Annotated in this window: 105 protein-coding genes, 1 tRNA gene and 2 pseudogenes (2 of these 108 running past the window's edge); 56 read left to right on the top strand and 52 right to left on the bottom strand. The window is 59.4% G+C overall.

The genetic code is table 11. The features are described 5' to 3' along the window. Positions 1 to 1,282: the 3' portion of an NCS2 family permease gene (locus tag ABRP88_RS05330; RefSeq protein ID WP_237792081.1), read on the top strand. It extends 122 nt beyond the left edge of the window; only the last 1,282 of its 1,404 coding nucleotides appear in the window; its start codon lies beyond the left edge, outside the window; the stop codon is at positions 1,280 to 1,282. Positions 1,283 to 1,292: 10 nt separating this feature from the next. Beyond that, a complete protein-coding gene (locus ABRP88_RS05325; RefSeq protein WP_005279837.1) occupies positions 1,293 to 2,099 on the top strand; it encodes a TrmH family RNA methyltransferase in 807 nt (268 codons plus the stop codon). Here ABRP88_RS05325 and ABRP88_RS05320 read toward each other — a convergent pair. The 3 genes from ABRP88_RS05320 to serC all read right to left on the bottom strand — a co-directional run bounded on the left by ABRP88_RS05320 (position 2,060) and on the right by serC (position 4,967). Then, complete coding sequence (locus ABRP88_RS05320; RefSeq protein ID WP_349836508.1) at positions 2,060 to 2,890, bottom strand: DUF6928 family protein; 831 nt, start codon at positions 2,888 to 2,890, stop codon at positions 2,060 to 2,062. The genes ABRP88_RS05325 and ABRP88_RS05320 overlap by 40 nt on opposite strands. Positions 2,891 to 2,893: 3 nt before the next feature. Then, the gene (gene sepH / locus ABRP88_RS05315) at positions 2,894 to 3,742 is read right to left on the bottom strand and encodes a septation protein SepH (RefSeq protein ID WP_349836507.1); all 849 of its coding nucleotides are present in this window, start codon (positions 3,740 to 3,742) and stop codon (positions 2,894 to 2,896) included. 106 nt (positions 3,743 to 3,848) lie between these two features. Next, positions 3,849 to 4,967 carry a phosphoserine transaminase gene (gene serC / locus ABRP88_RS05310; protein ID WP_349836506.1) on the bottom strand — a complete coding sequence of 373 codons (1,119 nt, stop codon included), beginning with the start codon at positions 4,965 to 4,967 and terminating at the stop codon, positions 3,849 to 3,851. A 157-nt stretch (positions 4,968 to 5,124) separates the two neighbouring features. On the opposite strand from serC, the gene ABRP88_RS05305 reads away from it, so the two are divergent. The 6 genes from ABRP88_RS05305 to ABRP88_RS05280 all read left to right on the top strand — a co-directional run bounded on the left by ABRP88_RS05305 (position 5,125) and on the right by ABRP88_RS05280 (position 11,225). Then, complete coding sequence (locus tag ABRP88_RS05305; RefSeq protein WP_349836504.1) at positions 5,125 to 6,417, top strand: citrate synthase; 1,293 nt, start codon at positions 5,125 to 5,127, stop codon at positions 6,415 to 6,417. 121 nt (positions 6,418 to 6,538) lie between these two features. Further along, positions 6,539 to 6,898, top strand: a complete 360-nt coding sequence (locus ABRP88_RS05300) for an FKBP-type peptidyl-prolyl cis-trans isomerase (protein ID WP_005279843.1) — start codon at positions 6,539 to 6,541, stop codon at positions 6,896 to 6,898. A 109-nt stretch (positions 6,899 to 7,007) separates the two neighbouring features. Continuing rightward, positions 7,008 to 7,871 (top strand): aldo/keto reductase, encoded by an 864-nt coding sequence (locus ABRP88_RS05295; protein ID WP_349836502.1) that lies wholly within the window; start codon positions 7,008 to 7,010, stop codon positions 7,869 to 7,871. 393 nt (positions 7,872 to 8,264) lie between these two features. Beyond that, positions 8,265 to 8,612 (top strand): DUF485 domain-containing protein, encoded by a 348-nt coding sequence (locus tag ABRP88_RS05290; RefSeq protein WP_005279845.1) that lies wholly within the window; start codon positions 8,265 to 8,267, stop codon positions 8,610 to 8,612. After that, the gene (locus tag ABRP88_RS05285) at positions 8,613 to 10,256 is read left to right on the top strand and encodes a monocarboxylic acid transporter (RefSeq protein WP_349836500.1); all 1,644 of its coding nucleotides are present in this window, start codon (positions 8,613 to 8,615) and stop codon (positions 10,254 to 10,256) included. Positions 10,257 to 10,295: 39 nt separating this feature from the next. Next, positions 10,296 to 11,225: a hypothetical protein gene (locus ABRP88_RS05280; RefSeq protein ID WP_284853790.1), complete on the top strand. Its 930-nt coding sequence runs from the start codon at positions 10,296 to 10,298 to the stop codon at positions 11,223 to 11,225. A 2-nt stretch (positions 11,226 to 11,227) separates the two neighbouring features. On the opposite strand, the gene ABRP88_RS05275 is transcribed toward ABRP88_RS05280, so the two are convergent. From ABRP88_RS05275 to ABRP88_RS05255, 5 genes are all read right to left on the bottom strand, one after another. After that, on the bottom strand, positions 11,228 to 12,133 hold the full coding sequence (locus ABRP88_RS05275) for a DUF1906 domain-containing protein (RefSeq protein WP_284853791.1): 906 nt from the start codon (positions 12,131 to 12,133) through the stop codon (positions 11,228 to 11,230). Between the two features lie 78 nt (positions 12,134 to 12,211). Beyond that, on the bottom strand, positions 12,212 to 12,640 hold the full coding sequence (locus tag ABRP88_RS05270; RefSeq protein ID WP_284853792.1) for an OsmC family protein: 429 nt from the start codon (positions 12,638 to 12,640) through the stop codon (positions 12,212 to 12,214). Between the two features lie 88 nt (positions 12,641 to 12,728). Next, positions 12,729 to 13,757: an ABC transporter ATP-binding protein gene (locus ABRP88_RS05265; protein ID WP_284853793.1), complete on the bottom strand. Its 1,029-nt coding sequence runs from the start codon at positions 13,755 to 13,757 to the stop codon at positions 12,729 to 12,731. A gap of 2 nt (positions 13,758 to 13,759) precedes the next feature. After that, the gene (locus tag ABRP88_RS05260; protein ID WP_410763101.1) at positions 13,760 to 15,364 is read right to left on the bottom strand and encodes an ABC transporter permease; all 1,605 of its coding nucleotides are present in this window, start codon (positions 15,362 to 15,364) and stop codon (positions 13,760 to 13,762) included. A gap of 18 nt (positions 15,365 to 15,382) precedes the next feature. Further along, positions 15,383 to 16,414 (bottom strand): ABC transporter substrate-binding protein, encoded by a 1,032-nt coding sequence (locus tag ABRP88_RS05255; protein ID WP_349836498.1) that lies wholly within the window; start codon positions 16,412 to 16,414, stop codon positions 15,383 to 15,385. A gap of 309 nt (positions 16,415 to 16,723) precedes the next feature. Here ABRP88_RS05255 and ABRP88_RS05250 point away from each other — a divergent pair, with 309 nt between their 5' ends. Together ABRP88_RS05250 and ABRP88_RS05245 are read left to right on the top strand one after the other, a co-directional pair. After that, on the top strand, positions 16,724 to 18,046 hold the full coding sequence (locus ABRP88_RS05250; RefSeq protein WP_349836496.1) for an ammonium transporter: 1,323 nt from the start codon (positions 16,724 to 16,726) through the stop codon (positions 18,044 to 18,046). A 27-nt stretch (positions 18,047 to 18,073) separates the two neighbouring features. Next, on the top strand, positions 18,074 to 18,412 hold the full coding sequence (locus ABRP88_RS05245; RefSeq protein ID WP_023025886.1) for a P-II family nitrogen regulator: 339 nt from the start codon (positions 18,074 to 18,076) through the stop codon (positions 18,410 to 18,412). 701 nt (positions 18,413 to 19,113) lie between these two features. On the opposite strand, the gene ABRP88_RS05240 is transcribed toward ABRP88_RS05245, so the two are convergent. After that, complete coding sequence (locus tag ABRP88_RS05240; RefSeq protein ID WP_284785634.1) at positions 19,114 to 19,416, bottom strand: malonyl-CoA-ACP transacylase; 303 nt, start codon at positions 19,414 to 19,416, stop codon at positions 19,114 to 19,116. A 724-nt stretch (positions 19,417 to 20,140) separates the two neighbouring features. Between ABRP88_RS05240 and ABRP88_RS05235 the strand changes: the two genes are divergently transcribed. The 5 genes and pseudogenes from ABRP88_RS05235 to ABRP88_RS05215 all read left to right on the top strand — a co-directional run bounded on the left by ABRP88_RS05235 (position 20,141) and on the right by ABRP88_RS05215 (position 21,924). Beyond that, the gene (locus tag ABRP88_RS05235; protein ID WP_284770582.1) at positions 20,141 to 20,371 is read left to right on the top strand and encodes a hypothetical protein; all 231 of its coding nucleotides are present in this window, start codon (positions 20,141 to 20,143) and stop codon (positions 20,369 to 20,371) included. Positions 20,372 to 20,571: 200 nt separating this feature from the next. Beyond that, positions 20,572 to 21,018 carry a DUF2871 domain-containing protein gene (locus ABRP88_RS05230; protein WP_349836494.1) on the top strand — a complete coding sequence of 149 codons (447 nt, stop codon included), beginning with the start codon at positions 20,572 to 20,574 and terminating at the stop codon, positions 21,016 to 21,018. A 62-nt stretch (positions 21,019 to 21,080) separates the two neighbouring features. Continuing rightward, the gene (locus ABRP88_RS05225; RefSeq protein ID WP_284852322.1) at positions 21,081 to 21,293 is read left to right on the top strand and encodes a hypothetical protein; all 213 of its coding nucleotides are present in this window, start codon (positions 21,081 to 21,083) and stop codon (positions 21,291 to 21,293) included. Further along, positions 21,191 to 21,475 (top strand): annotated as a pseudogene (locus ABRP88_RS05220) (MFS transporter); the annotation flags it as partial. The gene ABRP88_RS05225 and the pseudogene ABRP88_RS05220, both read left to right, overlap by 103 nt. A 128-nt stretch (positions 21,476 to 21,603) precedes the next feature. Further along, positions 21,604 to 21,924: a hypothetical protein gene (locus ABRP88_RS05215; RefSeq protein WP_284852323.1), complete on the top strand. Its 321-nt coding sequence runs from the start codon at positions 21,604 to 21,606 to the stop codon at positions 21,922 to 21,924. 145 nt (positions 21,925 to 22,069) lie between these two features. Here the strand turns inward: ABRP88_RS05215 and ABRP88_RS05210 are convergent, their stop codons facing one another. The 11 genes from ABRP88_RS05210 to ABRP88_RS05160 form a co-directional block, all read right to left on the bottom strand. Beyond that, the gene (locus tag ABRP88_RS05210; RefSeq protein ID WP_284852308.1) at positions 22,070 to 23,842 is read right to left on the bottom strand and encodes an ABC transporter ATP-binding protein; all 1,773 of its coding nucleotides are present in this window, start codon (positions 23,840 to 23,842) and stop codon (positions 22,070 to 22,072) included. After that, the gene (locus ABRP88_RS05205) at positions 23,835 to 25,583 is read right to left on the bottom strand and encodes an ABC transporter ATP-binding protein (protein ID WP_349836493.1); all 1,749 of its coding nucleotides are present in this window, start codon (positions 25,581 to 25,583) and stop codon (positions 23,835 to 23,837) included. Before ABRP88_RS05205 ends, ABRP88_RS05210 begins: the two co-directional genes overlap by 8 nt. Before the next feature lie 7 nt (positions 25,584 to 25,590). Beyond that, entirely contained in the window at positions 25,591 to 27,060 is a 1,470-nt protein-coding gene (locus tag ABRP88_RS05200) for an ABC transporter ATP-binding protein (protein WP_349836491.1), read from the bottom strand. After that, complete coding sequence (locus ABRP88_RS05195) at positions 27,057 to 27,728, bottom strand: energy-coupling factor transporter transmembrane component T family protein (RefSeq protein WP_284851807.1); 672 nt, start codon at positions 27,726 to 27,728, stop codon at positions 27,057 to 27,059. The genes ABRP88_RS05200 and ABRP88_RS05195 overlap by 4 nt, the downstream gene beginning before the upstream one ends. A 50-nt stretch (positions 27,729 to 27,778) precedes the next feature. Beyond that, positions 27,779 to 28,414 (bottom strand): MptD family putative ECF transporter S component, encoded by a 636-nt coding sequence (locus tag ABRP88_RS05190; protein WP_284785647.1) that lies wholly within the window; start codon positions 28,412 to 28,414, stop codon positions 27,779 to 27,781. Between the two features lie 208 nt (positions 28,415 to 28,622). Next, positions 28,623 to 29,225: a DJ-1/PfpI family protein gene (locus tag ABRP88_RS05185; RefSeq protein ID WP_349836489.1), complete on the bottom strand. Its 603-nt coding sequence runs from the start codon at positions 29,223 to 29,225 to the stop codon at positions 28,623 to 28,625. A gap of 115 nt (positions 29,226 to 29,340) precedes the next feature. Then, positions 29,341 to 29,413: transfer RNA gene (locus tag ABRP88_RS05180), tRNA-Arg, on the bottom strand. Positions 29,414 to 29,545: 132 nt separating this feature from the next. Further along, complete coding sequence (locus tag ABRP88_RS05175; RefSeq protein ID WP_349836487.1) at positions 29,546 to 29,827, bottom strand: glutaredoxin domain-containing protein; 282 nt, start codon at positions 29,825 to 29,827, stop codon at positions 29,546 to 29,548. Beyond that, complete coding sequence (locus ABRP88_RS05170; protein WP_349836486.1) at positions 29,827 to 30,357, bottom strand: dihydrofolate reductase; 531 nt, start codon at positions 30,355 to 30,357, stop codon at positions 29,827 to 29,829. Before ABRP88_RS05170 ends, ABRP88_RS05175 begins: the two co-directional genes overlap by 1 nt. After that, entirely contained in the window at positions 30,357 to 31,184 is an 828-nt protein-coding gene (locus ABRP88_RS05165) for a thymidylate synthase (RefSeq protein WP_349836485.1), read from the bottom strand. The genes ABRP88_RS05170 and ABRP88_RS05165 overlap by 1 nt, the downstream gene beginning before the upstream one ends. Positions 31,185 to 31,232: 48 nt before the next feature. Beyond that, the gene (locus tag ABRP88_RS05160; protein ID WP_349836484.1) at positions 31,233 to 32,126 is read right to left on the bottom strand and encodes a Rossmann-fold NAD(P)-binding domain-containing protein; all 894 of its coding nucleotides are present in this window, start codon (positions 32,124 to 32,126) and stop codon (positions 31,233 to 31,235) included. A 107-nt stretch (positions 32,127 to 32,233) separates the two neighbouring features. Between ABRP88_RS05160 and ABRP88_RS05155 the strand changes: the two genes are divergently transcribed. Next, complete coding sequence (locus ABRP88_RS05155) at positions 32,234 to 32,902, top strand: TetR/AcrR family transcriptional regulator (RefSeq protein WP_349836483.1); 669 nt, start codon at positions 32,234 to 32,236, stop codon at positions 32,900 to 32,902. Here ABRP88_RS05155 and ABRP88_RS05150 read toward each other — a convergent pair. Beyond that, positions 32,899 to 33,657 carry a 3'(2'),5'-bisphosphate nucleotidase CysQ gene (locus ABRP88_RS05150; RefSeq protein WP_284853802.1) on the bottom strand — a complete coding sequence of 253 codons (759 nt, stop codon included), beginning with the start codon at positions 33,655 to 33,657 and terminating at the stop codon, positions 32,899 to 32,901. The genes ABRP88_RS05155 and ABRP88_RS05150 overlap by 4 nt on opposite strands. Positions 33,658 to 33,692: 35 nt before the next feature. Between ABRP88_RS05150 and ABRP88_RS05145 the strand changes: the two genes are divergently transcribed. From ABRP88_RS05145 to ABRP88_RS05135, 3 genes are all read left to right on the top strand, one after another. Next, a complete protein-coding gene (locus ABRP88_RS05145) occupies positions 33,693 to 38,612 on the top strand; it encodes an Lhr family ATP-dependent helicase (RefSeq protein ID WP_349836481.1) in 4,920 nt (1,639 codons plus the stop codon). 70 nt (positions 38,613 to 38,682) lie between these two features. Next, complete coding sequence (locus ABRP88_RS05140) at positions 38,683 to 39,489, top strand: DNA-formamidopyrimidine glycosylase family protein (RefSeq protein WP_284770598.1); 807 nt, start codon at positions 38,683 to 38,685, stop codon at positions 39,487 to 39,489. Positions 39,490 to 39,524: 35 nt separating this feature from the next. Then, a complete protein-coding gene (locus tag ABRP88_RS05135) occupies positions 39,525 to 39,950 on the top strand; it encodes a YccF domain-containing protein (protein WP_284770599.1) in 426 nt (141 codons plus the stop codon). Positions 39,951 to 40,154: 204 nt separating this feature from the next. Here ABRP88_RS05135 and pgi read toward each other — a convergent pair whose 3' ends face one another. From pgi to ABRP88_RS05120, 3 genes are all read right to left on the bottom strand, one after another. Beyond that, positions 40,155 to 41,792: a glucose-6-phosphate isomerase gene (gene pgi / locus ABRP88_RS05130; RefSeq protein ID WP_349836479.1), complete on the bottom strand. Its 1,638-nt coding sequence runs from the start codon at positions 41,790 to 41,792 to the stop codon at positions 40,155 to 40,157. Between the two features lie 97 nt (positions 41,793 to 41,889). Beyond that, positions 41,890 to 43,236, bottom strand: a complete 1,347-nt coding sequence (locus ABRP88_RS05125; protein WP_349836477.1) for a Na+/H+ antiporter family protein — start codon at positions 43,234 to 43,236, stop codon at positions 41,890 to 41,892. 65 nt (positions 43,237 to 43,301) lie between these two features. Beyond that, a complete protein-coding gene (locus ABRP88_RS05120) occupies positions 43,302 to 43,625 on the bottom strand; it encodes a chorismate mutase (RefSeq protein ID WP_284853806.1) in 324 nt (107 codons plus the stop codon). Between the two features lie 118 nt (positions 43,626 to 43,743). On the opposite strand from ABRP88_RS05120, the gene pcrA reads away from it, so the two are divergent. Further along, a complete protein-coding gene (gene pcrA, locus ABRP88_RS05115) occupies positions 43,744 to 46,275 on the top strand; it encodes a DNA helicase PcrA (protein ID WP_349836475.1) in 2,532 nt (843 codons plus the stop codon). On the opposite strand, the gene ABRP88_RS05110 is transcribed toward pcrA, so the two are convergent. Together ABRP88_RS05110 and ABRP88_RS05105 are read right to left on the bottom strand one after the other, a co-directional pair. Further along, on the bottom strand, positions 46,272 to 47,030 hold the full coding sequence (locus tag ABRP88_RS05110) for a M23 family metallopeptidase (protein WP_284770603.1): 759 nt from the start codon (positions 47,028 to 47,030) through the stop codon (positions 46,272 to 46,274). The two genes, pcrA and ABRP88_RS05110, sit on opposite strands and share 4 nt — an antisense overlap. A gap of 956 nt (positions 47,031 to 47,986) precedes the next feature. Continuing rightward, the gene (locus ABRP88_RS05105) at positions 47,987 to 48,742 is read right to left on the bottom strand and encodes a M23 family metallopeptidase (protein WP_284770605.1); all 756 of its coding nucleotides are present in this window, start codon (positions 48,740 to 48,742) and stop codon (positions 47,987 to 47,989) included. A gap of 517 nt (positions 48,743 to 49,259) precedes the next feature. Here ABRP88_RS05105 and ABRP88_RS05100 point away from each other — a divergent pair. Genes ABRP88_RS05100 through ABRP88_RS05080 form a run of 5 tightly spaced genes read left to right on the top strand, consistent with a single transcriptional unit; the run spans position 49,260 to position 54,910 of the window. Beyond that, positions 49,260 to 51,062: a cell division protein PerM gene (locus ABRP88_RS05100; RefSeq protein WP_349836474.1), complete on the top strand. Its 1,803-nt coding sequence runs from the start codon at positions 49,260 to 49,262 to the stop codon at positions 51,060 to 51,062. A gap of 22 nt (positions 51,063 to 51,084) precedes the next feature. Continuing rightward, entirely contained in the window at positions 51,085 to 51,693 is a 609-nt protein-coding gene (gene purN, locus ABRP88_RS05095; RefSeq protein WP_349836523.1) for a phosphoribosylglycinamide formyltransferase, read from the top strand. A 27-nt stretch (positions 51,694 to 51,720) separates the two neighbouring features. Continuing rightward, positions 51,721 to 53,253, top strand: a complete 1,533-nt coding sequence (gene purH, locus ABRP88_RS05090) for a bifunctional phosphoribosylaminoimidazolecarboxamide formyltransferase/IMP cyclohydrolase (RefSeq protein WP_349836472.1) — start codon at positions 51,721 to 51,723, stop codon at positions 53,251 to 53,253. A 31-nt stretch (positions 53,254 to 53,284) separates the two neighbouring features. Beyond that, positions 53,285 to 54,265, top strand: coding sequence for a hypothetical protein (locus ABRP88_RS05085; protein ID WP_349836470.1), 981 nt, complete (start codon positions 53,285 to 53,287; stop codon positions 54,263 to 54,265). A gap of 33 nt (positions 54,266 to 54,298) precedes the next feature. Beyond that, complete coding sequence (locus ABRP88_RS05080; RefSeq protein ID WP_349836468.1) at positions 54,299 to 54,910, top strand: hypothetical protein; 612 nt, start codon at positions 54,299 to 54,301, stop codon at positions 54,908 to 54,910. Positions 54,911 to 54,990: 80 nt separating this feature from the next. Here the strand turns inward: ABRP88_RS05080 and ABRP88_RS05075 are convergent, their stop codons facing one another. The 6 genes from ABRP88_RS05075 to rpmB form a co-directional block, all read right to left on the bottom strand. Next, entirely contained in the window at positions 54,991 to 55,710 is a 720-nt protein-coding gene (locus ABRP88_RS05075; RefSeq protein WP_349836466.1) for a TetR/AcrR family transcriptional regulator, read from the bottom strand. A 112-nt stretch (positions 55,711 to 55,822) separates the two neighbouring features. Further along, complete coding sequence (locus ABRP88_RS05070; RefSeq protein ID WP_349836465.1) at positions 55,823 to 56,605, bottom strand: putative nucleotidyltransferase substrate binding domain-containing protein; 783 nt, start codon at positions 56,603 to 56,605, stop codon at positions 55,823 to 55,825. Between the two features lie 332 nt (positions 56,606 to 56,937). Further along, on the bottom strand, positions 56,938 to 57,192 hold the full coding sequence (gene rpsR, locus ABRP88_RS05065; RefSeq protein WP_005279904.1) for a 30S ribosomal protein S18: 255 nt from the start codon (positions 57,190 to 57,192) through the stop codon (positions 56,938 to 56,940). Between the two features lie 15 nt (positions 57,193 to 57,207). Beyond that, positions 57,208 to 57,513: a 30S ribosomal protein S14 gene (gene rpsN, locus ABRP88_RS05060; protein ID WP_005279906.1), complete on the bottom strand. Its 306-nt coding sequence runs from the start codon at positions 57,511 to 57,513 to the stop codon at positions 57,208 to 57,210. Positions 57,514 to 57,516: 3 nt separating this feature from the next. Then, positions 57,517 to 57,681 carry a 50S ribosomal protein L33 gene (gene rpmG / locus ABRP88_RS05055; protein ID WP_023025964.1) on the bottom strand — a complete coding sequence of 55 codons (165 nt, stop codon included), beginning with the start codon at positions 57,679 to 57,681 and terminating at the stop codon, positions 57,517 to 57,519. Positions 57,682 to 57,683: 2 nt separating this feature from the next. Continuing rightward, positions 57,684 to 57,920, bottom strand: a complete 237-nt coding sequence (gene rpmB / locus ABRP88_RS05050; RefSeq protein WP_005279911.1) for a 50S ribosomal protein L28 — start codon at positions 57,918 to 57,920, stop codon at positions 57,684 to 57,686. 515 nt (positions 57,921 to 58,435) lie between these two features. Between rpmB and ABRP88_RS05045 the strand changes: the two genes are divergently transcribed. Together ABRP88_RS05045 and rpmF are read left to right on the top strand one after the other, a co-directional pair. Further along, complete coding sequence (locus tag ABRP88_RS05045; RefSeq protein WP_005279912.1) at positions 58,436 to 58,705, top strand: type B 50S ribosomal protein L31; 270 nt, start codon at positions 58,436 to 58,438, stop codon at positions 58,703 to 58,705. 15 nt (positions 58,706 to 58,720) lie between these two features. Further along, positions 58,721 to 58,894, top strand: a complete 174-nt coding sequence (rpmF, locus tag ABRP88_RS05040) for a 50S ribosomal protein L32 (RefSeq protein ID WP_005279913.1) — start codon at positions 58,721 to 58,723, stop codon at positions 58,892 to 58,894. Positions 58,895 to 59,067: 173 nt separating this feature from the next. Here the strand turns inward: rpmF and ABRP88_RS05035 are convergent, their stop codons facing one another. Further along, complete coding sequence (locus ABRP88_RS05035) at positions 59,068 to 60,441, bottom strand: MFS transporter (protein ID WP_005281963.1); 1,374 nt, start codon at positions 60,439 to 60,441, stop codon at positions 59,068 to 59,070. 315 nt (positions 60,442 to 60,756) lie between these two features. On the opposite strand from ABRP88_RS05035, the gene ABRP88_RS05030 reads away from it, so the two are divergent. The 3 genes from ABRP88_RS05030 to ABRP88_RS05020 all read left to right on the top strand — a co-directional run bounded on the left by ABRP88_RS05030 (position 60,757) and on the right by ABRP88_RS05020 (position 63,188). Continuing rightward, entirely contained in the window at positions 60,757 to 62,259 is a 1,503-nt protein-coding gene (locus tag ABRP88_RS05030; RefSeq protein WP_349836463.1) for a trypsin-like peptidase domain-containing protein, read from the top strand. A gap of 61 nt (positions 62,260 to 62,320) precedes the next feature. Continuing rightward, positions 62,321 to 62,929, top strand: a complete 609-nt coding sequence (locus ABRP88_RS05025) for a MogA/MoaB family molybdenum cofactor biosynthesis protein (RefSeq protein WP_023025969.1) — start codon at positions 62,321 to 62,323, stop codon at positions 62,927 to 62,929. Between the two features lie 28 nt (positions 62,930 to 62,957). Beyond that, complete coding sequence (locus tag ABRP88_RS05020) at positions 62,958 to 63,188, top strand: hypothetical protein (protein WP_284851804.1); 231 nt, start codon at positions 62,958 to 62,960, stop codon at positions 63,186 to 63,188. Positions 63,189 to 63,299: 111 nt separating this feature from the next. Here ABRP88_RS05020 and mscL read toward each other — a convergent pair whose 3' ends face one another. The 3 genes from mscL to ABRP88_RS05005 all read right to left on the bottom strand — a co-directional run bounded on the left by mscL (position 63,300) and on the right by ABRP88_RS05005 (position 65,298). Then, positions 63,300 to 63,797, bottom strand: coding sequence for a large-conductance mechanosensitive channel protein MscL (mscL, locus tag ABRP88_RS05015; RefSeq protein WP_284783451.1), 498 nt, complete (start codon positions 63,795 to 63,797; stop codon positions 63,300 to 63,302). A 155-nt stretch (positions 63,798 to 63,952) separates the two neighbouring features. Then, positions 63,953 to 64,675, bottom strand: coding sequence for an SAF domain-containing protein (locus ABRP88_RS05010; RefSeq protein WP_296088334.1), 723 nt, complete (start codon positions 64,673 to 64,675; stop codon positions 63,953 to 63,955). 41 nt (positions 64,676 to 64,716) lie between these two features. Beyond that, entirely contained in the window at positions 64,717 to 65,298 is a 582-nt protein-coding gene (locus ABRP88_RS05005; protein ID WP_349836461.1) for a 5-formyltetrahydrofolate cyclo-ligase, read from the bottom strand. A gap of 68 nt (positions 65,299 to 65,366) precedes the next feature. Here ABRP88_RS05005 and ABRP88_RS05000 point away from each other — a divergent pair, with 68 nt between their 5' ends. The 4 genes from ABRP88_RS05000 to sepX all read left to right on the top strand — a co-directional run bounded on the left by ABRP88_RS05000 (position 65,367) and on the right by sepX (position 70,022). Next, positions 65,367 to 66,293, top strand: coding sequence for a UTP--glucose-1-phosphate uridylyltransferase (locus ABRP88_RS05000; RefSeq protein WP_284770618.1), 927 nt, complete (start codon positions 65,367 to 65,369; stop codon positions 66,291 to 66,293). A 75-nt stretch (positions 66,294 to 66,368) separates the two neighbouring features. Beyond that, entirely contained in the window at positions 66,369 to 67,703 is a 1,335-nt protein-coding gene (glp, locus tag ABRP88_RS04995; RefSeq protein ID WP_349836459.1) for a molybdotransferase-like divisome protein Glp, read from the top strand. Then, positions 67,703 to 68,413 (top strand): GNAT family N-acetyltransferase, encoded by a 711-nt coding sequence (locus ABRP88_RS04990; RefSeq protein WP_296088348.1) that lies wholly within the window; start codon positions 67,703 to 67,705, stop codon positions 68,411 to 68,413. The genes glp and ABRP88_RS04990 overlap by 1 nt, the downstream gene beginning before the upstream one ends. A gap of 145 nt (positions 68,414 to 68,558) precedes the next feature. Continuing rightward, entirely contained in the window at positions 68,559 to 70,022 is a 1,464-nt protein-coding gene (gene sepX, locus ABRP88_RS04985) for a divisome protein SepX/GlpR (protein WP_349836458.1), read from the top strand. On the opposite strand, the gene ABRP88_RS04980 is transcribed toward sepX, so the two are convergent. Continuing rightward, complete coding sequence (locus ABRP88_RS04980) at positions 70,023 to 70,682, bottom strand: DNA-3-methyladenine glycosylase I (RefSeq protein WP_349836456.1); 660 nt, start codon at positions 70,680 to 70,682, stop codon at positions 70,023 to 70,025. A 171-nt stretch (positions 70,683 to 70,853) separates the two neighbouring features. Between ABRP88_RS04980 and ABRP88_RS04975 the strand changes: the two genes are divergently transcribed. Both ABRP88_RS04975 and ABRP88_RS04970 read left to right on the top strand, forming a co-directional pair. After that, positions 70,854 to 71,267 (top strand): DoxX family protein, encoded by a 414-nt coding sequence (locus ABRP88_RS04975; protein WP_239269179.1) that lies wholly within the window; start codon positions 70,854 to 70,856, stop codon positions 71,265 to 71,267. Continuing rightward, entirely contained in the window at positions 71,254 to 71,955 is a 702-nt protein-coding gene (locus ABRP88_RS04970; RefSeq protein WP_349836454.1) for a zf-HC2 domain-containing protein, read from the top strand. Before ABRP88_RS04975 ends, ABRP88_RS04970 begins: the two co-directional genes overlap by 14 nt. 20 nt (positions 71,956 to 71,975) lie before the next feature. Here the strand turns inward: ABRP88_RS04970 and pmt are convergent, their stop codons facing one another. Then, complete coding sequence (pmt, locus tag ABRP88_RS04965; protein ID WP_502879860.1) at positions 71,976 to 73,601, bottom strand: protein O-mannosyltransferase; 1,626 nt, start codon at positions 73,599 to 73,601, stop codon at positions 71,976 to 71,978. Between the two features lie 24 nt (positions 73,602 to 73,625). Between pmt and rsmI the strand changes: the two genes are divergently transcribed. The 3 genes from rsmI (at position 73,626) to metG (ending at position 78,580) form a co-directional block, all read left to right on the top strand. Further along, positions 73,626 to 74,474 carry a 16S rRNA (cytidine(1402)-2'-O)-methyltransferase gene (gene rsmI, locus ABRP88_RS04960; protein WP_349836452.1) on the top strand — a complete coding sequence of 283 codons (849 nt, stop codon included), beginning with the start codon at positions 73,626 to 73,628 and terminating at the stop codon, positions 74,472 to 74,474. A 282-nt stretch (positions 74,475 to 74,756) separates the two neighbouring features. Then, on the top strand, positions 74,757 to 76,613 hold the full coding sequence (locus ABRP88_RS04955) for a BCCT family transporter (RefSeq protein ID WP_349836450.1): 1,857 nt from the start codon (positions 74,757 to 74,759) through the stop codon (positions 76,611 to 76,613). 134 nt (positions 76,614 to 76,747) lie between these two features. Beyond that, positions 76,748 to 78,580 (top strand): methionine--tRNA ligase, encoded by a 1,833-nt coding sequence (metG, locus tag ABRP88_RS04950; protein ID WP_349836448.1) that lies wholly within the window; start codon positions 76,748 to 76,750, stop codon positions 78,578 to 78,580. A 93-nt stretch (positions 78,581 to 78,673) separates the two neighbouring features. On the opposite strand, the gene ABRP88_RS04945 is transcribed toward metG, so the two are convergent. Together ABRP88_RS04945 and ABRP88_RS04940 are read right to left on the bottom strand one after the other, a co-directional pair. After that, a complete protein-coding gene (locus tag ABRP88_RS04945; protein WP_349836447.1) occupies positions 78,674 to 79,174 on the bottom strand; it encodes a GNAT family N-acetyltransferase in 501 nt (166 codons plus the stop codon). A gap of 10 nt (positions 79,175 to 79,184) precedes the next feature. Further along, on the bottom strand, positions 79,185 to 79,679 hold the full coding sequence (locus tag ABRP88_RS04940) for a GNAT family N-acetyltransferase (RefSeq protein WP_349836446.1): 495 nt from the start codon (positions 79,677 to 79,679) through the stop codon (positions 79,185 to 79,187). 25 nt (positions 79,680 to 79,704) lie between these two features. Between ABRP88_RS04940 and ABRP88_RS04935 the strand changes: the two genes are divergently transcribed. The 4 genes from ABRP88_RS04935 to ABRP88_RS04920 all read left to right on the top strand — a co-directional run bounded on the left by ABRP88_RS04935 (position 79,705) and on the right by ABRP88_RS04920 (position 83,923). Then, a complete protein-coding gene (locus ABRP88_RS04935) occupies positions 79,705 to 80,544 on the top strand; it encodes a TatD family hydrolase (RefSeq protein ID WP_349836445.1) in 840 nt (279 codons plus the stop codon). Positions 80,545 to 80,813: 269 nt separating this feature from the next. Then, positions 80,814 to 81,989: a resuscitation-promoting factor gene (locus tag ABRP88_RS04930; RefSeq protein ID WP_284783726.1), complete on the top strand. Its 1,176-nt coding sequence runs from the start codon at positions 80,814 to 80,816 to the stop codon at positions 81,987 to 81,989. A gap of 93 nt (positions 81,990 to 82,082) precedes the next feature. After that, positions 82,083 to 82,946 carry a 16S rRNA (adenine(1518)-N(6)/adenine(1519)-N(6))-dimethyltransferase RsmA gene (gene rsmA, locus ABRP88_RS04925; RefSeq protein ID WP_349836444.1) on the top strand — a complete coding sequence of 288 codons (864 nt, stop codon included), beginning with the start codon at positions 82,083 to 82,085 and terminating at the stop codon, positions 82,944 to 82,946. Continuing rightward, on the top strand, positions 82,943 to 83,923 hold the full coding sequence (locus ABRP88_RS04920; RefSeq protein WP_349836443.1) for a 4-(cytidine 5'-diphospho)-2-C-methyl-D-erythritol kinase: 981 nt from the start codon (positions 82,943 to 82,945) through the stop codon (positions 83,921 to 83,923). Before rsmA ends, ABRP88_RS04920 begins: the two co-directional genes overlap by 4 nt. Positions 83,924 to 83,978: 55 nt before the next feature. Here ABRP88_RS04920 and ABRP88_RS04915 read toward each other — a convergent pair whose 3' ends face one another. Further along, entirely contained in the window at positions 83,979 to 85,292 is a 1,314-nt protein-coding gene (locus tag ABRP88_RS04915; RefSeq protein WP_349836441.1) for a hypothetical protein, read from the bottom strand. Between the two features lie 91 nt (positions 85,293 to 85,383). Here ABRP88_RS04915 and ABRP88_RS04910 point away from each other — a divergent pair, with 91 nt between their 5' ends. The 4 genes from ABRP88_RS04910 to ABRP88_RS04895 all read left to right on the top strand — a co-directional run bounded on the left by ABRP88_RS04910 (position 85,384) and on the right by ABRP88_RS04895 (position 90,030). Next, a complete protein-coding gene (locus tag ABRP88_RS04910; protein WP_349836439.1) occupies positions 85,384 to 87,192 on the top strand; it encodes an ABC-F family ATP-binding cassette domain-containing protein in 1,809 nt (602 codons plus the stop codon). Further along, positions 87,159 to 88,892, top strand: a complete 1,734-nt coding sequence (locus tag ABRP88_RS04905; RefSeq protein ID WP_349836437.1) for an alpha/beta-hydrolase family protein — start codon at positions 87,159 to 87,161, stop codon at positions 88,890 to 88,892. The genes ABRP88_RS04910 and ABRP88_RS04905 overlap by 34 nt, the downstream gene beginning before the upstream one ends. 136 nt (positions 88,893 to 89,028) lie before the next feature. Continuing rightward, a complete protein-coding gene (locus ABRP88_RS04900; protein WP_349836435.1) occupies positions 89,029 to 89,607 on the top strand; it encodes a hypothetical protein in 579 nt (192 codons plus the stop codon). A 99-nt stretch (positions 89,608 to 89,706) separates the two neighbouring features. Continuing rightward, a complete protein-coding gene (locus ABRP88_RS04895) occupies positions 89,707 to 90,030 on the top strand; it encodes a putative quinol monooxygenase (protein WP_005279956.1) in 324 nt (107 codons plus the stop codon). 177 nt (positions 90,031 to 90,207) lie between these two features. Here ABRP88_RS04895 and ABRP88_RS04890 read toward each other — a convergent pair whose 3' ends face one another. Both ABRP88_RS04890 and ABRP88_RS04885 read right to left on the bottom strand, forming a co-directional pair. Next, complete coding sequence (locus ABRP88_RS04890; RefSeq protein ID WP_349836433.1) at positions 90,208 to 93,270, bottom strand: acyltransferase family protein; 3,063 nt, start codon at positions 93,268 to 93,270, stop codon at positions 90,208 to 90,210. Between the two features lie 144 nt (positions 93,271 to 93,414). After that, positions 93,415 to 94,206, bottom strand: a complete 792-nt coding sequence (locus tag ABRP88_RS04885; protein WP_296088403.1) for an HAD family hydrolase — start codon at positions 94,204 to 94,206, stop codon at positions 93,415 to 93,417. A 68-nt stretch (positions 94,207 to 94,274) separates the two neighbouring features. Here ABRP88_RS04885 and ABRP88_RS04880 point away from each other — a divergent pair, with 68 nt between their 5' ends. Next, positions 94,275 to 95,309 (top strand): 3-hydroxyisobutyryl-CoA hydrolase, encoded by a 1,035-nt coding sequence (locus tag ABRP88_RS04880; protein ID WP_349836432.1) that lies wholly within the window; start codon positions 94,275 to 94,277, stop codon positions 95,307 to 95,309. On the opposite strand, the gene ABRP88_RS04875 is transcribed toward ABRP88_RS04880, so the two are convergent. Genes ABRP88_RS04875 through ABRP88_RS04865 form a run of 3 tightly spaced genes read right to left on the bottom strand, consistent with a single transcriptional unit; the run spans position 95,299 to position 99,488 of the window. Then, a complete protein-coding gene (locus ABRP88_RS04875) occupies positions 95,299 to 96,492 on the bottom strand; it encodes a DUF6882 domain-containing protein (protein WP_349836431.1) in 1,194 nt (397 codons plus the stop codon). The two genes, ABRP88_RS04880 and ABRP88_RS04875, sit on opposite strands and share 11 nt — an antisense overlap. A gap of 25 nt (positions 96,493 to 96,517) precedes the next feature. After that, positions 96,518 to 97,117, bottom strand: coding sequence for a TetR/AcrR family transcriptional regulator (locus tag ABRP88_RS04870; protein WP_349836430.1), 600 nt, complete (start codon positions 97,115 to 97,117; stop codon positions 96,518 to 96,520). Then, complete coding sequence (locus ABRP88_RS04865) at positions 97,110 to 99,488, bottom strand: MMPL family transporter (protein ID WP_349836428.1); 2,379 nt, start codon at positions 99,486 to 99,488, stop codon at positions 97,110 to 97,112. The genes ABRP88_RS04870 and ABRP88_RS04865 overlap by 8 nt, the downstream gene beginning before the upstream one ends. 183 nt (positions 99,489 to 99,671) lie before the next feature. Here ABRP88_RS04865 and ABRP88_RS04860 point away from each other — a divergent pair, with 183 nt between their 5' ends. Further along, the gene (locus ABRP88_RS04860; protein WP_284783375.1) at positions 99,672 to 100,325 is read left to right on the top strand and encodes a hypothetical protein; all 654 of its coding nucleotides are present in this window, start codon (positions 99,672 to 99,674) and stop codon (positions 100,323 to 100,325) included. A 7-nt stretch (positions 100,326 to 100,332) separates the two neighbouring features. On the opposite strand, the gene ABRP88_RS04855 is transcribed toward ABRP88_RS04860, so the two are convergent. Both ABRP88_RS04855 and ABRP88_RS04850 read right to left on the bottom strand, forming a co-directional pair. After that, a complete protein-coding gene (locus tag ABRP88_RS04855; RefSeq protein ID WP_284783377.1) occupies positions 100,333 to 100,872 on the bottom strand; it encodes a gamma carbonic anhydrase family protein in 540 nt (179 codons plus the stop codon). Then, positions 100,872 to 101,270 (bottom strand): hypothetical protein, encoded by a 399-nt coding sequence (locus ABRP88_RS04850; protein ID WP_349836426.1) that lies wholly within the window; start codon positions 101,268 to 101,270, stop codon positions 100,872 to 100,874. Before ABRP88_RS04850 ends, ABRP88_RS04855 begins: the two co-directional genes overlap by 1 nt. A gap of 75 nt (positions 101,271 to 101,345) precedes the next feature. On the opposite strand from ABRP88_RS04850, the gene ABRP88_RS04845 reads away from it, so the two are divergent. Together ABRP88_RS04845 and ABRP88_RS04840 are read left to right on the top strand one after the other, a co-directional pair. After that, positions 101,346 to 102,215, top strand: coding sequence for a patatin-like phospholipase family protein (locus tag ABRP88_RS04845; RefSeq protein WP_284852446.1), 870 nt, complete (start codon positions 101,346 to 101,348; stop codon positions 102,213 to 102,215). Between the two features lie 153 nt (positions 102,216 to 102,368). Next, positions 102,369 to 103,931 (top strand): aspartate-alanine antiporter-like transporter, encoded by a 1,563-nt coding sequence (locus tag ABRP88_RS04840; protein ID WP_284851813.1) that lies wholly within the window; start codon positions 102,369 to 102,371, stop codon positions 103,929 to 103,931. Between the two features lie 16 nt (positions 103,932 to 103,947). Here the strand turns inward: ABRP88_RS04840 and ABRP88_RS04835 are convergent, their stop codons facing one another. Continuing rightward, positions 103,948 to 105,582 carry a peptide chain release factor 3 gene (locus ABRP88_RS04835; protein ID WP_284771081.1) on the bottom strand — a complete coding sequence of 545 codons (1,635 nt, stop codon included), beginning with the start codon at positions 105,580 to 105,582 and terminating at the stop codon, positions 103,948 to 103,950. Positions 105,583 to 105,606: 24 nt separating this feature from the next. Beyond that, positions 105,607 to 106,443: an SDR family NAD(P)-dependent oxidoreductase gene (locus tag ABRP88_RS04830; RefSeq protein ID WP_349836424.1), complete on the bottom strand. Its 837-nt coding sequence runs from the start codon at positions 106,441 to 106,443 to the stop codon at positions 105,607 to 105,609. Between the two features lie 117 nt (positions 106,444 to 106,560). Here ABRP88_RS04830 and ABRP88_RS04825 point away from each other — a divergent pair, with 117 nt between their 5' ends. Both ABRP88_RS04825 and ABRP88_RS04820 read left to right on the top strand, forming a co-directional pair. Continuing rightward, positions 106,561 to 107,913: a TrkH family potassium uptake protein gene (locus ABRP88_RS04825; protein ID WP_349836422.1), complete on the top strand. Its 1,353-nt coding sequence runs from the start codon at positions 106,561 to 106,563 to the stop codon at positions 107,911 to 107,913. Continuing rightward, the gene (locus ABRP88_RS04820; protein ID WP_349836420.1) at positions 107,906 to 108,598 is read left to right on the top strand and encodes a potassium channel family protein; all 693 of its coding nucleotides are present in this window, start codon (positions 107,906 to 107,908) and stop codon (positions 108,596 to 108,598) included. The genes ABRP88_RS04825 and ABRP88_RS04820 overlap by 8 nt, the downstream gene beginning before the upstream one ends. Here ABRP88_RS04820 and pth read toward each other — a convergent pair. Beyond that, positions 108,595 to 109,242 (bottom strand): aminoacyl-tRNA hydrolase, encoded by a 648-nt coding sequence (gene pth / locus ABRP88_RS04815; RefSeq protein WP_349836418.1) that lies wholly within the window; start codon positions 109,240 to 109,242, stop codon positions 108,595 to 108,597. The two genes, ABRP88_RS04820 and pth, sit on opposite strands and share 4 nt — an antisense overlap. A gap of 35 nt (positions 109,243 to 109,277) precedes the next feature. Between pth and ABRP88_RS04810 the strand changes: the two genes are divergently transcribed. Both ABRP88_RS04810 and ABRP88_RS04805 read left to right on the top strand, forming a co-directional pair. Beyond that, positions 109,278 to 110,273, top strand: a complete 996-nt coding sequence (locus ABRP88_RS04810; protein ID WP_349836417.1) for a nitronate monooxygenase — start codon at positions 109,278 to 109,280, stop codon at positions 110,271 to 110,273. 63 nt (positions 110,274 to 110,336) lie between these two features. Next, complete coding sequence (locus ABRP88_RS04805) at positions 110,337 to 111,791, top strand: glyceraldehyde-3-phosphate dehydrogenase (RefSeq protein ID WP_349836416.1); 1,455 nt, start codon at positions 110,337 to 110,339, stop codon at positions 111,789 to 111,791. Positions 111,792 to 112,120: 329 nt separating this feature from the next. On the opposite strand, the pseudogene ABRP88_RS04800 reads toward ABRP88_RS04805, so the two are convergent. Continuing rightward, positions 112,121 to 113,337, bottom strand: a pseudogene (locus ABRP88_RS04800) (IS110 family RNA-guided transposase). Positions 113,338 to 113,678: 341 nt separating this feature from the next. Here ABRP88_RS04800 and ABRP88_RS04795 point away from each other — a divergent pair. After that, positions 113,679 to 113,841, top strand: partial view of an ECF transporter S component gene (locus ABRP88_RS04795; RefSeq protein WP_070732999.1) — the start only. It continues 479 nt past the right edge of the window; only the first 163 of its 642 coding nucleotides appear in the window; it begins with the start codon at positions 113,679 to 113,681; the stop codon falls past the right edge of the window.

Below are 113,841 nucleotides of genomic sequence, written 5' to 3'. Positions count from 1 at the left end.
GATCCTGGGCACGAGCCCGGACGCGGAGGGCTATACCTTAGGCGTGCCGCAGGTTGCGGCCGCCACGGCGCTGGTCGCCGGCGTGATGTCCATTGCCTTCGGCGCGATTGCGAAGTACCCCTTCGCCATGGCCGCGGGCCTGGGCATGAATACCTTCGTCGCCGTCAGCATGGTCGCCACCAGCGGGCTGACCTGGCAAGAAGCCATGGGCCTCGTGGTAATCGAGGGCCTTATCATCGTCCTGCTCGCCGTGTCCGGATTCCGCACCGCGGTATTTGACGCCATCCCGCAGCCCATGAAGGCCGCGATGGGCGTGGGCATTGGCATGTTCATCGCGATGATCGGTTTCGTGGACGGCGGGTTTGTTACCCGCGTGCCCGATGCCGCACAGACCACCGTGCCGGTGGGGCTGGGCATTAATGGCTCGATTGCCACCTGGCCGGCGGTGGTCTTCGTCATCGGCCTTATTGTTTGTGCCTTCATGGTCATCCGCAATGTGCCGGGCGGGCTATTTATTGCCATCATCCTCAACACGGTGATTGCCTTTATTGTTCAGGCACTCACAGACTCCGAGGACTGGGGCATGGCCGCCCCGGAGAGCCCAGAGGCGCTGGGAGGCCTGCCGGATCTTTCCATCGTGGGCGATGTGAACCTGGTGGGTGCCTTTGCCAATATCGGCGTGATTTCCACGGTCCTGCTTATCTTCACCCTGCTGCTGACCAACTTCTTTGATGCCATGGGCACCATGACCGGGCTGGGCAAGCAGGCCAAGCTCGTGGATGACAACGGCAACCTGCCGGGTATGAAGAAGGCGCTGGTCGTGGAAGGTGCCGGCGCGGTGGCCGGAGGTCTGGGCTCGGCGTCCTCGAATACCGTCTTTGCGGATTCCTCTGCCGGCATTGCCGACGGTGCCCGCACCGGCCTGGCCAATATCATGACCGGCCTGCTGTTTATCGCCGCGATGTTTTTCACCCCGCTCTATGAGATCGTGCCCATCGAGGCCGCCGCGCCCGTCCTGGTCATCGTCGGCGTGATGATGGCCGCGCAGCTCACGGATATCCCGTGGACCCGCATGGAAGTGGCCATCCCGGCCTTTTTAACCATCGTGGTCATGCCGTTTACCTATTCCATTGCTAACGGCATTGGCGTGGGCTTTATTACCTTCGCGCTCATGTCCACCTTTGCTGGTAAGGCCAAGCAGGTGCACTGGATCATGTGGCTGCTTGCTGGCTTGTTCGTCATTTACTTTGGCATCGATCCGATTTCGGAGGCCATCGGCTAGCCTGGAAGGCATGCATATTTCTGATCCCCGTGACCCTCGCCTGGACGATATTCGGAACCTCAATAAATCCGATAAATCTGGCGAGGGTTTGGTCATTGCAGAAGGCCCCTTGGTGGCCGCCCGCCTTATGGAATCGCGGTTCCCCATGCGTTGCCTGGTGGGCTTTCCCCAGAAGCTGGAGGCCTTCTTTGCCGAGTATGGCGAGCCCGAGTGCCCCGTCTACGAGGTCTCGCGCGAGACCCTTGCAGAGGTCGCGGGCTTCGATATGCACCGCGGTTTGGTTGCCGCAGCGGACCGCGCCCCAGAGCCGGAGGTGGGCGAGATCCTGGAGCAGGCCCGCACCATCGCCGTGCTGGAGGGCGTGGGGGATCATGAAAATATCGGCGCCATTTTCCGCCACGCGGCCGGCATGAACGTGGATGCTGTCTTGCTCGGCTCGGGTGCTGCGGATCCGCTCTATCGCCGCTCGGTGCGCGTATCCATGGGCCACGTGCTGCGCGTGCCGTTTGCGCATTTAGAGGGCGGTTTCACCACGTGGCAGCGTTCCTTGCAGGCGCTTGCCGATGCCTCCTTTACCCTCATTTCCTTAACCCCCAACCCCCAGGCGGTGCACCTAGCAGAGGCCATGCACGGGCAGGACAAAGTGGCCATGCTGGTAGGCGCGGAGGGCCCCGGGCTTACCGAGCACGCGATGAAGGCCACTGATATCCGCGCGCGGATACCGATGGCCCCTGGTACCGATTCCCTTAATGTTGCGACCGCGGCCGCCATTTCCTTTTATGAGCGCCAGCGTTCCTTGAGCGATTTGAACGTCTGACGCAGCCAGTTGCTAATCAACGAGCCGAGGTGCTTGGCGGTGGAAAGGATCTCATCGCCGGTGGAATCCGGCTCGGCATCGTGGTCCTCGTAGTCGTCATAATCGTTCAGGCCCAGCCTATTCGCTGATTGGGCGGCGAACTCGCTGACCGGCTGCTTCGGCTTCGGCGGATCGATCTTGGGTTCGGGGCGCCCGTCCACGGCATAGCCCACGACGTCCAGGTCTGGGCCTTCCCTCCCCACGGTGATGCCCAACCAGTGTTCCTGGGCGGCCTCCATGATGCTGTGGGGCCTAAACGGCAGCGAAATGCCGCCGAGGGATTCGTCCTTTTCGCCGGCCCAAAACGGCGCCTCAAAGGGCTCGGGCAGGCCAGTGTCCTCGTAGAGGCGGTCGCGGGTGGCGCACAGGCAGCGCTTGAGTTCGCCGCCTTCCCACAGCGCGAAGCCTGCATAGTCTTCGTCCGCGTTGCTAACCAGCGCGATAACCCGCTGGGCGGGGACTGCGTTTAAGAGGTCGTTCGGCAGTTGGGAGAGCAGGACGGAATCGCCCTCGCAGACCGTTTGTACCACGGTAATGCCCGGGTAGCCGCCGATGTAGTACTCATTCGGATCCGTCTGCGCGGAGCGGTTCAGGGGGAATTGCCCGATCGGGGTGACCGGGAATTTCGGGTTGAGCTGGGCTAGGAACTTGCGGCCGAACCCGCGGTCAGCCTTGGGCTCGCTCTTGAGAACTTCTTCGGCGCCGGGCTTGGAGATGTACCACAGCGTGAGGACGGCATGAGAGATGTCCACTGTTTAGTCCCTCGGGCGCTTGGTATTGGAGCGAACGCCCAAGAGCACGTCCTCCCAGTGTGGGGTGACGGTCTTGCGGCGGCGCTTCGAGGGCTTGGCTTCGGAGGAAGGATTCTGCAGGAATTCCTCTTCTTCCGTCTCCTCGCTGGAGCCGGAAATATCGGTGACATTGGCGGGCTGATCGCCGTCAATGGCTTCGTCGTAGCGGCCGCTTCCCAGGGAAGTCAGCGATCGCACCGGCTGCACGAAGTCCGGGTCCGTAAGGTCTGCCGCGACCGAGTTGCGGGCCTCGACCGTAGCGGGGGAGGACATGGACTGCTTGAAGGTCCATTCCGCCTCGTTTTCAGAAAGGCCAGCCTTCCAGGTCACGCGCACAACCCACGGCTCGCCCTGGTGGCGGTAGGCATCCCACGTGGACTCCGAGAGGGAGTGGCCGCGGGCGGCAAAGGAGCTCGCCAGTACTTCCCACAGGGTGAGCTTGGCGGGGCCGTCTTCGCGCACCGGGTGGGCCTGCTTGGCCACCTCAGAAATGCGGTTGCGCTCCAGCATGACCGGGTAGGCGAAGGGCTCGATGCGCGATTCATCCACGTGCATCTCTTCCGCGAGTTCCGCGGTGGAGGCACCGGCACGGATGCGGTTTTGGATCTCTGCCGGCCGGATCTGCTTTTCTTCCTCTTCGTGGGAGGGCTTGGGCATCGGCGCTAGCTTCGGCGGCTCCGGCTTGCTAGCGGCGGGCGTGAGGGCGGAACGCAGCTCATCGGTGATGGGAAGGGAAAACTCTTCGCCTTCTTCGGTGCGTAGCACCAATGAGTCTTCGCTCGATTCGCTGTCAACGAGAAACAGCTCGCGCATAGTGTGGCGCTCCTTTGCCTATCGACGGAAGGACGGATCTGTGATGCAGTCAACTATAACGCGAAAAGGCCCCGCGCCATGCGAGGCGGCGGGGTATGTTGATGACTTAGTTGGCATCCAGCACGTAGTCGATGCACTGCGTGAGCTTGGCGATGTCCCCAGGCTCAATCGCCGGGAACATGCCCACGCGCAGCTGGTTGCGGCCGAGCTTGCGGTACGGCTCGACATCGAGGATGCCGTTGGCGCGCAGGGTGGCGGCAAGTTGTGCGGCATCCACGGATTCGTCGAAGTCGATGGTGCCCACGACTAGGGAGCGCGCTGCCGGATCGCTGACGAACGGGGTGGCCTCTGGGCGAGATTCGGCCCAGTTGTACAGCGTGGAGGAGGACTCGGTGGTGCGCTTAACCATGCCGTCGAGCCCGCCGTTGTCATTCATCCACTGAATCTGGTTATCCAGCATGAGCAGGGTGGCGATCGCCGGGGTGTTATAGGTCTGGTTCTTGCGGGAGTTATTCACCGCGGTTTGCAGGTTCAAAAACTCCGGAATGAAGCGATCGGAGTTGTTGATCTTTTCGATGCGCTCTAAGGCCGCCGGGGACATCGCGGCGAGCCAAAGGCCGCCGTCGGAAGCGAAGCACTTCTGCGGCGAGAAGTAGTACACGTCGGTCTCTGCAATATTGACGGGAAGGCCGCCGGCGCCAGAGGTGGCATCGACAAGCACGAGCTGCTGGTCGTTGTGGGGGTGTGGGCGAACGACCTCCGTCATCGCACCGGTCGAGGTCTCATTGTGGGCCCAGGCGGCGACATCGGCATCGGCCGCAAGCTCGCGCGGATCCGGGGCGGTGCCGGCAGGGGATTCTGTCAGGGCCGGGGCATCGAGCCATGGAGCCTTGGAAGAGGCCTTGGCAAACTTGGTGGAGAACTCACCAAAGGTAAGGTGGGCCGACTGGCGCTCGATGAGGCCGAAGGTAGCCGCATCCCAAAAAGCGGTGGCGCCGCCCAAGGACAGGACAATTTCGTATCCCTCCGGAAGCGAGAAGAGATCGCTTAAGCCCTCGCGCACGGAACCGACGAGGTTTTTCACCGCCGGCTGGCGGTGCGAGGTGCCCACGATAGCGGGGTCAATAGCCTCGATCTGGGCGGGGCGTACCTTGGAGGGGCCGCAGCCAAAGCGGCCATCGGAAGGCAAGAGATCTGCTGGCAGTGTGATTTCTGGAGTACTCATGCCGCTAGTGTAGAACAGTTCCGGTTGGATGGCAGGTATTTTGATGTCCATAAACTTGTTGGCAGTATCACAAAGTTTGCTAGAGTGTGAATAGGTCAAAGGCTCACGGCGTAAGTTGGCGCCTTTAAAGAACTCTTTAACAGGGAAAGGAAATTCCGTGTCTACTGAAGAAAACAAGGTAGTACTCAAGCACGCTGGTAACGAGTACGAGATGGATATCAAGCAGTCCACTGAGGGCGATTCCGGCTTCGATATCTCCAAGCTCCGCAAGGAAACCGGGCTTGTTACCTTCGACCCCGGCTACACCTCCACCGGCTCCACCGAGTCCAAGATTACCTTTATTAACGGTGAGGAGGGCATCCTTCGTTACCGTGGCTACGATATTGCTGAATTGGCAAATAACGCCACCTTCAATGAGGTTTCCTACCTGCTGATCAAGGGCCACCTGCCGGATGAGCAGGAACTATCGCAGTTCAATAACGCCATCCGCCACCACACCCTCTTGGACGAGGACTTTAAGGCCCAGTTCAACATCTTCCCGCGCGATGCCCACCCGATGGCCGTGCTTGCTTCCTCCGTGAACATTCTCTCCAGCTACTACCAGGATCAGCTGGACCCACTGGATGAGGAACAGCTGGACAAGGCCACCGTTCGCCTGCTGGCTAAGGTGCCGATGTTGGCCGCTTACGCTTACCGCGCATCCCAGGGCAAGCCTTATATGTACCCGGATAACAACCTGAACGCGCGCGAGAACTTCCTGCGCATGATGTTCGGTTACCCCACCGAGGAGTACGAGGTTGACCCGGTTGTCTCCAAGGCACTGGACAAGCTGCTCATCCTGCACGCTGACCACGAGCAGAACTGCTCCACCTCCACCGTCCGCATGATTGGTTCCGCACAGGCCAACATGTTCGTCTCCATCGCCGGCGGCATCAACGCCCTGTCCGGCCCGCTGCACGGCGGCGCTAACCAGGCCGTGCTGGAGATGCTCGAGGACATCGAGAAGAACAACGGCGGCGACGCTACCGACTTCATGAACCGCGTGAAGAACAAGGAAAAGGGCGTTCGCCTGATGGGCTTCGGCCACCGCGTGTACAAGAACTACGACCCACGCGCGGCCATCGTCAAGGAAACCGCACACGAGATCATCGATCACTTGGGCGGCGACCCGATGCTGGACTTGGCCATGAAGCTGGAAGAGATTGCGTTGAATGATGACTACTTCGTCTCCCGCAAGCTCTACCCGAACGTGGACTTCTACACCGGCCTCATCTACCGCGCCATGGGCTTCCCGACGGACTTCTTCACCGTCCTCTTCGCCATCGGCCGCCTGCCGGGCTGGATTGCTCAGTACCGCGAGCAGCTGGAGATGAACTCCAAGATTAACCGTCCTCGCCAGATTTACACCGGTGAAACCCTGCGCAAGGTTACCCCTCGCAGCGAGCGCTAATTAGCGCTTTTGGTCGCCCCAATTCAACCGAATCGGGCTTGAGCACTATAATTGGTGCAGCTCGGTTCGGTTTCATTGCGACCGCACGAACAAACTAGATTTCCCAAGGAGACTAATCCCCATGGATAAACCTGTTATTGAAGCCCAGTCTGGCCCAGCGCCGACCGACCTCGTCATCGAGGACATCGTCGTAGGCGATGGCGCTGAAGCTCAGCCTGGTGGCGTAGTGGAGGTCCACTACGTTGGTGCCGAATATGAGACCAACCAAGAATTCGATTCCTCGTGGGACCGTGGTCAGTCCATCGAGTTCCCACTGACCGGTCTCATTGCCGGCTGGCAAGAGGGCATCCCGGGAATGAAGGTAGGCGGTCGCCGTCAACTCATCATCCCGCCGGAAAAGGCCTATGGCCCAGCCGGCGGTGCGCACCCGCTGTCCGGCCGCACCTTGGTCTTTATCATTGACCTCATCCGCGCTGACTAAACTGCGCTAAAAATCGTTGAACCGGCTTCCCTTAAGGGGAGCCGGTTTTTCGCTGTGCTGGGCAGTCAGTTCCCGCAAGGGGCCGCATGAGACGGCAAACTGGGGCACAATGGGAACTATGACTGTGCCACATATTTCCTTCAATGATGACCGTGAGATGCCCCAGCTGGGTTTGGGCACCTACAAGCTCAATGAAGATGAATGCATTCGCGTAGTCCGCGAAGCCATTGACCTGGGCTACCGCCACTTTGATACGGCAACGCTGTATAAGAACGAAGAGGCATTGGGTACCGCGCTGAACCAAGCCATTGACGCGGGCGACGTCACCCGCGAGGACCTGTTTATTACCTCCAAGGTCTGGCACTCCCACCACGGCGCGCAGAAGGCGGAACAGGCCTTCCAAGAGTCCATGGAGAAGCTGAAGCTGGATTACTTGGACCTGTACCTCATCCACTGGCCATGGCCACAGGGTGGGCTGTACGTGGAGACCTTTGAATCCATTGCCCGCCTACAGGGGATGGGCCAGATCGCTTCCATCGGTGTCGCTAACTTCTACGAGGAGGTCCTCGAGGACCTCATTGAGAAGACCGGCATTACCCCGGTTCTCAACCAAGTAGAGCTGCACCCTGGCTTTACCCAGCCGGAGCTGCGCGAATTTCACCACAAGCACGGCATCGTGACCGAGGCGTGGTCTCCGCTGGCGCGCGGCGTGGTGCTTAATAACCCGGAGATTGAAAAGATTGCCGCTACGTATCAGGCTACCGAAGGTCAGGTGGTACTGGCGTACCTGATGGCTAAGGGCATTTCCGTTATTCCGAAGTCCGCCCGCAGCGAGCGTCTCAAGGAGAACCTGGCCGCCGCGGAGCTAGAGCTGGGCAAGGATGAAATCGCGGCTATTGACTCCTTGGAAGGTCAAGAAGGCTTCGGCCGCATGTTTAACGATCCCCGCGAATTCCCGGGCGCGGAGGGCTAAGAACACACCTCGGGTTAAGGGGCCACCGGCGACGGCGTCGTCGGTGGCTTTTGCTGTGCAGGATGGCTGAGTGGGAAGTACGTGCTGGTTAAGGCACTCACCTCGCTGATAGGTGGTTCCTTTCGCGCTGCCTTTACTCATTAGTTAATGTCTGGTTAACAAAATTTGCGAACACGTTAACTCTGGGGTGGAGGGGGTGATTTGCAAAGAATATTAGCCCAGTTCACCGGAACCTATCGGGCTAAAAGGGGGGAGTTTTTGTGAGGCATATTGGCAATATTTACTGCTTTGCAAAGATTGTTCTGTATCTTACATAGCAACGCGGGTAGTGATGAACAACACATTGCGCCTCGTTTGTACAGAACCTCTCTCGCCCAAGGAGACAACCCTTCTATGAGTGATACAACTGCTCCAGTCGAGCGCCGTGAGCTTACGGCAGCCGACTACATAGAAATGCGCGATAGCGAAGAGTTTGGCGAGCTGCGCAGCGCTTATCGTAGTTTCACCTTTCCCATGACCGTCGCGTTTTTCGTGTGGTACATCGTCTACGTGCTCACCGCCGTGTTTGCGCCTGATTTTATGGCCATTGAGCTTGGCGATGGCGGCTGGAACGTCGGCCTCGTCTTCGGCCTGGCCCAGTTCCTGACCACGTTCATCATTACCTGGATTTACGTGAAATACGCCAATAAGAATATTCAGCCTAAATCGGTTGCTATTCGCGAGAAGTTGGAGGCCAAGTAAATGACTACCACTTACCTTGCACAAGAAACTTCTGCCGGTAACCCGATTCTGAATATCTCCATCTTCGGCATCTTCCTCGTGGTTACCATGGCCGTCGTGTTGCGCGCCGGCAAGTCCACGAAGAAGGCGTCTGACTTCTATACCGGTGGTGGCTCGTTCTCCGGCCGCCAGAATGGCTTGGCCATTTCCGGTGACTACCTTTCAGCAGCGTCCTTCCTCGGTATCGTCGGTGCGGTGGCGCTGAACGGCTACGACGGATTCTTGTACTCCGTTGGCTTCTTCGTCGCCTGGCTCGTGGCCCTGATGCTCGTGGCCGAGCCGATGCGTAACGTGGGCCGCTTTACCATGGCAGACGTTTTGTCCTTCCGCCTGAAGCAAAAGCCGGTGCGCGTGGCCGCGTCCATCGCCACGCTCTTCGTGACGCTCTTCTACCTCATCGCCCAGATGGCCGGCGCCGGTTCGCTGGTGGCCGTGCTGCTGAACATTCATGACTTCAAGTGGCAGGCAGTCGTCGTCGGCATCGTCGGCGTGCTGATGATCCTCTACGTCTTGGTCGGCGGCATGAAGGGTACTACCTACGTGCAAATGATTAAGGCCGTCCTGCTGGTGACCGGTGTGGTCATCATGTGCATCATGGTGTTTATCTCCCTGCGCGGTGGCTTCAGCAACATGTTCAGCACCGCGGTTGATATGCACGCGTCCTCCGATTACCTCCATGAAAAGGGCTATGAGGCCAAGGAAATCATGGAGCCGGGCCTGAAGTACGGTGGCTCTACCGCCGCTAAGTTGGACTTCATCTCCTTGGGTATGTCCCTCGTGCTGGGCGTGGGCGGCTTGCCACACGTGCTGATGCGCTTCTACACTGTGCCGACCGCCGTTGAGGCTCGCCGCTCCGTGACCTGGGCCATCGTTATCATCGGTGCTTTCTACCTGATGACCCTGATCCTGGGCTACGGTGCAGCCGCACTGGTTGGTCCGGACCGCATCCTGAACGCACCGGGTGGCGCGAACGCCGCGGCACCGCTGCTGGCACTGGAAATCGGTGGCTCCATCTTCATGGCCATTATTTCCGCCGTGGCCTTTGCTACCGTGCTCGCCGTGGTGGCGGGCCTGGCGATTACCGCCTCCGCCTCCATTGCTCACGATATCTACCACGCGGTGATCCGTAACGGTGAGTCCACCGAGGCAGAGCAGGTGCGCGTCTCGCAGGCCACCGTGGTGGTCCTGGGTATTGTCTCCATCATCTTGGGCATCTTGGCGATGACCCAGAACGTGGCCTTCCTGGTCTCCCTGGCCTTCGCAGTGGCGGCATCGGCTAACCTGCCGACCATCCTGTACTCGCTGTACTGGCGCCGCTTCAACACCGCGGGTGCCGTGGCCTCCATGTACACCGGTGTTGTCTCCTGCTTGGTTCTCATCTTCTTCTCCCCAGCGGTATCCGGCACCGAAAGCGCCATGTTCCCGAACGCGGACTGGTCTATCTTCCCGCTGACCTCGCCGGGTCTGGTCAGCATCCCGCTGTCCTTCTTCGTCGGTTGGTTTGTCTCCATCGTGACCAAGCCGGACAACTTGGACGAGCTGGCGGCAGAGATGGAAGTTCGTTCCCTGACCGGTGTGGGCGTCGAGGCCCCAGTCCAGCACTAATTGCCCGAAAAGGAGCAATTACCGGTAATATGGTTCGACGTGTTTAATCCGTCCTCTCTCAACGCGGCGGCATCAGTAAAGGCTGGTGCCGCCCTTGCCGTGTGCATGCTTGCCTGCTCTACGGTTGCTGGGTGCAGCAATAGCGAGCGAGATAGCACCGCCAAAGCCGAAGACACCACCATTACCGCGCATAGGGCAGCAAAGGTGCCCCCGCGAATCAATGAGTTCCTCAAGGGGGATGAGGACCATTCCATTAGCTATATTCGCCTGCACGATGGCATGTATATAGGCTCTGCGGCAGAACACGATCCCCGCCCGGCGCTTAGCCTTATCAAGCTCTATATCGCTACCTACGTCATTGAGCAGGGTGAGTACGAAGACAAGTACGAGGCGCTCGGCATGATCGCTAGCTCTTCTGATAAGAGCGCCGAGGAGCTGTTTAAAAAGTACCCGGATTCCATCGATAAGATTGCCAAGGAATACGATCTGGAATCCACCAAGGCGGGCGAGACCTGGGGCTATTCGGAAACCTCCACCTATGACGTGGCCAGCTTCATCTCCCAGCTCATCAAGCGCGATGAGACCCATCCCGTGCTCGTGGCGATGTCGCACGCGGATCCCGTCTCAGAAGATGGTTATGACCAAGACTATGGCACCGCGAAGCTCTCAAATGTGGTAGGCAGCAAGTGGGGCTGGTCCAACGATAAGTCCATCAATTCCTCGGTCTCCTTTGGCAAGAATTTCGTCGCCGCAGCCTCCATTAATGGCTCTGCCGATGACCTCACGGACTACGTGAAGAGCGAAATCACCGGCGAGAACCTGGGCAAGGCCACCGAGCGGTTCCTCAAGTACAAGGACGGCGAGGATGTCCCGCCCATCGAGACGACCTCCGAAAAGCCGACCTCGAGCGAGAAGAAGGACGAGGACAAGAAGGACGAAAAGAAGTCCTCCGAGCCCAAGGGGAAATAGGCCTACTTAAAGGCCTTGGCGATATCCTGGGCGGCATCGGCAAGCCCGCGGATTTGCTCGTTGCTTAGCGATGACCCCTTAAAGCTCACCCCATCCGCGTTGAGCTGCGGCAAGTCCGGCATATTCGGGATGGCCTTGTCCAGGGTGGAGCTGAGATCCTGGATGCCTGGCTGCTTGGAACCGGGCGTCCACTGGCCCCAGTCGCTGGCGTAGACCTCGTTGACATCGACGATGACGTTCTCGATGGTCTGCTGGCGCGACTGCGGCAGCTGGTGAATGGTGGTCTTGGGGTGGATCTTCCCGTTGGAACCCCAGTCGTGCATCCAGTAGAACGTGCCAATCCCATCCTGGCTGGCCCACTCGATGACGTTGTAGTTGCTGTAGACACCGGTCTGGTAACCGGCCACGGACAAGGCCTTGGAAAATGCCTGCAGGTACGGCCGGATGAACTGGGTGTAGTGCTCGCGGGTGGGGTTATCGTCGATGGCGATGTAGATGGGGCGGTGCGTAGGGCCACCGGCGGCCTTGTGTAGCGAAATGGCCTGCGGGGCGTGGATGGCGGCGCCGGCCGCGCCCTGCTTCCAATCGGCGGTTTCGGCGCGGCCGAATTGATAGACCGAGGCCGTGGGCAGGCCGGCGGCGGCATTGGCCGCAGTCTCTTGAAGGGTAACCGGCTTGCCGGTCATCCAAGCCGCGCCGGGGCGCTTATTGGAGACGTAGCGAATAGCGCCGATATGGCCTGCGCGCTTGATGGCGTCGGGGGAAGGGATGCCTGAGGAAAAGTCAATGATGGTCCCGCGCACCGGGCCAAGGGCGGCGGCCGAGGGTGCGGTCGCACCAATGGCGCCGGCGGTAAGGGCGAGGGCGCTTGCCTTCAAGAGGCCGCGACGAGACAGAGACGGTGACATGAAAAGCTCCTGCAGTGATCGCATTAGTCACAATAGTTAACAAATGCACCATAGCAGGAGGCGGTGGGTGAGTCGTGTTTATTTTGACTCGTTGCTAAAATCCACGTTCGTGGCGTGTTCCACGGTGCGCGATACCGTGCAGTCCTTCTCGTGGGAAATGCGAATCAGGTTATCTACCAGCGCGCGGGCCTTTTCGCCGTCCGGGGTGGAAGGGAAGGAGAGGTCGAAGGCAACGCGGACATCGGAAAGCCGCGAGGCGCCATCCTCATCCACGCGGTCGCCCTCTGCGCGCACCTGGAAAGACTCCGGCTCGGTGCGCCTGGAGGTCACGACATCCACATCCACCGCGGTGCACCCAGCGACGGCGGCCAGCAGGAGCTCTACCGGCGATAACAGGCCCTCCCCGCGGCCAAATTCGATGCTGGCGCCATCCGCATTGGTGGCGCGGTACACCGAATTTTCTACGCGGTTAAGGTCAACGGAATACTGCTTAGTGATTTCACTCATGGCTTAAAGCTTAAGCCAGGCTCGGGATATAGGCCACGCTGCAGCAAAGGATTAAATGCAGCGATAGGAAATCGGACACAGTGCGCACTTAATAAATCAACGGCGGCGAGAAGCGGATACGCACCGATTGTCCAAGCTCTGGTTTATTATCTGCGGTAGTCCGGAACGTGACCCCAGATTCGTGGGAGGCGGTAACGGAGTAGTGTCCGGCTTCGAAAATGGCGGAGTCAACCACCGCCGCAACCGTGGCACCTGGATGGTTTTCCTCCACGATCGTTGCGTGGTGCGGCAAGATGGCGGCCTTAGTGCCTTCTCCTCGCACGGTTACGTCACTCAACGGCCAAGAGATACCAAGAGTTGGGCACTCGACGCGGCTTCCTGAAATAGTGGTCTGGACAATCGTGGCATCCGCAATAAATACCGCGACCACCGGGCTAGCGGGATTTTCCAGCAGCTGTTGCGGAGGAGCAATCTGCTGGATTTCGCCGCCGTCTAGAACCACGACTCTATCTGCGATTGCCAGTGCCTCGGCGCGATCGTGGGTGACGTGCACCGTGGTTAGGCGTTGCTTTTGTGTCAGGGCTACCAGCTCGCGGCGCAAATTATCGCGCAATGGTTCATCGAGGGCGGAAAGCGCCTCATCCAGTAATAAAACTTTGGGCTTAGCGACGATCGCCCGGGCCAGGGCAACGCGCTGGCGCTGCCCGCCAGAAAGGCTGTCTGGTGTACGGTCTTCGAATCCTGGCAGGCCCACGAGAGCTAAAGTCTCAGGTATGCGCTCTTCGCGCTCGGCCTTTGCTACTTTCGCCTGGCGCAACGGGTAGCCAACATTGTCCTTTACAGACATGTGCGGCCAAATCGCATGCTGTTGGAATACCATGCCAATTCCGCGTTTCTCCGGCGGAATAGCAGTCATCTGCCGGCCATCTATGTAAAGCTCACCCGACGAGGGGGATATAAAACCAGCGATGGTGCGCAGGAGCGTGGTTTTACCGGAGCCTGACGGGCCAACGAGTGCAATGAGTTCCCCAGGCTCGATGGAGAGATTGATATCGCGCAGGCCAGTAGTTCCATCCGGAAAAGTGACCGTGAGGTGGGAAGCTGCAATTTTCGCCATTATTAAGTCCTTACCTTAGGAACGCGGATAGTCAGTGCAAGGGCAATGATGCCAAGCAGTGCAAAGAGCAAAGCGAGTGCCGATGCCTGGTTATAATTTCCTGCCTGCTGCAGGTTGAAGACTTGCACACCCAGCGTTGTAGTTCCGGGCGCGACGAGGAGTACGGAAATAGTAAGTTCTCGAATCGCGGTCACCGCGACGAGCACCGCACCGGAGATCGCCGCCGGAATGGTCATTGCGCCGGTGGTAGTAAAAAGCGCCTTAAGCGGCGTGGCACCAGAAATACGCGCTGCCTCTTCCACGGTGACCGGGGTGCTTATTAGCGGGGCACGCACGGACTGGATAACGAGTGCTGTAAAAGCACAGACGTAGGCGATAAGGATTATCCAAATGGTGTTATATAGCCCGGTATAGCGCCCAGCAATCAGCCAGGCGACGCCGATGATGAGCCCCGGCAGCGCGCTCGGTAGCAGCGCAGAAAGTGTTAAAAGGGTATTTCCCCGGGCCTGGGTCCGAGTCACTAGAATTCCGATGACCCAGCCAAGAATTCCGCAGATTATCGCGGCGGTTATTGACAGAAATGCGGAATTGGTAAGGCCGTCGAGAACGCGCGGGTTGGATAAAGCACTGCTAAAGTTCGCCAACGAGATGGTTTCTAATGTAAACGGAACTCCAGGAGCTGGCAGCAACGCGCGGTAGGCCAAACCAAGGATTGGGCCAATGGAAATGGCGAGTCCGCACACCCACATGATGATCGTGACCGGCCAACGCGCTGAATGCAGTGCAAAGCGCGCCGGGCTTCCGGAGTCATGGGTAGAAGACGAGTTTTTCAGGGAGGTGAGATAGTCCATGATGACTGCGCCGATTCCCAAAAATAAGAGGACGACGCCGATGGTCGAAACCACCTGTAAGGGGTTCGATACGGTGCCGGAATCAATGAACCGGTAAATCATCGTCGCGAGCGTTTCGAACCGAGCCGGCGAGCCGATAATGGCAGGAATTCCGAAATCCGCCAGATTAGCAATTGCCGTGAGGGTAAACGCGGATAACAGGGCGGGGCGCAAGAGCGGAAGGGTGACCGTGCGCAGAACAGTCATCACTGAAGCGCCAGATATTCGAGCGGCTAGCTCGAAATCGGGAGAGATGGAGCGCAGGCTCGAAGAAATGATGACGTATGCCGTGGGAAAAGAGTGGATGGTCATCAGCGCAATGACCCCGTCTGCGCCGTAGATATTCCATATTTCGAACCCAAAGAGCTTATTCAAGCCCTGATTCGGGCCGAATAGTTGAATCCAGGCGATCGCTCCGATAAATGGTGGAACCAAGAGTGGCGAGAGCAGGAATAGGCGCAGAACCGAAGAGCCGTAAATATCCGTGCGGTCTAGCGCGATGGCAATAACGGTGCCGATGATGACAGCGGCGAGCGCCGAAAGCGCCGTGGTGAAAAGCGAATTCCATGTAGCACTACCGAGCCCTTGCTCTAGCAGGACGGGAATTTGGTTTCCACCCAGTGCAAGGGAGACAACAAGGGCCAAAGGCGCGATGAACAGGCCAATGGCAATGAGCCACACGCCAACGCGCAGCGCGGATACGGAGGGATTTTTCAACAAACGAGCCATCAAGAACTAGGAAGACACTGCCTTTTGGAATACCTCGACGGCGGCGTCTTTATCCTTGGTGATTTTCTCCAGGTCCTGGTTCATGAGCTCAATGTCTGCAAGTTCAGGGGTGCCTGCTGGGGTTCCCACATCCTCACGCACCGGGAGGTACGACTGCTCGACGGCGATTTCTTGAGCCTTCTTCGAAAGCAGGAAATTGATGTACTTCTGTGCCGCTTCTTGCTCCTTGGAGTCTTTGAATACGCCCGCAGGCTCAGAAATATACGGTGATCCCTCGGTGGGGTAGGCAAGGGCAACCGGGGATCCCTTATCCGCTAGGTCGCGGACTAAGTAATCGACGACCACGCCCACGGGCCTAGAACCGGAGGCAATTTCTTGGGAGGTAGGGCCATTGGACTCTGCGATCATCGGGGAATTCTTGCCCAGGTCTTCGATCCACGCTTCACCGAGGTCTGGATTGTTCTTCCATGCTGAGGCATTGAAGGCAGCCGCACCAGAGACCGCCGGGTTAGGCATGACGAGTTTGTCCTTGTACTTCGGATCGGTGAGATCCGCCCACGAGGTCGGGGCATCACCTTCTGCGATTTCGTCGGTGTTATAAGCAATGACCGTGGGGATAATGCGCGTGCCGACATAAAAATTCTCGTCGTCCTTGGCCTCGTCGATGATGTCGTCGGAATCGACATCGGCAAGCTCGATGAGATCGCCATCCTCACCGTAATTTTCAAAGGTAGGTGCATCGGCTGCCCAGAAAACATCTGCTTCGATATCGCCAGATTGCTTCTCCGAAGAAATGCGCGCGTTCAAATCGCCGGTACCGGCGCGGTATACCTTGACCTCGATATCGGGGTTTTCTTCATTGAAGGCCGCATTGATTTCATCGACCTTTTCTTCCGGCTCGGAGGTATAGACGGTAATAGAGGTTGAATCGCTTGCGGCCTGCGTATCTTCATTGTCGGTCGCAGGCTCACCGCACGAGCTAAGAAGAACGGTTGAAGCAAGGGCTAGGGCAGCGAGAGATGAATGCTTCGACTTCATTGGGGAAGTTCCTCCAGAGAGAGTAGTTAACAGGAACGTCTATCTAACTGCACCGAAGTTAAGGCAACTTGGGATCGATGTGAACGCGCAGTAAATTCTTTGAGCTCCTGGGCGGATGTTGTGGAGGGAGGGCTCGCCAAGGAACCTCGCTCGAATGGGCAGCCTTTTAGTGGTGAAAAGCGGGAAACCAGGAGGTGACAAGCTCAAGGTAGCCCCACATGGGGGATTAATCTATAGGACAATAGATATTTAGATACCTGTAGTACTACCGTTATGAAAAGCAATGAAGGAACCCTACAAGGAGAAATAATGGATTCGGTGATCGCAGGCAATGCGAGCTGGATGCTCATGAGCGCGGCTCTCGTGCTGCTCATGACCCCAGCCCTGGCACTTTTTTATGGAGGCATGACAGAGCGCCGCGGCGTGCTCAATATGATGTTGATGTCCTTCGGCTCACTAGCGGTAGTCAGCATCATTTACATCCTCTGGGGCTGGTCAATGAGCTACGGCACGGAGTCTTGGGGCGGCATCGTTGCCAACCCCTTCGAGTTCTTTGGACTAAAGGACTCCATCTTTGATGCCAACGGTGAATACCTCGAGGGCGCGGAAGGCTACGCCAATATCATCGATATCGGCTTCCAGCTCACCTTCGCCGTTATTTCCACCGCGATTATCTCCGGTGCACTCGCCGGCCGTGTGAAGTTCGGTACCTGGATGCTTTTCAGTGGCCTGTGGGCAACCTTTGTCTACTTCCCGCTGGCCCACATGGTCTGGGGTGGTGGCATCCTGGGTGAGGGCGAAAGCAGCGTCACCAGCTGGATCTTTGGCAGCGAAGGTGGGGAAGCGCTCGTCGCACCCATTGACTTTGCTGGTGGTACCGTCGTCCACATTTCCGCCGGTACGGCCGCACTGGTTCTGGCGATTGTCGTGGGCAAGCGCCAAGGCTTCCCGAAGAGCGTGCAGCGCCCCCACAACCTGCCCATGGTCATGCTCGGTGCCGGCCTGCTGTGGTTTGGTTGGTTCGGCTTCAATGGTGGTTCCGCCTTCGCTGCCGACGGCCTCGCCGGCCTGGCCTGGGTCAACACTACCGCCGCAACGGCTGCCGCAATCTTGGGCTGGTTGCTCGTGGAAAAGCTGCGCGATAACTACTGCACCTCCCTGGGTGCTGCCTCCGGCGTGGTCGCAGGACTTGTCACCATTACCCCGGCCGCAGGCGACCTGAACCCGGTGACCTCGCTCATTATGGGTGCCCTCGGCGGCATGCTGGGTTGTTTGGGCGTGGGCCTGAAGTTCCGCTTCGGCTTTGATGACTCCCTGGACGTCGTGGGCGTCCACCTGGTCGCCGGCCTGTGGGGCACCGTGGCAGTTGCCTTCTTTGCCAATGAGCGCGGCATCTTCACCGGTGGCGGCGTAGAAGGTTGGAAGCTGCTCATCGTACAGATTCTCATCGCCGCTATCGCCGTAATCTTTGCCGCAGTCATTACCGCCATCATCGCGGTGATTTTGAAGGCGACCATCGGCTGGCGCGTGACCGACCAGATCGAAACCGATGGCATTGACTTTGGTGGTCACCGTGAGACCGGCTACGACATTGGCGGCCGTGCCATGCGCGGTACCACCAGCCGCAACTAAAACGCCCAGCGATACCTAGGAGCAATAATGAAACTCGTAACAGCCGTGGTCAAGCCCTTTACGCTTGATGATATCCAGCAAGCACTACAAAAACTCGGCTCGCCGGGCATGACGGTGACCGAAATCGAAGGCTTTGGCCAGCAACGCGGTAACAAGGAAATCTACCGCGGCGCCCAATTCGCCACCTCCTTTGTCCCCAAAGCCAAAATCGAGCTCATCGTGGCAGACGATGACGCCGAAGCGATTGTCGATGCCATCGTGGATGCCGCCTGCACCGGCGAAATCGGCGACGGCAAGATTTGGATAGCGCCCGTCGAAGACGTCATCCGCGTCCGCACCGGTGAGCGTGGGGAGAAGGCTATTTAGACCTCAAATGCGCGGTGGATCTGCTTGCTTATAGAAGTAGAAGAGTCGTGGCAAACCAGTTTATTTTAAGTTCAACGTGAGGAAAAATCCGAGAGCCCGACCCCGATGTGTCAACTTTCCGGGGCCAAGCCTTGTATGAGGTTACCCTCGTTTAGTGTACATCCGATCTGTGCGGATCGTGTGGCGGTACGAGAGGATGGGCCTAACCCTAACAGTTCCACTACCCGGGGTAGGTCCCGTTGGCCCCTTGGCGCACCGCTGTTCCTTGGCGTTCCAGGCCTTGGTTTTGCCTCGGTGCAGCTGATCGGCACGGTGCTTTGGGGTTATTCCCGTCGATGACTCCGGGCAAGCCTCCGTAATGTAGAGCATCGTGCGCCAGGTTAGTTCCTCGCAGGATACAGCGGTGTCTGGTTTGGTGTTGTCGGTTGCGCTAGTTCTCACGCTGCCTTACGCGCTTAAGGACGCCGTAATCACCGGTCCTGGCATCAACGGCGGATTAAGCATCAATCAACGCTGACGCAAGCTGCTACTGTGAATACTCCTAAAAATGTCCTCATCCCCTTTTTGCTACTTAACCCCCAACGGCATTGTCAAAGCAACCCGTCAATCTTTAGGTTCGACCATCGCGCAGCTGCGTGAACAGGGTCGTAACGGCCCGTTTGGCGAGCAAACTGGGGGCCAGGGCAGTGGAGGTGAACAGTTTAGAGAACTGCAGTGACCTTATAACCCTTCTTGGTGAGCAGCCGGGTCGCTGCTTTAAATGTCGCGTTATCGCTGTCGGGGTTGTATTTTTCGGGATCTAAAGCGATATGCGCGAATTTTCCATCATAGCGGATAGTCATGAATTTGTAGCCAGCTTGTTCTTCGGCATCATCGATTAGCGCTTGCACGTCGGAGGTATCGCGGTCGGGGGTGGCCGCCGCCGCATGGTCTTGATGCTGGGCTATAGGGGAAGCTTTTTCGATTGGAGTGCTGTGGCCGATTAAGCCAGTGCTTGCAGCCAATAGTCCAGCAAGAATAGTGGTAATAATCTGAATACCTTTCTGTTGGGCGTATGGTATGGGTGAGTGTGGTATAGAACACTCGCTCACCTGCAAAATTAACGGTTACAACCGTAACTTAACTTCGGATTAGTTCAAAAACTGTGCTGACCAAGGACCAGTTTTCCTGGTTCCTTCCAGCACAAGAGCCCAAATTGGTTATTATACCAAAACTAGTCTTTGTTTTCAGGCTCCTGAAACGGCTCTTCCTTTGGGAAGTACTCCAGTGGGTGGATGTAGGACTGGACCCCTGTTCGGAATACCCGGACAGGGCGGTAGATTACTATTTTTCCAACCCGGTTGGGCTGGATATCGGGTGTCCGCCAAACAGGGGTCAGGCCCGTTGGATATCAGGTGTCCACCAAATGGGGGTCAGGTCCATTCAAGGAGATATAAGTAATGCCTTGGGTGAAGCGAATAGCGAACTTTTGAGAGGAGATACCAGCCCCTTAGCCTGAGCCTGCACATGCATTTTGAATGGCGGCGATGGTAGCTTGAGAACCATGAGAAGCTTGTGGAGGTATTTCCGGCCATTCGGCGTCTCCGCCTTGGTAGTCATCGTGCTCGGGGTTCTGTTTAATGACCATCACTGGGCACTGATTCTAGTGGTCGCAATTTTGCTCATAGGAGTCGTTCTATCCTTGGCGGATTATGCTTCCGGGCGGCGTCGAAAGAATGAGGATGAGCGTTGAATCAGAAATTGCAGTTGTCGTTGGCTACCGGATTCGTCGGCGTGGTTTTGGTCATCGCAGCGCCTATTTTAATTAGCACCGGAATTGATGCTGCCGATGCTGGGCAGCAGTCAGGTAATGCTGTGGTTCCATTGCTTTTAGTGGGCATCGGAACCGTACTAGTGATCCTTGCGCTGGCCCGTTCCGGTCCTGTATTTGAAAAGAAAAATTTAAACGCCGAGCGCTAGAAGCGCTAGTTTTGGGGGCCATATTCCTTGCGGGAATGCAGAGGACACGACGTTAAGCGCCTTCAATCAACCTACTGGTTGATTGAAGGTTCAACCGCCTCTGCGATTCAAAGCCAGAGAAGTCGGGGCAAGATATGTATTTAGAGAACTTGATCCCCTCGGCTATCCAGTCATGGTGATGACTGGGAAGGAGTAATGACATGAAGGCTTTGTACAGGGCAGCGATTTTCTACCTCGTCTTGGGCTTGGTCGCCGGCTTGTTTTATCGGGAGTTTACGAAGCTACAAGATTTCCCGGAAGGCGAATATACGCAGCTAAGCGTGGCCCACACCCACTTGCTGGCATTGGGCTTCATGCTATTCCTCATCTTCTTGGCGCTGGAAAAGGTCTTCGCGCTGTCGCGGCACCGCCAGCTATTCAACTCATTTTTCTGGCTGTACAACGTGGGCGTTGTGCTCACCGTCGGCATGCAAATTTCGCACGGCATACTGACGGTGCTGGGCAAGGAATCCAATGAGATGATTTCGGGCATCGCTGGTCTGGGCCACATCTTCATCACTGTGGGGCTGACGGTCTTTCTCGTGAATTTGGGCCGGGCCATCAAGGAACCAGATGAGGGTAGCACCAAAGCTCCGGTGAACGCCTAACTATGAGCGAGCACAGCGCACAATAAAACGTCACGGCGCCTACTCGCCGCGATTGGATAAGCTTGGCGGTTCTTTCCGTCGGGTTGGGCATCATTGTTCTAGATGGCACTATCGTCGGCGTGGCATTGCCCTCGGTCATCACTGACCAGCAGCTTAACCTGACGCAGGCGCAGTGGGTCAACAGCCTCTATGCGGTGCTATTAGCTGCGCTGCTGCTGCGACGGGCAAGATTGCGGGTACCTGGGGACGCAAGCGCGCCTTCCTCACCGGCCTGACAATATTTGTGGAAGGCAGCGTATTGGCGGGTTTTCTACCACCGCCGCCTTTGACCTCCGCGCGAGCCGTGCAAGCTATCGGCGCCGCATTCATCATGCCGTCCACGCTCTCTACGGTTAATGCCGTATTCCGTGGCAAGTACCGCGCCGCAGCCTTTGGTGTGTGGGGCGCGGTGATTTCTGGGGCTGCAGCGCTCGGACTGCTCGCCGGTGGTGCACTGACGGAATGGGTGTCTTGGTATTCGCGATTATCGAGGCCCGACCTAGGCTGGTGGGAACCCCAATCCTCGTTCAGTTTCTTTGGCTGGACGTGGTCAGAAAACGCGCCCATCTCACCGGTGCCGGTGGCGCTCGCGGTTTCGGCCGTGGGCTTCGCGCTGTCAGCCATGGCAATCGGTGCATTCTCTCCGGTGCAGCAGCCCCCACGTCGCGGCACGGTACGGGGGCGCCTGGCACCGTGCTCATCGGGCTCGGCTTGGAAACCGTCGGCGTTCTTATCCTCGTCCCGCTTATGGGGACGGATACGAATGGTTGGATCATCGCCGCACCGCTGACCCTGTACGGCTTGGGCCTGGGGTTCGCCTCCGCAACGCAAAGCACCGTGCGCCTGGGGCAGTGGTGCAGGCCTTAAGCGAGGGCATGACCAACGCCGCGCAGTGGTTGCTCGTGGCCGCTAACGCATTCTCTCGCTCTGGGCTTTGTTGGTGCACTTAGGGTGTGCCTTGCTGCGGGGGAGAAGGGTGCCCCCGCAAGCAATGCCGATCTCGGTGCCCGCGTTAATCGCGTCCCGAACTGATTTTCCACCCGCGTGCTGCTTTGCGTTGCTGCCAGAAGTGACGGTAGATTCCGGGGACATCGGAAAGCTCAGAATGCGTGCCCAGCTGGCTGACGTGCCCGTGTTCATCCAAGACTACGATTTGATCAGCCGATTTAATTGTATCCAGCTTATGGGCGATGACGATAAAAGTAGACTTCTCCCGTAGCTCGTCCATTGCGGCAAGGATATTTGCCTCATTTTCTGCATCGAGCGCGGAGGTAGCCTCATCAAAGAGGACAATCGGCGCTTGTTTGAGCAGCGCGCGAGCAACAGATACGCGCTGGCGCTCGCCGCCGGACAGAAGCCGCCCGCCTTCACCAACAGGAGTGTGCCACCCTAGGCGGTTGGCAATAGCAGTCACGCCTGAAAGATCAGCTGCGCGGAAGACTTCCTCATCGGAGGCATCGGGACGACCAACGCGGATATTAGCAATCAGCGAATCATCGAAGAGATAGACGTCCTGAAAGACCATGGATAGTTTGGACATTAGCTGTTCGGTTCCAAGCTCGCGGATATCTACGCCGTCAACCATCACCGCCCCGGAATCTACATCCCAGAATCGTGAAATAAGGCGCGCAATTGTGGTCTTTCCGGAGCCGGAAGGACCGACAATGGCGGTAACGGTGCCCGGTTGGGCGTGGAAGGCGACATCGACCAATACCGGCTTATCTCCGTACCCAAACGTGACATTGCGCAGCTCAACACTGCCCGAACCGTCTCCTGTACGCGGAGTAGTGGGTTCTGGCAGGGAAGGGGCATCGGTGATGAGCTCGGTTTCTGCGAGCGCGATACGGCCTGCGTCTAAACCGACGAAACAAGAGCCCAGCTGCTCAAGCGTGCGGGTAAACCTCAAGCTGATTCCGATGATCGCAATTGTTTCTAGTGGCGATAGGGCGCCTTCAACGGCAAGATCCGCGGAGACCATAATGAGAGCCACGATGAAGATCTGCACTACTATGCCGTTGAGTAGCAAAGCTAATGTGGATACCCATAGCTCGCGTATCCGTGCTTTATGATCGATTTCTAGTGCTTGCTCAAGCGGCGCAAACCCTTGTGATTTTCCCGCCGCGCGCAAGGCCGGCTGGCGGTTAGCAAATTCTACGATGCGCTGGGAGAGCTCTTTACTCGGCCCGAGTGTGCGGTTCGATGCTTTCTCACGAATCCATGCAGCCAACTGCATCACCACGAGCGCCAATGGTGCGATGATTAGAAAGACCAATCCCAACCGCGGATTCCAGAAACACGCTCCAACCAACAGGGTCATAAGTGCTGCACCATCGCGGTACACCATGCCTTGAGTATGTGCAAGAGTCTCGGCCGCCACCATAAAACGATCTGAGACGAGACGAGATAGCCCGCCGGTATTAGCCGGTATGAACCAGCCGAGCGGTAGCGTTGCCAATTTATCGCCCACAGTCGTGTGCGCGGTTCGGATGAAATCCAAGGCCGTGTGGTAAGAGGCCATGGTTGCGAAAAATCGTAGCGCAAAAGCTACGAGCGCAATTGCCAAAAGCGTCCACATCCATGGTGTGATCGTCGTATCCCCATCGAGTGCCTTTGTAAGTGGCACGAGCGTGAGAACGGCGAGGCCGTCAAGCACGCCAACGATAAGCGATAGACAAGCATGCCTTTTATTGAGCTTATGACCTACAGGACTTTGCAGCTTTTTGACACTGCGAGTAAGTAACGGATCACGAAGCCGCGAACTAGCAGGCGTGGTGGCATTAGACATGAGAATTATCCTTCACAGGCTTGAGGCGGATTATTTGGTCTGCGCCTTGGATTGACTCCGGTTTGTGGGCTATGACCAAGACGGTCTTGTCTCTTACGAGTGTGGCCAGAGCCGCTTGAATTTCTGCTTCGCAGTCAGGATCGGTTGCCGCAGTAGCTTCATCCAGGATCAAGATTGGGGCATTGGTAATAATTGCCCGGGCAATAGAAATGCGTTGCTGTTGTCCACCGGATAAAGAGATGTTCTCACCAACAACGGTGTCGAGCCCAGCTGGTAAAGCGCGAATATCAGCAGCTATGTGCGCGGCCTCTGCTGCTTGCCAGATCTCTTCATCGCGCGCTTCTGGGCGTGCAAGGCGAATGTTTTCCCGAATACTCATGCGCAGTAAGTGAGGATCTTGTAAGACGAAAGCCACAGTGCGGTACAAACTGTCGAAAGTGAGATCACGGGTATCCACGTTGTTGATAGTGATTGTGCCCGAATCTGGATCCTGGAAACGCGCCAGCATCGTTGCTGCTGTGGATTTGCCAGAACCAGAGGGACCAATTAATGCCGTAACGGTACCTGCACTTAGCTGGGCAGAGAAGTTTTGGAGGACCGGTGTATCTGGGCCGTAACTAAAGCTGACATTGTGGAACTCCACTTTCATTTCTTGACTACGGGCATCGAGACTCATTGAGCCTTCTTCTACATGGGAAATAGTCATAACCTCATCAAGGCGCAACGCCGCATTGCCAGCGAGCTGGTAAGACCACATCATTCGGCCGACGGTTTGAATCGTGCCCGGGATCACCAGTGCAATCAACGTTGTTGCGATGACTTCAGCGACCGTGACATAGCCACCAGCTATCAGCAGGGAACCGACTCCTACATTGATAAGGATGAGCACGGGAACCGCCACCACGGATTCTGAAATTGCGCTAACGCGAAGAAGCGGACGTACCCACTCGTAATAGAAGATAGCGAATTGTTTAGCAGCTTCGCGGTACCGAGCGTGGGCTTTGCCAACGGTGCCGAAAGCCTTGACGACGGAAATACCTTCGGAGAACTCCACTGCAGTGGCAGAAACCTCTCCAAGATAATCGTCCATTTCCGCAGTTTTTGTGCCCATATCTTTCATTGAATACGCCTGGATTGCTAGGAAAATGGGCACAGTGGCAATAGAAAGCAGGCCAAGGCGCCAATCCAAGATAAAGGCATAAACCAGAAGCGCAAGAGGCGTGAAGATTGCGGCAACTTGATCTACAGGGGCATGGGCTGTCAGGGTGTGCAGAGTTAGCGTATCGTCCTCGACTGCTTTGCGGACTTTGCCGGAATTAGTTTGGCTAAACCAAGACAGCGGTGCTTTCGCAATAGCGGTAATAATTCGGCGCCGGTTGATCCCCACCAGCTTTGCATCAGCGAAGTGGGTGATCGTAAGGGCAAGGAAATAGAAGAATAGCTGGCCCAAAAATGCTGCAAGGAGCCATTTCACAATGGACGCGACGTCATCAGTATTTCCGTTGATTAGAGCATTTCCCAGTGCCACCAACGCGACGTAGGGTGCTACGGCGAGTACCGAGGATATAAGCGCGAGAAACTGTGCGAAGTAGATGGTTGTTTGCACTGGGGCCAGTAGCTTTTTTAGAGCGACCTGGCCGGCTTTTTGTTTTGCGCGAGCCTCTTCTTCCGGTGACGCACCGTGTGATTCTGGTGCGTGGGTTCCGCTTGATTCTGTGGAACTTTGTTTTATCTCAGACATTTCTTTCTCAATTCTTATTTATTTCCGTCATATCGATGATTCGAGTGACTGATTCTTGGATGAATTCGTGGTCATGGGTGATAACGATGACCACTGCTCCGCTTGCTGCAAGAGATCGAAGCAGCGCAGAGATGGATTGCAGTTGGCGCCAGCCCACTCCAGAGGTAGGTTCATCGAAGATGTAGACCTCTGCTTGCTCGGCTTGGGCTGAAGCTATGGCTAAGCGTTGCCGTTGCCCACCGGACAGAGACTGCGGATGCCGTCGGGCCATCTCTTCCAGATCGAGGCGATGGAGAATCTCGTTGACATCGATGTGGTCCCGCTTCTTCTTTGCCAGTCCGAGCGTGACCTCTTCTTCGGTGGTGGCAGCGAATAGCTGGCGGCCAACATCCTGCATCACCATGTACGCGCTGCGCCTCCGAGCTGCTGCTCCTACTCGTTTGCTGTTCAAACGGAGACTACCGCCGCGTTTGGGAGAAGCAAGACCACAAATGATCCTGGCGAGGGTGGTTTTGCCAACCCCGTTGGGCCCAATCAAGGCGGTGACTTCGCCGCTGGGGAAAAATGCGTGGTCAATGTTGAGCACCTCATGCGTGCCATAAGAAAAACGGATATTGCTTAACTCGAGTCCGCTCCGCTGGGGATCGGCGTTTTCGGGCGTGGGTGGTACCGGTACGCTCGCGGGCAGGGGAACGTGGTGTAAGCTGCGTAGCCCCAATTGTTTGCGTTCGGGTTCGTCTAAGGCATAGAACTCTTGCGCGTGGAAACTCCGCGTTATTTTTCCCTGAGTCAAGTAAATAACTTGGTCAGCGATATCTTTTAAGAAAAAGAGGCGATGATCAGCGATAATGATCGTTGTGCCTAATTCCTTCAAGCGGTGTAGCACGCGTGCAAGAATATCGATGCTTTCCATGGAGAGGTTGGACGTGGGTTCATCGAGAAGCACGAGACTGCCCGGGGACACAAGCGCGCATGCGCATGCCACGGTTTGTAACTGTCCACCGGATAATTCTTTGAATCGCCGGCCCCGAAGATCGTTAATGCCTAGCAACTCGACCGCTGATTGAATCCTAGATTCAATTTCTGTGGGATCCACACCAAGGTTTTCTAGCCCGAAGGCTAATTCTGCATTGACGCTTTCAGTGAAAAACTGCGTCCGTGGATTCTGGAATACTGAGGCGCTGAACTCGATGGCGCGGGACAGCGGTTCCTGCGCAGGGTTAAAGTCCTGGCCATCCTTTGTAATAGTGATGGTGCCTAGTAGCTCTCCTGGATTGAAATGGGGGATGAGTCCGTTGATCAACTTGAGCACCGTGGACTTTCCCGATCCGGAATCACCGGTAATCAGTAGGCACTGTCCTGGAGAGACAGAAAAAGACACATCAGATACACCTTGAATGCCTGGCCGAGCGCCCAATGGATATGTAAAAGAAACGTTATGGGCGTTTACACTGGTTGCGATACTGCGTTCGTTCATAATTGGGCCTCCGTGGGAAGCCAGACAGAGGCAACAACGAGGCCCAACCCAGCTATTGCTGTTGCATCGACAAGCTTGAAGGAAAGATCGGCGGTGGTGGTTGGGCGTGTGGGTCCTCCCAATCCGCGGACAAGAGCAGAGGCAGCGAGCTCATCACCAGCGCGGACGACGGCGCCTAACAAAGGGATGATCAGCATCGCGGACGATTGTGTGGGCTGTGTAAACCAGCTTTTCGCTCCAGGCTGGAGACCCCGAAGGACCATGGCATCGCGGATGGCTTTGGCTTCTGCCACGATGATCGGCAAAACGCGCAGGAATACCGCCGGTGGAATGGTGGCCCAGCCTGGTAAACGCAGGTCCCGCAGTGCTGAGGTCAACGTGGATGGTGTGAGAGTGAGCAAGCCGAATGCGCCGATGGACATGCTGATGACAAAACGGCTTAGCCACGAAAAAATTGCCGCCGAAAAAGCGAAAAATGTGGAGCCAGGAAGCTGTAAAAGGCCCCAATACCCTAGATAGGATAATGCAAAAGCACACAGGCAAATAAGACCATAGTGTGGCTTTACTGTAGCTAGTGCGATGGAGCTGAAGGCGATAGAAATCAGCAGTGTCGGTAGGTGGCCGTGGCTGAGAGCTACCGCATTGATTACTAGAACAGAAAGCAGCACGGTCCGTGGATCGATCGAAGATCGACGAAGCACGCCCTGTTTGTCCAAGCTCACAGGAGACCAGCGCTTTCAAAGTGTTTGCGGCTGACGCGAACTCCGACCTTTCCTCCGATAAAGCCGACGATGAGCGCACAAATGGCCAGTACTCCAATGGTCCATGGCTGGAAGATATCCGACATAGCATCGGCGTATTCTTGGCCCATTTGGTCTGCGATATCGACGTAGTATGAGTCCGTATCCAGAATTAGCGGGATAAAAGGCAAAGAAACCCAGGCACAGAAGACGCCATAGGCAATGGGGAAGGACTTGGCAATCCCGAGGTGGCTTTTTGTGATAATCAAATCCGCGATAAACCCAAGAATTATGCTTCCCAGCAAGGTCCAGAAGTAGTGCCCGGTGAGCATGAATGCCAATCCGTTAATACCGCCGACAAGGGTGAAAGCGCCCATTTTGGGCGTGCGGGCGGCATAAAGCGCTAGCACGATTCCATTTGCGATTGCCGCGATGAACCAGCCAATGAACATGAATTGTGGTCCTGCGAATCCAACCATCCCGGTTACAAAAGTGATTACAAAGTAAAGTGCAGCAAAGATGCCAGCGTTGATGAGATCTCTGGTGTTTAAACGTGCCGTCGACCCACTGGATGAGCTTGTATTCCGTGCGGGCGTAGAGGACTGTTGGGTCATGGTAAACCTCGATTCATAAACAGTAGGGAAAGTAAGGCTTACCTAAAACGTATAATACTGTTTATAAGCTATTTCTAGCTCGATCTGAAGATTTACCCTTAATGGGGGCGAATGCAGATAAGCGGTTCTTTTAGGGATCATAAAATAACTACTTATCGATATGAGGAAACTAAGGTTTACCGCCTCTGCATGCTTGGACCGAATGAAATCAGACAGCAAACGGATCGTTATCGGGATTGCTGTTGACGATGAGCTCAATATGGTTGGTCACTGAGAGTGCTGTTTCTTCACCGAAGAAGTGAGTAATGAAGGCCACCGCCATATCAATTCCTGCCGCCACACCGGATGATGTCCAGAGATTGCCGTCGTGGACCCATCGAGCTTGCTTTTTCCATTCAATTTTCTGGCCGTGCGTTCTAACCCAGTCGAACGCGCTTTTATTGGTGGTAGCGCTGTGGTTTTCTAATAAGCCCGCGGCGGCGAGTAGCGCCGACCCAGTACAAACTGAGGTGATGATGTCTGCCGAGCTTGCAAGGGCAGCTAGCTGGCGGAGGAATTCTGGATCTTGAACAAGTGAGCGTGTACCGCGTCCTCCTGGCACAAGCAGAGTATCTCCAGAGAAGGATTCAAAACGCATTGTTGGAACTATTCGTACGCCTTGAGCGCTGCTTACCGGGCTGTCATGTTTTGACAGATAGTTGACTTCAAGGCCTGGTGTATTTGCGAGTACTTCTGCGGGGCCAAAAACATCGAGTAACTCGAACCCGTCAAAAAGTACGATGCCAATGTTCTGCGGACGCGTCTGGCTCATGACTAAACCGTATCAAAACCAAATTCGACACCTTAGAGTTTTGGTGCTTGGGGTCAATAAGCAGAAGCGTGGAAAAATTTACCCCTCAGATGCAGTTCAGAGGGGTACAAATTAGTGCCCCAGAGAAGATTCGAACTTCCGACACCGGCTTTAGGAGAGCCGTGCTCTATCCCCTGAGCTACTGGGGCGGGGATGTTGCTTATGCAACTCGGATCATCATAGCAGTGGGGCGCGAGTGCGCCCCAAAAGGCTGCGTGCGCGGCCGTTTGTATGGGGTGGGCGAATAGCCCGGGTCGGGCGAGCAGCCTTAGCTATGAGGTTTAGGCTTGTGCCAGTTCTTCCTGTTTATTGCGCACGGAGGATGCAGGCGGGTTGGTCTCGTGGGTGCCGTCGAAGTACAAGACGGTGGGGATGATGCGGTTGCCGTCGTTGACGGACTTGATCCACTCGTTGATGTCGTCGGTGTTATCGTCCTCCACATCTACGAGCTCGTATGGGGTTTCGGTGCGGTCCAAGTTCTTAATGAGCTTGGCGCAAAATGGGCACCAGTCGGCGTAGAAGATGGTGACATCGGCATTGGTTTCGGGTGCTTGTACAGTCATTAGTCTGCGTCCTTTCTATCGTAAGTTAAAAAGCGGTACTTCATGGGTAGCTCGCTGGTCGGCTGCTCGGGAAGCTCTAAATGCCCTTTGTCAGAGGTGAGCCAATCCGTGCTGTAGGCCAAGCCAAACGTATCGGGGATATCCGGGGCAAAGACGGCATCCGCGCCATAGATATCGCCGATGTTTACGCCCATGAGAGTGACCTCGATGCGGTCTACCTGGTCCAAAGCGGCGGTGTAGATTTGGCCGCCGCCGATGACCCAGGCATCGGCAAGCGCGGGCATCGTCCTGCCCACCGTAGCACCAGTTGACCACGTGCCGGGCGCGCGTGAGGAGAGCACGTAATTCTCCCGGCCGGGCAGGGGGCGGAACTTGGGGTTAAGGGACTCCCAGGTCTTGCGGCCCATGATGACCGGCGCGCCCATGGTGACGTCCTTGAAGTGCTTGAGGTCCTCCGGCACGTGCCAGGGCATCTGCGCGCCATCGCCGATGATGCCGTCCAGGGACTGCGCCCAGATCGCGCCGAGCATTAGACCGACACCTGCGCCTTGATAGCCGGGTGCGGGTCGTAGCCTTGCACCTCAAAATCGGCGAAGTCATAGGAGAAGAGGTCCTTCGCCTTGTTGAGTTTCAGCTGCGGGTACTCGCGCGGCTCGCGGGACAGCTGCTCCTGTACCTGCTCCACGTGGTTGTTGTAGATATGGCAATCGCCTCCGGTCCAGATTAGATCGCCCACCTTGAGGCCGGCCTGCTGGGCAAACATGTGGGTCAGCGCCGCATAAGAAGCGATATTGAAGGGTACGCCCAGGAACATATCCGCCGAACGCTGGTAGACCTGTAGCGACAGCGTGTCATTGGCCACGTAGAGCTGGAAGAGCAGGTGGCAAGGCATAAGCGCCATCTGGTCGAGCTCAGATACATTCCACGCGGAGACCAGGTTGCGGCGCGAGTCTGGGTTGTTCTTCAAGGTGTCGAGTGCCTGCTGGATTTGGTCGATGTGGCTGCCATCCGGGGTGGGCCAGGAGCGCCACTGCACGCCGTAGACCGGGCCCAAATCGCCGTTTTCATCGGCCCACTCGTTCCAAATGCGCACGTTATTATCCTGCAGGAATTTCACATTGGAATCGCCACGTAGGAACCACAGCAGCTCGCCGATGATTCCGCGAAAGTAGACCTTCTTCGTGGTTAGCAGCGGGAAGGATTCCGCCAGGTTATAGCGCAGTTGTGCGCCGAAAATGGAGCGCGTGCCGGTGCCGGTGCGATCGCCTTTGGCCGTGCCTTCTTCGAGGACGCGGCGGAGGAGATCCTCATATGGGGTATTGATAGTGGCACTAGAGGCGGTGGACGTATCACTCATGGTGCCCCAGTGTAGAACGTTAGAAAGCCATGGGGATAGTCGGAAAATCTATTTCTTGTTGGTGCTGGTAGTGGGGCTGTCCGTGCGAAGGGTTTCGCGGATCGCTTGCTCGATCGGGGTAGTTTCCCACTGGACGCCAGCACCACCCAAGATGGAGGGACGCTCCCACAGATAGCGCATCTCCAAAAGGCCACGAAGGTCGGAATTAAAGAGCCCGCCGAGCCTGATTATCCACGGACGCAGCGTTATGGGCGAGTGCCGGCAGCCTGCGAGATGCGCGAACTTCGCCTGGGTAATTGCAGGGGCACAGGGTACGGAAATGATAGGTGGGCTGGTGGGGTCAAGGAGGGCATCAGCAAGCGCGCGGCCAAAGTCCGGAAGGTAGGTAACCGAATGCTTGGTATGCGCGTTGAAGAGTGCGAGGGGAATGCGCTTGCCGATGATCAGTTGGTGATACACGCACCCCGGGCCAGAATCCGGGCCAAATAGATCTGCGGCCACCACCGATACGGCGCGGGCAGGTGAAGCGAGGCGGGTATTGATGAGCGCAGCGCGCACACCGGGTTTTCCTTGTCTGGATGTGGTTAAAGGGGTACCGGGTGAAAACGTTTCGTAGCTCGGATCGAATCCGTAGATGGATTCTGGAAAGACGATGGGGATGGCGCGTTCGGCGGCGATGCGGAGGGCTGTGTCCTCAGCGGGGATGAGGAGCGTGCGCCATGCCTCGGCGTTATAAGCGGCGTGGATGCAGTGGACAATGCCGTCGACGTCTGCGGGGTAGAACTCTTTTTGGGTGGCATCGCCGGTGATGTGCTGTACGTATGGGCCTAGGTCGAGCACTGAGCCATGGCGGCTCATGATGATGCATTCATGGCCTCGGGCGGTGAGTTCGCGGGCAACCGCCCGGCCAACGGGTCCGGCGCCAGTGATGAGAAATTTCATTATGCGGAGTCCTATTCATATTAGTGACTGGTGCTCTCTAAAAATATAGGGCGGGGCCACCGAAAGCAAGAGCAGTGCTCTCTTTTGTGAGTTGCTATAGTTTGCTCATGGCACAAACCCCACGCGAGCGCGCCCGAGAACAGACGATGACCCACATCATCGAGCTGGGGCGGCAACAACTAGCTAGTGGTGGTGTAGAGGCGCTAAACCTACGGGCCATAGCCCGTGAGCTAGGAATCGTTCCTTCTGGTATTTACCGCTACGTACCGGATAGGGCAAGCCTCATAACCCTCCTCATCGTTGATGCTTTTGACTCCCTAGATGGGGCTGTGGCGCGGCACGATGATCCGAGTGTGCAACCGCGTGAGCGATTCATTGGTCTCGTAGGTGCGATGAGGCAGTGGGCCCTTGAATTTTCGCAACGTTGGGGCCTGATTTATGGCACCCCGATTGTGGGCTATCAAGCGCCAGCCGCCGAGACGATAGCAGCGGGCACCAAAGTGAGCCGTCGCCTCGCCGCCTTGCTTGAGCAGTCCACGGTAGTGCCGCTGAGGCAGCGATCGCCTCAGCTGGATGCCGATATGGAGGCAGCCGCGAAAGACACGGGCTCCGATCTCAGCGCGGACGCCATGGAAATGGCGCTGGAGGCCTGGGTGAGGATCATCGGGCTGATTAACGCCGAGGTTTTCGGCTACCTAGGGCGCGATACGCTGAGCGAGTTCGCCGAGTTCCATGCCCGATCGGTGGCGCGGCTCGCCGATGGGTTGGGGCTCTAAAAGCCGCCATTCTCCTCGGCAAAGGCCGCGGCGTGTTCTAGAATCTCGTCTTTCAGCTCGGGGCGGCAGATGAGTAGATCGGGGATGAAGGTGTCCTCGTTATTGAAGGTGATGGGGCTGCCATCGAGGCGGGAGCAGTGCAGGCCGGCTGCCATGGCAACGCCTACCGGGGCCGCCTGATCCCATTCGTATTGGCCACCGGCGTGAATATAACCGTCATAATCACCAAGCAGCACGTGCATGGCCTTAGCGCCGGCGGAGCCGACGCCCTCGGTTTCATAGCCCATCTTTTCTGCGATATAGCCGGCCACCTTGGGCGGGCGATTGCGGGAGATGACGAACTTTTGAGATAGCGGACCGGCGACGGCGCGCACATCGGAGGACTTGAAGGTGACGCCGTAATCCGGCAGGCCCACCGCGGCGTGGACAGGAGTGCCGTCCTCAATGAGCGCGATGTGCACCGCCCAGTCCTGGCGGCCGGTGGCAAATTCCTTGGTGCCGTCAAGCGGGTCCACGATCCAGACACGCTTCTTTTTTAACCGGGCAAGGTCATCGGAGGCCTCTTCAGAAAGCACGCCATCGCCGGGCCGGTGCTGTTCTAATACGCGGGTGATCCATTCTTGGGCGGCGTCATCGCCGGCATCGCCAAGCGAAAGGCCCCGCAGCAGGCCACCATTGCGCACACCTTTTAAAATCTCGCCGCAGCCTTGGGCGAGCGAATTGGTCAGGCGGGAATCAGAAATCTCGACGGTCATGGTGCCCACATTACAACGGGGACTAGAGTGTGGTCATGCCAGAAAACATCCTCGAGCGCTTTCGCCCCCAAGTGGCGCAGTGGTTCCAGGACGTTTTTGCCGCTCCCACCGCGGTACAAGCCCAGGCATGGGACAAGATTTCCCGCGGGGATCACGCCCTGATGGTTGCCCCCACCGGCTCCGGTAAGACGCTCGCTGCGTTTTTATGGGCGCTAAATAACCTGGTGGAGCGTGAAGGCCAATTGGCCCTGCCGGTAGGCAATGCTGCTGGCTCCGCAACGGGCGTGCGGGTGCTGTATATCTCGCCACTCAAAGCGCTGGGCGTGGATGTGGAAAATAACCTGCGGGCGCCGCTAACCGGCATTGCGCGAACCGCGGAAAAGCTGGGACTGGCGGTGCCGAATATTTCCGTGGGCGTGCGCTCGGGCGATACGCCCTCGGCAGAGCGCTCCCGGCAGGTGCGCAAGCCGCCGGATATCCTCATTACCACCCCGGAATCGGCGTATTTGATGCTGACCTCGAAGGCGGCGGGGATCTTGAAAACCGTCGATACCGTCATCATCGATGAAATCCACGCGCTGGCCGGCACCAAGCGCGGTGCCCACCTCGCCCTGACGCTGGAGCGCCTGCAAGAGATTGCGGGCGATGTTCAGCGCATTGGGCTTTCCGCCACGGTGCGCCCGCTTTCGGACGTCTCGGATTTCTTAGGTGGCAATCGCCCGGTAGAAATCGTGGCGCCGGAGGCCCACAAGAAGTGGGACCTGGACGTGCGCGTGCCGGTAGAGGATATGTCGGATCTTCCCACGCCGGAGGCGGGCTCGACCATTGGGGAGCTCACCGTCGATGATGCCATCGGCATTACCGGCGGGCCGGAAGGCAGCGGGGACGGCATGGAGGAATTCGGCGGGGAAGAAGACACCGCGCTGCCCACCGCGAATTCCATCTGGCCGTTTATTACCCAGGACCTTTATGCAGACATCATGGCGCATCGCTCCACGCTAGTCATTGTGAACTCGCGGCGCAGCGCCGAGCGCCTGACCAGCCGGCTTAACGAGCTATACGCGCAGGAATATGACCCGGATTCGCTCTCGCCGGAAACCCGGCGCGATCCCGCCCAGCTGATGGCGCACTCGCACGTTGCGGGCAAGGCGCCGGCGGTCATCGCGCGGGCGCACCACGGCTCGGTATCCAAGGACGAGCGCGCCATGACGGAAACGATGCTAAAGGAAGGCACGCTGAAAGCCGTGGTGGCCACGAGCTCGCTGGAGCTGGGCATTGACATGGGCGCGGTGGATTTGGTGGTGCAGGTGGAATCACCGCCCTCGGTGGCCTCGGGCCTGCAGCGCGTGGGCCGCGCCGGGCACCATGTGGGTGCGGTATCGCACGGCGCGTTTTATCCCAAGCACCGCGCGGACCTGGTGCAATCCACGCTGACGGTTGCGCGCATGCGCGGCGGAATGATTGAAAAGATGCATACCCCGCGCAACCCGCTAGACGTGCTCGCGCAGCAGACCGTGGCGGCGGTCGCTGCAGCGGGCGAGGAAGGCTTAAGCGCGGATGACTGGTATGACACCGTCAAGCGCAGCCATCCTTACCGCGAGCTGGCCCGCGAGGTCTATGATTCCGTGATTGATCTGGTCAGCGGCGTTTACCCATCCACGGATTTTGCGGAGCTAAAACCCCGCGTGGTCTATGACCGGGTATCCGGTGTGATGACCCCGCGCCCAGGGGCGCAGCGAGTAGCCGTGACTAGCGGCGGCACCATCCCGGATAGGGGAATGTTTGGCGTCTTCCTCTATAGCGGTGGGGAGTCTGGGAAGGCCCCGCGCCGGGTGGGCGAGCTTGATGAAGAAATGGTTTATGAATCCCGCGTGGGCGATGTCTTTACCTTGGGCGCGACCAGCTGGCGCATCGAGGAGATCACCCGCGATCAGGTCCTAGTCACGCCCGCGCCGGGGCATACGGGCCGGCTGCCATTTTGGAATGGCGATGGCGCCGGGCGCCCCTATGAGCTGGGCCAGGCCTTGGGCGAGTACCGCCGCGAGGTGAATACGGACCCGAGCATTATCGCGGATGCTGATGAGAATGCCCGCAGCAATATCTTGTCCTACCTGCGTGAACAGCAGGAGGCCACCGGCATTATTCCGGATGAAAAGACGCTCGTGCTCGAGCGCTTCAAGGATGAGTTGGGGGACTGGCGCGTGGTACTGCACACCCCCTTTGGCCGGCCGGTCAACTCCGCCTGGGCCTTGGCGGTAGGCGCGCGGGTGGGGGAGCGCACCGGCATGGACCCGCAGGCGGTGGCCGGCGATGATGGCATCGTGCTGCGCCTGCCCGAGGGCGAGGCCGATCCCGATGGCACGATTTTTGCCTTCGACGCCGACGACATTGCCGATGTCGTGGCCGAGCAGGTGGGCAATTCCGCGCTTTTTGCCTCCCGCTTCCGCGAGTGCGCGGCCCGCGCGCTGCTTTTGCCCCGCCGTAATCCCGGCAAGCGCGCCCCGCTGTGGCAGCAGCGCCAGCGCGCCGAGCAGCTTTTGGATGTTGCCCGCAAGTACCCGTCCTTTCCCATCATTTTGGAAACGGTGCGCGAGTGCGTGCAGGACGTCTACGATGTGCCGGCGCTGCAGGAGGTCATGCGCGATCTGGCGCATCGCCGCGTGCGCATTGCGGAGGTCACCACGGATCAGCCTTCGCCCTTTGCCTCCTCGCTGCTTTTTAATTACACCGGCGCCTTCATGTACGAGGGCGATTCCCCGCTGGCGGAAAAGCGGGCGGCGGCACTCGCACTTGACCCGGCGCTTTTGGCCAAGCTGCTCGGCACGGTGGAGCTGCGCGAGCTCTTGGATCCCGCGATCATCGATGAGGTCCATGCCCAGCTGCAGCGCACCGCACCCTCGCGCCGGGCGCGCACCACCGAAGAGGTCGCGGATCTACTCCGCGTGCTTGGCCCCATCCCGGTCGAGGAGTTGGGCGAGCATACGGATGTTCCCTTAGCCGCCCTGGATAGCCTGGGCACGCGGATTATGCGGGTTCGCATCGGCGGGCGCGAGCACCTTGCCCAGTCCCAGGATGCGGCGCTGCTTCGCGATGCCCTCGGTGTTCCCATCCCTCCCGGCATCCCCGCCCAGGTCGCCACGCTTGCCGATGCCCTCCCACAGCTCATCAGCCGCTGGGCACGCACCCGCGGCCCGTTCGTGCTCGCGGACTTAACCGCTGCCTTCGGAATTTCCGTCTCCGCTGCACACACCACCCTGACAGGCCTGGATTCGATCGTGGAGGGCCATTACCGGCAGGGAATAGAGGAGCAGGAGTACTGCGCCGCCGAGGTGCTAAAGACCATTCGCTCGCGCTCGCTTGCTGCCGCGCGCGCGGATACCGAGCCGGTCTCCGGTGCCGCCTTCGCCCGCTTTCTTCCGGAATGGCACGGCATCGCGCCTGCCGGGAAGCAGCCGGCACTCCGCGGTGCCGATGGCGTATTTTCAGCTATCGAGCAGCTCGCCGGGGTGCGCCTGCCGGCTTCTGCCTGGGAATCCATCATTTTGCCCGCCCGCGTGGGGGATTATTCGCCCCGCATGCTAGATGAGCTAACCGCCAATGGCGAGGTGATGATCGTCGGCGCCGGAAAGGCCGGGGCAGCCGGCCCGTGGGTGATGCTGCTGCCTACCGATTACGCCGCCCAGCTCGCCCCCGAAACCGATCCGGAGGGCGTAAGCATGCTGCAGCGCGCCATTTTAGGCGTGCTCGAGCGCGGCGGCGGCTTCCTCTTTTCCGATATCGCCACCGAGGTCCCCGGTACCGCCGAGGAGACTCGTGAGGCCCTCTGGGGGCTGGTGGAAATGGGCCTGGCCAGCCCGGATTCCTTCGCACCCATCCGCACGCGCTTATCGGCAGGCGGGCGAGGGGCCTCCCGCGCCGGCCGCGGTTCTACCGCCCACCGCTCCAAGCGGCGCCCCACGCGCTCGCGGCTGCGCATGGGTCGCACCTCGTTTGCCCAGACCCAAAATGCCAACGGAAGCGCCGGCCAGACCCCACCTGATATGCTCGGCCGCTGGTCGTTGGCGGTGCCCGCCGCCCAAGATGCCACCTCGCGGTCCGTGGCGCACGGCGAGGCCTGGCTGGATCGCTACGGCGTGGTCACCCGCGGCTCCGTGGTGGCCGAGGACGTCCTCGGCGGCTTCGCGCTGGCCTATAAGGTCCTGTCCGGCTTCGAGGAATCCGGCAAGGCCATGCGCGGCTATGTCATCGAAGATCTCGGCGCGGCGCAATTTTCCACCCCGGCCATTATCGATCGCCTCCGCGGCCTGGCGGATTCCCCCGACGTCACCGGCTGGCCGTCCGGCACCACCGATCCAGAGACTTTCGTGCTCGCCGCCGTGGACCCCGCCAACCCCTACGGCGCGGCGTTGCCTTGGCCGCAGCGCGATGGAGCCGATGGCAAGGCTACCGGCGGGCCGGCCCGCTCCGCCGGGGCACTGGTCGTGTTGTGTGATGGCCTCCCCATTGCCCACCTCACCCGCGGCGGAAAGACCTTGACCACGTTCATCGACGCCCTTCCCGACGGGATAGAGACCACCGACGTCTACGCCCGCCTCCTATCCGCGCTCACAGAACTCATCGCCGCCGGGCACATGTCGCCGCTGGTGATCGAGAAGTGCAATGGCAACCCCATCCATCACACCCCGGCGGCTAGCATCCTGCGCTCGCTGGGGGCCGGAATCACGCCGAAGGGCGTGCGCATTGCCGGGCAGGCTGCGCCGCCGCGCGTTCCGCGCCGCGGGGCGCGGGACGGCTCACCGGACGACTCGCGGGGTGGACCGCGCGATGGCTCGAGCGGTGGCCTGCGCGGTGGCAGGCGCGCCTCCGAGGCCATCGAGGAGCTAAGCTTCGACGATCCACCTCCGCCGCCTCGCAATTCTGGTGGCTTCCGCCCGCGCGGCGGATACCGTCGCTAGCGCCACCTGCCTGCAGGTGTATTTTGGTGGGGCCACAGTGTCTGAGGCCCACGGAAGGAGGCCAGCCCCCATGCCCGAAGGCGATTCCGTCCTACAACTTTCGCGCCGGCTGCAGTTTATGGCCGGGCGCGAGGTCACCGGCTGTTCCGTGCGCGTACCGCAGCACGCCACCGTTAACCTCACCGGCACCATCTGTGAGCGCGTGTGGCCGTATGGCAAACACCTCTTCATGCAATTCGACCAGACCATCGTGCACACCCACCTAAAGATGGAGGGCGCCTGGGCCATCCACTACGCTGGCGACCGCTGGCGCAAGCCCGGACATAGCGCGCGCATCGTACTGCAACTGGCCCATTCACCGCGCGATATTGAACTCGTAGGCCACTGGTTGGGCTTTGTCGATATCTTCGACGCGGATCAATACTTTAGCCGCATCGCGCACCTTGGCCCGGATATCTTGGACCCCGACTGGGACCGCGAGGAGGCGGTGCGCCGTCTGCGCGCGCGACCCGAGCGCAGCATCGGCACGGCGTTATTGGACCAGAAGGTCGTGGCAGGCATTGGTAATGAATACCGCGCCGAAATCTGCTTCCTCGCCGGCGTTCACCCGGCCGCCCCGGTGGCAGAAGTGGATGTGGAACAGGTATTGGACATCGGCAAGCGCATCATGTGGGCCAACCGGAACTCGCCCATCCGCGTGACCACCGGCGTGCGCCGGGCCGGGGAGACCACCTATGTCTTTGGGCGCAACCGCAAGCGTTGTCGGCGCTGCGGCACCATCATCCAGAAGGATTCCCTGGGCGGCGTTGACCGCGGTGGGGACGAGGGTGAATTAGAGCGCATCATCTGGTTCTGCCCGCACTGCCAGCCGCTCTAAGGTTCCTTTACGCTTTTCGCGCTAAGCTGGCGGGCATGCGATCACTACTAAATCTTGTATTTAATATCATCTGGTTACTCTCCGGCGGCATCGTTCTTGCGCTGGGTTACTTCCTCTTCGGCATCATCGCCTGCATCTTCATCGTGACGATTCCGGCGGGCGTGGCCTCGTTCCGCATGGGTCAGTTCGCCCTGTGGCCGTTCGGCCGCTCCGTGGTTGAGCCCCGCAAGGGCACCGGCGGAATGTCTTCCATCTCCAATGTCATCTGGTTCGTCATCGCTGGTCTGTGGCTATCCATCGGCCACGTCGTGACCGCCGTCATCCAGGCGATTACCATCATCGGTATCCCCGTTGCCTGGGCCAACCTCAAGATGATTCCAGTGACCTGCTTCCCCTTCGGCCGCAAGGTTGTTAGCTCGAAGAACATCCCGGCCGGCTGGCAGCCCATGGTGAAGCTGTAAATTCACCTCGCCTGAAAGCGCCCGGCCCGAAGCGAAATGTTGCTTCGCGGCTGGGCGCTTTAGTGATCTGTGGTGCTTAGGCACGAAAATGTCCACAACAACCGCGTTTGTCTGAATTTGAGGGCAGATTTTTCAAGAACGCGGTTGTTTTGGACACTTTTACGTGCCCGGGGCGCCTGGGCACGGGCACGGCGCGGGCCGGAACTAACGGTTGGCGCGGTACCAGCCGATGAGCTTATCGGTGGACTGGTCGCCGGAATCTACCTCTTGGCTGCCGGAGACGGCAGGGGCCAGGACATTGGCCTGCTGCTTGCCCAGCTCCACGCCCCATTGGTCGAAGGAGTTGATATCCCAGATGATGCCCTGGGTAAAGACGATGTGCTCGTAGAGCGCAATGAGCGCGCCCAGGGTGGAGGGGGTAAGCTCCTCGGCCATAATCGTGGTGGTGGGCCGGTTGCCCGGCATCACCTTGTGCGGTACGAGGTCTTCGTCAACTCCCTCGGCGGCGATTTCTTCAGCCGTCTTGCCAAAGGCCAGCACCTTGGTTTGGGCGAAGAAATTGCCCATGAGCAAGTCATGCATCGAGCCGGTGCCGTCCGCGGTGGGGAAATCCTCCTTGGGGCGGGCAAAGCCGATGAAGTCCGCCGGGATGAGGCGGGTGCCCTGGTGCATGAGTTGGTAAAAGGCGTGCTGGCCGTTGGTACCCGGCTCGCCCCAGTAAATTTCGCCGGTGTTTCCAGTGGTGACCGCGGTGCCATCGCGGCGCACGGACTTGCCGTTAGATTCCATGGTCAGCTGTTGCAGGTAGGCCGGGAAGCGGCCGAGGTCCTGCGCGTACGGCAGGACGGCGTGGGTTTGGGCGCCAAAGAAATTGGTGTACCAGATGCCCAGCAGGCCCATAAGAACGGGCACATTGCGCTCTAGCGGGGTGGTGCGGAAGTGCTCATCCATGGCGTGGAAACCTTCCAACAAGCGCATGAAGTCCATCGGGCCAATGGTGCACATCAAGGACAGGCCGATGGCGGAATCGAGGGAGTAGCGACCGCCCACCCAATCCCAGAACGGGAACATGTTGTCCGTATCGATGCCGAATTTCTCCACCTGCTCCGCATTGGTGGATACGGCCACGAAGTGCTTGGCTACGGCGGATTCATCGCCATCGAATTGATCGATGAGCCAGCGGCGGGCCGCGTGCGCATTAGTCAGGGTTTCTTGCGTAGTAAAGGACTTGGAGGAAACGATAAAGAGGGTGGAGCCGGCATCGAGCCCGTCCAAGGTGGCGGCCATATTGGCAGGGTCCACGTTGGAGACGAACTCCGCGGAAATGCCGGCCACCTCATAGGAGCGCAGGGCTTCTGCGGCCATGGCCGGGCCGAGGTCAGAACCGCCGATGCCGATATTGACCACCTTTTTGATGGTGTGGCCGGTATGCCCCAACCAAGATCCGGAGCGCAGGGCGGTGGCGAAATCACGCATGCGTCCTAGGACTTCGTGGACATCAGCGGCGACATCTTGGCCATCGACGTGCAAGTCATCTTCTACCGGCAGGCGCAGGGCGGTGTGCAGCACGGCGCGATCCTCGGTGTTATTGAGATGCTCGCCTGCAAACATGGCATCGCGGCGGCCTTGCACATCGGCGGCGCGGGCTACCTCGACCAAGTGCTGGAGGACGTCTTCATCGATGAGGTTTTTGGATAAATCCACGTGCAGGCCGGCGGCGTCGAAGGTGTAGTTCTCGGCGCGGTTCGCGTCTGTGGTGAAGAGATCGCGCAGGCGCATGTCCTGCTTTTCTTCATATACCTTGACCAGGTCTTTCCACTGGGGCGATGCGGTGATATCCATGGCAATTGGCCTTTCTGGCGACGAGCGCATTGGCAATGTGTACCCCTCCCACCGTAGTCGAGAATGAGTACCAACGGCACCGCGAAAAGTGTGGCGTTTAGAGGATGAGGGCGCCCGCCCAGCCGGCGATAAGGAGAGGGATATTGAAGTGGATAAAGGTGGGGATGACGGAGTCACGGATGTGATCGTGTTGGCCATCGGCGCCGAGGCCGGCGGTGGGGCCGAGGGTGGAATCGGAGGCGGGGGAGCCGGCATCGCCAAGCGCGCCTGCAGTACCGATGAGCGCTACCGTGGCCGCGGGGCTAAAGCCGAGCGAGGCACACAGGGGAACGTAGATAACGGAGATGATGGGCAAGGTGGAAAAGGACGAGCCAATGCCCATGGTGACCACCAGGCCGACTAAAAGCATGGCGCCTGCGGAGAGAAACTTATTGGTGCCAAAGAGGTTGGCGGTGGCATCGACAAGCGGGCCGACTTCCTCCGTCGCCGTCATGACGGAGGCAAAGCCCTGCGCGGTGATCATGATAAAGCCGATAAGCGCCATCATTTTCATGCCGTTGGTAAAAACGTCATCGGCGTGCTTCCAATCCACCGCGCCGGAAATGAGCAAGATACCCAGGCCGGTCAGGGCGCCGACGAGCAGGCCATCGGATTCGAAATCGAGCGTCTGCATGATGATTTGGACGGCGAAGGTGGCAATAATCGCCAGGATGGAGACCCAGATTTTATACATCGAGGGTGTTTCCTGGTGCTCTTTAGCGGCAATAGGCCGGTCCTCGTACTTGCGCGGGGCGCGGTAGCTGATAAAGATGGCGATGAGCAGGCCGGTGAGCATGCCCAGGGCGGGGATAGCCATGACCTGCATAATATTGATATTGGAGGTATCCAGACCCGCCTCTTCAATATTGAAGAGCAAAATATCGTTCAAATAGATGGACCCGAAGCCCACCGGAATGAACATGTAGGTGGTGATAAGGCCGAAGGTCAGGCACGTGGTGATAAGGCGTCGATCCAGCTTGAGCTTATTCATCACCGCCAATAGTGGTGGGACGAGCAGCGGGATGAAGGCAATGTGAACGGGGATGAGGTTCTGGCTCATCACGGCCATGGCGATAAGGCCAATAACGAGCATCCACTTGGTGGTGGCCGCGGCCTTTGGATCTAATTCGCCGGTGCCGCCGAGCTTGGCGATGAGAAAGTTGGCCAGGATCTGCGGTAGCCCGGCGGAGGCAACGCCCATCGCGAAGGCGCCCAAGAGGGCATAACTTAAGGCTATCTTGGCGCCGCCGCCGAGCCCGTCCTGGAAGGCAACCATGGTGGCATCGAGGCCCATGCCGGATAGGAGGCCGCCGACGATTGCACCGATGAAAAGCGCCACCACCACGTGCACGCGCAGGAGGGCAAGCGCGAGCATGACGATGACGGCGATGAGTACTGCGTTCATGCCCCGAAAGCGTACTGCATAGTATGGGTGAGCTCGTAATTAATCCGAGGGGTTGAGTGGTGGATTTAGCCTAGGCGTCCGCGTCCCATGCGCAGCAAAGCAGAGGCGATGGTGGGGCCTTCCTCACCAAGCTCCGAGCGAAATTCATTGAGAATGGCGATCTCGCGGGTGTGCACCAAGCGCGTGCCGCCGGAGCTCATGCGGGTACGGCCCACCGCGCGGGAAACCTCTGTGCGGCGCTTGACCGCATCCAAGATGATCTGATCCAGGCGGTTGATTTCCTCGCGATACTGCTGGATTTCCGCATCAGATAGGGGATCATCCGTGCCAGTGGGCGTGCGGATATCCAAGCCATTGTCAACGATGGATTCATTATCTTCAGCGGTCATGGTCTCTTATTGTGCCACTTCGCCGTGTCAAGGTGCCACTCGGTTAGGTATTTAGAAAACGCTGTGTACGCCGCAAATACGGGCCATGTCCGGTGGGGCTAGTAGGTTGGTAGGCATTATGACGAATAACTCTCCATTTAGCCCTTCTTCCACCCCGCGCGAACCCGCATCTGGCACTACCTCCCGTGGCGGCTTTGCCGCTAGCCAGAATCCCTTTGGTAGCAGGCCCAGGCCCGCGGAATCCGATCCTTTAACCCAAGGTTTGAACCCGCAGCAATTAGAGGCGGTTACCCACACCGGCAGGCCCTTGCTGATCGTCGCCGGTGCGGGCTCCGGCAAGACGGCGGTGCTGACCCGCCGCATCGCGTACCTCATGCGCCATCGCGGGGTAAACCCGTGGGAAATCCTCGCCATTACCTTTACCAATAAGGCCGCCGCTGAAATGAAAGAGCGCGTGGGCTCTCTGGTGGGACCGGTGGCCGAGCGCATGTGGGTATCTACCTTCCACTCCATCTGCGTGCGCATTTTGCGCCAGAACGCGCAACTCGTACCGGGGCTAAATACCAACTTCACCATTTATGATGGCGATGATGCCCGCCGGCTTCTCTCCATGATTGCCAAGGATATGCAGCTGGATCTGAAGAAGTACACCCCGCGCGTGCTGGCGAACCAGATTTCCAACCACAAAAATGAGCTCGTGGGCCCGGCTGAAGCGGCAGAAAAGGCGCAGCAGACAAAGAACCCGTTTGAAACAACCGTGGCGGATGTCTACGCCGAGTACCAGCGCCGCCTGCGCGCGGCCAATGCGGTGGACTTCGATGACCTTATCGGGGAAGTAGTGCGCATTTTCACCGAGCACCGCCAGGTGGTGGAGTTTTACCGCCGCCGGTTTAAGCACGTGCTTATTGATGAGTACCAGGACACCAACCACGCCCAGTACGCACTGGTAGCAGCGTTGGTGGGCAAGGGCGAGCTGGGCCCCGATGCCCCAGAGCTGTGCGTGGTGGGTGATTCCGATCAGTCCATTTACGCCTTCCGCGGCGCCACTATCCGCAATATCGAGGAATTCGAGCGCGATTACCCGCAGGCACACACCATCTTATTGGAGCAGAACTATCGCTCCACGCAGACCATTTTGAACGCGGCCAATGCCGTGATTGCGAAAAATGAGAACCGCAGGGAGAAAAACCTGTGGACCGCGCATGGTGATGGCGAATCCATCGTGGGGTATGTGGCGGATAATGAGCACGATGAAGCCCGCTTTATCGCCGCGGAGATTGATGCGCTGGCGGATAAGGGCCACAGCTACTCCGATATCGCCGTGATGTACCGGACTAATAATGCCTCCCGCGCGCTGGAGGATATCTTCATTCGTTCCGGCATCCCCTATAAGGTCGTTGGCGGAACACGCTTTTATGAGCGCCGCGAAATCCGCGATATGGTGGCCTACCTGCGCATTATGGATAACCCGGACGATACGGTGAGCCTGCGCCGCATCATCAACGTTCCCAAGCGCGCTATTGGTGATAAAGCCCAGGGCCAGATTGCCCTGCACGCGGAGAACCAGGGGATAAGCTTTGGCAAGGCGCTTGCCGATGTCCCCCGGGGCGACGTCCCCGGCCTCGGCACCCGCGCCGTTAATGCGGTTACCAAATTCAATGACATGATGGATGGCATCCGCGCACAAATCCCAGGCATGCGCGATGAGGTGACCGGCCAGCCCGATTTGGGCGAATTGCTCACCGCCATCCTGGATGCCACCGGCTACAAGGCGGAGCTAGAAAACTCCAATGATCCGCAGGACGGTGCGCGCCTTGATAACCTCAATGAGCTGGTGTCCGTAGCCCGCGAATTTACCTCGGAGGCTGCCAACCAGTTGGCCGCTGCTGGTGCGGATGCCGTCGATCCCAATGAGCTAATAGAAGAAGGCGAAGCCGCGCCGGGCTCGTTGCAAGCCTTTTTGGAGAAGGTCTCGCTGGTCGCGGATGCGGATCAGATTCCGGATTCTGAGACAGGGGTAGTAACGATGATGACCCTGCACACGGCGAAGGGCTTGGAGTTTCCCGTCGTCTTTGTCGCCGGCTGGGAGGACGGCCAATTCCCGCACATGCGCTCGCTGGGTAACCCGAAGGAATTAAGCGAAGAGCGCCGCCTGGCCTATGTGGGCATTACTCGCGCCCGCGAAAAGTTGTACCTCACGCGCGCCATCTTGCGCTCTGCGTGGGGCAATCCGGTAACCAATCCCGCCAGTCGCTTCCTCGCCGAGATCCCAGAGGATCTCATCGACTGGCGGCGAGAGGATTCCGATAGTGATCTCACCGGTTCCTGGGGAGCCGATGACTATCAATATGGCCGGAGCTATCGCCGCGGTTCTAGCGGCGGCTATTCCGGCGGTGGGGGTGCTGGGTTTGGCCAGTGCGCTACGTCTTCCCCTTCGCAACGCACTCACCAGCCTGCAGCTAATTCCATGCCGAAGAATAAGAACCTCAACCTTGCGGTAGGAGACCGCGTCAATCACGCGAAGTACGGGCTTGGAACCGTGATTGAAACGGCCGGTTCCGGCGCCCGCGCCACGGTGACCGTGGACTTTGGTTCCTCCGGCAAGGTGCGGCTCATGCTCATCGGCGGTGTGCCGATGGAAAAGCTCTAGACCGAAATCCCGCGCTCGTCGAACCAGCCCACTGGGTCAACGGCTGCGCCGCCGCCTGGGTGGATTTCGAAGTGCAGGTGCGGGCCGGTGGAGCGGCCCTCATTGCCGATGTCCGCGATGTGGTCGCCGGCAGAAACGTGGTCTCCCACATTGACGCGCAGCGAGTTGGCGGGCATGTGGCCGTAGACAGAGATGCTGCCATCGACGTGCTGGATGCGAATCCAGTTGCCAAAGCCTTGTGCTGGACCGGAGTTAATGACTGTGCCGTCCATGACGGAGTAGATCGGGGTTCCGACTGGGTTAGCGACGTCGATGCCATTGTGCATCGCGCCCCAGCGCATACCGAATCCCGAGGTCAAGGTGCCGGAGGTAGGAAAGACCACCGTATTGCCAGCGGCGTCCTTGCCACGCTCGGGGGTCAGCCCGGAGCGGTCTCCCTCGGGAGCGAAGGCTTCCCGCAGGCCCGGAACGGAGGAGGGGTCCAAGACGATGTTGACTCCGCCGGATTCATTCTGGCTAAATTCCGGGACCGCATCGCCGTTGAGTACACCAACGGCGGTATTTGCGAGGCCGACGGCGGCGTCGATCACGCCTGCGTTATCAACGTTGGTGGCTTCCGGCTCAGAGGAGCCATTCGAAACGTCCACGCTAGCCACTGGATCAGCAGCAAAAGCGGAGGTGCCGGTAGCAAAAACGGTGCCAAGCGTGATGATGCTTAGCGCTACATTCCTGCGTGCGCGGTTCATGCGCTTCATAAGTTTAAGTCCTTTTCATGGCTGTGCATGGTCTCGAGGCGCGCAAACCTTGAAGGTTTCGCGTCTTTCAACTGCCCTGTGCGACACGCCGGGGGAATGGAAATACCCCATTTGGCGTTCGCTTGTGGCAACGAGTTAAAAGTTAGCCTGCCCATGGGTACCGCGCAATCTGGAAAAATGCTGGTAGAAACCACGATTATTCGAAAAGTTTCGAACATGCCAGCTTGTTGCGCGTGTTACGGAAGTGGCCAAAGTTGCAGGTTTGAAGTACTGGTTTAAGCTCTGGGGGTAGCTATCGGGGGTGGCGGGATTGGCTTGTCGGCGTCGGGGAGGAAAACTGCCATTTACCTGCGACAAGGCTGGATGCTGGACTTAACTGGCAGCCGGTGCGGTCCATTTTGCGGACTAGTTTTGCGGCTCGCCCGTGGCGAGTATGACCACCGATGATTTATGGCTCCGGTATATGCGGGCTCGCAAGGCGTCCTATGGTTCTACGGGCGAATGGGGGGCCTAGTCCCAGCAGGCGTCCGTGGGCGGGGTCTCGGGTCCCCAAGGGCTCAGGCGAGCTCTGAAGAGGCTGTGTGCCATCTCTGGTAAGCCTTGGGCTAGTCTCTCGGTCCTGTGGGTGAATTAGAGCCTTCATTATCGCGGAGATCGGCCCGGGCGAGGCAAGAAGGGGATTGAAACTAGCTCGATGGCTTCTTGTACGTCAGGTAAATCCTGACGAATTCCCCGTAGCCTTCCAAGTGTGATGGCGTGGCTGCTATTTACGGCCGGCAAGATTGTTATCGCGTCCTTGTGAGTGGCATGGAGCCGATCGTGGCGTTAACGACTGTGGCGGCGCGCCATGGGCCTTGTAGTGAGTGTTGGAAGCCAGGGAAGTTGTGTGGGGAGTGGGCATGGCAAAGCGCCGCAGAGAATATCTGCGGCGCTTTAACAAGAAGGGAAGAAAGCTCTTAGAGCTGGATGCCTCGCTCGGCCAGCCATGCCTGTGGGTCAACGGCGTCACCGGAGTTCGGGTGAACCTCGAAGTGGAGGTGAGAACCGGTGGAGAAGCCCATGGAGCCCATACCGGCGATCTTCTGGCCGGCACGCACGTGCTCGCCCACGGCAACGTCGAGGGTCTGCATGTGGCCATAGACGGTCATGGTGCCGTCATCGTGGAGGATGCGGATCCACTGGCCGTAGCCGGAGGCAGGGCCGGAATCGATAACGGTGCCGTCCATGATGGAGAAGATGGGGGTTCCAATGGCGTTGGCGATGTCAACGCCGGCGTGGAACGAACCCCAGCGCGGCCCGAAGCCGGAGGTGAAGGCGCCTTCAGCGGGGCGGGCAATGGAGGGGGCGCGAGCGGCAAGGTCCTCGGCGGCGCGGTCAGCGGAAGCCTGGATGGACTTGCTGAGCTGGTCCACCAAGTTGGTGACCGGCTTTGCCTCAGCAACGTTGAGGATCTGCGGTGCAGCATCGGAGGAGCCTGCTGGGGCGTTGTTAACCTCGGAAGTATCAGCGGCAAGCTTGTAGTCAACAGACTGCGTCTTGGTGGTGGTAGTTGCAGTGTTGTCGGACTCAACGTTAGCGGCAGCTGCGCCGCCTACGCCGGCGGTGGATACGGCACCGGCTGCAACGGTCATGACAGCGATACGACCCTTGGTGGTCTGCGAGGTGACAATCTTGCGATGGCGGCCGGCGCCACGCTGAACTTTGCTTCGCATTAAATCTTCTTTCGTATCTTTCACAATCTTCAAAAAGAGCGTTACATCGTCTCTGGGGTAGTTACGAGATTGTGACCTTCTTGTTACCAACGAGATGTAACAGTAGCGTCTCAAAAAGATAACAGCAAGCCAAAAGTTAATTTTTTCTCGGGCCGATCTGGAATAAGCCTACATGCAGGCAACTTCTGGAGAATTTTACGCATAGTGCGATATAGATCTCTTAAAGCCAAGCCCCCGCGGTAGCCCCGAGTCTGTAATAGTGCACCTTAGGTGCCGGTTGTGGAAGCGCCCCCGCATGAAATTACTGTGACCAGTGGGGGATAAGGGGGAAAACTTCATTCCTTATATATATGTATACAGTAGTTACTGAAGAAGTCCACGGTGATTTTGGAGGTGCCTCGTCGCGCCACCCCGCTACCGCGCGGAAAAGGTGGCAAAGTGGACGCCGATGAACAAAAACACCAGCCCCCAATCTCGGTCAACGCCCCGCCCGCGTAGCCAGGCGCGGGGCCGGACAGTGCAGACAGAGCGCGCCCCTCGTGCACCCCACGCCACCGCGACGCAGAAGCCACATAATTCTGCAGAACGCGTCGCCCGCAAAGCCGGGTCGAAGGCGAAGGCCCGTCGCACGCCGGCTCCGCTGACGAAGGCCGGGCGCATTCGCCAATTATTCATGTCGGCGGCGCTGCCGAATATTATTGTCGTCCTTATTATTGTGGCGCTCGCTTTCGGTGCGCTCTTGCTTTTCGGCTCACCGCTCGCGTGGTTGCCCACCATTGTGGCGGAAGCCTGGATGGTCTTTAACCTCGCGCCGGTATCCGCGGCCGGGGTGGACCTGTCGTTCCTCCCAGCCTTGCCCGCCCTCATCCTCGCCACGGTGGTGGCGGTGCGCGTGCGCGCCGCGGTGAAACACAAAGTCAGCGTGAAGGACCTGGCGATACTTGTCGCTTGCGTGGTGGGCGTTCCCGTGGTGTTGACCTGCATTGCTTGGGTGATGTTGTGGGATGCCGGCAAGGTCTTCGATGTGTCCCCGCCCAACCTTGCTGCCGCGCTGGCCCGGGTTATCGTCGTGCACTTGGCCGCGATGGCGGCTGGCATGGGCGCCCGCCTGTGGCGTGCCTTGGCCAAGCGTTATGGCGCCCCGCCGCTGCTTGTCGATGCCGCCCTTATCGCCCTGCGCTACCTTGCCTACCTCGCCATTGGCGCGGCGGTAGTCTTCGTGCTCGTTTTCATAGTCAACTTCTCGCGCCAAGGGGAGATGATGGATGAATATCCGTCCATCTCTGGGCTGGGCATTTTCACTCTTATTTTGTTGAGCCTGCTGTATATCCCCAATGCCATCGTCAGTACCGGGGCAGTGCTGGTGGGCTCGGAGTTTTCGGCAGGGGAGGCACAGGTAAGCCTCTTTAGTACACACCTTGTTCCGCTGCCGCCGCTACCGATTACTGGTGGCATCCCGGCTTCCTCGCCGGGGTGGGCGGTTGTGTTTATGGTGGTTCCCCTCATCGCCGCGACGCTGTCCTTGTATAAGAAGCGCCCATCCTTCCAGAAGGCGCTCGCAGCCACGGTGGCAACCGCGGTCATCATGTTCTTCGCGTGCTACCTCGTCAGCGGCACGCTGGGTTACTACGGCCACACTGGCCCGCACCTGTGGACCGCTGCCGGCCTCGCCGCGCTGTGGATCGCCCTTGTGGGCTTGGCCGTCGCGGCAGCCTTTGCGCTCATGAACTGGCGCGACGCCCGCGCGGCCGAGGCGGAGGCAGAGTCCGCGGAGGCGGAGGGCGCCGAAGAGGATGCAGACGGTACCGAAGAGTCGGCAGAAGATTCCGCTGCAGAGGACACCGGTGACGCAGAGCAGTCTGATGCGGACACGGCCGACGCAGAAAATGCTGAGGACGTCGATGCCGACGATGCGGACACCGGTTCTAGCGAGAGCGAATCCGACGAGGGTGAATCGGAATCTGGTGACGGTGACGCAGCTGAGTCCGCTGCGGAAGAAACAGAGGATGCGGCCGACAAAGATGACGCTGCCGCAGAATCCACGGACAACGCAGGCACCGCCGAGGACGAAGTTAATGACGACGAGGTCATCGAAGGGGAGGTCGTTGAAGACGGCGCCGACACGGAGGACGCCGCGGGCGATGGTGGGAAAGAGGGGGCATCGGAAAGCAGCGAGCACGATGCGACTGAAGACCCCGAGATCCTGGAAGGCGAGATCGTGGAAGAGGACACAGACGAGCACGGCGCTGGTGCGGTAGAAGGCGGCGAAGCACCCCAATCGGAAGCGGCAGATTCTACTGAAAGCGGGAAGAGGGACTAGGCTATAGCGCGTGACTTCACCGATGCCACCACGTGCTACTGATGCTACTGACCGCCTACGAGTTGTCGTGCTTGTCTCTGGGACGGGCTCGCTTTTGCAAGCCATCTTGGATGCCCAAGATGAGCACTACCGTGTGGTGAAGGTGGTAGCGGATAAGCCGTGTCGAGGTATTGACCGCGCCCGAGAACGCGATATCGATACTGAGATCGTGGAAATGGGCGCCGACCGTGCCGAATGGAATACATGTCTGGCTGATGCAGTAGCTGCTGCGCAGCCAGACATTGTTGTTTCTGCAGGCTTTATGAAGATTTTGGGGGAGAGCTTCCTCCGCCGCTTCGAAGGCCGCACCATCAATACACACCCGGCGTTATTGCCTGCGTTTAAGGGCGCGCACGGGGTGCGCGATGCGTTGGAGTATGGCGTGAAGGTCACAGGTTCTACCGTCCATTTCGTGGACGCGGGCGTGGATACCGGTTCCATCATTGCACAGCGGCCGGTGGCCGTGCGGGCAGACGATGATGAGGGAAGTCTCCACGAACGCATTAAAAAGGTAGAGCGCGAACTCATCGTCGATGTGCTGCGCGCGGCGCAGCCCCGCGGCGAGGAACTTTTTATTCAACTCGCAGACTAAGACTTTTCGAAAGGCTTAATCCTCCTCATGAGCGAAGACCGCAAGCAGGTAAAGCGCGCACTCATTAGCGTGTACGACAAGACGGGGCTGGAGGATCTGGCCCGCGCACTTGATAAGGCAGGCGTAGAGATTGTCTCTACCGGCTCCACCGCCAAGAAGATTGCAGACCTGGGAATCGAGGTCACCCCGGTTGAAAAGCTCACCGGCTTCCCCGAGTGCCTGGAAGGCCGCGTCAAGACGCTCCACCCGCGCGTGCACGCCGGGATCTTGGCCGATACTCGCAAGGAAGACCACCTGGCGCAGCTCAATGAGCTTGAGGTAGAGCCCTTCCAGCTGGTCGTGGTGAACCTGTACCCCTTCCAGGAAACGGTCGCCTCCGGCGCGGACTTCGATGGATGCGTGGAGCAGATCGACATCGGTGGACCGTCAATGGTGCGCGCGGCGGCCAAGAATCATCCGTCCGTTGCCGTGGTCGTGGATCCGGCGCGCTATGGCGAGGTGACCCAGGCTGTTGAGGAGGGTGGATTTAGCCTTGACCAGCGCCGTGGGCTCGCCCGCGATGCTTTCCTCCACACCGCTAACTACGATGCGGCGGTCTCCGCATGGTTCGTGGACCAGCTCAGCGATGGCGAGGAGACCACCTCGCTGCGCTACGGCGAGAACTCTCACCAGGCCGCCACCGTGACCCGGATTGGCACCAAAGGCCTGGCCAATGCCAAGCAGCTCAACGGCAAGGAGATGAGCTACAACAATTACCAGGACGCCGATGCTGCCTGGCGCGCGGCCTGGGATCATGAGCGCCCCTGCGTGGCTATTATCAAGCACACCAACCCGTGTGGCATCGCCGTATCGGACGAGTCCATCGCTACGGCCCACCGAGCGGCGCATGCCTGCGACCCGATGTCCGCATTCGGCGGCGTCATCGCCGTCAACCGCGAGGTCAGCGTCGAGATGGCCGAGCAGGTCAAGGGTATTTTTACCGAGGTCATCGTCGCGCCCGCCTATGAGGATAAGGCGCTGGAGATCCTGCAGTCCAAGAAGAACCTGCGCGTGCTTTTGGCCGAGCCAGAGGAACAAGGCGAGGAGCGCAAGTACATCTCCGGCGGCGTGCTGCGCCAAGAGCCGGATACCTACCAGGCCGAGGGCGATAAGCCCGAAAACTGGACCCTAGCAGCGGGCGAGGCCTTGAGTGACGAGGACTTGGCTCAGCTCGAATTCGCCTGGCGCACGGTGCGCGCGGTCAAGTCCAATGCGATTTTGCTGGCCAAGGACAACGCGACCGTAGGCGTGGGCATGGGCCAGGTCAACCGCGTGGATTCCGCCAAGCTTGCGGTCGAGCGCGCCAATACGCTTGCCGATGCCACCAACCGCACCCAAGGCTCCTTCGCCGCCTCCGACGCCTTCTTCCCCTTTGCCGATGGTTTGCAGGTGCTTCTCGATGCCGGCGTGAAAGCCGTTGTTCAGCCCGGCGGCTCCATCCGCGATGAAGAAGTTATCGAGGCAGCTAAGGCCGCTGGTGTTACGATGTATCTCACTGGAACGCGCCACTTCGCTCACTAGCGTTAGCGCCTGAACCCTAAGGATCCTGGCCATGCTCGCACCAACCCGCACCGCACCAAGGCGTACTGCAGCGAGACGCATGGCGTTTGGTGGCCTACTTTTGGCCGGGGCGCTGTGTCTTAGCGCGTGCGGGCAGGGCGAGCAGGAGACGGAGTCAGAGCCGGGCATCGCCAAGCAGACAACGTCGCGCTCTACGGAGAGCGCGGCGGATACGGCGGATAGCCCTCGCGATGCCGCAGAGAAGGCCGAGGGTGCGCCAGCCGATGCCCAGTCAGATGCCGCGAACTCAGCCGGTGCCGACGGGGCGGCTGTGGCTGGTGACCTGCAGCGCGAGCTCGACCGCATCGCCGCCAACTACGGCAATGTAGGCATCGCGGTATCGGATGGCACCACCACCGTTGCCGCCGGGCGCACCGCGCCCGAAACCGCCTGGTCCACCTCCAAGGTGCCGGTGCTCATCGCGGCCCATCGCGCAGGGCTCATCGGCCCCGACGTGGTGACGTCTGCGATTACCTATTCCAATAATGCGGCGGCTCAATCCGCCTGGGACGCGCTGGGCGGCAGCGCACAAGCCGCCCAGGCCGCGCAACAAGTGCTTGCCGATGCCGGCGATGCCACCACCCAGGTACAAAGCCAGGTCACCCGCCCGGAATTTAGCGCCTTTGGACAAACGCAGTGGAGCGTGGGCGACCAGGCTGCGTTCATGGCAAAGCTGCGCTGCGTCAACGGTGCCGAACCCATCCTCACCGCGATGTCTACGCCCGACCCCGCCCAAAGCTATGGCCTGCGCAACTTAGAGGGTGCCGCCCTCAAAGGCGGCTGGGGCCCAGATACCGCGGGCGGCTATGATGTGCGGCAGATGGGTCTTGCCACCATCGGCGGCCGCGAGGTGGCGGTAGCACTCATCGCCTCGGCCCCGGATGGTCAGTACGCCTCCGCCCAACCATTACTTTCGGGCATGGCGCTCGATCTCTCCAAGGCCGACGTTGCTTGGCCCACCCCAGCTTGTTAGCACCCACCCCAGGTTTGTGAGAAAGGACTTATCATGCCGCATTTTCATCTAACTCCACGTTTGCGTTGGGGATTGCACCTCGGCGCGGTAGCGACCGCGGGCATTGTTTTAAGCGCCTGCAGCACTGGCTCGGATGGGGATCAACCCGACTTTTCCGGCGATGGCGGCATGACCACCGTCGAAAGCACGACGGATACTGCCGCAGAGGCAACTTCGACGACCAAATCCCCGGAAACCCAGGAGAAAGAACCACCGGTGGTCACGGTGACCGAGACCGAACAGGAGCAGGCACAGCCACCAAAAAACAATAATGGCGGCGGAAGTGGCTTCATCGACGGCTTGGGTGAATACGGCTGGACCGATACCAATACTTACGCTAATTGCCACCGTTATGAACGCGTCGTCTTTGCCGGCAAAGGCCCAGACGGCAGGGCCATTATCTGTGAAAATCAGGGAAACGTCCTGACGTACCGCTCGACCATCTTTGGTGGCGAATTTACTGGGTCAATCATTGGCCAAGACGGCGGCAACTACTACGTGGATGCCACACCATCGACCATCGTCGTAACCCCCAGCGGGATTAGCGTGCGCGAAGGCGGCGGACTGGCCGCCACCGCGGACTTTACTCAATCCTGGCAACGTTAACCATTGGTAAGTGGTTAACGACGCCACAAAGAAATGGTTAGTGTTAACCTCAGGGGAGAGGTTAACGCGCCATAACGAGGTTAACGGGACTTTTTCTTATTGCGGTCCGCTGCTGCCGCCGCAGCCGCAGAAATCGAGTCATTGCGGTTCTTCAGCAGCTCAAGTGTCATCGCTTCGGCGTCCTCAGGAACGGTGGCGCCGAGGACGGCAAGGGCGGCATCGGCAAGCATGGCGGCAGTCTCCGGAACCGACTGGGCCGCGGCATAGGGAGGCGTGCCATCATTGGGGCGCATCTCGATGACCGACAGTGCGATGTGGAAGGGCAACTCGATGCGCGGATCCGCATCGCCCACAATGGCAGCGGCGGTGGTGCGGAAGTGGTTCTGCAGCCGCTCGCGGGAGCTGTGATACTCCGAAAACTCCGGCGAATTGGCCACCGGCAACTGGTACAACCGGCCGACGTTCCAACCGCTGGTGAGCAACAGGCGCGATTCCGCGGCGACCAACGACCACAGGCGCTGCTCGGGCTCGGCATCAGAATCCACTAGCTCATCGGCTAACTCCAGCGAGGGCTCAATGGTGGAATTAAGCAGCGCGAGGAAAATCTCCGTCTTGGAGTGAAAATGGTAGTACAGCGATGCCTGCCGGATGCCCACCGCGTCCGCGATTTGATGGGTCGACGTCGTGGCAAAGCCCTGGGTGGTAAATAACTCTGAGGAGGCGTCCAAAATCTCTTCCCGGGCGCTATTGCCTCTGCGGCGGGGGCTATGTTTACGCGGCCTACCGACGTTTCCTGACATGCGGCGGACGCCTCCTTTCTCTCAGCAGAAAATGCTATTACTCAACAACTCTACAGCCCTGCAGCCCGCCGGCGCGGACCGCATGCGTAGCCACAAAAACTTTGTGGCGATTCTAATGTGCGACATCCGCGGTGCGTTGGGAGATGGACTCGAAGGTCGCAGACACCATGCGGCAGGCCGTGCCATAAGCCGTGCGTTCCAGCGGCGGGAGATCCTGCAGCGTGGATTCGCGGCCGTGCACGTTGTCGAACCAGCGTCGCATTTCTACCGAATACCCTGTGCGCCACGCAAGATCCAAGGTCTCTGCGTCCTCCGCGGTGAGCATCCCGCGCTCTTGGCCAATGGCAAGGCGATCGACCGTGGGGCGCGGGCCCGGTGCCGCCCACCGTGCAATGGCGGCGATGGGGGACAACAACATGGACTTAATGTCCACGGCCGCGCTGCGATCGGGCAGACCGCCGACGCGTTGGAGCAAGGGCGGACGCTGGGACAACGCTTCCTCCAATAAAGCCTGCTCGCCGCCGCGGCCTAAAGGCAGACCGGCATCGACACGCGCTGCCATGGAATCGGCTGCTTGGTGCGCCTCTAGACCCACATCGCGAAAGACGGACTCCAAGTCGCTGTCTTCTCCCATCCACTCGATGGGCATGCTGGGCAGCTGATCCCCGCGCGCCGCCGCGCCGGTCAACCGAACATCCGCGTCCACGCCTGGTGCGCGCACGATGTCTGTCAGTAGCCGCGAAAACCAGTTTGCTAATTCAATCTCATCGTCTTGGTGTGCTACCGCATTGCGCAAGACATCTTGCGCCTCCGCCAATAAGCCGCGAGCAGTTGCCCGGGATTGGCAATGGGGAGCAAGCTCCGAAAGATCGAGAAGGGATTGATGCAGGGCCATACAGTCACTGCCTTTCACTCATTGCAAAGCGGTGCGCATCTACATTGACCGGCGCGGGATTGCTATAAATGTAACACTTATGCGATATCGCAGTAGCGCTTGGGGGAGTGTGCAGCGAGTACGCCGAGAAAGGGTGCCGCGGGAGACCGTGGCGGAGCTTTGCTGCTGGTGCTCTCGCGGAGGTATGGCGCGTGTGCGGTGTAGCGCTCAATAAGACCTCAAAAACAACTTTCGCCGCCTCACCTCGAAAGGTAGGCGGCGAAAGTTTATGGATCTTTTACCGTGTCACACTTGCCAGCGGCAAAAGTGCGCTGTTGATACCCAGCTACTGTTTAGCGGGTGGTGAACGGCAGGAGAGCCATTTCGCGTGCGTTCTTGACTGCGGTAGCAACCTGACGCTGCTGCTGCGGGGTCAAGCCGGTGACGCGACGGGAACGGATCTTGTGGCGATCCGAGATGAATAGACGCAGAGTCTTGGTGTCCTTGTAGTCCACCTTCTCAATGCCCTCAGCCTTCAAAGGGTTCTTCTTCGGGCGACGGCTCTGCTCCATACGGAACTTCTTTTGGTTATTGCGCTTATTAGCCATTGTGCAATTACCCCTTTACCAGCTGGACTTGCGAACGCCCGGCAGCTCACCACGGTGAGCCATGCCGCGCATACGGACACGGGACAGGCCGAACTTGCGGAGGTAACCGCGTGGGCGGCCATCGGCTGCGTCGCGGTTACGAACGCGGGCTGGGGAAGCGTCACGAGGCTGGCGGTTCAGCTCGAACTGAGCCTCCAAACGCTCCTCATCCGGGGTGTTCGGGTTCTTGATGATCTTCTTGAGCTCAGCGCGACGCTCCGCGTAGCGGGCGACGATTTCCTTGCGCTGCTCGTTCTTAGCGATCTTGGACTTCTTAGCCATGAATTATCGCTCCTCGCGGAATTCGACGTGCTTGCGGGCGATCGGATCGAACTTCTTCAGGGAGATGCGATCCGGGTTATTGCGCTTGTTCTTACGGGTCACGTAGGTGTAACCGGTGCCCGCAGTGGACTTCAGCTTGATGATTGGGCGAATATCGTTACGTGCCATACTTAAATCTTCTCCCCACGTGCGCGGATCTTGGCAACAACGGACTCGATGCCGTCGCGGTCAATGATCTTCATACCCTTGGTGGAAACATTCAGAGTAATGGTACGGCCCTCAGAGGGCAGGTAGTAGCGACGACGCTGCACGTTGGGGTTCCAACGGCGCGAAGTGCGGCGGTGCGAGTGCGAGACCTGCTTGCCGAATTCCGGCTTGCGGCCCGTTACCTGGCAAATAGCCGACATGGGTCTTCTTTCTCCTAGCCGCCCACATCGTGGCTATAAACGACTACGTGCCGACTGCCGTGTGAGGGTGGCAGTGCTCAAAAAGTGAGGTGTGAGCAGGTGCGGCATCATCGTCAAAAACCAGTAGACGGGGCGTAATACGTATATTTTGACAACAGCAAGAGCAAATCTTACAGCCTTACTCGCGATATACCTAATCGCTGCTGCGATGCCCCTACGTATAAAGGTGTCGGCTTTCTGCCGACGATCAAGCGACAGTGCCCAAAGCATTGGGGAGGTACGAGGCCTACTATAATGAATGGGGCGCATATGTGTGCCTGTGGCGACTGTGGTTGCCACAGGCGAGCAATTTCGTATATATGGCCGTGGAATGTAGGATAATTCAGGTTATCGGTCGGCGCGCTTTGTGGCGCCGGGCGAGCTGTAACTGTACATCCCAACTCGGGCACGATCCGTACCGGCATAGCAATCCAGTGTGCGGAACCGACCCGTAGTCCAACCCTGAGGGAATATATATGAAGAAAGACATCCACCCGGATTACCACCCAGTGGTCTTCCGTGATGCTGGTACCGGTCACTCCTTTTTGACCAAGTCCACCGCTACCTCTTCTCGCACCGTTGAGTGGGAAGACGGCAACGAGTACCCGCTCATCGTCGTTGACGTTACTGCTGAGTCCCACCCGTTCTGGACTGGTGCACAGCGCGTTATGGATACCGCTGGCCGCGTCGAGCGCTTCAACCAGCGCTTCGGTGCCATGGCTCGCCGCAAGAAGAAGAACGCGTAAGGAGAAGAAGAGAAAATGGCAACTCCTAAGTTTAAGAAGTCCCGTGCGAATACCCACGCACGTCGTTCCCAGTGGAAGGCTGACAACGTCGCCCTCCAGGAAGTCACCATTGACGGTCAGACCGTGCGCATCCCGCGCCGTCTGGTCAAGGCCGCTAAGCTCGGCCTGGTTGACGTAGAGCAGTTCTAAGCCTGCTTTCATCCTCGCCCCCTCCCGGTTGCTTATTAGTGACTGCGAGGGGGTTGCGATGTTTTAGACCCGCTTAGATTCTAGGGGGCATCAAAAAGCACCTGCCAGCCCGGGGTGGGCGGCAGGTGGTGCGGGCAACGCGCAGCCACAGTGCGTTCTCCTAAGCCGAAGGCCTATGCCTCGAGGGCGGCCTTGCGCTCCTCGGTGAGGCGGACTTCTTCCTTATTAATAAAGAGGAAGATGGCCAAAACGAGGATGGTAAAGAGCAGGAAGACCATGAAGGTGACATTCCAACCGGCGTACTTGACCAGGTAGCCCACACCGGTCGAGGCGAGCGTGGCACCGAGCAGGTAACCGAAAAGCCCCGTAAAACCGGAAGCGGTACTTGCCACATTGCGCGGGGAGAGGTCGAGGGCCTGCAAACCGATGAGGCCAACCGGACCGTAGATGAAGGCACCGATGAGCGCGATGAAGATAACCATGATCGCGAACGGGGTGCCTACGGGGGCCAGCCAGTAGCCGGCGATGGACAGGCCCGTAGCCAAGATAAAGATCAAGATGACCTTAGAGCGGTTGCCGTGGAAGAGCTTATCGGACATCCAGCCGCAGAGAATGGTGCCCAGCAGGCCTGCGAGCTCGAAGGCGCCGAAGGCGACCAAGCCGGAATTGATGTTCATGTGGTGGACTTCAGCGAGGTACGTCGTAATCCAGTTGAGCACGCCGTAGCGCAGTGCATAGACAAATACGTTGGCGATGGCCAAGAGGACAATGATGCGGTTGCGCAGGACGTATTTGAAAATGAGATCCTTGGTGGAGATTCCATCGCCTTCTTGCCGCTGGATATCTGCAACCTTGGCGGGATCATTGCGCCATTCATCGACCGTCGGCAGTCCTTCTGAAGGCGGGTTATCGCGGATGAGTAAGAAAGCTAAGGCCGCGATGATCAGGGCCGCGACTGCGGGGAGCCAAAAGGCTACCTGCCATTGATTGCCGGTCATCGCCAAGCCGACGCCTACCAGCAGCGGTAATACGCCTGCACCCACATTGTGCGAGGTATTCCACAGCGAGCCCTTCCAACCGCGCTCGGATGTGGAGAACCATTGCACGATGACGCGGCCGCATGGTGGGTGTCCCATGCCTTGGAACCAGCCATTGAGGAACATGACGGTGGCAAAGACGCCTACGGATGCAGAGACCCACGGGACGAATCCGACAATCAGGTTCATCAGCGCGGACAAGCTCAGCCCGATGGGCAGGAAATAGCGCGCATTGGATTGGTCCGCGAGCATGGCGGAAAAGAATTTGGATAAGCCATAAGAAATCAGCACGGCATTACTAATGATGCCGATTGCAGGCTTGTCGATGGTCCCGTTATCTTCCAGCAGCAGCGGCGCGATGGTGGAGATGTTATTGCGGATGAGGTAAAAGCCCGCGTAACCCAGGAAGATTCCCATGAAGACCTGAAAACGAAGGCGGGGGAATTTCTTATCAACGTCCTCTTTAGGTAATTGAGGGCGTGGGCGGGGAGATTTGAGCCATGTCAGCACTGCATACTCCTTGGGTTGGAAAGATTAAAAAGATTTAACTTAAGGGTAAAGTAAGGCTAACCTTAAGTTAAATATAAAAGTACGCTAACATAACTATGGATCGATTTTATTCCTCGGTGATTCTGTTCACAGCGGTGTGCCGCAGGATGGGAGGATGTCTAACGGGGTGATGGTGGAGTCGAGTGCGAACGTAAGGGAGGCGACAGGTGTGGTGAGTTTGACCAGCTTATTGCCTACAGTAACTTCACAGGAACTTCTAGTACGTTGGCAGAGTAGTTTAAGTTGTGACTAAGCGAAGCGAGGCATAGTGTTCCTATGAACATGAGGAATGATGACAACCGCGGTAATAATGGTCAGTCGCACGGTGTCCCGCAGGAACCCTACGGCACGAATACTGGGCAGGCGCCGTATAACCAGCCGCGCGGTGGGCAACAGGATTCTGGATCCGCGTATTCCAACGGAACCTATTCCCAAGGCTGGAACCAGCCGCGCATCAACGAGCAGGAGGCACAAGCCTCCGCACACGGTAACGAGGCGCCGCATCACGGGCAGTACACCCCGCCCAGCAATCGCCTCTTTGGCGGCGCTCAGCCGGGTGCTACCCGCGGGCAGCATGAAACTTCTAGCTTCGCTACCCAGCAAGGCGAGTATTCCCAGCAGGGGCCTGCGAATAATCAACCCGGCCAGCCGCCCGTGCCTGGGGTAACGCCATTGCCGCCGCAGCCAAAGCAGGAAAAGAAGGTCGGGCTGGGGGCCGCGATGGCAATCGCTGCGGTAGCGGCAATCGCTGCAGGCTCCATTACCGGCGTGGTCGTGGGAAAGAATCAATCCAGCAGCGGCACGTCCGTGGTCAATGAGGCGCTCAATAGTAAACCGGCCGCCAACAGCATGGGCAAGGAGCCGGAGGAAGGCTCGGTGGAAGCGGTTTCTGCCAAGGTTTTGCCGGCCGTGGTATCCATTCAGACCGCTACTCGGACCTCGGCTGCGGAAGGTTCCGGTTCCATCATTTCTCCTGACGGTTATGTGTTGACCAACCACCACGTCATCGCCGGTGCAGAGCAGGGCGGCATTATGCAGGTGACCTTGAACGATGGCAGCAAGCACGAAGCCGATCTCGTGGCTTCCGATGCCAATACGGATGTTGCCATCATCAAGATCAAGGACGTGCACGACTTGCCACACCTCCAATTCGGTGACTCGGATGCGGTAGCGGTTGGCCAAGAGGTAGTCGCCGTCGGCTCGCCCCTCGGGCTTAATGCCACGGTGACCTCCGGCATCGTGTCCGCAAAGAACCGCCCGGTGCGCGCGTCTCAGCAGGGTGGCGAGTCTTCGCTTATCGATGCCATCCAGACCGACGCCGCCGTCAACCCCGGCAATTCCGGTGGTCCCTTGGTGGACATGGAGGGCAATATCGTTGGTATGAACTCGATGATTGCATCGTTGTCCGATAAGACCTCGGGTGAGGGCGGATCTATCGGCCTCGGGTTTGCCATTCCTTCCAACTTTGCCAAGCGCATGGCTGATGAGCTCATCAATAAAGGCCACGTAACCCACCCCACCTTGGGGGTTAAGGTCTTGGCGCGCGATGACGGAAATGGCGCGCGCATTGCCGAGGTTGAGCCGGGGAGCCCGGCGGAACAAGCAGGTTTGAAGCAGGGCGATATCGTCACCCGCGTCAATGACCGGCTGATTGAAAACGCCGATGCGCTTATCGCAGCCGCGCGTTCCCAGGACTTCGGTGCGACCGTCACCTTGGAAGTATCCGATGGAAATTCGGATGACACTCGTCAGGTAGAGGTAACCCTGACAGGCGAGTAGATTAAAATGCAGCCCGCGCCGTGTCCGCATTGCGCCCCCGACGTTTCTTTGAAGGAGAAAAATGGCAGACTCCCAGCAAGACTTGACCGACTCCACCCGATTGGAGGATTCGGCTTCCACAGACGCTTTGCGGGATGTGGCGGAGCCGGATGATGCCTACCTTTTGGCCAGCGAGAAAGAAGACCGGGTGGCGGCGCCGCGTCGCGCGCTCGTTGTGATCGTCACGGATCACCCCGGCGAAAATTCAGATAGTACCTCCAAACTGGTTACTGAGCTTTTGGCAGAGGCGGATTTCCGCATCGATGGTTCGGTAGTTGTGCGCTCGAAGAAATCCAAGATCCGGCAGGCCATTGAAACTGGCGTCGTCGGCGGTGTAGATCTCGTACTCACCGTCGGCGGTACCGGAGTGGGCCCGCGCGATAAGACGCCGGAAGCTACCACTGGGGTCATCGACAAGATGGTGCCGGGCGTGGCCCAAGCCTTGCGCTCTTCTGGTCAGGCTTGCGGCGCGGTCGATGCGTGCGCATCCCGCGGAATTTCGGGCGTTTCTGGTTCCACCGTCGTGGTCAACCTTGCGCCGTCGCGCGCTGCCGTGCGCGACGGCATGGCCACGTTGACCCCGCTGGTCCACCACCTCGTGGATCAACTGCAAGAATCCAGCGTGCAATAACGCGAAGGAAAGGGGTGGAGATACTGCCATGACCTCGCAACCACGCCGACAGCGCAGGCGCGTATTCCGGCGATCAGATGCGCCGGAATATGACCGCAGCGCGGATCGCCCGGTAGGGCAGGACTTAGCTAGTGGGGAAGGCACCGATGCCCAGCGCATCGTCACTCTCGAGGATGCCGCAGCGGAAGGCGATGGCGCTCAGCCAGCCGAGCGCGGCGAAGAATTTTACCGCGAAAACCAGCCGCCGCACCACGGCTAATAGTCTGCTTATCCTTGTCGCGAGCCAAAAATGCTCAAGCAGTCATTACAAAAGCCCGTGGCCTCCTTCATTGCGAAGGTGGACACGGGCTTAACTGCTTCTTAGCAAGAATTAGTCGTCGTGGCGGCTGTGCTTGCCCTCAGAAGCAGTGGAGCCATCGGTGTCCTCGACCGCAGTGGCATCCCCAAGTGCCTTATCTGCGGCGGAGACAGCTCCCGCGTTCTGGGCCTGCAAGAGATCGCGGATTTCTGCCAAGAGTTCTTCCGAGGTTGGTGCCGGTGCCTCTGGGTCGACACCCTGGCGGCGCTTGGATGCTTCAGTGAGCTTGTTTAGCGGCATCACGATGAGGAAGTAGACCACTGCGGCGATGATCAGGAAGTTAATCGCTGCGGTAATGACGGCGCCAAAGTCTACGAGGGTGGACTTATTATCGGTGATTTGGAAGCCCAAACCATCGACTTCGGCGGAGCCAAAGGAGTTAATGATCGGCTGAATAATGGAATCCGTTACGGAGGTAACAATCGCCGTGAATGCGGAACCGATGATGACTGCGGTGGCAAGCTCGACCACGTTGCCGCGCATAATGAAGTCTTTAAAGCCCTTGAGCATGGGAGACGGAGAACCTTTCTGGGAATAGATAAGGATGGGTGTGAACCATGAGCAAGCGGGAAGTTTAGTTCAAGCTAAAAGTACTCACAACTTGACGGACACGTGAATGCCACAACTCACTTGACGGATGTAGTGGTCAACCTTTGTGCAGGCATTTATGGTGAGGCATCTGCATCAACGGCTTGAGGCTGAGCGCGATCGCCCACGATGACCACGGTCAGCGGTTGGTTCAATGAGGCAGCGGCTACGTCATTGGCATGCTCATTAGGAAGTGCGAGCAAGACGGTGGCAGAAGAAACCTCGCCCTCCGCAGTGGTGGTGGAGACCACCCGGGCGCCGGAGGCGATGACGCGGGCGGTCGCGGGCTGGGAATCGGTGGCATCGCTTGCCGTGACGATATCGACGGTATCGCCGTGCTGCAGGTGGGGAATGATGTCAGGATCGGCAAGTTTTACAGGGATCATGCGGCCGGAACTTCCTTCCTTAGAACCGGCAGACCCCGATTCCGTGACGAGGCTAGACACCAACTCTTGGCCTAGGAGTCTCTGGCTGGTGACCACCTCACCCCTGCCCGCGGCGGCGGTGATGATGCGGCCGGCGAGATCGGAGGGGGCATCGGCAAGCGCGCTGCTAGGAATGGAAGAAGAAGGCAGGCGCTCGAGGGAGACATCGGAGGCGGAAAGCTCCGCACCGGCGGGCAGATCGTGGCTAAAGACCAGCACCTGCGGCAGTTCCTTCGCCCTGGAAATCGCGGAAACCAGTGCGGCAATGAGCAGGACCAGCGCGATGACGCGCCGAACGAGCACGCCGCGGCGGTGGCCAGGGGTGCGCAGGGTGCGAAGGAATTGAGAGATTCGCGGGGACGGAGAATGAGCCATGCATAATTAGACTGCGCTACCGCCTGCGCGGTTCCCTCGGTTTAGGAAGAAAAGCGGTGGATCCCTGCGGCGGTAACCACGGCCTCGACGCGGTGATCGTGCGACCCGGCTGGGATAGAGTCAAGGAACTCGGTGGGGTAGACCATGGCGAGTACCGCGGGGTGGTTGCGCGGCACCAAGGAAAGTGCGCGGTCGTAATAGCCGCCGCCCTTGCCCAGGCGGTTTCCAGCGGAATCGATGGCCATGGCGGGTGCCAAAATCAGATCGCAACCGCACAGCACGCGGCTATCAAAACGCGGGCCGGCCGGCTCAGAAATGCCCAACTGGCCGGGCTGCATGCTGTGCGGGCCCTTGTATTCTGCCCAGTTCAAGACGCCGTTACCGCAGGTGATGGGCAATAATACGCGGTCGACGCGGCGGGAAAGCCACGGGATGAAATCCGCCCCGCCCGGCTCTGAGCCCAACGGCCAATAGGCAGCGACGCTCGATACGCCGGCAAGCTCGGGTTCTAGCTGCTCGCGCAGGGCAGTGGTCCATTCCGCGCGCTTATCGTCGGTGAGGTTGCGGCGCGCGCGAAGCAGGCGGGTGCGCAGTTGAGCTTTGATATCGCTGGAAGAAGGCATAAATAAATAATAGCGTCCGTGGCGTAGCGCTACACAGGAAAATAGTGCGCCGTTGTACCCTAAGATCCATGGCTAATGAACTCGAAGATTCCGCCACCGGAATCACCACGGTTGTAGTTCCTGCGGCTGGCATGGGCACCCGCTTTCTGCCCGCCACGAAAACCGTCCCCAAAGAATTGCTGCCCGTTGTGGATACTCCCGGCATCGAATTGATTGCTGAGGAGGCAGCCTCTGTGGGCGCGCGCCGCCTTGCGGTCATTACCGCACCCGAAAAGCAAGAAGTAATGCGCCATTTTGCGGAATTTCCGGATCTGGTAGAAACCTTAGATTCCCGCGGCAAGGATGAGCAGGTGGCCAAGGTCAACCGCGCCCACCAGCTCATTGAGCCCATCGCGGTAGAGCAAGAAAAGCCCTTGGGCTTGGGCCATGCCGTGGGGCTGGCGGAAGAAGTCCTGGCAGAGGACGAGGACTCTTTTGCCGTCATGCTGCCGGATGACATCGTGCTGCCGGCTACCGTCATGGCAGATATGGCGCGCGTTCGTGCTGAGCTTGGCGGCAGCGTGCTGTGCGCGTTTGCAGTACCACAAGAGCAGACGTTTAACTACGGCGTTTTTGACGTAGAAGATACTGACGCGCCGGGTGTGAAAAAGGTCGTCGGCATGGTAGAAAAGCCGGACCCAGAGGACGCACCGTCCAACCTGGTTGCTACGGGGCGCTACCTTTTGGACCGCAAGATCTTTGATGCGCTGCGCCGGATCGAACCGGGCAAGGGCGGGGAATTGCAGCTTACCGATGCCATCGAGCTGCTCATTGAAGAAGGCGAGCCCGTCCACGTGGTGGTCCACGAGGGCAAGCGCCACGATTTAGGCAACCCCGGTGGTTATATCCCGGCTAACGTGGACTTTGGCCTGCGCGATGAAAAATACGGCCCAGCGCTGTATAAAGCTATTAAACAAATCATGTCCGATTTCGAGGCGGAACAAGGCCTTAACTAATTACCTTGCACCGCGCGCACGTGCGTTGAGGGAAGCAAGGTAAGAGGGCAAGAAGAAAGGGCGGGCAGAGACCGTATGCGTTCAGTTGATGACCAGTTGGCGCTGATTACTGATGCGGCGACGACCCCGGAGCCGGTGCGGATGAGCATTTCTAATGCGCTGGGGTTAATGTGCGCCGAGCAGGTGCAGGCCAATCAGCCCTTACCGGGCTTTCCCCAGGCGGCCATCGATGGTTATGCGGTACGCGCCGTTGATATCGGCGGCGAGCGCGGGCTGAAGGTCCGGCGCGCGAAGAATCAGGACCAAGACGGCAGCGAGGGGGAGGAGTCGGCTGAGCAGGCCGATGACGCCGCCACGCAGCCCGCCCCGCCAGAGGTCGAGCGCTCCTTGCCCGTCGTGGGCGACGTTCCGGCCGGTTCGAAGCAGCCGCTGCGCCTGCAGCCCAAGCAAGCCGTGCGGGTCTATACGGGTGCTCCCTTGCCCACGCTTGCCGATGCCGTCCTGCCCCTCGAGTGGACCGACCGCGGACGCAAGCGCATCACGGCGCACCGGACGGTGCGCTCGGGCGACTTCGTCCGCCGCGTGGGCGATGATATCCAGCCCGGCGATGTCGCCGTATCGTCTGGCACCGTCCTCGGCCCAGCGCAGATTGGCCTACTGGCCGCGGTGGGCCGCTCCAAAGTGCTGGTCTATCCGCGCCCGCGCGTGACCATCGTGTCCTTTGGCCGCGAGCTCGTTGATGTGGACAAGGAACCGGGCCTAGGCCAAGTCTTTGATGTGAACTCTTACTCCTTGGCTGCCGCTGCAAAAGAAGCGGGGGCGGACGTGGTCCGCGTGGGCATTGCCGAAGGCGAACCGCGCCGTATCCGGGAAGTGCTAGAAACCCACATCACGCGCAGCGAGGCCCTCGTTATTACCGGTGCCGTTGGTGGCGCTGGTGCCGAACAGATCCGCGAGATTTTGGCGGAAATTGGCGATATCGATACCTCCCGCGTGGCTATGCACCCAGGATCCGTGCAAGGTTTTGGGCTGGTAGGAGATGAACGCATCCCCACCTTCCTCCTTCCCTCGAACCCAGTATCGTCGCTGGTTATTTTCGAAATCTATATTCGACCCTTGATTCGCCTGGCCTTGGGCAAGCGCAACGCCCACCGCCGGGTGGTGCGTGCCCGCGCGCTCAACCACATTGATTCCCGCCCCGGACGCCGTGGTTTCATCCGTGCCCGCTTGATGCGCGATGCCGAAACCGCCGATTACCTGGTCGAGGGTCTTGGCGGTGCGACCGGCGCGCCGGCGCACCTTCTGGCCGGACTGTCAGAGGCTAATGCCATGATCCGCGTGCCGGAGGAAGTCACCGAGATCCGCCCGGGCGATGTTGTTGACGTCTTATTTCTGACCCAGCGCAGCTAATGCTTGACCCTTTCGGTACCGCCTCAGCCAAGCTGCGCCATCCAGTCACCGGGCCCACTGATGATCTGCATCCCGGTTGGCCGGAGGCGACGCCGACGGTGCAGCTTCCTTCCTCGGGGACACTGCCGTCTGGCGGGCGAATGCGGCTGAGACCCTTGCTGCGCTCGGATGGTCCCGAGTGGCGGCGCCAGCGCATTGAGGATGAACCATTGCTCCGGCCGGTGGAGCCTACCCAAGCGACCACCTGGGCAGAAGCCCACAACTCGCAGGCCTGGTGGAATTACCTCATTTTTCTGCGCAACTCCGCGCGTGATGCGCAGGTTATACCCTTGGCCATTGAGCTCGGGGGAAAATTCGTTGGCCAGGTAACACTTGGCAATATTCAGCATGGCAGCATCCGGGACTGTTGGATTGGCTATTGGGTGTATTCCGCCGTGCAGGGTGCCGGCGTCGCCACCGCGGCTACCGCCTTGGGAGTGGATCACGCCTTTGGGCGGGTAGGCCTGCACCGCGTGACTGCCACCTACTTGGAGCAAAATCCCGCTTCCGGGCGTGTGCTAGGGGCCAATGGATTTCGCTCCGAGGGGTATTTGCGCCGCAACCTGCATATCGATGGTGCTTGGCGGGATCACCATTTCGTGGCCCTGGTTAAGGAAGACTATTCCTCCACGGCGGTTGAGCGGCTGCGCCAAGCTGGACGTTTGGTGTGAAAGGCATGCGTAATTCGGGGTAACGCTTTCTCAATTTTCACATAAGTAACAACATTGTAATTTGCGGCTTCTGTGGCCCCTAAAGTGCGGTTGTGGCGATTAGAGTGGAGTAATCATTTGCACTCCAAGGGAAGGTCCTTAAGTCGTGTCCACAGCTGTGCCAGTTATTGCAATCATCGTGGTGTGGCTCTTCGTGCTCGCGCCGTGGCTCTTGGGCAGGAGCAATCGCCCGATGAGCCACACCGGAGAGGCCTTTGAGGATACCCGCGTGCTCTTTTCCGGCGATTCCGGCAATGTCGCCGGCCGCCGCCGTCCGCGCTTGCGGGCTGATGATGTCCACCGCAGTGCTGCGGATGAAGACCAAGACTACGAGGTTGTATCCGCTGCTGCCGAGGACCCGGACCGCGAGGCAGACGTCGATGACGTGCTGATCGAGGATGAAGCAGAGGACCGCGCTTCCCGCGCTCAATCGCGGACCATCGCCGGGGCGGCCCGTCGCGCCCGGGCACAACCCTTTGGCGTGGGTGGCCGCGCATTCCGCTCTGCCACCGACGAGGACAGGGCGGACGCGCACGATGAACACTCCGCCCCAGTTGAAGACGCTGCAGAGACCATTGAGGGTGAAATCATTGAGGAATCGGCGACTCCGGCCGCGGCAGCTGACACCGCTGATACCACCGATGCCACCACCGCCGCCGATAGCGCACGTACGTCTAGCGCTTCCGACGATGCAAATGCGGATACAGACGATGCCGATGATGTTTTGCTTGATGATGAGCGCGCCGACGGGGAAGAAGATGGTGCAAAGCGCAAGCGCCGCCGCGGCGGTGTGGTTGCCAATTCCACCGAGTCATTCACTGCGCCGGTGGCAGCAGACATTGCTGAGGACGCGTACGACTACGACGAGACCTATACCTCCCCGGTAGACCTGATGTATCCGGGTGCGGTTGATCCCGCCCCAGTCATTGATGCAGAAGAACCGGATACCGCAGAAACCGATTCCGCAGAGACAGAGCACGATGGTGTACCAGAGGAATCGGCCGAAGTAGATGAGTACGGTGCACATGGCGCTGAGGACGCGGCGCTGAATACTGATCTTTCTGAGGACGAGGTGGCATTTGCTCAGCGCCGCCTTGGCCGTGGTGGATGGGACCCAGTGGCAGATAAGGAAAAGTCCGCTACGCGCTATCAACGCCGACAGCGCACGCTCATTGGCCTAGCCATCGCCGTGGTCCTCACCGTGGCCCTCGGCATTGTGGCTGGCGGATGGACCTGGTGGCTGGCAGGTATCGTCGGCGTTCTGACCGGCATCTATCTGGTGGCGTTGCGCGCACAAGTCCGCCAAGAGCAAGCACTCTTGCGCCGCCGCGTAAAGCACCTGCGCCGGGCGCGGTTGGGCGTTCACAATACCGATGATGAGGCGTTGAAGATCCCCCGCAACCTGCGCCGTCCGGGTGCGGTCGTCGTCGAAATCGACGATGAAAGCCCCGACTTTGAGCACCTTCCCTTAAGCTACAGCGATGATGAGGACGGCGACTTTGACGGCCCGCACGCCGGTCCTCGCGGGGTAGGTCGCCGCGATGACCTGGCCGCTCGACGCGCGGGTTAATTAGCCGGCTGCATTCTCGCTTCCGTGGAGCTTTTCGGTTTCCTCCGGCCATACGCCGGAGGTAGCCCGGCGGTGAGAGCCCAAGAGATGGGTATCGACCATACCGATAGCTTCCATGAGCGCAAAGCAGGTCACCGGCCCCACAAACTTAAAACCGGCCTTCTTCAATTCCCGCGACATGGCCTGCGACTCTGGGCTCTTCTTCGGAATATCCTCCATGACCTCGGGATAAATATTTTCTGTGGGCTGAAAGCTCCAAATGAAATCCGCTAAGCCACCGTCTTCGCGCAGTTTAATGGTGGCCTTTGCATTATTAATGGTGGCGCGGATCTTGGGCTCGTTGCGGATAATGGTGGCATCGGCAAGCAAGTGCTCCACCTCGGCCTCGCCGAATTCCGCGACCTTTTCTGGATCAAAGTGGCAAAAGGCCTCGCGGAAGGCGCGGCGCTTTTTTAATACCACGGCCCAGGACAACCCAGACTGGAAGGACTCCAAGCTCAGGCGCTCAAACAGTCCGGCCTCATCCCTAATGGGAAGGCCCCATTCGGTGTCGTAATAAGCCGTCAACAGCGACGATGTCACGGCCCACGGCGTGCGGGCTATACCGTTTTCGTCGTACGCTAGCGGGGTTCGTTCTTCGGTAGTGGTTTCAGTATCCATGGGAGGTTCTCCTGTTGCTGTGTAGTGCCTATTTTCCCTGTCTTTTCCATTGAAGCAGCGATGGCGGGTGGGGCGCAGTGTGTACCTAGCTAGTTGGTGAAATTGCGAGCTCAGCGGGTGGGGTAGTGGCGTCTTCGCGTTGGGGTGGGCATTCGATGTAGTCTATTGACCATGAATAGACCTGCCGTTCGCGATGCCGCGTTGTTGCTTTTTCGGTTGGTCCTCGGACTCATTTTTATCGCGCACGGCGTGGACAAGATGTTCATGGACGGAATGGATGAGACTGTGGGGCAGTTTTCTGCCCTCGGCATCCCGCAGCCACAGATTGCCGGTTATGCCGCCGCAATCGGGGAAATGGTAGGCGGCGCCTTCCTCGTCATTGGTCTGTTGACCACTTTTGCCGCTGCGGCGCTGGCCGTGGACATGGTGGGCGCGCTGTACTTCGTGCACTGGGGCAATGGCCTCTTTGCTGGCGACGGTGGCATCGAGTACCCCTTGGTGCTGTGCATGTCACTGCTGATGATCGTTATTTTTGGTTCTGGCCGGGCGAGCTTGGATAGGGCGTTAAGCAATGTTGACGCATAGCCAAGTGCAAGCGGCGATTTCCGCCCAGCTGGATGGGGAAGAAGCGGAGCTTTCCGCTGACGTCATCGACGCCCACCTAGAACACTGCGCGGAGTGTCGGGCCTTTCGCGATAAGGCAGCGGCGCTATCGCGTTCCTTAAGCTTCGTGGAACCGGCGGATTCCGGCATGGCGCCGCCGACCGACCTATCAGAGGTAATCCTCGCAGGGGTAGAACCGGAGTGGAAGCGGGCCTCGAGCGCTAGGCAGGCCAACCTCACGGTGGCACGCATTGCCTTGGTGGTCATGGGACTTGTTTTTGCGGTGTGGGCCATCGTGCAGGTGGTGCGCTCCTCCGGCCTAGTGCCGCTGGGCACCGAGGCTTCGGTGCTGGACCCCACGGCAGATCCAGACCGTGCCAATTTGCTGATGGAAGGCGCGGCCGTGCGCTTTGGCATGGCGTGTGGCCTGCTGTGGAGCGCGTGGCGCCCAGCGTCTGTGACCGGGCTTCTCCCGGTATCCGCCACGATGTTTGCGTTTCTTTTTGGCTTTGGCGTGCGCGATATTGCTCTCGGTACCGTCACTATGGAACAGGTCTATTTGCTTATTGCCACCGCGCTCTCGACCATGAGCCTGGCCTGGGCGTGGGCGGCCGAGAAGGGCTACCTGGTGCGCGCGTGGTGGAAATCCCTAAACGCGCAGCCACACTAAGGCGCACGGGTTCCTGCCACCTATTTCCAGCTGGGCAGCCACATCATGGATTGGTACCAAGATTCCGGGATGATGAAGCCGTATAAGATGGGCGCGAAGTAGAAGAACATCGCGATCACCAGCGCCAGGTAGCAGGCGGCGGCAAGCGTTCCCCGCCGCATCGTCCCACCAACGATTCGCGTTATCCAGCGCCACCTTATGGGCTTACCGCGCCCGACCATTTGGCCCAGAGTGAGGGCAAGAAGCACAATGACAAACGGGATAAATGCGGTGGCATAAAAGAAGTACATCTGCCGGTCAAAGGCAGCTAGCCACGGGAGGAACCCGGCCGCGAAGCCCACGAGGGGAATGAGGAAGGCGCGGTTGCGGCGGATGATAAGCGACCACAGTCCCCAAAGGACCGCGGGGACTACCAGCCACCAGATAGCCGGGGTGCCAAAGAGGTAGAGCATCTTGCGGCATTCGCCACCGCCGCTGCACTCCAGGTCCGTACTGGAGTAGTACAAAATGGGCCGAGCCCCAGCCAGCCATGCCCACGGCTTTGAATCCCAAGGGTGGTGGTGGCCACCAGAAGAGGTCAAGCTGGCGTGAAAATCCAATACGGATAAGTGGTAATAAAACCAGCCGGCCACCGGCTCCGGTAAGTGCATGAGCCAAGAGTTTTCCCCGATGGTCCCATCCACCTTGGCGTGCCGGTAGACCGCGGTCTCTGAGGCAAACCACGCGCGCCAGCTCCAAACATAAATGAGCACGGGCACGGCCACCAGAGAAGCGAGGGCCGCGGGAGTATCGCGAATGAGCGTGCCCACGATATAGCGGCGAATGCCATATTTGCGGCGCAGCGCGAGGTCACTAAAGACGCAGAGCAGGCCGAAAAACATGATGTAGTACAACCCAGACCACTTCACGGCAAGCGACAGGCCTAAAAAGACTCCGGCGGTAAAGCGCCACCACCGGAAGCCAAAACGTGGGCCGAAGGGGGAGGTGCCCATCCCGTCGCTCAGCAGGGCATGGTGGAGGCGCTCGCGCGTCTGCTGATGATCGCGGGCTAGCGCCCACGCCGCGGCGACGATGAAAAAGACCTGGAAGATATCCAGCATGCCGAATTTCGCGGAGACCAAGAGGACGCCATCGCAGACGGCTAAAATGCCGGCAAAGGTAGCGACCTGCCAGGAAAAGGACAACCGGCGAGCCAGCGCCATGGTCATCAGGACGGTGCCGACGCCGAAGAGGGCCGTCATCAAGCGCCAGCCCAGCGGGGTATAACCAAAGACCCATTCCGAAATCGCAATGATCTGCTTGCCCAGCGGCGGGTGAACCACGAGCCCAAAGCCTGGGTTGGTCTCGATGCCACCGATGAATAAGCTATCCCAGCTTTTGACCATGTCCCAGGCTTGGGGCACATAGTGCTTTTCGTCGAAGACGGGCGTGCCCTGGGATACCGGCGCGGTAAGACCCACGAACCGGGTGATTAGTGCGAGAACGGCGATGATGCCTGTGCTTATCCAATCGGCCTTGCCCCACGTGTAGGTACGCGGTGCCGGTGGCATCACGCGGTTATGCGGGGTGCGCGGTGAGCTAGCGGGGGCAGCGGTAGCAATAGTCACGAAGAAGAGTTTAGGCGACGAGCCTGCGCGCGGGCGCATAGGAGAATGTGGAATGCTAGAGGCATGTCAGCTTTAGGTCTGGAACCACTTCCGCGCGGCGTTATCCTTGCCGCCACGCCCTTGGGAAATGCCGGTGATGCCTCGGCGCGCCTGATGCAGGCATTGGCGCATGCTGATGTCATCGCCGCCGAAGATACCCGCCGCGTGCGCAACCTGGCGCAGGCCCTGGGCATCGAAATTTCCGGGTCCGTGATATCCAACTTTGACCACAATGAGCAGGCGCGTGCGCAGCAGCTTATCGATGCCGCCCAGCACGGCACCGTCCTCGTGGTCACCGATGCCGGCATGCCGATCATCTCCGATCCAGGCCTGTCCCTAGTGGCCGCGGCCGCCGAAAGAGATATTCCCGTGACGTGTTTTCCAGGCCCCTCGGCGGTGCCCACGGCGCTCGCCCTCTCTGGTCTGGGCGTGGGCCACTTCCTCTTTGATGCATTCCCGCCGCGCAAGCCTGGCCCGCGAAAGGCATGGTTGGAATCGCTGCGCAATGAAAAGCGCGCCATCGTATTCTTTGAATCGCCCCACCGCATCGCCGAGACGCTTGCCGATGCCACCCAGGTTCTCGGCGGCGATCGCCCCGCCGCGGTATGCCGCGAACTGACCAAAACGTATGAGGAAGTACGCCGCGGCTCGCTAGCTGAGCTGGCCGAGTGGGCGAGCGAGGGAGTCAAGGGCGAAATTACCGTGGTCATCGAAGGCGGAACCGGCGCTGCCGTGACCGCCGCTGACCTTGTCCCGCAGGCCTTGGAGTTGGCCGCGGCCGGCATGCGCTTGAAGGACGCGTGCAAGCAGGCCGCCAAAGGGACTGGGGTGTCCAATCGGGAATTATACGATGCCGCGTTGGATGCCCGCTGACGGCCCGCTAGTTGAACACTTGTTGAGCTGTCCGCAGGTTATTTCTATGCAGCGTATAAAACGTCACAATTAGTCGTGCTAACAGGTGGTTTCACGCTTTTATATATGTTATCGAATCGTTATATTTCTCGGGCGTGTGACGCCTAAAAGCTGTCTACGTGGGGATATGCGGCCTATGGGCGTGCAGGAAGTCTTAAGGAAATGCCCAAAAATGTGGATAAGCTGGGGTTTTGCTATCAAAACGGTTTGAAAAATTGGGGTCGCGCCGCCACTGTAGAGAGCATGACTAATACTGAAAATAACGGCACTGGTGTGCCCGAAGAAGGAAAGGGGCCCAGCGAAGCACCTGCTGGGACCACCTCTACTGCTTCGAGCGATCAGCCGATTGAGGATTATCAAACGGTAGAAGAGGCACTGGACGAGCAAACGGCGACGAGCCAGATCCAGGACATGATCAACTCTGAGGGGTTCCACCCCGAAGAGTATGACGATCCGGAAATCGAAATCGCCGCAGACCGCGATAATATCCCCATTGACTGGACCATCATGGGGATTGCGGGTGTGCTTGTTGCCGCCATCGTTTTCTGGGGCCTTGCTGCACCGGATAGCTTCGCGGACTTTTCTTCCGCAGCCCTGACGTGGGTCGTCGATAAGTTCGGTTGGGCCTACGTGCTCTTTGGAACCGTCTTCGTGGCCTTCGTTATCTTCATCGCTTCCTCCAAGTTTGGCTCCATTAGGTTGGGTCATATTAATGAGGAACCCGAGTTTTCCACGCCTTCGTGGATTGCCATGATGTTCGCTGCCGGTATGGGCATCGGTCTGATGTTCTACGGCGCTTCCGAGCCGCTGGCGAACTACCGCGACGGTACGCCTGGCCAAGGAACCGAAAACGTGGGCTCGTCTATGGCCTACGCCATGTTCCACTGGACGCTGCACCCCTGGGCTGTCTACGCCATTGTTGGTTTGGCCATCGCGTACTCGACCTACCGCATCGGCCGCAAGCAGCTGTTGAGCCAGGCCTTCGTGCCGCTCATCGGCGAGCGCCGCGCCAACGGCGGAGTGGGCAAGTTCATTGACATCTTGTCCATCTTCGCCACCGTCTTCGGCACTGCCTGCTCTCTGGGTCTTGGCGCGCTGCAGATTCAGGCCGGCCTGGAAGCCTCCGGCATCATCGATAACCCAACCCAGTCCGTGGTTATCGGCATTGTGTTGGTTCTGACCTTGGCCTTCTTGTTGTCCGCGCTCTCCGGTGTGGGCAAGGGCATTCAGTATGTCTCCAATGCCAACATGGTCTTGGCTGCGGTGCTGGCCATCTTCGTATTCATCTTGGGTCCAACCGTGACCATCCTGAACCAGATTCCGGGATCCATCGGTAACTACTTCAACTACTTCACCGAGATGATCGGCCGTACCGCTGAGTCCGAAAACGGCACCGCCGGTGAGTGGCTGTCTGGCTACACCATCTTCTACTGGGCATGGTGGGTCTCCTGGTCCCCATTCGTGGGCATGTTCTTGGCGCGTATTTCCCGCGGCCGTTCCGTTCGCGAATTCTGCTTGGGCGTCCTTCTCATCCCAGCCGGCGTTTCCACCCTGTGGTTCGCCATCTTCGGTGGCACCGCAATCCACATGGAGCAAAACGGCGAATCCATCACCGGCGAATCCGCCGAGGTAGAGCTGTTTAACCTCCTGCACAACTTGCCCGGTGGCTTCATTGCCGGCGTCGTCGCCGTTATCTTGCTGTCCACCTTCTTCATCACCTCCGCAGACTCCGCTTCCACCGTGATGGGTTCGATGACCCAAAATGGTGCCGCAACCGCGAAGCCGTGGCTGTCTGCCCTGTGGGGTGCCCTGACCGCAGCCGTTGGCCTGACCCTACTCTTGGTTAATGAGGACGCGCTGTCCAACCTGCAGAACGTCACCATCGTGGCGGCGCTGCCGTTCCTGTTCATCGTTATTGGCCTGATGTTCGCCATCTACAAGGACTTGAGTCAGGACATCATCTACCTCGAGTACCGCGAGGCGCAGCAGTTCCAGCGCAAGATGGCCCGCGAGCGCCGCTTGCACCGCGACTACCAGCGCACGCAGGTGCTCAAGAAGCGCCGCAACGAGCGTTTGAAGAACCCGATGAAGCGCAAGTAGATAAAGTATCTACCGCCTTCGGTAGCAACGCCCGTCGCTTTCCCAGACTTGGGAGGGAGGCGGGCGTTTTTCGGTGGGAGAGGTAATGTGCCCTCAACGTGTGTTCGTGCAGGTGCTTCGATAAACTGGACTCCATGACTGAGTCTTTAGTAGTAAATGTTGCCTGGCCATATGCCAATGGCCCGCGCCACATCGGTCACGTGGCTGGCTTTGGCGTTCCCTCTGACGTATTCGCCCGCTTCCAGCGAATGCGTGGCCGCAACGTACTCATGGTCTCCGGTACGGATGAGCACGGCACCCCGTTGCTGGTCCAAGCTGATAAAGAGGGTGTATCCGTCCGCGAACTCGCGGACCGCTATAACCGCCAGATCGTCAACGATCTGGCTAACCTCGGCTTGTCGTATGACCTTTTTACCCGCACCACCACCCGTAATCACTACTCGGTGGTGCAGGAACTGTTCAAGGGTCTCAATGAGAACGGCTACATGCTGAAGGAGACCACCAAGGGGGCAATCTCTCCGTCCACCGGCCGCACGCTGCCGGACCGCTATATCGAGGGCACGTGCCCCATTTGCGGCGCGGATGGCGCCCGCGGTGACCAGTGCGATAACTGCGGCAACCAGCTGGACCCGGTAGACCTTATTGACCCGGTATCCAAGATCAACGGCGAAACGCCGCAATTCGTGGAGACCGAGCACTTCCTGCTGGATTTGCCATCTCTTAAGGATGAGCTGCAAAAGTGGCTTTCCACCCGCGAGGATTGGCGCCCGAACGTGCTGAAGTTCTCCCTGAACCTGCTGGAGGATATGCGCCCGCGCACCATGACTCGCGATATTGACTGGGGCATTCCCATTCCGGTGGACGGCTGGCAGGACAATAACGCGAAGAAGCTGTATGTGTGGTTCGACGCCGTCGTGGGCTATCTGTCCGCCTCCATCGAGTGGGCACACCGCACCGGCCAGCCGGAGGCGTGGAAGGAATTCTGGCAGGACCCAGAAACCCGCCACTATTACTTCCAGGGCAAGGACAATATCACCTTCCACTCGCAGATCTGGCCGGCGGAATTGCTGGGCTATGCCGGCAAGGGCTCCAAGGGCGGCGAGCTGCACCAGTACGGTGAGTTGGACCTGCCAACGGAAATCGTGTCCTCGGAATACTTGACTATGTCCGGCTCCAAGTTCTCCTCGTCCAAGGGCGTGGTGATCTACGTTAAGGACTTCCTGGCGGAGTTCGGCCCGGATCCGCTGCGTTACTTCATCGCCGTGGCTGGCCCGGAAAACAACGACGCGGACTTTACGTGGGATGAATTCGTGCGCCGCGTCAATAATGAGCTGGCCAATGGCTGGGGCAACCTGGTCAACCGCACCGTGTCCATGGCGCACAAGAACTTTGGCGAGGTTCCGGTTCCAGCGGCCCTGGAGGAGCGCGACGAGGCCATTTTGCAGCTGGCGGAGGAGACGTTTAACACTGCCGGTAACCTGCTGGAGCAATCCAAGTTCAAGCAGGCCATCGTCTCCATAATGCACGTGGTGGGCGAGGCGAATGCCTATATTGCCTCCCAGGAGCCGTGGAAGCTGGCCAAGGATGAAACCCAGCGCGAGCGACTAGCCACCGTCTTGTGGACCGCCCTGCAGGTTGTGTCTGACTGCAATGTCATGCTCACCCCATTCCTGCCATTTACCGCGCAAAAGGTGCACGAGACTCTGGGTCGCACCGGCGAATGGGCCGCGCAGCCTGAGGTGCGCGAGGTCAAGGATGATATCCCGGTTGAGCTCGTAGGTGCGGGGCTTCCCCCAGAAAACCACGAATATCCCGTCATTATGGGTGACTACACCCAGCAGCAGGCCAAGTGGGAGCGCATCCAGGTGGCACCGGGTACTACCTTGGCAAAGCCGAAGCCGCTTATTTCCAAGCTGGATCCAGAGCTCGGCGAAACCGGCCCGGAATGGGCGCCGGTGATGAACTAGCGCGGTAGCACACCGCTAGATACACAAAGCGCGGTGGCCAGTCCCAATGAAAGGGAAGGCCACCGCGCTTTGGTTATGCCTTTAAGGTTCTGCCTAGTGCTGGAAATCGCGCTGCAGATGAACCAAACCTAGGCGCACGCCGTCCTTGGTGTGGATATTGGGCATGCGGCCGGTTTCTGTGAACCCAAATTTCTTGTGCAGCGCAATGGAACCGGCATTGGTATCCACGATGTAGGTAATCATGGTTTCGATATAGGGATCGTCGGCGGCGATGTCCATGAGGGCATCGAGAAGCTCGGAGCCTACGCCCTGGCCTTGGGCTGCGGGGGAGATGTATACGGAATCTTCGACGGTGCCGTAGTAGATGGCGGGCGTGACGAATTGAAAGTAGGCGGCCCAGCCGATGATTTCATCATCGTCTACGGCAACGAGCACAGGCGAGCCCGCCTTGGACATGTCCTTTAGCCAATCCTCGCGGTCAGAAACCTCTTCTTGCCAGGTGATGAGGTTATTGGTCGGTTTAGCGGCAGAGGCGGCGTTGTAGATGGCGGAAATCGAGGGGGCATCGGCAAGCTCAGCGGGGCGAATATGCATCAAAAGTCCTTTACACCAGAAGTTCTAAGTGGGTGAGGCTAAGCCAGTGATCGAATTTGTAGGTTACCTCTTTGAGAGTTCCCACGTTTTCAAACCCGAACTTTTCATGCAACTTTAATGATGCCGTATTAGTAGACACGATCAAGGCGAGCAGCGAATGCACCTTGTCATCTGCCCGGGCGCGGTCTACGAGCTCACCCATCAGGGCGGTGCCCACGCCTTGGCCCTGGGCATTGGGGGAAAGGTAGATCGTGGTTTCATAGCAGCCCTGCCAGATGCGGGGATCGCGGTAAGGGTGGTAGAGCGCCCAGCCCAAGTATTCGCCCGCATCGGTTTCGGCAACGAGGAAAGGACACTCCATGTCCTGGATGTGGCGCAGGTGATCTTCGCGTTCAGCCACGGTGACTGGGGTGGAGTTAAAGATGACATCGGTGTGCTCGATGGCCCAGTTGAGGGTATCGGTCATGGCGGGGACATCGCTCAGGTCCGCTGGTCTGATCAACATAGCTGCCAATATTACAATTGCGGGTATGTCTAAAAAGAAGCGACGTCCTACTCCCATTCCAGCCCCAGGGCTCAGCGGGCTCAGTGATGCGCATACGCACCTTTTCTCGCATAAAGATACCGATGAGGTGCTGGTTAACCGCGCCCGCGCCGCCGGGGTATCCCGCCTGGTGACGGTAGGCGATGACCGCCGCGAGTCCGAAGCGGCTCTTGCGACCGCGCACGCGTTTCCCAATGTGTATGCCGCCTGTGCCATCCACCCGGTGCGGGCGCATGAGCTAGACGCGCCCACCAAAGCCGCTTTGGAGGACATGGTGGCGGATCCGCGGTGCGTGGCGGTGGGCGAGACCGGCATGGACGCCTATTGGGTCCACCACGAACCGGAGACCACCGCGAGCTTGGTCCAGCAAGAAGAATCTCTGCGCTGGCATATCGATCTGGCGGTGCGCACCGGCAAGACCCTTATGATCCATAACCGCGAGGCGGATAAGGATTTGCTGCGCATTCTTGCTGATGCCCCCACGCCTGAAACCGTCATGCTCCACTGCTTCTCCTCACCGCTGCGGGTGGCAGAAGAAGCATTAGAGCGCGGTTACGTGTTGTCCTTTGCTGGCAATGTCACCTTTAAGCGCAATGCGCAGTTGCGCCAGGCGGCCGCGCTGGCTCCGGCGGGGCAGTTGCTGGTGGAGACTGATGCGCCGTTTATGACCCCGGAGCCATTCCGCGGGCAGCGGAATGAGCCTTCCCTGATTGGGCACACCTATGACTGTATTGCTCGGGCGCGCCACCAGACCACTCAGGCATTGGCGGCGGAGGTCAATGAGACTTTTGACCGGGTGTATGGAATTAAGACGACAGGCGAGTGAGGATTGTCACAAAATTAAATACACTGGTCGCTGGTGGCATGGGTGCTGGATGTGACAACTGTTTTCGCCAGTTATAGCTGTGGCGCAGCGCTTCTCGACTTTCCTCACTCGTTATCGTATTGTTATTGATTGTTCGTTGAGGCTTAACGCCTCTACCTTCCCGCCGCGCTGGTTCACAGTGGAGTAGTCGCGGCACCGCCGCTGGTTTCCCTAGCCCGCGGCAATAATTGTGATACTGGATAGACAGCACCACCGGAGATTAACTACACATGGCACCTCACCACATTAAGCGCATCAATAATTCACGTTCCCTGCCGCTGCGCCTAGCAACGGGTGGCGTCTTGAGCACCCTCGCCGTAGGCGGTGTCGTGGCGGTTGCTGCGCAGAAAGACCTAGTTGTAGAAGTCAACGGTGACAAGGTAGAGCTGGCCACCTTTGCCAAAGACGTGGACGGTGCCCTGCAGGCGGCCGGCGTCCAGGTGGGCGAAGAAGACATCGTCTCGCCCGCACCATCTGAGTCCGTGGCCGATGGCGATGAGATCTCCGTGCGCACCGCCAAGCCGGTTGCCGTATCCATCGATGGTGAACAGCAGCAGCTTTCTACTACTGATCTCACCGTGTCTGATCTGCTCAATAACCTGCAGGGCGTAAACCCGGGAGCTGCCGTGAAGTCTGGCGAGGATGACGTGGATAAAGATACCCAGCTAAAAGATGGCATGGATCTAGAGGTCGTTTCCCCCAAGATCATCAAGATCAACGATGGGGGCAAGAATACCTACACCAAGATTGCCGCCAAGACCGTGGACGATGTGCTCAAGGAGCGCGGTATCAAGCTCGATGAGGATGACCGCGTTTTCCCAGCCAAGGAAGAAAAGGTCACCGAGGGCATGTCTATCAAGGTTGAGCGGATAGACATTCAGACCGAGGATGTCACTGAGGAATTCGACGCCGAGCCGCATTTCGTGGATGACCCTGAGCTGGAAGTTGGCGCTGAAGAGGTGCGCGAGCAAGGCGAAAAGGGCAAGCGCGAAATCACCCGCAAGGTGGTCCTGAAGAACGGCAAGAAGGAATCCGAAGAAGTCATCAAGGATGAGGTCGTTGTAGGGCCAAAGCCTGCGACCATTGCCCGCGGCACCAAGCAGGCGGAGCCGGAGCCGCAAGGCGGTAACTCGGGCGCGGCTGCCCCCGCCGTGGCTGATGGCTCCGTGTGGGATTCCATCGCGCAGTGCGAATCCACCGGTAACTGGTCCATCAATACCGGCAATGGTTTCTCCGGCGGCCTGCAATTCGCACCGTCCACTTGGGCTGGCTTCGGCGGCACCGAATACGCACCTGAGGCTTGGCAGGCCACCCGCGAGCAGCAGATTGCCGTGGCACAAAAGGTACAAGCCTCCCAGGGCTGGGGTGCATGGCCTGCATGTACCGCCAAGTTGGGCCTGCGCTAAAAAGCACGCGCAGCACCGCGCATTTTGCACCGCACCCCGCGTCACTACGGCGCGGGGTGCGACTTTCTGCATTCTTCTACTAGGTTAGAGAACATGACTGAATCCCCGGGCGCCGCGCTTTTAGGCCCAGTAGAAATCCGAGCTTTAGCGGAGAAACTGGATATCACGCCCACCAAGAAATTGGGACAGAATTTCCTCCACGATCCCAATACCATTCGCCGCATCATCGCGGCAGCGGATCTGGATCCCACAGACCGCGTCGTGGAGGTCGGCCCCGGGTTGGGGTCACTGACCCTAGGGCTGGTGGAGACCGTTGAGGATCTCACCGCGGTGGAAATCGATCCGCGCTTGGCGGCGCAGCTGCCGGAAACGGTGGGAGAGCGCGCCGCCGACTACGCCGAGCGCCTGCGCGTGGTGGAAAAAGACGCGCTGCGCGTGACCAGTGAGGATGTCGCGGCTCCTACGGCGTTGGTGGCCAACCTGCCCTATAACGTGGCGGTGCCGGTGCTCTTGCACTTTTTGGAGACGTTTCCTTCCATCCGCCGCGTGCTCGTCATGGTGCAGCTGGAGGTGGCGCAGCGCCTCGCCGCGGAGCCCGGCAGCAGGATCTACGGCGTGCCTTCCGTAAAGGCCGGGTTTTATGGCACGGTGAGCCAGGCTGGGACCATTGGCAAGAATGTCTTTTGGCCCGCGCCCAATATCGCCTCCGGCTTGGTGCGCATCGATGTCTTCGATACCCCGCCCTGGCCGGTCGACGATGCCGCGCGCGCTGCGGTTTGGCCGCTTGTCGATGCCGCCTTTGCCCAACGCCGCAAGACCCTCCGCGCCGCACTATCGGGCCACTATGGTTCCGGTGCGGCCGCCGAAGAGGCGCTGCGCGCGGCCGGAATCGATCCGAAGCAGCGCGGGGAGAAGCTCGCTATTGCAGACTTTGTACGATTGGCAGGACTACAGTGAGCGCACCACACGGAAACGAGCCGATAACCTATACAGCGCATGCGCACGCCAAGGTCAATGTGCACCTTGGCGTGGCGGAACCGCGGGAGGATGGCTTTCACGAGCTGGTCACGGTCTTTCAGTCCCTGAGCCTGCACGATACGGTAACGCTGACTGATTTAGGTAACGCCGAAGTAGATAAACCCCGCGTGCAGTACCTCAAGGTATCCGGTTCGCACGCGGCGGGCGTGCCCAAGGATGACACGAACCTGGCGTGGACTGCGGTGGACCGCATCATGCAGCACCTGTATGTCACCCGCGGCGGCATCAAGATTCCGGAGGTGGGCCTTGAGATTCACAAGGCAATTCCCACCGCCGGCGGCATGGCGGGCGGTTCCGCGGATGCAGCGGCGGCGCTGCGCCTTGCCGAGCGCTGCTACGGCCGTTATTACGGAATCGATTCGGTAGGAGATCACATTCTGGATGCCTTGGGCGCTGCCCTTGGCTCGGATGTGCCGTTTACCCTGCTGGGCGGCACGGCGCTTGGTACCGGGCGCGGGGAGCAGTTGACCTCCATGATGACCAGGGGCACCTATCACTGGGCGCTGATCGCTTCTGACCGGGGGCTGTCGACGCCAAGCGTGTTCCGCAAGCTCGATGAATTGCGCGATGCGGGGCGGGTAACCGCGCCGGCGCTTGATACGACGGAGATTTCCCAAGCGCTAATTTCCGGCGATGCCCAGCGCGTCGCGGCGCACCTGCACAATGACCTGCAACCCGCCGCGCTATCCCTGCGCCCAGATCTCCGCAAGACCTTGGAGGCGGGTATGGACGCGGGCGCGCTCAACGGCATCGTCTCCGGCAGCGGTCCCACCTGCGCGTTCTTATGCGCTACCCGCGAAGACGCGGAAGAAGTTGCAGCACAGGTCAGCATAGAAATACCGGGCACCAAGGGCGTTGTAGCCCAGGGCCCGGCTGCGGGTGCGGAAGTGCTCTAGCTTAGGGCGATGGGGAGGGGGTATCGCCAAGCACGAGCATTAGAGCGCTAGAAACTTAGAGCACGGCCATTTCGGTGGGCTCGAAGTCCAGCTCGTAGCGGTCGGTTTCCTTACCGCGCAGGAGGTCGATGACGACGAGCTCCTTCTTCTGTGCATCCGTGATGTAGGCATAGCCATTGGCGGCCTTGAGGATTGGGCCTGGCTGCTGCCACTCCTCGTTTTCCTTCCACTTGGAAATTGCGTCGATCTTCTTGGTGATTTCACCGGAGTCTGGGTCGATGACATTGAGCTTGCCATCGGTGGTGAGCACCAGGGCCTCGCCCATAGGGCCGCGTGCTAGGGAGCGGAACCAGTAGGAGCCGTCCAAGTCCACCTTTTTGGCGGAGTAGTCCTCAGTATTGATCAAGGTTACCGAGGTGGGGCGCTCGAAATCGGCGTCCTTCTCGGTCTTGTTATCCGCCAAGATGACATTGGATTCCTCGGATCCCGCGGAGTTTCCGGAGCGCTGGTAGCCATCGGCACCGGCATAGTCGGAGACGTCTACCTTGTGGAACTTGGAGCCGTCAAAGACTACGGGGCCGTCTTCGCAGCCGAAGAAGAGCTTGCCATTTCCAGCGGCTGCTTCGCCGTGGACGCCGGGGCACTCGGTGGTTTCATCCAAGACTTTGCCGTCCTTGTCCAGGTGCTGGATGGTGTGGCGCTCGTCTTCGGTGCCCTTGGTGATGACCACGGAGCCATCCTCAAGCGGGACGGCCACGCCGTGGTGCGCCTCGCCCGTCTTGACGGTGTTGACGGGCTTGGCGTCCTTGGAGCCAATGTCCTCGGTCTTATAAATCTTGGCTACGCCATCGCCATCAGAAAATAGGGCGGTAAAACCATCGTGGTGGACCACGTGGCCAGCGTGGGGCGCCTTAATCTTGTCATCGCCCAGCTCTGGATCCGCAGTGTAGTAGTGGTTGTGGTCGCCGTGAGCCTTGGTGATGCGGCCGGTGTCGTAGGTGAGGAAGTTATCGCCCTTGGTCACCATGACGTGGCGGTCATTGCCGGCGTCATTGAGGCGGAGGAAGGAATTCATCTCTTCTTCATCGAGAATATCGCCGGATTTGGCATCGTAAGTGGTCAGACCATCAGCGTGGGAGAAGACGATGCGCGTGGGAAGCTGGGCTACCTCGGTTTGGCCCTCTTCGGCCTCCATGCCGTCGTGGGAGTGGCCCTCATGATCGTGGTCATGGTCGTGTTCGTGGCTTTCCGCGGTGGTGGCCTCGTTGGTGTTTTGGGCGTCGGTGTCTTCTTCCGGCGCCGAGCAGGAAGCGATGGTGAGAGCTGAGGCAGAGAGGATAGTGCAGAGGGTAAGTGTGTGCTTCTTCATACACACGCAGAGTATTGCAAGTGAAATTCGGTAGCAACATGTTTGGGGATGCGGGGGTGACGGTAGGGAGGTATTAAGATGAGTTCCTGTTATGGCAAACCTGATTAACCTCGAGCAAGTCACCAAGTCCTATGGCTTAAAAACTCTCCTTGATGGGGTATCACTCGGCGTACAAACCGGGGATCGCATCGGCATCGTGGGCGTTAACGGCGGCGGCAAGACCACCTTGCTGGAAGTGCTCACCGGTATTGAGCCGCCGGATTCCGGCCGTGTATCCCACACCTCGGATCTGCGCATGGCCGTGGTGACGCAGCGCTTTGATCTGCCCGAAGAGCTCACCATCGCGCAGGCGATCATTGAACCCCTCGAGCTCGAGACCTACGAATGGGCCTCCAATGCCAAGGTGCGCGACGTGCTCGGCGGCCTTGGCATCGTGGACCTGGGGCTAGATACTCCCGTGAGCTCCCTGTCCGGCGGTGAGCGCCGCCGCGTCAACCTTGCCGCCGCGCTGGTGCAGGATTTAGACCTCGTGGTGCTCGATGAGCCCACGAACCACCTGGACGTGGAAGGCGTGCAGTGGCTGGCTGACCACCTGCTCAAGCGCAACCTCGCCGTCATCGTGGTCACCCACGACCGCTGGTTCCTCGATACCATTGCCACCTGGACATGGGAGGTCCACGACGGCACGGTCGATGCGTACGAGGGCGGATACAACGACTGGACGTTTGCCCGCGCCGAGCGCGCCCGCCAGGCCGATGCGATGGAGCAACGCCGCAAAAACCTGGCCCGCAAGGAATTGGCGTGGCTGCGCCGCGGGGCACCGGCGCGTACCTCGAAACCGCGCTACCGGATTGAGGCCGCGGAAGCGCTAATTTCTGATGTCCCCGAGCCGCGCAACAAGGTCGAGCTCATGTCCTTTTCCAAGCAGCGCCAGGGCCGCGTGGTCATCGAGCTAGAAGATGCCACGATTAAGTCCCCGGATGGCCGCACCTTGGTTGACCACCTCACCTGGCGCTTGGCTCCGGGCGAGCGCATCGGTCTCGTCGGCGTGAATGGGTCTGGAAAGACCACGCTGCTGCGCACGCTGGCGGGCGAATACGAGCTTGCAGCCGGCAAGCGCATCGAGGGCCAAACGGTGCGTTTGGGTTGGCTGCGCCAAGAACTCGATGACTTGGATCCGCAGCGCCGGCTTCTCGATGCCGTCGAGGACGTTGCCACCTACGTGCAGTTAGGCAAAAAGGAGCTCAGCGCCTCCCAGCTGGCCGAGCGCCTTGGCTTTTCAGCCAAGCGCCAGCGCACCCCGGTCGGTGACCTCTCCGGTGGCGAGCGCCGCCGCCTCCAGCTCACCCGCGTGCTCATGGCAGAACCCAATGTTTTGCTGCTAGACGAGCCCACCAACGACCTGGACATCGATACGCTCCAGGAATTGGAATCTCTACTCGATTCCTGGCCGGGTACCTTGGTGGTCATTTCGCACGATCGCTACCTCATCGAGCGCATTGCGGATAATACGTACGCGCTCTTTGGCGATGGCAACCTGACGAACCTTCCCGGCGGCATCGACGAGTATCTGCGCAAGCGCGAAGAAATCGAGGCCGGCAAGAAAACTGGGGTTATAAACCTGGGAGAAAAGAAGGCGGACGCGGCGGCACCGAAGCCGGAAAAGAAGCTTTCTTCCCAGCAAGAGCGCGAAATCACCAAGAAGATGAACGCACTCGAGCGGAAGATGCAGAAGCTGGAAAAATCCGCCGCGCAGATCAATGAGAAATTGGCTGCGGCGGCAGAAGAAGTCGATACCGAAGCGATGACCCGACTCGATACGGAATTAAAGGACAATCGCAGCGCCTATGAGGATTTGGAGATGGAATGGCTGGAGTTAGGGGAGAAGCTCGAACAGTAGAAGCTCGCATCGCTGATATTGCCCGCCACCTCGATCCGTGGGGCGTTATCGGCGCCGCCATTTTGTCTACGCTGGGCCTTACTCCGTCCATTTTGCCCCGCGATTGGCCCTATCAAGGCCTGATTTCGGGCCTTGCTGCCGGTTTCGGTTACGTGGTGGGCATCGGTGTGAAGCTGGTGTGGTATCGCTTCGTCGTGAGCAAATGGGCGGATAAGTACCCATGGCTTGCCGCCTCCGCGTGGGAGCCTAAGCGCTACCGGCTGCTCGCGCGCATCGCCACGGGCGCGTTCATCGCCTGGCTGGTCGGTTTCGTGATTATTGCCGTGCGGTGGCAGCACGAGCTCGCACGCGTATATTCCGTGCCCGCACCGTCCATGTCCAGCTACCTGCTGGTCGTGCCTTTGGCCTTGGTGGTATTTACCGCTTTCCTGCTCATCCTGCGCTCCATTATCTTTCTGGTGCGCTGGTTAGCGCGGCGCTTCCCGCAGCGGTTCCGCTCCACCTATCGCCGCCTTGGTGCCGTACTCATCGTTGCGGTCATTGCTATATACACCGTGGAAAACATCATTCCCGGCGCCATCGTTGGCCTGGGCGATAGGGTTTTTACGGCCCAGAATGCCGACCCTGATCCGGATGCTCAGCGCCCCACCCTCAGCGAGCGCTCCGGATCGCCTACTTCTGATGTCGACTGGAACGGCGTAGGCCTGCAAGGCTCCCGGTTCCTAAGCTCCGGGGCACATAAGGCCGAGCTTGAACAGGTGACTGGTAAACCCGCCAAGGAGCCCATCCGCGCCTACGCCGGTCTGGGCAACCGCGATTCCAATGAGGGGCGGGCGCAATTGCTTATCGATGAACTCGAGCGCACCCACGCCCAAGACCGCAAGGCCCTCTTGTTGACCATGACCACCGGTACCGGCTGGGTATCGTCTTATTCCGCCCAAGCCTTCGAACTGCTCTATGGAGGGGATACCGCCATTGCCGCAGCGCAGTATTCCGCCATGCCGTCCGTTTTCCACTTCCTTGGCGGCGGCGGCCAAGTAGAGCGCGCCGGGGAAGAGTTCATCAACCCCGTCGTGGACTGGTGGAATTCGCTGCCCGAAGATGACCGGCCCAAGCTCTACCTCTACGGCGAGTCCTTAGGCACAACCGGTATCGAGGCTGCCTTTTCTGGCGTGCGCGATATCGCCAACTCCGTCGATGGCATCTTATTAACAGGCCCGCCGCACTTTAACCAGTTGCGCTCGCAGTTTGTGGAGCGCCGTGATCCCGGGTCGACAGAAATCTCGCCGGTCTACGCCGGCGGGCTCGTGGTCCGTTTTGCCAACGAGGTGGACCAAGTCCGCCGCTGGGGACGCGTTCCGGAAGAGGAGTGGGGCAGGACCCGCATGCTATATATTCAGCACCCTTCCGATCCTGTGAGCTGGTGGTCGCCCGGATTGGCCTTCAAAGAGCCGGATTGGATGAAAGAAGACAGCCCCTATTCGCGTGAGCGCGTGATGCAGTGGATGCCTATTATTACCTACCTGCAAGTTGCTGCGGATCTACCCGGAGCCAAGGATGTTCCCGATGGTGTGGGCCATAATTACGGGAACTCTGTCCTCGATGGATTTGCGGCCATCGCCGGGCCCGATCTTGCCCGTTCCATTGATTCGGAGGAGCTGCAGCGGCAATTCAATGAACTCGATGTTGGTATTTATTAGGCTTCCTAGGGCTTCTTAACCCCGCGAGGTAACCCAGAGCACGCAGAGCACCGCTTGTATAACAAAGCCATATCGAAGTGGGGCGGAACCGGCGATATGCTTTCGCCCTCTGAAAAGTTATGACAAGCTGAAAATCATGAAGCCGATTCGAAGCGCCACCGCAGCAGTCCTGACCACCGTACTCGCCCTGTCTGGTACCACGGCAGTGGCTTCTGCGGAGCTTACCGCGGCCCCGCAGGTTCAGCAGGTTTCCACCCTTGCTGAAAAGTACAACGTTACTTTGCCCAGCTTTCTAAAGGCCGCACCTGAAGCTGAACCGGAAGTAGCAGCGGAAGAAGCGCCTACGACTGAAGCCGCTCCGGAGCCACAGGCCTTCGAGGCCCCGCAGGTTGCCGCTGACTTGCAGGTAGCCACCGCCGATCACCTAGCCCAGGCTGGTCACCACCCAGATGAGACCGCAACCGCTATCGCACAGGAATGGGCAAACCAGGGTGCAGGCGGTGAGCTTACGTACTACGGCGACGTGGCAAGCGGCGTGACCCACACCGATGAGGGTCAAGGCAACGTCTACCGTCTGTCTGAAGAACAAGCCCAGGAGCGCCTCAACTGGTTCAACCGGGGCCTCGAGGTAACCCTCGGACCCGAGTACGGTTACGGCGTCGCTACTGCCTTTGATGGCGAGTTCATCTACATCGCGGAATACTTCCTTAACTAGTTCTTATTCCCGCGATACCTGCCCCCGATTCTCCTGAGGCCCGCGCGCATGGCAGAGCAGCCATGACGCAGTGGGAACAATATTGATAGAATCGGGGGCATGATTTTGATTAACGTACAGTTCCACGTAAAGCCTGAATACGCCGATACTTTCCTTGATGAGATCAACTGGTACACCGAGGCTTGCAACGCCGAGCCGGGTTGCATCGACTTCAAGTGGTACCGCGATCCGGAAGATTCTCAGCGCTTCCTGCTGCTCGAGTCCTACGCAGATGGCAAGGACGTAGAGCACGTTCAGGGCGAGCACTTCAAGCGCGCCTGCGACGAATTCCCCAAGTACCTCGTAGAGACCCCAGACATCATCAACGTCCACATCGATGGCCGCACCGGTTGGGACAAGATGGGCGAGTTCGCCGTCGATTAATCTCGCTGCCTAGTACTAAAGCCCGCACTCATGGTTGACATGAGTGCGGGCTTTAGTTATGCGTTCATCTACGAGCCAGAACATAAACCCCGCCCGTGAGCGCGAAGGGCGGGCGAGGGTGAGGCTGAGGTAGGAGGCCGACCCAGATGTGCTAGCTACCTCCGGCCGCGCTCTCCGTTAAGCCTGGCATTGTGAGGATACGCTCTTGTCGTATTTGGAATATTGCTTCAAAGCGTCATAGAAGGCGTCGGAATAGCCGGTGGCGCCTTCGGGAAGCGGGTGCACGCCATCGGAGTAGAGCATGTCCGGATTATTTTCGGCATAGCCACACCAGTCGGCGATATAGGCATTGTCGTATTCCTTGGCGGCGTCGATGACGTCCTGCTGGGACTGCGCCATCCACTCGCGATCACCGTAGGGAACAACCATTACCACGGTATGGTCCTTGCCGATGATGTCCATGGCCTGGCTGATTTGATTTGGCTGGGCGGCGCCGTTGGTGCCGAAGCCCAAGAATACGGTATCACGCAACGTGCCGGCGTCCTTCATTTGTTGAAGGATTTGGATACCCACCGTGTAGTGGCGGGATTCCTGGGCATCGATATAAATGCCAGGGAACTGTTGGCTGAGGGCATCGCTAGCCGCCAGCATCACCGAATCACCGATCGCGGTAATATCTGTCCCCTTCGGGATGGGGCGGGTCTTGGCGTCATCCTTTGCTTCGTCTTTATCGTCTTCAGTCGATGTTGTTGACGGAGCGGATGCCTCCGGTGGAGGTGGGTTATTGCTTTCGTTTTGCTGCTGGAGCTGGTCGAGCTGCTGCTCCAATTCGGTCTTGTCGCTGGAATTAACTACGCCGTACACAACGCCCACCAGAGAGGCGACGACCAAGAACGGGACGACAGGCCACATGGCCTTGCCAAAACCATCCTTGAGTTCGCTGAAGCTCGGGCGCGAGGCCCAGTAGTTCTTCCACGTCTTCTTGTATCCGCCGCGGCGGAAAGGATTCTCGATGAATTGATAAGAGATCTCCGAAAGGATCAGGGAGATGGGGACGGCGACAAGACCCAGAATCCAAGTATTCTCAGAATTCTGATTGCCGTGGAATAGCGCCTCCAAAATCATGATGACTGGCCAGTGCCACAGGTACAGCGAGAAGGAACGCTGACCCAACCACCGACTGACCTTCGTCCTAAACAGCGGCGTCATCGGGCCGTACTCGTGGATGACACCCCACACCATGAGGGCACCAAGGATGCTGGTGATAAAGAGCCCGCCGCGGTAGGTAAATTCGGCATCGTCAGGCATGAGGAATAGCTGCGCGACATAGCCGATGAGCGCCAAGAAGCCAATGATGCCGGCGGCGCGGGTTTCTACCTTGCCGGAGGTGGCCCAAGAATCCGCGTTGGGATCGGACTTCGTAGAGGTCACCAACAAGGAGAGGACAGCGCCGGTCAACAGGCCGAATGCGTGGGTATCCGTGCCGTAGTACACGCGGGTGGGGTCTTCACCTGGCGTGAAGATAAACCACATGGCTGCGAAGGAGGCAAGCCCCAGCACGCTGGCGACGACGACCGGAAGGCGGCGCGGCTGGCGTGACGAGATGCGGAAAATACCCAGCATGAGCAGTGGCCAGATGAGGTAGAACTGCTCTTCTACGGCGAGTGACCAGTAGTGGGCGAATACCTGGATCTCGTTATCGGCGAAATAGGATTGCGAGGTCGCAATCTGCGTCCAGTTATTGACAAAGAACAGGGTGCCGAAGAATTGCTGACGCAGGCCGACCGCCAAATCGCCGCCAACCCACGCAACGATTGCCGTACAGAAAACGAGCACGGCGACGGCGGCCGGCAGGATGCGCCTAAAGCGTCGGACCCAAAAGTCTTTCAGGCTAATCGTCCCGGACGTGCGGTATTCGCGCACGAGGAGTGACGTAATAAGGAATCCTGAGAGGACGAAGAACATGTCCACGCCCAAGTAACCGCCGGGTAGGGCGTCGTCGAAAAAGTGGTAAAAGACAACGGCGAGAACGGCTAGGCCGCGCAGGCCATCGAGGCCTTTGACTTGGCGTAGCCGCGCGTGCCGCTTCTTGCGCACGTTTTTATCCTCTGGCGGTATTGCAAGTACTTCAGAGTCGTTTTGTTGATTCTGCAAGGGGTATTTCGATTTATTGGCGCCCTGCTTGCCTTGCGCAGACGACTGCTCCGCAGAGTGATTGGCTGCAGGTTGTTGTTCCCGCGCGTTCTCTTCGGCAGGGCGCTTAGCCTGAAAGGCCTTCGTGGGCGCGGTCTTCTCTCCGCTTGGGTTCCCAGGCTTTTGTTCTTGCGCAGAGGCGGACCCCTGGATAGAGGCAGGCTCCTGGACGGAGGCGGGGCCCTGTGCCGCGGCGGATTCTTGTGCGGTTTGGCGCTGCTCTGGTCGCTTGTGACTAGATGCGCGCTGTTCAGGCTTGTGCTGTTTGGACTTAGCTTGCTCAGGCGTGTGTTGTTTGGGCTTTTGGGCGGGCCAAGACTGCTGGGTGGGAAATTCAGGGGTTCCTTGTGCGGCGTTCGCCGAATCATCGGCAGGCTTTGCAGGGCCAGAAGGCTTAGTCGTACCCGAAGGACGAGCGGCGTCGGAGGACCGAGTAGTACCGGAAGACTGGGATGCGCTAGCGGAGTTTTTAGGGCGGGAAGTACTAGGACTGCTGGACGTACCGCCGGGGCTCGCTGGGAATTCCTTCGTCTCGGCCGCGGGTTGCTGCGGTTTCTTAGATCCTTTGGCCGTGGCTGGCTTTACCGGTTGGCGTTTTTTCGCTTCGGCCTTTTTCTGCGCGGAACCGTTTTGCTTGTTTTGGGTAGTGCCCTTAGTTGGAGCGGATTTGGCAGCCTTCGCATTTTGGGTGCGAGTTGCCTGCTTTTGTTGCGGCGTGGGCGTACCTATCTGGCGCGACTGGCGCGCGAGACCACGGTTGATGTCCGTAGGCTTTGTTTGTGCAGCTTTCTTACTGTCCTGCTTGCCTTTGTCCTGTGGTGTTGACTTGCTGTTTTGCCCACTCGAGCGGGGAGCCTGTTGTTGCTTCCGCGCGCCTTTATCAGTGTGGCTTTCCGCATTCGGTTCGGCGGGTGCGGTGGATTTAGGCGTAGAAGCCTCAGTGGAGGAATCACCTGTAGGCCCATCCTTTTGCCGCGTCGAAGGCGGCGTGGCCTCATTACGCTCGGAATCTTTCTTCCCCAGCAGCGAGCGCAGAAAACGATTCACATGAACTCCCATTGCACTACGAAAATGTACTAATCGGCCAATTTTAGACCGCGAGCAGCGCCATTACCCAAAGTAGAGAGCACGGCGTGGCGCGGGAAATTGGCAATATTTTACGGATAGATGGTGAAAGAAAAGAGTCTAATCCTATTGGCTGGCAAAAAGCTGATTCAGCACTGTCAGCACCCCATACTCGGTATTGGGCGGGGCGATTGTATCGGCAATGGCTTTGAGCTTAGGATGCGCATTGTCCATGGCAATGGCGGTGCCAGCGGCTTGGAGGAGTTCGAAATCATTGAGGAAATCCCCAAACGCCGCGGTGCGAGATTGGGGGATACCCAGCAGCGATGCCATGGTTTCTAGCGCCACCCCCTTATTGACCCCGGCCGCCATCACATCGAGCCACACTGCCCCAGATACCGCAATATTGTGCTCGGGCACGGCCTCGCGCAGCGGATCGTGGAGGTGTTTCTCGCTGCCATCGGCGCAGAAGGCCGCGATTTTGATAATGTCCTCATCGAGCAGATCGTGCAGGTTATCCACCCAGGTGATGGATTTATAGTACTTGGAAATTTCGGCGGAGGCTTGGCCGTCGATGCCCGTTTCCACAAACGCCGTTGCCGGCGTGCACAGCACCACGGTGTGGGGTTGGGCTACCGCGTCGAGCGCTCTCACCGCAGCGTGGACGGCCGATGACGGCAGGGGCGTAGTGCTCAGCAGCTCGTTATTGTGCACAACCACGGAGCCATTTTCCGCAATAAAGGTCTCTTCATGAGGAAACATCTCTTGCAGGGTGGCGAGCTGGCGCCCCGATGCCGGAACGAGGGTGACGCCAAGCTCGGTTGCGCGCTGGCTAGTCTCCGCGAATCCTGGCGGCAAGTCGCCGTTTCCATCGAGCAGGGTGCCGTCCATGTCTAGGGCGATAAGCTGTGGAAGCAAAATTAAGACCTATCTGTGAAGTCGCAAACGGTAGCTAGGTATATGAGTTGTGTGTCACAATAGGGGATATGACTAATGATGCACCTATCGTGTCCTCAATCCGCAACCATACCGGAGTCATTGAGCTCAACCGCCCAAAGGCTCTCAACTCCCTGAGCCCAGAAATGATCGATCTCATTGCCGCCGCTTTGGATAAGTGGCGTGATGATGACGAGGTAGAGCAGGTCCTTTTGACCTCTACCAACCCCAAGGCTTATTGCGCCGGCGGCGATGTCCGCTTGGCCCGCGACGGCATCGTGGACGGCAAATACGACGAGGTGGATGACTTCTTTGCCTCGGAATACACCCTCAACGGGGATATCGCGGAATACCCCAAGCCGGTCATCGCGCTGGTGGATGGCATCGCTATGGGCGGCGGTCTTGGTGTCTCCGCGCACGGCTCGCACTGCGTGGTCACGGATAAGACTTTCGCCTCCATGCCGGAGATGAATATTGGTTACGTCACGGATGTGGGCATGGCGTATGCCTCCCAAAACGCCGTAGGCACGCGCGGTAAGGCCTCGCCAGAGCTCGCGAAGTTCTGGGGTATTACCGGCTACCGCATGTACGCCGCAGACCTCGTGTGGAGCGGGCTGGCCACTGACTACGTAAAAGACGGCGATGCCTTTGCCAACGACGTCATTGACAAAGGCATTGACGCCGCGCTGGAACAGCACTCCGTGCAGCCGGAAGATGAGGCCCCGCTTGCGGAGCTCATCGAAGGGATCGAGGCTAGCTTCCGCCACGATTCCTGGCAGGACATCACCGCTGCCGCAGAGGAGTACCCAGAACTGAAGGAGCTGGTAGAAAAGCTCACCGCGCAGGCCTGCCCGACCTCCATCGTGGCCGCGCTGGAGCTCTACCGAGCAGAGGCGAAATGCTCGAGCATTCGCGAGGCCCTTGAGCTGGAAAAGAAACTCGGCGCCTATATGTATCGCCGCGATGACTTTTCCGATGGCGTGCGCGCGGTATTGGTGGATAAATCCAATGATGCGGCGTTCAAACCGGCAAGCGTCGCGGATGTGGATGTAGACGCCATTCGCGATGTATTAGCTAAAGATTAATCCCGCGGAAGGAGGCGTAGGCTGCTCGGGCCCGCGCCTCATTGATCTCTCGGGGTGGGGTAGCCGCCAGCGTTGCCTCCGTGGCCGCGGATGTGGGCTGCGGCAAATGCAGCGCTTCGGAATCGAGGAGGACGAGGCCGACGCGGCCATCGGCAAGCGTGGTGCCCACCAAAGTCCACATGCCCAGGATGGGCAGGGCTAGCTGGGGTATCTGCCGGGCGCGCGCATAGTCCAGCGGTAGCGCGGGCCGGATTAGCGCCGGTACCTGGTGATCGATGCCGAAGCGGTACAGGTTCGCGGCAGCCTGCGCGGCTGCGGTGTCCTTGACCGCGGGATCGGCCCACGCCCACAGGAATCGCTCCTCCGAAATGGTGGCGATGAGTACCGCCGTGGCCTCGGCCTTCCCGCCAGAATAGCGGATCTCCGCCGTGGCCACGTCCGCATTGACGTGCACCGTGGCCTCGGGGAAATTGCCCTGGAAGTACATCTGGTGCTCCATGCCGTAATAAAAGGCATCCTCGATGATGCGGGTATCCTTCATGCCCGGCTCGATGGCGGTGATCTGCGGCGAGCCCACTGCGCTAGAAAAATGCAGCGTCGTTCCATCGGAATAATGCTCGACGGACTCCGCAGTGGAGTCCGCGGCAGATTCCGCGCCGACCTCTGCTGCCGTGATGCCTAAGTGGTGGGCGAGTTCGTGCACCGCGCGTTGCTCATCAATGTCCGGCGCGCTGCGGCGAATGCCTGCTGCAACGCTGGTGGGAAAGTCGAGGCGAGGGTGAAAATCCACAGCAATAATCGCCTCATGATCGCCTTGTTGTGCCCGCAGTACCGGGGCATTGCCGGCCAAGAGGCGAGCGAGGGGGATGAACTTCGCCGGGTCATCCCCGCCCTGCGGCAGCTCGGCCTCCGCCTGCATCGCCCACTGCCAGGTAGGCGAATCGGCGCGATCGATGACGGCGATGCGCGTGCCCCGGAAGTCTTTGACACCGGAGGGAGAGCTGCAGCGAATCTCCACGGGCTGATTGTGGTTAAGGCGCCCCTCGGAATCCGTTGAGGGGGTGAGGAAATTAAATTCCACGTCGGTGGTATCGCCCAAGCGGGCCCGGAAGGCGGCATCAAGGCCCGACTGAATAAAGTAGGCATCGCGGGTGGCCTGGGCAAGCGAATTCGAAGTATCCATAATTACCTACGAGGATACTGAAACCTCATACGAGGCCGCGCAGGGTGGCAAAGGCGTGGTGGACCAGCTCATCGCGTTCCCTTTTGCTGGGGGACCTGCCCAATTCGCAGCGCCTTTTCAGCTCTTGCTGGCAGGCATTGCCGGTGCTGCCGCACGCGGTCAAGATGATGGTGAGCTCGAAGGCCGAATATTCGGGGTAGCGCTCTTGAAAGGCAACGACGACACGGTGCGTGACGCTATCGAATTTCTTCTTTTCCTCGGCGGTGTGGCTGAGGTTTTCCATCGCCTCGCCGATCTTGAACAGGCTGTGCAGCGAGCGCAGCTCCATGTCCTCATTGTCCAGGGCATCAATGAGCGTGTATTCCAAGACAGTAGAGATGGGCTCGCCGGGAAATGTGGTGGGAATGTCCTCTGCGAATGCCTCGAGGACATCCGCGGTGTAGTGCAAGAGGGAATCCGCCACGGAAGAAAAATAATTATGGAACGTGCGCGGGGAAACCCCGACGGCGCTGGTGATATTGGAGACCGTGACTGCCTCAGCGCCGCCGTCCAAGGCGAGGCGGGCCGCGGCATCAGACATGGCCTGCCGCGTTGCTCGCTTCTTGGATTCGCGCAAACTAGTCACGATGAACCTTTCCTACCTTGTCGTGCTGAAAGCGCATGAGTGCCTCGCGCTCCTTGTGCAGGGCCTCGCCCTCGATATCCATATTAGGCACGGTCTTATTCAACCACTTAGGGAACCACCACGCCTTGTCTCCCAAGAGGAACATGGTGGCGGGGATGACCATCATGCGGATAACGAAGGCATCGATAAGCACGCCCATTGCCAGGGCGAAGCCCATGGTCTTAATGAATGGCTCGTCCATCAGGATGAATGCCGCGAAGACCGAAATCATGATGAGCGCTGCGGCCGTGACCACGCGCGCGCCGTGCTTAAAGCCATTCGAGGTTGCGTTGGCGGCGGTCTTGCCGCTGACGTAGCCCTCGCGCATGCGGGTGATCAAGAAGACCTGGTAGTCCATGGCCAGGCCAAAGGTTAGGCCGATGAGCATGATGGGCAGGAAGGATAGCAGCGGCTGCGGGTCGTTGACGAGGCCGAACATACCCTCTTGCCAGATGCCAACGGTGATGCCGAAGGTGGCGGCCACGGAAAGCCCGTAGCCCGCGGCGGCAATGAGTGGAACCCAAATGGAGCGGAAGACCAGCATTAAGACGATGAAGGCAAGGCCCAAGACGATGGCCACATACGGTACGAGCACGCTACTCAGACGCTCAGAAATATCGTCGAAGATCGGGGTGATACCGGTAATGCCGTAGGAGCCGCCGTCCTTAGAAAATTCGCCCTGGTACTCGCGCAGGCGCTCCAAGGTCTCGGTGGTTTTCTCATCGGTTGCGCCGGTGGTCGGCGTGATCATGATCTGGGCGGCATCGCCATTGTCCGTGGTTTGGATGATTTGGGCGTTATCCACGCCCTCGGTGTCGTTGAACTTGTGGAGCAGATCCTGGAAGGCCGGCATGCGGTCTTGTTCGGAGACGTCTTCCACATTGACGAAGGCGATCATCGGGGCATTGCGGCCTGGACCAAAGGCCTCCTCGGACATCTCGTAGGCCTCGCGCTGTGGGGTGCCGGGTTTAGCGGAGCCATCGGTAGGCATGGCCAGGCGCATATTCGCAAATGGGATGGCCAGGATGGCAAGTACGATAACGCCTACGCCTAGGTGCAGCCACGGGTGAGCGCGCACGCGGCGGACCCAGCGCAGCCCCATGGTTGGCTTCTCGTCCTCGGGGTCTGGAACCTTGGGGCCGGGCACGCGCCCGGCGAAGATCTTGGTGCCCAGCAGGCCCAGCACGGCGGGGATAAAGGTATTGGCCACTAGCACGGCGATGACCACGGTGCCCGCGGCGGCGATAGCCATGGTGGATAGGAATGGGATGCCGATAATAGTCAGGGCCGCCAGGGCGATGACCACGGTGGTACCGGCGAAGACGACGGAGCCGCCGGCGGTGCCCAGCGCCATGCCCATGGCGTGAGCGCGGGTTCCCTTATCCATCTTCTTCAGTTCCTTGGCCAGTTCCTTTGGTGTCAGGTTATTCAGGCCCGAGGAGGTGATGAGCTCATTGCGGAAGCGGTTGACAATGAACAGGGCGTAGTCGATGCCCACGGCAAGGCCGATCATGGAGGCCAGCGTCGGGGTCATATCGGAGACGGTATCGGTAAAGATGGTGGCCAGCTGTACGCCGAGGATGCCGATGCCCACGCCGATGACGGCGGAAATCAGCGGCATGCCGGCAGCTACGAAGGAGCCGAAGGTCACCAGCAATACGATGGCGGCAACCACCATGCCGATAAGTTCGGCGCTGCCATTCATGCCAGCCTCGGCCATCGCAAAGGCATTGCCCTGGTACTTAACGGAGAGGCCTTCGCCGTCATGCTCGTGCAGGACATCCGTTACCGCAGCCATATCGTCATCGTTGATGTCCATGACATCAGCGGCATCGAAGGCGATGGTGACGGTGCCGGTGGTCTTATCCTCGCTCAGCGGGGAAAGCTGCTGCAGGTTCTTCGCAACCTGCTCTTCGGGCATGCCTTGGGCCCGCATCTGCTCGCCCATTTGCTTTTCCATGCCAGCGGCGGCGAGGACCGGGCTGACCAACTCATCCTCGTTCTTCAGCGCACCGGTGTCCTTGAGATCTTGGAGCAGCTTGTCGATGTCCCCGGCAACGGCAGCATCGCTCAGCTCCTTGCCCGCAGGGGCCTGGATGACCACGGTGCCCTCTGGGGCGCTCATGGCATCGGTATCTTGATCGAAGTGCTCCATCATCTCTTCTTGAGTAGTGGTGGAGTCCATCTCTGGCATGGCGAAGTTGGGGTTCGGGGTTTTGGCAAAGCCGGCGGTGAGGCCGACCATCGCCACCAAGACGATGAGCCAGAAGGCGAGGAAGGGCCATACCGTTCGGTAGGACCAGCTTCCCAGCCGGTAGAGGAATCTGGACATGGTGAGCTCCTTTATGCGTGAGAGGTATGGGCACTGCTTCTAAAACCTTGCATAGTCTATGCAATCTTGCGGAAATGGTGCAAAATAAGGTGCAGGTAGGCATAGTGGCGCAATAATGTGACCTATAACCCAGCCCAGCCCAGAGTGCGCAGGGTGGCGCGAAGGATCGGTAGACTATCGCGCATGATTCATGCGGTAAGTTTCGCTCTCTTGGATTCGGTCAATGCCTTGCTCATTGGCATCCTCGTGGCCATCGGCATCATGCTCCCGCGCGGGAAGTACCGCTGGATTGCCGGCCTAGTCATCCTGGGCGATTGGTTGGGAGTTCTTACCGCCGCGGCCGTGGTCATGTTCGTCCTATTGGGCGTGCGCGAACAGATAGCGGCCATTTTGGAGTCACCGATTGCCGGCGGCATCCTCATCATCGTCGGCATCGCCCTAGCCTTTGCCGCCTGGCATTCCCAGGGAAAACCCAATGCCTTGATCGGGCGCATGCTGCAACCGCTGCGCAGGCCTTCTATCACCACCGTGCTTATCGGGTTCGTGATGGGCGTGGTGCAATCGCTGACCTCCGTGCCGTTTTATTTTGGCCTCATGTTCTTAGCCACCGAGGATCTGTCGCTCGCCGCCCAATACGGCGGCCTTCTGTGGTACGCCACCCTGGCGCTTTCCCTGCCGGTGGTGTGCGGCCTTTTCATCGCCGTGGTGCGCGCCCACCCAGACTCAGCTGCTGGTCGAGTCTTTGCAGCGGCACGCGAAAACAGCACGCGGGTAGCACTCATCAGCGGCTATGTAGTTGCCGCCTTCCTTATCATCATGGGTGTCGTGAACCTGTAGGGATGCGCTAGTCAAAGTAGACATCATCAAGCGCGAGCTCAGAGGCAGATTGCTGTTGTGCAAGGTCCACGTAGCGCGCGGCGTGTGGGATAAACGCCGCGGACTGCTCGGCGGAAAGCTCGCGACGCACGGTGGCCGGGACGCCGGCGGCCAAGGAGCGGGCCGGGATTTCCGCGCCCTCGCGCACCAGCGCGCCGGCGGCGATGAGTGAACCGGGCCCGATGGTGGAGCGAGATAGCAGGGTAGCGGACATGCCCACCAGGCTGCCAGCGCCCACATGGGTGCCGTGGAGCATGGCCATGTGGCCTACCGTGACATCGTCTTCAAGGGTGCACGGTGCCTCCCGTTCCACGTGGATAACGCTATTGTCCTGAATATTGCACCGGCTGCCAATGCGGATGGGGCCAACATCGCCGCGCAGCACGCAGCCATAAAATACGGAAGAATCTGGGCCGATTTCCACATCACCAATGATGGTGGCATTCGGCGCGATCCACGCGCTGCGGTGGATGCGCGGGCGCGCGCCTTGGAAGGGATAAATAGGCATTATTCCACCACCACCGCGAGGCTGGGGGACAGCTCGAACTCGCTGGGGGCATCGGCAAGCGATGCCCCTGCAAGCTCGGCCTGAGAAAGCGCGCTCGCCAGCGTCGGCGTGATGGGGATGATCCAGCCGTGCTTGGGGTCTTTCACCGGCAGCATATCCTTCGTCACGGCGGGGAAATGCGCCGTGGTGGTGGGGGAGATAAGGGTCGCGGACTCGCGCGAACCGGCGAGCTCAGCAAGGGCCCGCGCGCCCTGCTGGCCGGTAATAATGATGATCAGCTGGCCGGCGGTCCTAATATCTAGCCGGTCCACCTGCACGGTCGTCGTGGCGGAATCAGGCCGCGCCAAGTGCGGCGCCCCATTCCCGGTAAGTTTGGCAAGAGCGTCCAATAATCCCATAGCCTTTAAGTCTAGCCGCGCAGCCAGGAAGCGGGGTTGACCGCCGTAACATTACCGCGCGTATTATGGGAGACCATGATTGATGCCAGCAACACCGCCCTTGTTATCGAAGGCGGCGGAATGCGCAATTCCTATACCGCCGCCTGCATAGTCAAACTCATCCAAGAAAACGTCACCTTTGGATGGGTAGGCGGAGTATCTGCCGGCGCCTCCCACACGGTTAATTACCTCTCGCACGATGCCAAGCGCGCGGAGGAATCCTTCACGGATTTTGTCAATAACCCCAGCTTTGGCGGCGTGGGCTCGCTGGTGCGCGGCAATGGCTATTTCAATGCGGAATATATCTATGAGCGCTCCGCGGATAAGGATATGCCCTTTGACTGGGATGCGTACCGCAAGCACCCAGCGGATATGGTCCTCGCCGCCGCGCGGGCCGATACCGGCGAATCCGTGTATTGGACCCGCGATGATGTGAAGGAACCAGAAGATCTGTATGTGCGGGTGCGCGCCTCCTCTACGCTGCCGCTGCTTATGCCCATCCGCATCATCGATGGCTCGCCCTATGTGGACGGCGCCTTGGGCTCGTCCGGTGGAATTACCATCGAGCAAGCGGAAGAGGCCGGCTACGAGAAATTCCTCTTCATCGGCTCCAAGCCGCGCGGATATGTCCGCCCCGAGGTAGCGCGCCCGGCGATTACCCGCCGCATTTTCCGCAAGTACCCCGCTATTGCCGATGCCCTCATTGGCCGCCCACCCATCTATAACGCGGCCAAGGACCGGCTCCTCGAGCTAGAGCGCCAAGGCAAGGCGCAGCTGTTTTTCCCGGAAGATATGCAGGTGGCCTCTACCGAGCGCAATGTGGATAAGTTGCGCGCGAATTACCAGGCCGGCAAGGCGCAAACCCATGCCGAGTGGCCAAAGTGGAAAGAATTCCTACTGGATTAGCTCACCTCTGGGCGGTGGTGTGAGATCGCCCTCCTGATTCTTTGTGGCAGCAGGAGGGATAATCGCGTGCGCTGCACTAATGGCGGTATTCGGTGCAAGGTGCGAAGGTTTTTCAGCTAGCTAAATCGCGCCAAGCTCCTAAGATTGCACAGCGTGTTAGCGATTTTTGATGGCAATATTTGGCTGAGCATTTTCTTCATGATCGTGCTCGGCACGCTTTTTGGCATGATTCCCTTTGGCCCGCTGCGCTTCGGCGCGGCGGGTACCCTTTTTGTCGGCTTAGCCTTCGGGTCCTTTATTGATCTGGATGACAATATCCTTAGTTCCTTGCAGGAGCTGGGTTTGGGCCTCTTTATCTATATGCAGGGGCTCTCTGCCGGCGAGGCCTTCTTCAAGGGCTTTTCTACCCAGCTAAAGCACATGTTGCTCGCCACGGTGGCGGTAATAGCCGCGGCGGCTGCGGCGCTGGGCATAGGCAGCCTCATGGGGCTATCGCCGCTGGCGGTGACCGGCGTATTCTCCGGCGCGACGACGTCCACGGCATCGCTGGCCGTGGCCCAGCAGCAATCCGGCGAGGAGCTGCCCGCCGTGGGCTATTCCTTGGCCTATCCAGTCGGCGTGGCCGTGGCCATCCTCCTCGTGGCATTCATCCTGCGGCATAGTTGGCCCGCGCAGAAGGACCAGGACCACTCGGCGGAAAAGATTTTCCGCTCGCGGACGATTAAGGTCACCCGCGAAATTTCCTATGCCGAGCTGCGCGAGAAATTCGCGGATCATTTCATCATCGCCACCATCCGCCGCGGCCGTGACATCGACGTGCCGGGCGATAACCCAGAATTGCACCGCGGCGATGTCCTGCGCGTGCTGGTGACCAAGGCAAAGGCTAAGGAGCTTACGGGTGCCCTGGGAAAGCGCCAGCCCCAAACCCCGTTTGTGGATAAGCGCCTGGTCAATGAGACCGTGGCCATTTCCAATGAGGATATTGAGGGCCGCAAGGTCAAGGAGTTAAACCTCTTTTCGCGTTACGGCGCGCGGATTGTGCGGGTGCGCCGCGGCGATGAGGAATTCCTTGCCACCAATGAAACCCACCTTGAATCCGGCGATGATCTAGAAATCGTGGTCAAGCATGACCGCCTGGGTGATGTTCGCGATTATTTTGGCGATTCCGTGACCGCATACTCGCAGCTTAATTGGGTAGCACTCGGCGGTGGGCTGACCATCGGCTACCTGATTTCCCTCATCGTGATTCCGCTGCCTGGTGGTGCGTCCTTCGAGCTCGGGTTCGCGCTGGGCCCACTGATCACCGGCCTAGTCCTCGGCGCCCTGCACCGCACCAGCCGCATTCCGTGGCAGATCCCGTCCCCGATTAATACTGCATTTCAGCAGTGGGGGCTTGCCATCTTCTTGGCCTCGGTGGGCCTGTCCTCCGGCGAGGCCTTTGTATCCACCGCCTTTTCCTGGATGGGTCTAAAATCCATGGTGCTGGCCGCGATCATCGCCGTTATCATCATCGGGATTTTCGCGGTGGCCAGCCGTTTTATGGGGCAATCCGAAACCCGCACCTCCGGCGGAATTTCCGGCCTCTTTGGCCAGCCCGCGGTGGTCAATTACGCCACGGGCGCCAGCTCGGATTCGCGAATACTTACCGGCTATACCTCCACCATCGTGGTGGCGCAGTTCATGAAGATCGTGGTCATCCCGGTCATGCTGCTCTGACGGGGCAGCCGCTCTATTAATCCGCGACCAAGGTCTCCATGGTCAGCTCTGGGTGTTCCTTCTCAATGAAGGCGAGCTTCCACTTATCGCCAAATAGGGCGATAAGCTCGCCGTCTTGGCGGGTGAAGATCTCCACGCCGCGCTGGCGGCCGAGTTCCGGTGCGGATTCGGCATCGGTGCGCCGCGCCACGGAGTAGGGGATGGGCTCGGTGACGGTTTCGACGTTGTACTCGAATTCCATGCGGGCCTGCATGACCTCGAACTGCATGGGGCCGACCGCCGCCATGACCGGGGAAGCATCACCGCGCGCATCGTTGCGCAGGACTTGCACTACGCCTTCGGCCGAGAGCTGTTCCAAGCCCTTGCGGAAGGCCTTGTACTTGCCCAGCGATTTCGCGCGCAAGATGCGGAAGGCCTCCGGGGCGAATTGGGGCATGGGCTTGAACTGCACCTTTTTGCCGGAATAGATGGTGTCACCGGGTGCTAGCGAGCCCGCGTTGACGAGGCCCACGATATCGCCTGGGTAAGCGGTATCCACGGTATCGCGGGTGCGGCCAAAGACCGTCAGCGCATACTTGGTGGAAAAACTGCGGCCGGATTGGGCGTGGTTGACCTGCATGCCGCGCTCGAATTCGCCGGAGACCACGCGCATAAACGCCAAGTTGTCGCGGTGTTTTTGGTCCATGCCCGCCTGCACCTTGAAGACGACGCCGGAGAAGTCATCGGCTACCTCGCGGACCTCATCGATAGCGCTGGTGGCTGCCTCCACGGCCTTGGGATCGGATTCGCGGGAATGCGGCGCCGGGGCGATGGCACACAAGGTATCCAGGATCTGGTGGACACCGAAGTTCAGCATGGCCGAGGCGAAGATGAGCGGGGAGGTCACGCACTGCTCAAAAAGTTCTTGATCGTGCAGGGCGCCATCGGCAGCAAGCAGCTCGGCTTCCTCTACCGCGGTTTCCCACACATCCTCTTCCTTTTCTTCTGCGGCGGCAGGATCGTAGTGCTCTTCCGGCGCGATGGTGGAACCACCGGCGGTGCGGATGAAGTGGATGTAGTTATCGGCCTCGCCGTCATCATTGATGTGGGCCAGGCCGCGGAAATCGCCCGCGATGCCCACCGGCCAGTACAGCGGGGTGGGCTGCAACTGGATTTCGTTTACGATCTCATCAACGAGCTCGAGTGGCTCGCGGCCCACGCGGTCCCACTTGTTGATCACCGTGACGATGGGCAGCCCGCGCGCCTTACAAACGCGGAAGAGCTTGAGGGTTTGTGGCTCGAGGCCCTTGGCGGCATCGATAAGCATCACTGCGGCATCTACCGCGGTGAGCACGCGGTAGGTATCCTCCGAAAAGTCCGCGTGACCTGGGGTATCAACCAGGTTGATCATATAAGGCTCGCCCTCGTGTCCCTCCGGGGCGTATTCAAACTGCAGCGCGGACGAGGCGACGGAGATACCGCGGTTTTTCTCCATGTCCATCCAGTCAGACACGGTGGACTTGCGGTTGCCCTTGCCGTGGACCGCGCCGGCCTCATTAATCACGTGCGCATGCAGCGCCAGCGCCTCCGTCAGCGTGGACTTACCGGCATCCGGGTGGGCGATAACGGCGAACGTGCGGCGGCGCGAGGCCTCAAAAGCGACAGAACTCATGCGCCATAGTCTAGTGGTTTCCCGCTACCACTCCACATTGAGGCGGCGGCCCAGATCCTCAAAGACGCGGTGTGCCACAGAGGTATTCTTCGCAATCGGGCGCTGCATGCCCAGCGTGCGTTTATTATTGTAGTATTCCCCGGACTGGAAATGGATGCCCTCGGTGCCGGTGAGGAAGTAGGCCAAGTTCTCGCCGCCGGCCTCTGCGGTGCCAAAGGCCTTGCCGATGACCCCGGAGTACAACTTGCCGGTCAGCCCCTTAGAGGACTTGCCAAACTCGGTGGCTAAAACGCCTGGGTGAAAGGACACCGCGTTGATGCCGTGGGCATCGATAAAGCGGGCGAGCAAGATATCCGCTAGCTTGGCATTGCCGTATGCGCGCTCTGGGCTGAAATGCTCCAGCGTATTGGGATCTGCCGGATCGAAATTTGAGATCAGCATATTGGCCAACGACGCCGTATTGACCACGGTGGCGCTACTATCGCGCAGCTTTTCTTGCAACAGAGATGTCAAAAGGAAAGGTGCGACGACATTGACCTGCCACGTGCGCTCGAACCCATCAGCGGTCATGGTAGGGCCATCGAAGATGCCGCCGGCATTATTGCCCAAGGCATCGATGCGCTCGAGTTGTTGCAGGTCATCAGCCAGCTGGCGCACCTCAGCAAGCGATTCGAAATCGGCGAGGAAATACTGCCCGTCCACTTCCTTAGCAACGGCCTTGGTCTTGTCCGGATTGCGGCCGATGATGACGAGGTCATCCTGCGGGCGGGTGCGGTGAATCTGCTGGGCGGCTGCGGCACCAATGCCTGACGATGCCCCGGTGATCACGATGGTCCTAGCAGCGGAGTACGGCGAAGTCATAGGCTAGATTCTAGCTATGGACGCGACATCCGTCCGCGACATTCGTTCGTGATATTTGTCCGCGGCGTCGCGCCGCACAGTTCCGCGTGGGGCTGGACAGGTCTATACTTCCGGCTTGTGAAGCGCCTGCTTTTTCTGCGGCAATGGGGACCAGCGCGGCTAACCGCCACCGGGTTTCTACTGCTCATCCTGATAGGAACGGTTTTGTTATTGCTGCCGTTCGCCGAGGCGGGAGATTCCCGCGCCTCGTTTTTATCCGCCCTCTTTACCGCGACCTCCGCGGTCTCGTTGACCGGGCTGGTCGTGGTTGATACCGGCAGTTTCTGGAGTCCAGCCGGGCAAGTGGTCATCTTGGCCCTTATCCAACTGGGCGGTTTGGGGATTATGTCGCTGGCCTCGCTTTCCGGTTGGCTTTTAACCGGCCGGATTAGCTTTAAGGCGCGCAAGACCGGTGCCTATGAAAGCCGGCCCATCCTCGCCGGTGGCATCCGCCGCACCCTGATTTTTACCTTCGCCTTTACCGCGGTGGTAGAAAGCATTATCGCTGTGGCGGTCACCGCGCGCCTGATGGTGGGCTACGGGCATTCCTTCCCGCGGGCGTTATGGGAGGGCATCTTTCATGCCATTTCGGCGTTCAATAACGCTGGGTTTAGCACCAATGGCGATAACCTCGTGCCGTTTGTGGGCGATGCCTGGATACTAATGCCGCTGGCCGGAGCGGTCATCGGCGGCGGGCTGGGTTTTCCAGTCTGGGCGGAATTGATGCGCCACCTGCGGCGCGGGTCGGAGGCGACGCGTCGCATCTCTATTACCGCGCGGATGACGCTGGCGGCAACCGGCGTGCTCATTGTGGCCGGCACGATATTTTTTGCCTTGACGGAGTGGAATGGCGTACTGGCACCGATGGCGTGGGGCGAGAAGCTCCTCAACTCGTTCTTTGCCAGCGTATCCCCGCGCACGGCCGGTTTTAATACCTTTGACTACGGCGAGGTCCACCCGGTGACGCTCATGGGCACCGATATCTTGATGTTTATCGGCGGCGGCTCGGCCGGTACCGCCGGCGGCATTAAGGTCACCACGGCGTGCGTGCTATTGGCCGCCATGGCCGCTGAGTTCTTGGGCAAGGAAAAGACCTCCATCTACCACCGCAGCCTTCCCCATAGTGTGACCCGACAGGCGCTAGCATTGAGCTTTGCTGGCGTGCTGGTGGTGACCTTGGGCGTAGCGGCGCTGCGCTTTTTCGACCCGCAATTTAGCGGCGATCAGGTCTCCTTTGAGGTCATGTCCGCCTTTGCCACCGTGGGCCTATCCACCGGGATTACCGCCAGCTTGTCCGCACCCTCACAAATCGTGCTGTGTTTCATCATGTACCTGGGCCGCGTTGGTCCAACCACCCTGGTAGCAGCGTTGGCGGCCAAGAACCTCAGTCGCCGCTATAGCTACCCCGAAGAAAGGCCCTTCATTGGCTAGCATTTTTAAGGCGTTGGGCCACTCCCGCGCCACCCTCGACATTGCCTCGGTCGTCGTCATTGGCTTGGGGCGGTTTGGTTGCTCCCTGGCTAGCGAGCTCATGGGTCATGGGGTAGAGGTCCTCGGCATCGATTCCGATGAGAAGATCGTGCGCGAACGAGCGCCCCATTTAACCGAGGCCATTTCGGCGGATACCACCGATCCGGCGGCGCTGCGCCAGCTGGGCATCGACGAGGTGGAGCGAGTCATCGTGGGCATCGGCTCGCACTTGGAGGCGTCTATCCTCACCGTCTCCAATTTGGTGGAGCTGGGGGTCAAAGATATTTGGGCCAAGGCTAATTCGGAGGCCCACGAGCGCATCCTGCGCCAGATTGGCGCCCACCACGTCATCCGCCCTGAGCGCGATACCGGCCGCCGCGTGGCCTACCTCTTGGGCGGGCGCTTCCGCGACTTTGCTGAGATCGCCCCGTACTACGGCGTGACGCAGATGGCCGCGCCCTCCTCGGTTACTGGCCGCCCACTCGATTTGGGCGAGGTTTGGCGCACCCACCACGTGCAGTTGGTGTCGGTCTGCCAGGCGGAGGGTGCTTGGGCCCCGCTTGCCGATGCCACCCAGCTCGCCCCCACCGACTTCATCGTCGCCGCCGGCAGCCCACAGGCGCTGGAGAAATTTTCCCAGTCTTAGCGCGAATGAATGCGGTTTTGGGCTTGTACGAGCCCTTGCGTGGCGATGAGCCGGGCGGCTTCGGCGGCGGACGCAATGGCGGTATCGAAGCCGGGGCCGGCATCGACAGGCGCTAAGACGTAATCCGGAATCGACGAACCCTTTGGCGGGCGCGCAATGCCAATGCGCACGCGCACATAATCCCGCGTGCCCAGGTTGTGCGTCAGCGATTTCAGCCCGTTGTGCCCATTTTCATTGCCGCCTTGCTTTAGCCGAATCTTATTGGCAGGCAAGTCTAGTTCGTCGTGGATGACGATGATGTGGTCCGCCGCAATGCCCAAAGCTTGCGCCAGCGGGGCAATCGGATCACCAGAGAGGTTCATAAACGTCGTCGTGCGCACTGCCAGGACGCGGGTATCGCCCCAGCACAGCGGGGCTACCTCGAGGTCCATTCCGCGCACCGGCTCGAGCACGTCGCCGCCTTGGGCCAGCACATCGTCCACGGCCATGTATCCCACGTTATGGCGCGTGGCGGCGTACTTCGCGCCGGGGTTGCCCAGGCCAATGATGAGCCAGTCTGCTTCTAACTCGGCCGGATCCAGCCCCTGCTGCGCTTGCGGGGGCCCGCCGAAAAACCGGGCAATAAAATCTTTCAAAGCTGCCACGAATGCGCCTTTCTAGCTCGGTACAGTAGTTTCCTATGAGCCAGGTTATTCAATCTTTGCGCCGAACCGTAATACCAGCGCCCATGGCGGGCGGGCCTACCACCGTGGATCTGGTGCGCGCTGCGCATCAGGCCGGCTCCTTTGGCACCTTGGGGCTTGGGTCTGCCAGCGTGGATTCCGCCCGCAGCCAGATTGATGCCTGCGCCGGCATCCCCTTCGGAGTGAACCTGTTTTGCCCGCAGGATCCGTTAACTCCCACACAGTTGGCCGCCGCCGCGGAACTGGCCGCGGCCGAAGGTGCCTCGCTACCGGATCCCGATTACTCCTTTGGCTTCCATGACAAGCTCGAGCTGGCTCTTGAGGGCGGCGCCCGCGTCGTGTGGTCCATGTTCGGCACCTTTGACTCTGAGCAGCTTGCCCGCATCTACGCCGCGGGTGCCGAGGCTTGGACCACCGTCACCACGCCCGACGAGGCCCGCGCCGCCGCCACGCTGGGGGTGGACGCGCTGTGCGTACAAGGGCCCGCTGCCGGCGGGCACCGCGGCACGTGGGACCGCACCGCGCTTCCCGATGATCGACCCCTCCCAGATCTCATCGCCGCCGTCCACGAAGCCGTCCGCGTGGTCGCACCGAACGTCCCGCTGATTGCTGCGGGTGGGCTGCGCACTGCAGGAGAGGTAACCCAGGTATTAAGCCTGCCCGGAGTGGCCGCCGCATCGTGCGGCTCTGCCTTTTTGCTGAGCCAAGAAGCAGGAACCAGTGACTACAACCGCAAGCTTCTCCAGCGCGGAGGGGCCACCGTATCCACCCGCGCCTTTTCCGGGCGGCATGCGCGCGGCTTAGAGACCGACTACACCCGCACCCACCCCGGTTTACCCCCGGTATATCCCATGCTTAATTCCGTGCTCAAGGAACGCCGAGCGCAGCACGATGCCGCCGTAGACTACTGCCTCGTAGGTGAGCCGGCGACAAAAATCCGCGGGGGTAGTGTCGCAGACATTCTGGACTCCCTATGCCAAAACAAACACTGATACACGCTAAAATTTGGGGCGAAGATTTCTAGCCACCCCCGAAATAGAAATGGATGGAGCCTCGTGACTGCGAACGCACATATTGGACATGATGACTGGAACGAGCGCCTGGAATTGGCGCAACAGATGATTCCCCTCATCCACCAACTGCACCGCAATAACAACGTCGTCGCCACCATCTTCGGCCGCCCGTTGGTTGGGCAGACCGATATCGACATCATTAAGTCCCACCGCTACGGACGCCGCATTGCCCAGCGCCAGCTCTCTACGGCAGAAACCCTGCCCATCCTGTCCGAACTTGCGGATATGAACCTAAGCTCCGCATCCATCGACGTCGGGCGCCTCCTCTTGGGCTTTGAAGAGTCGGGCGAAGATGACCTGCGCCGCTACCTCGAAGATGAACTCACGGAAATCGTCGGTGCCGGTGAAGACATCGACCCAACCGATGTCGTGCTCTACGGCTTTGGCCGCATCGGCCGCCTCCTTGCCCGCATCCTCGTCGCCCGCGAGGCAGCTTACGGCGGCGTGCGCCTGCGTGCGATTGTGGTGCGCAATAAGGGCGAAGGGGACATCATCAAGCGCGCCAGTCTTCTGCGCCGCGATTCTGTCCACGGTGCTTTCAACGGCACCATCAGCGTGGACGAGGAAGAACAGGTTATCTGGGCCAATGGCACGAAGATCCAGATGATCTACGCCAACGATCCAGCCACGATTGATTACACCGAATACGGCATCAACAACGCCGTGCTGGTAGATAACACCGGTGTTTGGCGCGATAAGGAAGGCCTGTCCCAGCACCTTAAGGCCAAGGGCGTGGCCCGCGTGCTGCTGACCGCACCGGGCAAGGGCGATATTAAAAACATCGTCTTTGGCATCAACGATTCCGCCATTACCGATGACGATAAGATCCTCTCTGCCGCATCGTGCACCACCAACGGCATTACCCCGGTGCTCAAGGTGATCAATGACCGCTACGGCGTGGCGCACGGCCACGTGGAAACCGCGCACTCGTTTACCAATGACCAAAACCTCATTGATAACTACCACAAGGGCGAGCGCCGTGGCCGCGCCGCTGGCCTGAACATGGTGCTTGCCGCCACCGGTGCCGCCAAGGCTGTGGCTAAGGCCCTGCCTGAGTTCGAAGGCAAGCTGACCGGTAACGCCATCCGCGTTCCCACTCCGGACGTGTCTATGGCGGTGCTTAACCTAGAGCTGGAGCAAGAGGTCGACCGCGATGAGGTCAATGACTTCCTGCGCAATGTCTCCCTGCATTCGGATCTGCGCCAGCAGATTTCCTACATTGCCTCCCCAGAGGTCGTCTCCAGTGACTTCGTGGGCAATACCAATGTCGGCATCGTTGATGGTATCGCCACCATCGCTTCCGGCAAGCACTTGGTGCTCTACGTCTGGTACGACAACGAGTTCGGTTACTCCAACCAGGTCGTTCGCATCGCTGAGGAGATTGCCGGTGCTCGCTCGCGTGTTTACCCGAAGCGCAAGCACATCGACGAGCTCTAAGTCGGCGGTCCTGGGCTTGAGCTGTTGAGCCCTCGAACGCCCTCTTCCCCCTCCTAAATCACGGGGGTGAGGCGATGGGGAGGGCAGGGGAGGGGGACGGAGCTTTCGGTGCGGGAGGCCGCTATCGCCTACCGCTGGTGGACCTGGTTCTGCGCGGCCCCGGGCGCTGTTGGGCCGAGGGGTCGGCCGCCACTCGGTCCCGATTCGCGTGGGGGTCCCTATGTGGATTGTCAATAGTCAGGCGGGACTTTCACGTACATCGTATGGGGGGTAGCCATGACTGATCGCCGGGCCGCATCGTGCGGGCCGGCGGTGATCAGCGCAGCGGCCTACGCAGCCGTGGCGATGGTTCTAGCAGGGATTTCTCGGAAGAACTCACACCGAGTCAACAGGGCATAGATGACGTTGCAGCGGCTCCGGGCAAGCCACATCACTGCGGCATTATGTTTCTGTCCTTCAGCCCGTTTACGCAGGTAGTAGTCGCGCGATGTGGGATGGCAGTTCGACGCGATCCACGCCGATCGAAACATCGCGTTTTTCAACTGTTTATTGCCAGCCCTGGTGGGAAACTCGCCGCGGACCGACGTACCCGACTGCCGGGTGGTCGGCGCGATGCCGGCGTAAGCGGCCAAGTGCGCGGCGTCGGCGAAGTCCTGGCAATCGCCGATGGACAACAAGATGCTAGAGGCGGTCTCGATGCCTACGCCGGGCATCGACATCAAGACCTGGGCAAGAGAGAACGATTCGAGCATCTCCTCGACTTGTCCGGCGATCGTGTCGCGCTGTGCTAGAAGCGCTTTGATGTTCGCCGCCAGCTGGGGAATGACCAATTCTGCTGCCGCAGTGCCGGGTACCGTGACAGTTTGCTCGGCAAGGGCGGCGAAAATTGCGTCAACCAGGGAAGCAGGATCCTTCTTGGCGCGGTTGCGCATCCACTTCAGGACCCGGCCTCGACCTGCGGCGGCCAGTTTTGTCGGACCTTCGTAGTGGATGAGCGAGTCCAGCACCAGCGTGCGCGAGAGAATCTCGCCTGCAAAGACGCGCTCGAGTGCGGGGTGAATCTGTGTGAGCACGCTGCGAAGGCGGTTTTTCGTTCGGGTGGCGTCTTTGGCGATGTCGTCGTGGAATCCGGCGAGCATCTTCAGCGCTGCTAGTGTCTCGTCGTCGCGGTCGACTGCCCGCAGTGTGTGCGGCATGGTGCGGGCGGTGTCGGCGATGATGAATGCATTCCGGCGGCGGTTTTTGATCGTCCAGGGTAGAGATCGGCTGCTTTTCGCATGGCTAGGTCGGGGAGGTCTCCGACCGTGCAACCGCAGTCGCGGGCCACGGCGATGGGCAGGGCGCCGATCGTGTTGGGTTGATCGATGACCATGAGAACGCTGCCGTGGGCTTGCATGGACGCGAAGATTTCGCGCCGTGCGGCTTCGTCTTGGGGTAGTGGTTTGTCGTAAATTCTCTCGCCGGTGTTGGTCAGCGCGCAGGCATGGTGGCCGGTTTTGCCGACGTCGAGGCCGATGATGATTTCGGGTGTTGTGGACGGTTCCATGGTGGTGTCCTTCTGTTGCGGCTGGTCGCCGGTGTCTTGGACATCCGTTGCAGGCACCCACGTTACGACGAGACCTCTGTTTGGTCCGTGTCCCTATTAGCTGTCAGCGGTTGTCCCCGGTGTCCGGTGGCAACACCCCGGATTATGGAAATGTTCACGCAGATAAGCCATACCGGGCCCGGTGACCGCGCCCCGTGAGGGGCACCATCACGGTAACGGGGGGTGAGGGGGTTAAGGTCAGTAAATTGATCCTTGCGTAATGCGATAAGCATTGCCTAACCTAATACTGGTTCAGGTGGTGTTCCCGATCGGGAATCGGCAACGGAAGCGAGGCGGTGACGATGAACGGAAAACGTGGATCGACCGGAGAACCCCTCTCCGGAGGGGGAGCCGGGGACGCGGTGGCGTCGCAGACGGATGACGGACGGTTGGTGCACGTCGCACCGGTCGCAGCGGGTGGCCGACCATCCACCCGCGACATGCTCGTCGCCGCCGCGATTGGCG

Origin of the sequence: Corynebacterium sp. KPL2734 (genome assembly GCF_040225595.1) — a bacterium.
In the GTDB taxonomy this organism is placed as follows: domain Bacteria; phylum Actinomycetota; class Actinomycetes; order Mycobacteriales; family Mycobacteriaceae; genus Corynebacterium; species Corynebacterium rhinophilum.
This window is presented reverse-complemented; position numbering and strand designations above follow the sequence as displayed.

Coding starts and splice junctions, on each gene's coding strand:
- ABRP88_RS04980 (WP_349836456.1), bottom strand. CDS start 70,682: ATGGATACTGAAACCACTACCGAAGAACGAACCCCGCTAGCGTACGAC.
- ABRP88_RS04830 (WP_349836424.1), bottom strand. CDS start 106,443: ATGACTTCGCCGTACTCCGCTGCTAGGACCATCGTGATCACCGGGGCA.
- ABRP88_RS04875 (WP_349836431.1), bottom strand. CDS start 96,492: ATGGATACTTCGAATTCGCTTGCCCAGGCCACCCGCGATGCCTACTTT.
- ABRP88_RS04940 (WP_349836446.1), bottom strand. CDS start 79,679: ATGTTGATCAGACCAGCGGACCTGAGCGATGTCCCCGCCATGACCGAT.
- ABRP88_RS04910 (WP_349836439.1), top strand. CDS start 85,384: ATGGCAAACCTGATTAACCTCGAGCAAGTCACCAAGTCCTATGGCTTA.
- ABRP88_RS05045 (WP_005279912.1), top strand. CDS start 58,436: ATGAAGAAAGACATCCACCCGGATTACCACCCAGTGGTCTTCCGTGAT.
- pgi (WP_349836479.1), bottom strand. CDS start 41,792: ATGGATATCACCGCATCGCCCCAGTGGAAAGACCTGGTCAAGGTATAT.
- pmt (WP_502879860.1), bottom strand. CDS start 73,601: ATGCGCCCGCGCGCAGGCTCGTCGCCTAAACTCTTCTTCGTGACTATT.
- ABRP88_RS05135 (WP_284770599.1), top strand. CDS start 39,525: ATGCGATCACTACTAAATCTTGTATTTAATATCATCTGGTTACTCTCC.
- ABRP88_RS05275 (WP_284853791.1), bottom strand. CDS start 12,133: ATGTCACCGTCTCTGTCTCGTCGCGGCCTCTTGAAGGCAAGCGCCCTC.
- ABRP88_RS05020 (WP_284851804.1), top strand. CDS start 62,958: ATGACCTCGCAACCACGCCGACAGCGCAGGCGCGTATTCCGGCGATCA.
- ABRP88_RS05205 (WP_349836493.1), bottom strand. CDS start 25,583: ATGTCTGAGATAAAACAAAGTTCCACAGAATCAAGCGGAACCCACGCA.
- ABRP88_RS04935 (WP_349836445.1), top strand. CDS start 79,705: ATGTCTAAAAAGAAGCGACGTCCTACTCCCATTCCAGCCCCAGGGCTC.
- ABRP88_RS04945 (WP_349836447.1), bottom strand. CDS start 79,174: ATGCATATTCGCCCCGCTGAGCTTGCCGATGCCCCCTCGATTTCCGCC.
- ABRP88_RS05085 (WP_349836470.1), top strand. CDS start 53,285: ATGCTCGCACCAACCCGCACCGCACCAAGGCGTACTGCAGCGAGACGC.
- rsmA (WP_349836444.1), top strand. CDS start 82,083: ATGACTGAATCCCCGGGCGCCGCGCTTTTAGGCCCAGTAGAAATCCGA.
- ABRP88_RS05125 (WP_349836477.1), bottom strand. CDS start 43,236: ATGAACGCAGTACTCATCGCCGTCATCGTCATGCTCGCGCTTGCCCTC.
- ABRP88_RS05185 (WP_349836489.1), bottom strand. CDS start 29,225: ATGAGCCAGACGCGTCCGCAGAACATTGGCATCGTACTTTTTGACGGG.
- ABRP88_RS04810 (WP_349836417.1), top strand. CDS start 109,278: ATGAGCCAGGTTATTCAATCTTTGCGCCGAACCGTAATACCAGCGCCC.
- ABRP88_RS05200 (WP_349836491.1), bottom strand. CDS start 27,060: ATGAACGAACGCAGTATCGCAACCAGTGTAAACGCCCATAACGTTTCT.
- ABRP88_RS05300 (WP_005279843.1), top strand. CDS start 6,539: ATGGATAAACCTGTTATTGAAGCCCAGTCTGGCCCAGCGCCGACCGAC.
- ABRP88_RS05170 (WP_349836486.1), bottom strand. CDS start 30,357: ATGCTCGGCGCGATCTGGGCGCAGTCCCTGGACGGCATCATCGGCGAT.
- serC (WP_349836506.1), bottom strand. CDS start 4,967: ATGAGTACTCCAGAAATCACACTGCCAGCAGATCTCTTGCCTTCCGAT.
- ABRP88_RS04895 (WP_005279956.1), top strand. CDS start 89,707: ATGATTTTGATTAACGTACAGTTCCACGTAAAGCCTGAATACGCCGAT.
- ABRP88_RS04860 (WP_284783375.1), top strand. CDS start 99,672: ATGATTCATGCGGTAAGTTTCGCTCTCTTGGATTCGGTCAATGCCTTG.
- ABRP88_RS05025 (WP_023025969.1), top strand. CDS start 62,321: ATGGCAGACTCCCAGCAAGACTTGACCGACTCCACCCGATTGGAGGAT.
- rsmI (WP_349836452.1), top strand. CDS start 73,626: ATGTCAGCTTTAGGTCTGGAACCACTTCCGCGCGGCGTTATCCTTGCC.
- rpmF (WP_005279913.1), top strand. CDS start 58,721: ATGGCAACTCCTAAGTTTAAGAAGTCCCGTGCGAATACCCACGCACGT.
- ABRP88_RS05120 (WP_284853806.1), bottom strand. CDS start 43,625: ATGACCGCTGAAGATAATGAATCCATCGTTGACAATGGCTTGGATATC.
- ABRP88_RS04990 (WP_296088348.1), top strand. CDS start 67,703: ATGCTTGACCCTTTCGGTACCGCCTCAGCCAAGCTGCGCCATCCAGTC.
- ABRP88_RS04865 (WP_349836428.1), bottom strand. CDS start 99,488: ATGTCCAGATTCCTCTACCGGCTGGGAAGCTGGTCCTACCGAACGGTA.
- metG (WP_349836448.1), top strand. CDS start 76,748: ATGACTGAGTCTTTAGTAGTAAATGTTGCCTGGCCATATGCCAATGGC.
- ABRP88_RS05295 (WP_349836502.1), top strand. CDS start 7,008: ATGGGAACTATGACTGTGCCACATATTTCCTTCAATGATGACCGTGAG.
- ABRP88_RS05165 (WP_349836485.1), bottom strand. CDS start 31,184: ATGAGTGATACGTCCACCGCCTCTAGTGCCACTATCAATACCCCATAT.
- ABRP88_RS05325 (WP_005279837.1), top strand. CDS start 1,293: ATGCATATTTCTGATCCCCGTGACCCTCGCCTGGACGATATTCGGAAC.
- ABRP88_RS05075 (WP_349836466.1), bottom strand. CDS start 55,710: ATGTCAGGAAACGTCGGTAGGCCGCGTAAACATAGCCCCCGCCGCAGA.
- purH (WP_349836472.1), top strand. CDS start 51,721: ATGAGCGAAGACCGCAAGCAGGTAAAGCGCGCACTCATTAGCGTGTAC.
- ABRP88_RS05265 (WP_284853793.1), bottom strand. CDS start 13,757: ATGGCGAAAATTGCAGCTTCCCACCTCACGGTCACTTTTCCGGATGGA.
- ABRP88_RS04905 (WP_349836437.1), top strand. CDS start 87,159: ATGGCTGGAGTTAGGGGAGAAGCTCGAACAGTAGAAGCTCGCATCGCT.
- ABRP88_RS05150 (WP_284853802.1), bottom strand. CDS start 33,657: ATGACCGTCGAGATTTCTGATTCCCGCCTGACCAATTCGCTCGCCCAA.
- ABRP88_RS05000 (WP_284770618.1), top strand. CDS start 65,367: ATGGCTAATGAACTCGAAGATTCCGCCACCGGAATCACCACGGTTGTA.
- ABRP88_RS05155 (WP_349836483.1), top strand. CDS start 32,234: ATGGCACAAACCCCACGCGAGCGCGCCCGAGAACAGACGATGACCCAC.
- ABRP88_RS05105 (WP_284770605.1), bottom strand. CDS start 48,742: ATGCGAAGCAAAGTTCAGCGTGGCGCCGGCCGCCATCGCAAGATTGTC.
- ABRP88_RS04855 (WP_284783377.1), bottom strand. CDS start 100,872: ATGCCTATTTATCCCTTCCAAGGCGCGCGCCCGCGCATCCACCGCAGC.
- glp (WP_349836459.1), top strand. CDS start 66,369: ATGCGTTCAGTTGATGACCAGTTGGCGCTGATTACTGATGCGGCGACG.
- ABRP88_RS05250 (WP_349836496.1), top strand. CDS start 16,724: ATGGATTCGGTGATCGCAGGCAATGCGAGCTGGATGCTCATGAGCGCG.
- rpmG (WP_023025964.1), bottom strand. CDS start 57,681: ATGGCACGTAACGATATTCGCCCAATCATCAAGCTGAAGTCCACTGCG.
- ABRP88_RS05255 (WP_349836498.1), bottom strand. CDS start 16,414: ATGAAGTCGAAGCATTCATCTCTCGCTGCCCTAGCCCTTGCTTCAACC.
- sepH (WP_349836507.1), bottom strand. CDS start 3,742: ATGCGCGAGCTGTTTCTCGTTGACAGCGAATCGAGCGAAGACTCATTG.
- ABRP88_RS05110 (WP_284770603.1), bottom strand. CDS start 47,030: ATGAAGCGCATGAACCGCGCACGCAGGAATGTAGCGCTAAGCATCATC.
- ABRP88_RS05245 (WP_023025886.1), top strand. CDS start 18,074: ATGAAACTCGTAACAGCCGTGGTCAAGCCCTTTACGCTTGATGATATC.
- mscL (WP_284783451.1), bottom strand. CDS start 63,797: ATGCTCAAGGGCTTTAAAGACTTCATTATGCGCGGCAACGTGGTCGAG.
- ABRP88_RS04975 (WP_239269179.1), top strand. CDS start 70,854: ATGAATAGACCTGCCGTTCGCGATGCCGCGTTGTTGCTTTTTCGGTTG.
- ABRP88_RS04845 (WP_284852446.1), top strand. CDS start 101,346: ATGATTGATGCCAGCAACACCGCCCTTGTTATCGAAGGCGGCGGAATG.
- ABRP88_RS04880 (WP_349836432.1), top strand. CDS start 94,275: ATGACTAATGATGCACCTATCGTGTCCTCAATCCGCAACCATACCGGA.
- ABRP88_RS05010 (WP_296088334.1), bottom strand. CDS start 64,675: ATGGCTCATTCTCCGTCCCCGCGAATCTCTCAATTCCTTCGCACCCTG.
- ABRP88_RS04915 (WP_349836441.1), bottom strand. CDS start 85,292: ATGAAGAAGCACACACTTACCCTCTGCACTATCCTCTCTGCCTCAGCT.
- ABRP88_RS05285 (WP_349836500.1), top strand. CDS start 8,613: ATGACTACCACTTACCTTGCACAAGAAACTTCTGCCGGTAACCCGATT.
- pcrA (WP_349836475.1), top strand. CDS start 43,744: ATGACGAATAACTCTCCATTTAGCCCTTCTTCCACCCCGCGCGAACCC.
- ABRP88_RS05030 (WP_349836463.1), top strand. CDS start 60,757: ATGAACATGAGGAATGATGACAACCGCGGTAATAATGGTCAGTCGCAC.
- ABRP88_RS05175 (WP_349836487.1), bottom strand. CDS start 29,827: ATGACTGTACAAGCACCCGAAACCAATGCCGATGTCACCATCTTCTAC.
- ABRP88_RS05070 (WP_349836465.1), bottom strand. CDS start 56,605: ATGGCCCTGCATCAATCCCTTCTCGATCTTTCGGAGCTTGCTCCCCAT.
- ABRP88_RS04970 (WP_349836454.1), top strand. CDS start 71,254: ATGTTGACGCATAGCCAAGTGCAAGCGGCGATTTCCGCCCAGCTGGAT.
- rpsR (WP_005279904.1), bottom strand. CDS start 57,192: ATGGCTAATAAGCGCAATAACCAAAAGAAGTTCCGTATGGAGCAGAGC.
- ABRP88_RS05210 (WP_284852308.1), bottom strand. CDS start 23,842: ATGTCTAATGCCACCACGCCTGCTAGTTCGCGGCTTCGTGATCCGTTA.
- ABRP88_RS04850 (WP_349836426.1), bottom strand. CDS start 101,270: ATGGGATTATTGGACGCTCTTGCCAAACTTACCGGGAATGGGGCGCCG.
- ABRP88_RS04930 (WP_284783726.1), top strand. CDS start 80,814: ATGGCACCTCACCACATTAAGCGCATCAATAATTCACGTTCCCTGCCG.
- ABRP88_RS05140 (WP_284770598.1), top strand. CDS start 38,683: ATGCCCGAAGGCGATTCCGTCCTACAACTTTCGCGCCGGCTGCAGTTT.
- ABRP88_RS04900 (WP_349836435.1), top strand. CDS start 89,029: ATGAAGCCGATTCGAAGCGCCACCGCAGCAGTCCTGACCACCGTACTC.
- ABRP88_RS05145 (WP_349836481.1), top strand. CDS start 33,693: ATGCCAGAAAACATCCTCGAGCGCTTTCGCCCCCAAGTGGCGCAGTGG.
- ABRP88_RS05230 (WP_349836494.1), top strand. CDS start 20,572: ATGAAGGCTTTGTACAGGGCAGCGATTTTCTACCTCGTCTTGGGCTTG.
- purN (WP_349836523.1), top strand. CDS start 51,085: ATGCCACCACGTGCTACTGATGCTACTGACCGCCTACGAGTTGTCGTG.
- ABRP88_RS05005 (WP_349836461.1), bottom strand. CDS start 65,298: ATGCCTTCTTCCAGCGATATCAAAGCTCAACTGCGCACCCGCCTGCTT.
- ABRP88_RS04835 (WP_284771081.1), bottom strand. CDS start 105,582: ATGAGTTCTGTCGCTTTTGAGGCCTCGCGCCGCCGCACGTTCGCCGTT.
- ABRP88_RS05160 (WP_349836484.1), bottom strand. CDS start 32,126: ATGAAATTTCTCATCACTGGCGCCGGACCCGTTGGCCGGGCGGTTGCC.
- rpsN (WP_005279906.1), bottom strand. CDS start 57,513: ATGGCTAAGAAGTCCAAGATCGCTAAGAACGAGCAGCGCAAGGAAATC.
- rpmB (WP_005279911.1), bottom strand. CDS start 57,920: ATGTCGGCTATTTGCCAGGTAACGGGCCGCAAGCCGGAATTCGGCAAG.
- ABRP88_RS05270 (WP_284853792.1), bottom strand. CDS start 12,640: ATGAGTGAAATCACTAAGCAGTATTCCGTTGACCTTAACCGCGTAGAA.
- ABRP88_RS04955 (WP_349836450.1), top strand. CDS start 74,757: ATGACTAATACTGAAAATAACGGCACTGGTGTGCCCGAAGAAGGAAAG.
- ABRP88_RS05080 (WP_349836468.1), top strand. CDS start 54,299: ATGCCGCATTTTCATCTAACTCCACGTTTGCGTTGGGGATTGCACCTC.
- ABRP88_RS05190 (WP_284785647.1), bottom strand. CDS start 28,414: ATGACCCAACAGTCCTCTACGCCCGCACGGAATACAAGCTCATCCAGT.
- ABRP88_RS05290 (WP_005279845.1), top strand. CDS start 8,265: ATGAGTGATACAACTGCTCCAGTCGAGCGCCGTGAGCTTACGGCAGCC.